The sequence below is a fragment of the Archangium minus genome, assembly GCF_044360475.1.
Taxonomy (GTDB): Bacteria; Myxococcota; Myxococcia; order Myxococcales; family Myxococcaceae; genus Archangium; species Archangium minus.
In genome coordinates this window covers 3,273,525-3,387,991 of record NZ_CP043494.1, presented here as the reverse complement: position 1 = coordinate 3,387,991, position 114,467 = coordinate 3,273,525, and the positions used below count along the sequence as shown (strand labels likewise).

Annotated in this window: 102 protein-coding genes and 1 other RNA gene (2 of these 103 cut by a window edge); 40 read left to right on the top strand and 63 right to left on the bottom strand. The window is 68.2% G+C overall.

The annotated features are described in order from the left end of the window. Positions 1-167, bottom strand: partial view of an inorganic diphosphatase gene (locus F0U60_RS13885; protein ID WP_395819194.1) — the start only. It extends 238 nt beyond the left edge of the window; the window shows 167 of its 405 coding nt (coding positions 1-167); the start codon lies at positions 165-167; its stop codon lies off the left edge, out of view. A 211-nt stretch (positions 168-378) separates the two neighbouring features. Between F0U60_RS13885 and F0U60_RS13880 the strand changes: the two genes are divergently transcribed. Both F0U60_RS13880 and fliB read left to right on the top strand, forming a co-directional pair. After that, complete coding sequence (locus F0U60_RS13880) at positions 379-2,070, top strand: S8 family serine peptidase (protein ID WP_395819191.1); 1,692 nt, start codon at positions 379-381, stop codon at positions 2,068-2,070. A gap of 33 nt (positions 2,071-2,103) precedes the next feature. Next, positions 2,104-3,405, top strand: a complete 1,302-nt coding sequence (gene fliB, locus F0U60_RS13875; protein WP_395819188.1) for a flagellin lysine-N-methylase — start codon at positions 2,104-2,106, stop codon at positions 3,403-3,405. Between the two features lie 17 nt (positions 3,406-3,422). Here fliB and F0U60_RS13870 read toward each other — a convergent pair whose 3' ends face one another. The 9 genes from F0U60_RS13870 to F0U60_RS13830 form a co-directional block, all read right to left on the bottom strand. After that, positions 3,423-6,509, bottom strand: coding sequence for a poly(A) polymerase (locus tag F0U60_RS13870; RefSeq protein ID WP_395819185.1), 3,087 nt, complete (start codon positions 6,507-6,509; stop codon positions 3,423-3,425). An 87-nt stretch (positions 6,510-6,596) separates the two neighbouring features. Continuing rightward, a complete protein-coding gene (locus F0U60_RS13865; RefSeq protein WP_395819182.1) occupies positions 6,597-7,346 on the bottom strand; it encodes an SH3 domain-containing protein in 750 nt (249 codons plus the stop codon). Further along, entirely contained in the window at positions 7,343-9,235 is a 1,893-nt protein-coding gene (locus tag F0U60_RS13860; RefSeq protein ID WP_395819179.1) for a BatD family protein, read from the bottom strand. Before F0U60_RS13860 ends, F0U60_RS13865 begins: the two co-directional genes overlap by 4 nt. Then, the gene (locus F0U60_RS13855; RefSeq protein WP_395825241.1) at positions 9,219-10,235 is read right to left on the bottom strand and encodes a tetratricopeptide repeat protein; all 1,017 of its coding nucleotides are present in this window, start codon (positions 10,233-10,235) and stop codon (positions 9,219-9,221) included. Before F0U60_RS13855 ends, F0U60_RS13860 begins: the two co-directional genes overlap by 17 nt. Positions 10,236-10,246: 11 nt before the next feature. Beyond that, positions 10,247-11,305 carry a VWA domain-containing protein gene (locus F0U60_RS13850; RefSeq protein WP_395819176.1) on the bottom strand — a complete coding sequence of 353 codons (1,059 nt, stop codon included), beginning with the start codon at positions 11,303-11,305 and terminating at the stop codon, positions 10,247-10,249. Continuing rightward, on the bottom strand, positions 11,302-12,258 hold the full coding sequence (locus tag F0U60_RS13845; protein ID WP_395819174.1) for a vWA domain-containing protein: 957 nt from the start codon (positions 12,256-12,258) through the stop codon (positions 11,302-11,304). The genes F0U60_RS13850 and F0U60_RS13845 overlap by 4 nt, the downstream gene beginning before the upstream one ends. Before the next feature lie 28 nt (positions 12,259-12,286). Further along, positions 12,287-13,294 (bottom strand): hypothetical protein, encoded by a 1,008-nt coding sequence (locus F0U60_RS13840; protein WP_395819172.1) that lies wholly within the window; start codon positions 13,292-13,294, stop codon positions 12,287-12,289. Continuing rightward, complete coding sequence (locus F0U60_RS13835; RefSeq protein ID WP_395819169.1) at positions 13,291-14,172, bottom strand: DUF58 domain-containing protein; 882 nt, start codon at positions 14,170-14,172, stop codon at positions 13,291-13,293. The genes F0U60_RS13840 and F0U60_RS13835 overlap by 4 nt, the downstream gene beginning before the upstream one ends. 36 nt (positions 14,173-14,208) lie before the next feature. Then, positions 14,209-15,198, bottom strand: coding sequence for an AAA family ATPase (locus tag F0U60_RS13830; RefSeq protein WP_395819167.1), 990 nt, complete (start codon positions 15,196-15,198; stop codon positions 14,209-14,211). Between the two features lie 123 nt (positions 15,199-15,321). Here F0U60_RS13830 and F0U60_RS13825 point away from each other — a divergent pair, with 123 nt between their 5' ends. Continuing rightward, entirely contained in the window at positions 15,322-16,062 is a 741-nt protein-coding gene (locus tag F0U60_RS13825) for a DUF5655 domain-containing protein (RefSeq protein ID WP_395819164.1), read from the top strand. Positions 16,063-16,133: 71 nt separating this feature from the next. On the opposite strand, the gene F0U60_RS13820 is transcribed toward F0U60_RS13825, so the two are convergent. From F0U60_RS13820 to F0U60_RS13810, 3 genes are all read right to left on the bottom strand, one after another. Further along, a complete protein-coding gene (locus F0U60_RS13820) occupies positions 16,134-16,760 on the bottom strand; it encodes a pentapeptide repeat-containing protein (RefSeq protein WP_395819162.1) in 627 nt (208 codons plus the stop codon). 9 nt (positions 16,761-16,769) lie between these two features. After that, positions 16,770-18,302: a hypothetical protein gene (locus tag F0U60_RS13815; protein ID WP_395819160.1), complete on the bottom strand. Its 1,533-nt coding sequence runs from the start codon at positions 18,300-18,302 to the stop codon at positions 16,770-16,772. A 66-nt stretch (positions 18,303-18,368) separates the two neighbouring features. Continuing rightward, positions 18,369-19,238 carry a hypothetical protein gene (locus F0U60_RS13810; RefSeq protein ID WP_395819157.1) on the bottom strand — a complete coding sequence of 290 codons (870 nt, stop codon included), beginning with the start codon at positions 19,236-19,238 and terminating at the stop codon, positions 18,369-18,371. Between the two features lie 339 nt (positions 19,239-19,577). Between F0U60_RS13810 and F0U60_RS13805 the strand changes: the two genes are divergently transcribed. After that, complete coding sequence (locus F0U60_RS13805) at positions 19,578-20,882, top strand: DNA polymerase beta superfamily protein (RefSeq protein WP_395819154.1); 1,305 nt, start codon at positions 19,578-19,580, stop codon at positions 20,880-20,882. Next, positions 20,879-21,661, top strand: a complete 783-nt coding sequence (locus F0U60_RS13800; protein WP_395819151.1) for a DNA polymerase beta superfamily protein — start codon at positions 20,879-20,881, stop codon at positions 21,659-21,661. The genes F0U60_RS13805 and F0U60_RS13800 overlap by 4 nt, the downstream gene beginning before the upstream one ends. Positions 21,662-21,692: 31 nt before the next feature. Here F0U60_RS13800 and F0U60_RS13795 read toward each other — a convergent pair whose 3' ends face one another. Beyond that, positions 21,693-22,436 (bottom strand): DNA alkylation repair protein, encoded by a 744-nt coding sequence (locus F0U60_RS13795; protein ID WP_395819148.1) that lies wholly within the window; start codon positions 22,434-22,436, stop codon positions 21,693-21,695. Between the two features lie 49 nt (positions 22,437-22,485). On the opposite strand from F0U60_RS13795, the gene F0U60_RS13790 reads away from it, so the two are divergent. Genes F0U60_RS13790 through F0U60_RS13780 form a run of 3 tightly spaced genes read left to right on the top strand, consistent with a single transcriptional unit; the run spans position 22,486 to position 25,078 of the window. Then, entirely contained in the window at positions 22,486-23,478 is a 993-nt protein-coding gene (locus F0U60_RS13790; RefSeq protein WP_395819145.1) for a DUF2157 domain-containing protein, read from the top strand. Positions 23,479-23,480: 2 nt separating this feature from the next. After that, on the top strand, positions 23,481-24,554 hold the full coding sequence (locus tag F0U60_RS13785) for a DUF4401 domain-containing protein (protein ID WP_395819141.1): 1,074 nt from the start codon (positions 23,481-23,483) through the stop codon (positions 24,552-24,554). Further along, positions 24,551-25,078: a GDYXXLXY domain-containing protein gene (locus F0U60_RS13780; RefSeq protein ID WP_395825239.1), complete on the top strand. Its 528-nt coding sequence runs from the start codon at positions 24,551-24,553 to the stop codon at positions 25,076-25,078. The genes F0U60_RS13785 and F0U60_RS13780 overlap by 4 nt, the downstream gene beginning before the upstream one ends. A 6-nt stretch (positions 25,079-25,084) precedes the next feature. Here F0U60_RS13780 and F0U60_RS13775 read toward each other — a convergent pair whose 3' ends face one another. From F0U60_RS13775 to F0U60_RS13740, 8 genes are all read right to left on the bottom strand, one after another. After that, entirely contained in the window at positions 25,085-25,906 is an 822-nt protein-coding gene (locus tag F0U60_RS13775) for a class I SAM-dependent methyltransferase (RefSeq protein WP_395819138.1), read from the bottom strand. Positions 25,907-25,997: 91 nt separating this feature from the next. Beyond that, entirely contained in the window at positions 25,998-26,405 is a 408-nt protein-coding gene (locus F0U60_RS13770; protein WP_395819135.1) for a CBS domain-containing protein, read from the bottom strand. Between the two features lie 157 nt (positions 26,406-26,562). Further along, positions 26,563-27,321: a ZIP family metal transporter gene (locus tag F0U60_RS13765; RefSeq protein ID WP_395819132.1), complete on the bottom strand. Its 759-nt coding sequence runs from the start codon at positions 27,319-27,321 to the stop codon at positions 26,563-26,565. Between the two features lie 112 nt (positions 27,322-27,433). Further along, positions 27,434-28,684, bottom strand: coding sequence for a COG3014 family protein (locus tag F0U60_RS13760; protein WP_395819129.1), 1,251 nt, complete (start codon positions 28,682-28,684; stop codon positions 27,434-27,436). A 7-nt stretch (positions 28,685-28,691) separates the two neighbouring features. After that, entirely contained in the window at positions 28,692-29,291 is a 600-nt protein-coding gene (lpoB, locus tag F0U60_RS13755; protein WP_395819126.1) for a penicillin-binding protein activator LpoB, read from the bottom strand. Positions 29,292-29,305: 14 nt separating this feature from the next. Further along, positions 29,306-30,142, bottom strand: a complete 837-nt coding sequence (locus F0U60_RS13750) for a hypothetical protein (protein WP_395819123.1) — start codon at positions 30,140-30,142, stop codon at positions 29,306-29,308. A 4-nt stretch (positions 30,143-30,146) separates the two neighbouring features. Then, a complete protein-coding gene (locus tag F0U60_RS13745) occupies positions 30,147-30,707 on the bottom strand; it encodes a hypothetical protein (RefSeq protein ID WP_395819119.1) in 561 nt (186 codons plus the stop codon). Between the two features lie 100 nt (positions 30,708-30,807). After that, positions 30,808-32,433: a mechanosensitive ion channel family protein gene (locus F0U60_RS13740; protein WP_395819116.1), complete on the bottom strand. Its 1,626-nt coding sequence runs from the start codon at positions 32,431-32,433 to the stop codon at positions 30,808-30,810. A gap of 172 nt (positions 32,434-32,605) precedes the next feature. Between F0U60_RS13740 and F0U60_RS13735 the strand changes: the two genes are divergently transcribed. The 6 genes from F0U60_RS13735 (at position 32,606) to F0U60_RS13710 (ending at position 42,158) form a co-directional block, all read left to right on the top strand. Then, positions 32,606-32,989, top strand: coding sequence for a PleD family two-component system response regulator (locus F0U60_RS13735; protein ID WP_203402501.1), 384 nt, complete (start codon positions 32,606-32,608; stop codon positions 32,987-32,989). Between the two features lie 4 nt (positions 32,990-32,993). Further along, entirely contained in the window at positions 32,994-34,544 is a 1,551-nt protein-coding gene (locus tag F0U60_RS13730; protein ID WP_395819112.1) for a multiheme c-type cytochrome, read from the top strand. A 148-nt stretch (positions 34,545-34,692) separates the two neighbouring features. Then, positions 34,693-36,687, top strand: a complete 1,995-nt coding sequence (locus F0U60_RS13725) for a LysM peptidoglycan-binding domain-containing protein (protein WP_395819109.1) — start codon at positions 34,693-34,695, stop codon at positions 36,685-36,687. An 84-nt stretch (positions 36,688-36,771) separates the two neighbouring features. After that, complete coding sequence (gene tssI, locus F0U60_RS13720) at positions 36,772-39,267, top strand: type VI secretion system tip protein TssI/VgrG (protein ID WP_395819106.1); 2,496 nt, start codon at positions 36,772-36,774, stop codon at positions 39,265-39,267. Positions 39,268-39,285: 18 nt separating this feature from the next. Further along, positions 39,286-41,184 carry a hypothetical protein gene (locus F0U60_RS13715; protein ID WP_395819103.1) on the top strand — a complete coding sequence of 633 codons (1,899 nt, stop codon included), beginning with the start codon at positions 39,286-39,288 and terminating at the stop codon, positions 41,182-41,184. Next, positions 41,175-42,158 (top strand): hypothetical protein, encoded by a 984-nt coding sequence (locus F0U60_RS13710; RefSeq protein ID WP_395819100.1) that lies wholly within the window; start codon positions 41,175-41,177, stop codon positions 42,156-42,158. The genes F0U60_RS13715 and F0U60_RS13710 overlap by 10 nt, the downstream gene beginning before the upstream one ends. A 46-nt stretch (positions 42,159-42,204) precedes the next feature. Here F0U60_RS13710 and F0U60_RS13705 read toward each other — a convergent pair whose 3' ends face one another. The 16 genes from F0U60_RS13705 to F0U60_RS13630 form a co-directional block, all read right to left on the bottom strand. After that, the gene (locus F0U60_RS13705; protein ID WP_395819097.1) at positions 42,205-43,959 is read right to left on the bottom strand and encodes an ATP-binding protein; all 1,755 of its coding nucleotides are present in this window, start codon (positions 43,957-43,959) and stop codon (positions 42,205-42,207) included. A gap of 75 nt (positions 43,960-44,034) precedes the next feature. Beyond that, the gene (locus F0U60_RS13700; protein WP_395819094.1) at positions 44,035-46,539 is read right to left on the bottom strand and encodes a serine/threonine protein kinase; all 2,505 of its coding nucleotides are present in this window, start codon (positions 46,537-46,539) and stop codon (positions 44,035-44,037) included. Positions 46,540-46,638: 99 nt separating this feature from the next. Next, the gene (locus F0U60_RS13695; RefSeq protein ID WP_395819091.1) at positions 46,639-47,433 is read right to left on the bottom strand and encodes a hypothetical protein; all 795 of its coding nucleotides are present in this window, start codon (positions 47,431-47,433) and stop codon (positions 46,639-46,641) included. Then, the gene (locus F0U60_RS13690) at positions 47,430-48,713 is read right to left on the bottom strand and encodes an ABC transporter permease (protein WP_395819089.1); all 1,284 of its coding nucleotides are present in this window, start codon (positions 48,711-48,713) and stop codon (positions 47,430-47,432) included. Before F0U60_RS13690 ends, F0U60_RS13695 begins: the two co-directional genes overlap by 4 nt. Then, positions 48,710-49,405 (bottom strand): ABC transporter ATP-binding protein, encoded by a 696-nt coding sequence (locus F0U60_RS13685; RefSeq protein ID WP_395819086.1) that lies wholly within the window; start codon positions 49,403-49,405, stop codon positions 48,710-48,712. Before F0U60_RS13685 ends, F0U60_RS13690 begins: the two co-directional genes overlap by 4 nt. Next, positions 49,402-51,006 carry a hypothetical protein gene (locus F0U60_RS13680; protein ID WP_395819083.1) on the bottom strand — a complete coding sequence of 535 codons (1,605 nt, stop codon included), beginning with the start codon at positions 51,004-51,006 and terminating at the stop codon, positions 49,402-49,404. The genes F0U60_RS13685 and F0U60_RS13680 overlap by 4 nt, the downstream gene beginning before the upstream one ends. A gap of 144 nt (positions 51,007-51,150) precedes the next feature. Continuing rightward, positions 51,151-51,429, bottom strand: a complete 279-nt coding sequence (locus F0U60_RS13675; RefSeq protein ID WP_395819081.1) for a hypothetical protein — start codon at positions 51,427-51,429, stop codon at positions 51,151-51,153. A 312-nt stretch (positions 51,430-51,741) separates the two neighbouring features. Then, a complete protein-coding gene (locus F0U60_RS13670; protein ID WP_395819078.1) occupies positions 51,742-52,212 on the bottom strand; it encodes a hypothetical protein in 471 nt (156 codons plus the stop codon). Between the two features lie 92 nt (positions 52,213-52,304). Continuing rightward, positions 52,305-53,114 (bottom strand): hypothetical protein, encoded by an 810-nt coding sequence (locus F0U60_RS13665; protein ID WP_395819076.1) that lies wholly within the window; start codon positions 53,112-53,114, stop codon positions 52,305-52,307. A 40-nt stretch (positions 53,115-53,154) separates the two neighbouring features. Further along, positions 53,155-54,342 (bottom strand): ABC transporter substrate-binding protein, encoded by a 1,188-nt coding sequence (locus F0U60_RS13660; RefSeq protein ID WP_395819073.1) that lies wholly within the window; start codon positions 54,340-54,342, stop codon positions 53,155-53,157. A gap of 28 nt (positions 54,343-54,370) precedes the next feature. Continuing rightward, positions 54,371-55,105: a PspA/IM30 family protein gene (locus F0U60_RS13655; RefSeq protein ID WP_395819071.1), complete on the bottom strand. Its 735-nt coding sequence runs from the start codon at positions 55,103-55,105 to the stop codon at positions 54,371-54,373. A gap of 186 nt (positions 55,106-55,291) precedes the next feature. Beyond that, entirely contained in the window at positions 55,292-56,620 is a 1,329-nt protein-coding gene (locus F0U60_RS13650; protein WP_395819069.1) for a 5'-deoxyadenosine deaminase, read from the bottom strand. Between the two features lie 108 nt (positions 56,621-56,728). Continuing rightward, positions 56,729-57,133: a cytidine deaminase gene (locus tag F0U60_RS13645; protein WP_395819066.1), complete on the bottom strand. Its 405-nt coding sequence runs from the start codon at positions 57,131-57,133 to the stop codon at positions 56,729-56,731. Then, positions 57,130-57,510 (bottom strand): PilZ domain-containing protein, encoded by a 381-nt coding sequence (locus F0U60_RS13640; RefSeq protein WP_395819063.1) that lies wholly within the window; start codon positions 57,508-57,510, stop codon positions 57,130-57,132. Before F0U60_RS13640 ends, F0U60_RS13645 begins: the two co-directional genes overlap by 4 nt. After that, positions 57,507-58,355: a purine-nucleoside phosphorylase gene (locus F0U60_RS13635; RefSeq protein WP_395819060.1), complete on the bottom strand. Its 849-nt coding sequence runs from the start codon at positions 58,353-58,355 to the stop codon at positions 57,507-57,509. The genes F0U60_RS13640 and F0U60_RS13635 overlap by 4 nt, the downstream gene beginning before the upstream one ends. A gap of 100 nt (positions 58,356-58,455) precedes the next feature. After that, positions 58,456-59,760 (bottom strand): thymidine phosphorylase, encoded by a 1,305-nt coding sequence (locus tag F0U60_RS13630; RefSeq protein WP_395825236.1) that lies wholly within the window; start codon positions 59,758-59,760, stop codon positions 58,456-58,458. 142 nt (positions 59,761-59,902) lie between these two features. Between F0U60_RS13630 and F0U60_RS13625 the strand changes: the two genes are divergently transcribed. The 4 genes from F0U60_RS13625 (at position 59,903) to F0U60_RS13610 (ending at position 64,428) form a co-directional block, all read left to right on the top strand. Continuing rightward, on the top strand, positions 59,903-61,366 hold the full coding sequence (locus tag F0U60_RS13625; protein ID WP_395825234.1) for an ABC transporter ATP-binding protein: 1,464 nt from the start codon (positions 59,903-59,905) through the stop codon (positions 61,364-61,366). After that, positions 61,359-62,498, top strand: a complete 1,140-nt coding sequence (locus tag F0U60_RS13620) for an ABC transporter permease (RefSeq protein ID WP_395819057.1) — start codon at positions 61,359-61,361, stop codon at positions 62,496-62,498. Before F0U60_RS13625 ends, F0U60_RS13620 begins: the two co-directional genes overlap by 8 nt. Then, entirely contained in the window at positions 62,491-63,420 is a 930-nt protein-coding gene (locus tag F0U60_RS13615; RefSeq protein WP_395819055.1) for an ABC transporter permease, read from the top strand. Before F0U60_RS13620 ends, F0U60_RS13615 begins: the two co-directional genes overlap by 8 nt. A gap of 399 nt (positions 63,421-63,819) precedes the next feature. After that, entirely contained in the window at positions 63,820-64,428 is a 609-nt protein-coding gene (locus F0U60_RS13610; protein WP_395819053.1) for a sensor histidine kinase, read from the top strand. Positions 64,429-64,453: 25 nt separating this feature from the next. Here the strand turns inward: F0U60_RS13610 and F0U60_RS13605 are convergent, their stop codons facing one another. From F0U60_RS13605 to deoC, 4 genes are all read right to left on the bottom strand, one after another. Further along, positions 64,454-65,125, bottom strand: a complete 672-nt coding sequence (locus F0U60_RS13605; RefSeq protein WP_395819050.1) for a hypothetical protein — start codon at positions 65,123-65,125, stop codon at positions 64,454-64,456. Beyond that, positions 65,122-66,858 (bottom strand): phospho-sugar mutase, encoded by a 1,737-nt coding sequence (locus F0U60_RS13600; protein ID WP_395819047.1) that lies wholly within the window; start codon positions 66,856-66,858, stop codon positions 65,122-65,124. The genes F0U60_RS13605 and F0U60_RS13600 overlap by 4 nt, the downstream gene beginning before the upstream one ends. Before the next feature lie 87 nt (positions 66,859-66,945). After that, positions 66,946-67,338 (bottom strand): TraR/DksA family transcriptional regulator, encoded by a 393-nt coding sequence (locus tag F0U60_RS13595; RefSeq protein ID WP_395819044.1) that lies wholly within the window; start codon positions 67,336-67,338, stop codon positions 66,946-66,948. 20 nt (positions 67,339-67,358) lie between these two features. Next, entirely contained in the window at positions 67,359-68,192 is an 834-nt protein-coding gene (gene deoC, locus F0U60_RS13590) for a deoxyribose-phosphate aldolase (protein ID WP_395819041.1), read from the bottom strand. Positions 68,193-68,295: 103 nt separating this feature from the next. Between deoC and F0U60_RS13585 the strand changes: the two genes are divergently transcribed. Further along, a complete protein-coding gene (locus F0U60_RS13585; protein WP_395819038.1) occupies positions 68,296-69,486 on the top strand; it encodes a ComEC/Rec2 family competence protein in 1,191 nt (396 codons plus the stop codon). Further along, the gene (locus tag F0U60_RS13580) at positions 69,483-69,722 is read left to right on the top strand and encodes a DUF3006 domain-containing protein (protein ID WP_395819036.1); all 240 of its coding nucleotides are present in this window, start codon (positions 69,483-69,485) and stop codon (positions 69,720-69,722) included. Before F0U60_RS13585 ends, F0U60_RS13580 begins: the two co-directional genes overlap by 4 nt. 9 nt (positions 69,723-69,731) lie before the next feature. Here F0U60_RS13580 and F0U60_RS13575 read toward each other — a convergent pair whose 3' ends face one another. Together F0U60_RS13575 and F0U60_RS13570 are read right to left on the bottom strand one after the other, a co-directional pair. Further along, positions 69,732-70,922 carry an MFS transporter gene (locus tag F0U60_RS13575; RefSeq protein ID WP_395819034.1) on the bottom strand — a complete coding sequence of 397 codons (1,191 nt, stop codon included), beginning with the start codon at positions 70,920-70,922 and terminating at the stop codon, positions 69,732-69,734. A gap of 18 nt (positions 70,923-70,940) precedes the next feature. Beyond that, positions 70,941-72,608 (bottom strand): AgmX/PglI C-terminal domain-containing protein, encoded by a 1,668-nt coding sequence (locus F0U60_RS13570; RefSeq protein ID WP_395819031.1) that lies wholly within the window; start codon positions 72,606-72,608, stop codon positions 70,941-70,943. Between the two features lie 145 nt (positions 72,609-72,753). Between F0U60_RS13570 and F0U60_RS13565 the strand changes: the two genes are divergently transcribed. Continuing rightward, entirely contained in the window at positions 72,754-73,041 is a 288-nt protein-coding gene (locus F0U60_RS13565; RefSeq protein WP_395819028.1) for an FYDLN acid domain-containing protein, read from the top strand. Between the two features lie 67 nt (positions 73,042-73,108). Here the strand turns inward: F0U60_RS13565 and F0U60_RS13560 are convergent, their stop codons facing one another. Both F0U60_RS13560 and F0U60_RS13555 read right to left on the bottom strand, forming a co-directional pair. Further along, positions 73,109-73,273, bottom strand: coding sequence for a hypothetical protein (locus F0U60_RS13560; protein WP_395819026.1), 165 nt, complete (start codon positions 73,271-73,273; stop codon positions 73,109-73,111). A 94-nt stretch (positions 73,274-73,367) separates the two neighbouring features. Continuing rightward, a complete protein-coding gene (locus F0U60_RS13555; protein WP_395819024.1) occupies positions 73,368-74,120 on the bottom strand; it encodes a carboxypeptidase regulatory-like domain-containing protein in 753 nt (250 codons plus the stop codon). Positions 74,121-74,282: 162 nt separating this feature from the next. On the opposite strand from F0U60_RS13555, the gene F0U60_RS13550 reads away from it, so the two are divergent. The 3 genes from F0U60_RS13550 to rnpB all read left to right on the top strand — a co-directional run bounded on the left by F0U60_RS13550 (position 74,283) and on the right by rnpB (position 76,098). After that, positions 74,283-75,008, top strand: coding sequence for a zinc ribbon domain-containing protein (locus F0U60_RS13550; protein WP_395819021.1), 726 nt, complete (start codon positions 74,283-74,285; stop codon positions 75,006-75,008). 14 nt (positions 75,009-75,022) lie between these two features. Then, positions 75,023-75,628 carry a ribonuclease HI family protein gene (locus F0U60_RS13545; RefSeq protein WP_395819018.1) on the top strand — a complete coding sequence of 202 codons (606 nt, stop codon included), beginning with the start codon at positions 75,023-75,025 and terminating at the stop codon, positions 75,626-75,628. A gap of 78 nt (positions 75,629-75,706) precedes the next feature. Continuing rightward, positions 75,707-76,098, top strand: an RNA gene (gene rnpB, locus F0U60_RS13540) — RNase P RNA component class A. Positions 76,099-76,111: 13 nt separating this feature from the next. Here rnpB and F0U60_RS13535 read toward each other — a convergent pair. Continuing rightward, a complete protein-coding gene (locus F0U60_RS13535; RefSeq protein WP_395819016.1) occupies positions 76,112-76,669 on the bottom strand; it encodes a hypothetical protein in 558 nt (185 codons plus the stop codon). 194 nt (positions 76,670-76,863) lie between these two features. Here F0U60_RS13535 and ftsY point away from each other — a divergent pair, with 194 nt between their 5' ends. Beyond that, the gene (gene ftsY / locus F0U60_RS13530) at positions 76,864-78,441 is read left to right on the top strand and encodes a signal recognition particle-docking protein FtsY (protein ID WP_395819013.1); all 1,578 of its coding nucleotides are present in this window, start codon (positions 76,864-76,866) and stop codon (positions 78,439-78,441) included. A gap of 229 nt (positions 78,442-78,670) precedes the next feature. Here the strand turns inward: ftsY and F0U60_RS13525 are convergent, their stop codons facing one another. Beyond that, a complete protein-coding gene (locus F0U60_RS13525) occupies positions 78,671-80,428 on the bottom strand; it encodes a M1 family aminopeptidase (protein ID WP_395819010.1) in 1,758 nt (585 codons plus the stop codon). 74 nt (positions 80,429-80,502) lie between these two features. Beyond that, the gene (locus F0U60_RS13520) at positions 80,503-81,414 is read right to left on the bottom strand and encodes a PEGA domain-containing protein (RefSeq protein WP_395819007.1); all 912 of its coding nucleotides are present in this window, start codon (positions 81,412-81,414) and stop codon (positions 80,503-80,505) included. 156 nt (positions 81,415-81,570) lie between these two features. Between F0U60_RS13520 and F0U60_RS13515 the strand changes: the two genes are divergently transcribed. Further along, entirely contained in the window at positions 81,571-82,137 is a 567-nt protein-coding gene (locus F0U60_RS13515) for a hypothetical protein (protein WP_395819004.1), read from the top strand. Positions 82,138-82,204: 67 nt separating this feature from the next. On the opposite strand, the gene F0U60_RS13510 is transcribed toward F0U60_RS13515, so the two are convergent. The 3 genes from F0U60_RS13510 to F0U60_RS13500 all read right to left on the bottom strand — a co-directional run bounded on the left by F0U60_RS13510 (position 82,205) and on the right by F0U60_RS13500 (position 86,083). After that, positions 82,205-83,722 (bottom strand): cellulose synthase family protein, encoded by a 1,518-nt coding sequence (locus F0U60_RS13510; protein ID WP_395819002.1) that lies wholly within the window; start codon positions 83,720-83,722, stop codon positions 82,205-82,207. Positions 83,723-83,994: 272 nt separating this feature from the next. Beyond that, a complete protein-coding gene (locus F0U60_RS13505; RefSeq protein WP_395818999.1) occupies positions 83,995-84,984 on the bottom strand; it encodes a D-alanine--D-alanine ligase in 990 nt (329 codons plus the stop codon). A 250-nt stretch (positions 84,985-85,234) separates the two neighbouring features. Next, positions 85,235-86,083 (bottom strand): MBL fold metallo-hydrolase, encoded by an 849-nt coding sequence (locus tag F0U60_RS13500; RefSeq protein WP_395818996.1) that lies wholly within the window; start codon positions 86,081-86,083, stop codon positions 85,235-85,237. Positions 86,084-86,194: 111 nt separating this feature from the next. Here F0U60_RS13500 and F0U60_RS13495 point away from each other — a divergent pair, with 111 nt between their 5' ends. From F0U60_RS13495 to gspC, 3 genes are all read left to right on the top strand, one after another. Continuing rightward, complete coding sequence (locus F0U60_RS13495) at positions 86,195-86,965, top strand: RNase H family protein (RefSeq protein WP_395818993.1); 771 nt, start codon at positions 86,195-86,197, stop codon at positions 86,963-86,965. Between the two features lie 4 nt (positions 86,966-86,969). Continuing rightward, on the top strand, positions 86,970-87,851 hold the full coding sequence (locus tag F0U60_RS13490) for a Virginiamycin B lyase (protein WP_395818990.1): 882 nt from the start codon (positions 86,970-86,972) through the stop codon (positions 87,849-87,851). Positions 87,852-88,042: 191 nt separating this feature from the next. Beyond that, complete coding sequence (gene gspC, locus F0U60_RS13485; protein WP_395818987.1) at positions 88,043-88,912, top strand: type II secretion system protein GspC; 870 nt, start codon at positions 88,043-88,045, stop codon at positions 88,910-88,912. A gap of 39 nt (positions 88,913-88,951) precedes the next feature. On the opposite strand, the gene F0U60_RS13480 is transcribed toward gspC, so the two are convergent. Then, complete coding sequence (locus F0U60_RS13480) at positions 88,952-89,881, bottom strand: LysR substrate-binding domain-containing protein (protein WP_395818984.1); 930 nt, start codon at positions 89,879-89,881, stop codon at positions 88,952-88,954. 128 nt (positions 89,882-90,009) lie between these two features. Between F0U60_RS13480 and F0U60_RS13475 the strand changes: the two genes are divergently transcribed. The 6 genes from F0U60_RS13475 to F0U60_RS13450 all read left to right on the top strand — a co-directional run bounded on the left by F0U60_RS13475 (position 90,010) and on the right by F0U60_RS13450 (position 100,962). Beyond that, complete coding sequence (locus tag F0U60_RS13475; protein ID WP_395818981.1) at positions 90,010-91,482, top strand: catalase; 1,473 nt, start codon at positions 90,010-90,012, stop codon at positions 91,480-91,482. Positions 91,483-91,523: 41 nt separating this feature from the next. Then, on the top strand, positions 91,524-92,075 hold the full coding sequence (locus F0U60_RS13470) for an ankyrin repeat domain-containing protein (RefSeq protein ID WP_395818979.1): 552 nt from the start codon (positions 91,524-91,526) through the stop codon (positions 92,073-92,075). A gap of 279 nt (positions 92,076-92,354) precedes the next feature. Then, a complete protein-coding gene (gene thrS / locus F0U60_RS13465; protein ID WP_395818975.1) occupies positions 92,355-93,560 on the top strand; it encodes a threonine--tRNA ligase in 1,206 nt (401 codons plus the stop codon). 141 nt (positions 93,561-93,701) lie between these two features. After that, a complete protein-coding gene (locus F0U60_RS13460) occupies positions 93,702-94,640 on the top strand; it encodes an L-lactate dehydrogenase (protein WP_395818972.1) in 939 nt (312 codons plus the stop codon). A gap of 70 nt (positions 94,641-94,710) precedes the next feature. Next, on the top strand, positions 94,711-95,502 hold the full coding sequence (locus F0U60_RS13455; RefSeq protein ID WP_395818969.1) for a glutaminyl-peptide cyclotransferase: 792 nt from the start codon (positions 94,711-94,713) through the stop codon (positions 95,500-95,502). A gap of 177 nt (positions 95,503-95,679) precedes the next feature. Next, complete coding sequence (locus F0U60_RS13450; protein WP_395818967.1) at positions 95,680-100,962, top strand: AAA family ATPase; 5,283 nt, start codon at positions 95,680-95,682, stop codon at positions 100,960-100,962. Between the two features lie 44 nt (positions 100,963-101,006). Here the strand turns inward: F0U60_RS13450 and F0U60_RS13445 are convergent, their stop codons facing one another. From F0U60_RS13445 to F0U60_RS13410, 8 genes are all read right to left on the bottom strand, one after another. Continuing rightward, positions 101,007-101,504: a hypothetical protein gene (locus F0U60_RS13445; RefSeq protein WP_395818964.1), complete on the bottom strand. Its 498-nt coding sequence runs from the start codon at positions 101,502-101,504 to the stop codon at positions 101,007-101,009. Between the two features lie 357 nt (positions 101,505-101,861). After that, entirely contained in the window at positions 101,862-103,214 is a 1,353-nt protein-coding gene (locus tag F0U60_RS13440) for a S41 family peptidase (RefSeq protein WP_395818961.1), read from the bottom strand. A gap of 36 nt (positions 103,215-103,250) precedes the next feature. Further along, positions 103,251-104,135, bottom strand: coding sequence for an alpha/beta fold hydrolase (locus F0U60_RS13435; RefSeq protein WP_395818958.1), 885 nt, complete (start codon positions 104,133-104,135; stop codon positions 103,251-103,253). A 55-nt stretch (positions 104,136-104,190) separates the two neighbouring features. Further along, positions 104,191-105,225: an oxidoreductase gene (locus F0U60_RS13430; protein ID WP_395818956.1), complete on the bottom strand. Its 1,035-nt coding sequence runs from the start codon at positions 105,223-105,225 to the stop codon at positions 104,191-104,193. A 4-nt stretch (positions 105,226-105,229) separates the two neighbouring features. Then, a complete protein-coding gene (locus F0U60_RS13425; RefSeq protein ID WP_395818953.1) occupies positions 105,230-106,399 on the bottom strand; it encodes a murein hydrolase activator EnvC family protein in 1,170 nt (389 codons plus the stop codon). After that, complete coding sequence (locus F0U60_RS13420) at positions 106,396-107,298, bottom strand: cell division protein FtsX (protein ID WP_395818951.1); 903 nt, start codon at positions 107,296-107,298, stop codon at positions 106,396-106,398. Before F0U60_RS13420 ends, F0U60_RS13425 begins: the two co-directional genes overlap by 4 nt. Further along, complete coding sequence (gene ftsE, locus F0U60_RS13415) at positions 107,295-107,990, bottom strand: cell division ATP-binding protein FtsE (protein WP_203402444.1); 696 nt, start codon at positions 107,988-107,990, stop codon at positions 107,295-107,297. The genes F0U60_RS13420 and ftsE overlap by 4 nt, the downstream gene beginning before the upstream one ends. 61 nt (positions 107,991-108,051) lie before the next feature. Next, positions 108,052-108,597 (bottom strand): hypothetical protein, encoded by a 546-nt coding sequence (locus tag F0U60_RS13410; RefSeq protein ID WP_395818948.1) that lies wholly within the window; start codon positions 108,595-108,597, stop codon positions 108,052-108,054. Positions 108,598-108,808: 211 nt separating this feature from the next. Here F0U60_RS13410 and carF point away from each other — a divergent pair, with 211 nt between their 5' ends. Next, entirely contained in the window at positions 108,809-109,660 is an 852-nt protein-coding gene (carF, locus tag F0U60_RS13405; RefSeq protein WP_395818946.1) for a plasmanylethanolamine desaturase, read from the top strand. Between the two features lie 51 nt (positions 109,661-109,711). On the opposite strand, the gene murI is transcribed toward carF, so the two are convergent. Beyond that, entirely contained in the window at positions 109,712-110,530 is an 819-nt protein-coding gene (gene murI, locus F0U60_RS13400; protein ID WP_395818943.1) for a glutamate racemase, read from the bottom strand. Between the two features lie 109 nt (positions 110,531-110,639). Further along, positions 110,640-111,713 (bottom strand): hypothetical protein, encoded by a 1,074-nt coding sequence (locus F0U60_RS13395; RefSeq protein WP_395818940.1) that lies wholly within the window; start codon positions 111,711-111,713, stop codon positions 110,640-110,642. 181 nt (positions 111,714-111,894) lie between these two features. Here F0U60_RS13395 and F0U60_RS13390 point away from each other — a divergent pair, with 181 nt between their 5' ends. The 4 genes in view from F0U60_RS13390 to tolB are tightly spaced (at most 12 nt apart) and all read left to right on the top strand, a layout consistent with a single transcriptional unit that may run on beyond the window. Further along, positions 111,895-112,602 (top strand): MotA/TolQ/ExbB proton channel family protein, encoded by a 708-nt coding sequence (locus F0U60_RS13390; RefSeq protein WP_395825231.1) that lies wholly within the window; start codon positions 111,895-111,897, stop codon positions 112,600-112,602. A gap of 12 nt (positions 112,603-112,614) precedes the next feature. Next, entirely contained in the window at positions 112,615-113,079 is a 465-nt protein-coding gene (gene tolR / locus F0U60_RS13385; protein ID WP_395818937.1) for a protein TolR, read from the top strand. 3 nt (positions 113,080-113,082) lie between these two features. Next, on the top strand, positions 113,083-113,859 hold the full coding sequence (locus F0U60_RS13380; RefSeq protein ID WP_395818934.1) for an energy transducer TonB: 777 nt from the start codon (positions 113,083-113,085) through the stop codon (positions 113,857-113,859). Further along, on the top strand, positions 113,856-114,467 hold the 5' end (the start) of the coding sequence (gene tolB / locus F0U60_RS13375; RefSeq protein ID WP_395818931.1) for a Tol-Pal system beta propeller repeat protein TolB. Its footprint extends 675 nt past the window's final position; 612 of the gene's 1,287 nt are visible here — the first part of the coding sequence; the start codon lies at positions 113,856-113,858; its stop codon lies beyond the right edge, outside the window. The genes F0U60_RS13380 and tolB overlap by 4 nt, the downstream gene beginning before the upstream one ends.

The window sequence follows — 114,467 nt, the reverse complement described above, 5'->3', positions numbered from 1 at the left end:
CGACGCAAGCGCGGACCGAGCACCACCACGTCCAGAGGATCCCCATCTCCCGAGCTCAGCCCGGGAATGCAGCCATAGTTGTAGGGACACGGCAGCGGAGAGATGAAGTCCACGCCCCCGTCCGCGCGCCGCTTCACCACGGACCAACGAGGGGACTCGACCAGCACTTCAGGCTCGCTCGGAAGCTCCGGCGGAAGGGAAAACACTGACACCCGAACTGTGTAGCACGGAGGAACACCTCCGCACCGTTTGCGAGGGGACGCTCGTGTGACAGCTCTGTGAACCCGGGCACGTCTGTTCCACTGGAAAATTCGACTCCCCCTGGCACCAGCCCCGACGCCACCCCAACTCCCTCCGAAGCACAAATGGAGGTCGACGATGCGACGTTGGGCACATCTCGGGCTTCTGGCCCTGGCGGCGTGTTCAGGTGGGGTCGACGGCGTGTCGGTGCAAGGGCACAACGAGTGCGAAGGCGTGGTGGAGGGTGCGCTTCCCGATAAGGCCCCGCGCCAGACCTCAGACGGACGCGAGGCCGTGCTCGTCCGCTACCGCTCCGGCGCTCGGGTGAGCGCGGCTGCGGTACGGCGAGTGGGTGGTCAGGTGACGGCGCAGTACCGCCTCGTCCCGGCAGTGGCCGCGCGTGTGACGCCCGAGGAGCGGGCTCGGCTCGCCGCGGATCCGAACGTGGAGCGCATTGAGCCAGACCTCGAGGTGCACGCGCTCGGCCTGCCCACGACGACAGGCTCGGTGGATGAGTACACGGACGCGCTGCGGCTCGTGCAGGCCCAGCAGGTGTGGGACGCCAACGAGGATGGTGTGCTCGACACGGGAGCGCCGACCGGCGCGGGCATCCGGGTGTGCATCATCGACAGTGGCATCGACCGACGGCACCCCGAGTTGGCCATTCCCTACACGGCCGGCTACGACTTCGTGGATGGCGATGATGACCCGAGCGACGAGTCGAACGGCGTGAGGGGCCTGGGCCATGGCACACACGTGGCGGGCATCGTCGCGGCCCAGCTCGGCTCGGGGGGGGCGACGTGGCCGACCATGAGCCGGGGCGGCATGGTGGGCGTGGCCCCCGGTGTGGAGCTGCTGATCGCCCGTGTGCTCAATGTGCACGAGAGCGCCAGCATCAGCACCGTGCTCTCGGGGCTCGAGTGGTGCCGGCAGCAGGGGGCGCACATCGCCTCGCTGTCACTCGGGGCGCCCATGGACATGGGGAACACGGCGCGAGAGGCCTTCCAGGCCGCGCTGGATGGAGGAATGCTCATCGTTGCAGCGGCGGGAAACGACAGCCGCCCGGGAGACGAAGCGCCGCTCAGCTACCCATCGGCATATCCGTCCGTCATGGCAGTGGGCGCAGTGGACGCACAGGAACAGGTGGCCTCCTTCTCCAACCGCGGCGAGGGGCTGAGCCTGGTGGCGCCTGGCGTGGACGTGCTCTCCTCCATCAGCGTGCAGGGAGCCACCGAGCCGGAGTTCGACGCCGAGGGAGAGCGGTATGCCTCGCGTTCGCTCTTCTTCGCGCCGGCAGGTGAGTACACGGGCGAGCTCGTCGACTGCGGCATGGGTGACATCGGAGAGTGCAAGAGCGGCACGTGCGACGGCTTCGTGGCCTATGTGCGGTTGGCCGGGTTCTACTCCGTCACGGGCATCGCGCAGAACGTGATGAGGCAGGGCGCGCGGGCGATTGTCTTCGGCTCCGAAGACTCCGATAGCCAGTCCTGGCAGCTGGGTCTGGACGGGCCGGGACGCAAGTGGGTGCCCTCGCTCGCGGTGGGCCGGGAGTCGCGAGCGGCCGTGCTCAAGCACCTGGGCAAGCAGGTGCGCGTGAGCCTACGGGCCGTGGACTACGCCCGGTTCCCAGGCACCTCGATGGCCACGCCGCACGTGACGGGCGTGGCGGCGCTCGTGTGGAGCGTGCGTCCCTCCCTGACAGCCACCGAGGTGCGCGCGCTGCTGGAGCGCAGCGCGAAGGACTTGGGCGAGCCGGGGCATGACCGTCAGTACGGCCACGGGCTGGTGCAGGCGAAGGCGGCGCTCGACACGCTCCAGCAACTGCCGTGACAGGGGGCTGTGAGGGTAGTCTATCCACTGCCCATGCCCACCGAATCCACCCTCCTGCGCTACATGACGCGCTTCCGCTGCATCGCGGAGCGCTGCGAGGACACCTGCTGCTCGGGGCTGAAGGTGCCGGTGAGCGAGTCCCACTGGCATCGGATGCAGGCGACGGTCGCGCCTCTCCCGGAGGAAGCGGAGCGCCTGCGCCAATGCATCTCCCTGAATCCGGGTGGACCCTCCACGGAGCATGCCTTCATCCAGATGCGTCCGGATGGGCACTGCCCCTTGTTGGACACGGAAAGGCTCTGCTCGCTCCAGCGCCGCCACGGGGACACGCTGCTGCCGGATATCTGCGCCACCTTCCCGCGCGTCGTCACTCGGTGGGGCGAGCGGGTGGAGGTCTCGGGATCAATGGCCTGCCCGGAGGTAGCGCGCCTGTGTCTGCTGGAGGAAGACGCGCTGGAGCCGGAGCCACTGCCCGCCTCGTCTGCGCACGTCCCCCGGCCGGAAACAACGAGGCACCTCCCCGTGGACCCGGAGGACGCCTACACCTTCCACGCGGAAACGGTGCGCGCGGCCATGCTGCGGCTGCTGCACCGGCGTGAATACCCGCTCGCCTCTCGGCTCGCCATGCTCGGGCAACTGGCCTACGGACTGGACGACTTCTATTTCCGAGGAACGGAAGCCTTCCGCGGAGAGGAGCGCGCCGCAGCCGAGGCCCGCTTGAGCGAGGTGCTCCAGCGCTTCGAGCTCCCGGACGTCCTGCGCTCGATACACCAAGACTTCACCGGGCTGACGCTCCCGGGTGGACCCTGCGTGGGCCTGTTCCGCTCGGTGCTGAAGGCGCGGATGGCGGCGGGCCGGGGCGAGCGATTCTCCACCCTGGTGCGGGGCATCCTGGAATCCCTCCGGCTCGAGGATGGTGGCGCGAAGGACTTGGATGCGGCCTGGCACACGTACGCGGAGCGGTGGCGCTACCTGGAGGCCCAGCACGGCGAGCGGGTACACCGCTACTTTCACAACTCCACCGTGCACCAGCTCTGGCGCAGCCCCTTCACCGACTCGCCGAGCCTGCTCGCCTATGTGTTCCGCCTGACCCTGCGGGTGGGGCTGCTGCGGCTGACGCTCGCGGGCCATCCCCGAGTGGCGGAGCTCAGCCACGCGCCCTCCCCCACCTCCGACTCCCAGGAGCAACTGGACCGAGCGGCGGTGGAGGCCTTCCAGCTCCTGGCGAAGCACGTGGAGCAGTCGCCGGACTTCCTGTCGCTCGCCGAGGGCCTCGTGGGCGCGGGCCGCGGAGCCGACACCCTGGGCAAGGTGCTCGTCTTCGCGACCTTCTGACCCGGGGAGCGCGAAGATCAGTTCTGGACGAGCTCGATGGAGAGCACCGCGCCAAGCGGACGGTGACTCCACTCCTGGAAGGACCCGCGAAACTCGTCCACCGTCCGCGCGAGCGCACTTCCGGGACGCATGGAGAGGACGGTGCCTCCCTCCGAGCCTCGCGAGGAGAGGCCGATGACGAAGGGACCTTCGGGCCCGGCGTTCGGGAAGGGCCGAACGAAGAGCCCACGGTCCGCCTCCATCCGGTACACCAGCGCCGTGAGATGCCCGAGCACCCAGCCCGAGGCCACCTCGCGCTCCTCGGGCGAGGGCGCGCCGACGGAGACCACCAGCCGCACGGGCATCTCCCTCTCGAGGTCCGCCGGCTCGAACAGCGCGTCCCAGGCCGCAACGCTTCCCTCGACCCGCGCTCTGCGCACCACGTCTCGCGCCCGGGCGAGCTCGTCACGCAGTACCTGGAGCGTCGAGCGAGACACATTGCGAGCGGTGTTGCGCAACGGCAATGTGGGCGCCACCACCGGCAGGAGATCCCGCCGATTGCCGAGCTGGTAGTGCACCGTCTCGGACGTCAACGTCACGGGCTTGGGCCACGGCCAGGAGGCGAATGTCTCGAAGAAGTGCGCGAGCAACCCGCTGTCCGAGCTCGAGGCTTCGCGAGGCGCGCGCGTACACACCCAGGCCACCATCACCGCCCACGACAGCCCGCCCAGGTAGCCCAGCGCGTGCGAGTACACGCCGCGAGCCTTTGCCCAGGCCCGGACTGCGCGCAGCACGGTGCGGAAACGCTCGGGTCCCGCGCCCTCCCGCTCCACGCAGTCGAGCACCGCCCGCGTATCAGTCCAACCGTTGAGCGCCCGGAAGCTGGCGGTGTCCAGCCGCTCCCCGTGCTGGGCCAGCAACTCCGCCGGCGGGGCTGGCTCCACACCGTCGGGCCGACACGCGTACGACAGGTCGAATGGCACACCGTCGAGCGACAGCTTCACCATGGGGAGCGCAGCGTCGGCGACGAAGCGTGCACTCGCGCGCCCTCCCCGTTCGGCCATGAGCCCGATGAGCGCATGCGCAAAGTCCTCGCGCGGCAGACTCGCGGGGCCGACCGCCACCGCATCCACGTCACTCCGGGCGTTGTCCGTGCCGAGCAAGTACGAGCCATACGGGTGAAGCTCCGCTCCGAGCCGAGCACAGAGCGCCTCGAGCCTGCCCACCACGGCCTCGCGCGCTCGCCGCGTCTCATCGGACTGACACTCGCCACGGGCCGACAGCACGGCCCGGAGTGCATCCTTCTTCTCCGGAGAGAGGCGGCGAGGCTTTCTCCCGAGCGGCACGCGCCGGCGCACCTCGAAGGGACCCTCACCGCGACGGCTGACGAGACACACCTCGCCCACCTCGAAGAGAAGCGGGCGCCAATCCCGCTCCCATGCGGACAACGTCCGCCGGGTGTCGGCGGCCGCCGCGCGTGGAAGCTGCCCGACGGTCAGGTGCGGTCTGAAGTCGTGCTCGAACTCACGGGTCTGCGCTTCTCGACGCGGAAGCGCCGCCACAAGCGCCGCACGCAGCGCCTTCAAGGCACCGTGTGGATGGTCATCTGGGCGGAGCCAGGCCGTCACGTCAGAGCGATGCTCGAAGTACCCGAAGCCCGAGAGCGACACCTCGAAGGGTTTAATGTCCCGGAGCGCTTCCGTGAAGAGCGCCTCCGCCTCCCCGAAGTACTCCTCCGGCACGAATGGGTAGAGCAGCGTCACGTGCGGCATCCAGCGCGCGTACTTCGAGTCATGCACCGCGCGCAGGGCCTGAATGGGAGCCCACAGCTCCTCGGGAGGGATGAGCACCACCACCGACTGGTGGACGAGGGGCGCCGTGAGCACCCCGGGCGAGGCCTTGGCTTTGATGGGCTCGGCACCCCGGCGCAACACACAGCTCAGTCCGAAGTGGTCCGAGGCGAAGAGCGCATCCCCTCCGGGAGCTGGAGGGCCCGAGAGCGGTGCCTCGGCGAAGAGGCCCACCTCGCGAGGGACGAGCCGTCCGGAAGTCGAGCGCACAAGAACCCGATCCAATCGCTGTCGCCGGCCGGAGGTGGTCGTGAGCGCGGCGAGCGCGTTGCGCGACGGGTCGTACGTATACCCCGCGTCACCGGGCCTCAGTGCCGACCAGGCATCGACGAACCCGGCTTGCTCGAAGTGCTGGAGCTCGGGCGCGTCGTCACCGAAGTTGAAGTCTCCCAGCAGCGCGACATCGGGTGCCTCGCCTCCCTCGTCACCGAGAGACCGCATCCAATCGATGAGGGCCTCGACCTGGGCTGCGCGCGCCGAGCCACCGGAGGAACCCCGGTCGCTCGTCAGGTGGAGCGTGGCCACCCAGAGGGTGCCGCCAGGAAGCGCGAGCTCGCCCGCGATGATGCGCTTGTCACGTGAGAAGACGCATTGACTCAGCGAGGCGAACGGAAAGCGGGAGAGGAGAACCTGTCCGTAGGGCTCGACGGTGGTCGCGGCCGGGCCTTCCGAGACGAAGTAGTGCTCACGGACCCACTGCTTCTCAAGCAACGCGCGGAGGAAGGGCGCGGTGACTTCCTGCAGGGCGATGAGGTCGGCATCAACCGAGCGCAGCAAGGAGAGCGTCGCGGCGGTTCTCCGGTGCGTGGCAAGCAACTCCGGGTCGTACAGGTCGAACAGCACGTTGAACGTGGCGACCGTGAGCTCCGCGACAGGAGGGAGGGCCTCTGTACCGCTGGCAGGCTGTCCCGTCTCGACCCAGGTATTGGCCCTCGTGTCGAAACGGTAGAGCGGCAGGGGCGTGAAGCGAGGCGCCTCAGTCGGAGGCGCAGGGGGTGGGGGCGGCGGAGCGGGTGCCTCGGGAGGCTCGCTCACGAGCGTGGACATCCGGTCGATACGTTCGCGGCGATCCCACACCACCTGGTGGCCACGCCGGAAGTACCAGACGCGATGCCAGGGAATCTCCCCGTCGGGAACGAAGGCCGCGAAGGGGACCTCCTCCAGCTGCTCGCCACGAGCGTCGTAGCCAATGACGAACTCGTGCGCGTCGAGCCGTGGGTCCCAGCGGATGCGGTGATACACCTCGCGGCTGGTCTGGAATCTGTCCTGTGACATGGCGACGCACCAGACGCGGCCCGTGCGCCAGGACTGACAAGGGACGACCCTCACCCCAGCCCTCTCCCAAAGGGAGAGGGGGCATACTCAGATCTCCGCCACGCCCTCTCGCTCGGCCCAGCCCTCTAGACCGTTGGGCAGCCGGATGCGCACGTAGCGCCCCGTCTCCTCCATCACGCGCACCTTCAGACCAGGGTGCACCTCGAAGGCCACCTTGGCCTCCTCCTTGGGGAACTCTCGCGCTCGCAGCGTGGGTGCCACGACGACGGCCTCGTGCACCGTCTCATGCACCCAGACATGCGCGGCCAGCAGCGCACCAGACGGCACCGAGGCCACTAGCAGCACGCTGCCCACGACCAGCGCCCAGGCTCGCCGGCCCGGACGCAACAAGCGGAAGAGAATCAGGAAGGCGAACGCGGCCACCCACGTCCCCAGGAAGAGCCACGCCACCAGGTTGCCGCTCGTGGCGTCCACCACGCGCTGCAGGAAGGGCTCCTCGGGTGCGTTGCCCACCACCTTGTCGAGCTGCCTCGCTCGCGCGAGCGTGAGGTTCGCATCCAAGTCCGGGCCCTCTCCCCCTGCCTTGCGCGAGCGCTCGAAGGCGAGCACCGCGCGCCCCAGGTCTCCCTGCGCCAGGTACGTGGTGCCCAGGTTGTAGTGGATGTCCGGGCCCCCGAAGCCGTGCGAGAGCAGCTTCTCGTAGCCCTCGCGCGCGGCGGCGTAGTCCTGCTTCAGGAAGGACTCGTTGGCCTGCTGGAAGAGGGTCTGCGCCTCTTCCGGCGAGTAGTACGTCTGGCTCAGCAGCGTGGCCACGAAGATGGCGGTGATGGCACTCACTTGTCCCAACCCTCCATGACGGCCGCGGCGTCATCCAAGATGCGCTCGCGGGCAGCCGGCTCGGCGCCGGGAGCGAAGCGGCCCGCGTCACACGCCTCCAGCACGAAGCGCACCCGCTGGCGTCGCGCCGCGTCCACTCCGGCCTCGGCCAGCTTCGCCTCCAGCGCGTCCCGAGTGAGTCCTCCCACCGGTGCGTGCAGCCTAGCCTCCAGGAAGTTCAGCACGGCCTTCTCTACCTCGCCGTAGAAGGCGCTGGAGCTGCCTCCGCGCAGCTTCTCCGCCTCGGCCAGCCGCTTGCGCGCCGCCTTGGCCCGCTGCCGGTTGCGGCTGCCCTCGTCCTGGTTCGACAGCCTCCCGCGCACCAGCCCCGCCAGCCCCAGGGCCACCATCAGCCCCACAGGCGTCAGCACCGCCGGCACGAAGAAGGGCCGCTGCCACACGGCCGCCGCGGGCTCCTCGAAACGAGCCTGGTAACGCAGCGGGCGCAGCCCACCCGTCGTGAGAACGTTCTTCTGCTCGGACGCGGCGTCCGCCATCTGCGAGGGCGAGGTCGCCGGCCCAGAGGACGCCACCCCACCCGCCCCAGGCTCCACGGTGATTTCCACCGGATCCGTGCGGGACACCTCGTAGCGGCCCGTCTTCGGATCGAAATAGGGGAACTCGAGCGCCGGCAACGTGAAGGTGCCCGTGCGCTGCGGCATCACCAGGTACTCCTGCACCCGGCGACCCTGAATCTTCCACTTGTTGGGCGTCACCTTGTCGGTGGTGGTCGGGTCGTAGACCTTGAACGCAGCGGGGGCCTCCAAACGAGGCGGCGTGACGTTCTTCACGTTCCCCGAGCCATCCAGGACGACCCGCACCGTCACGGGCTGGCCCAGCTCCACCCGCGTCTGGGACACATCCAGGGACAGCTTCCAGTCACCCACGTGGGCGCTCGGCATGCCCTTGGGTCCACCCGGCGGCAACGGCTTCACCTCCACCTCCAGACCATTGGAGACGCGGTGCACCCGGTGGCCGGCGAAGAGGAAGCCGGTGGTGATGTCCGCCTCCGCGGGGGTGACGGCCAGGGTGCCACTCTTCACCGGGAAGAGCGCACGCCGCCGCAGCAGGTAGGTGCGGTAGGGAATGCCGTTGACGACGCGCTGCTCGCCGGAGAGCTGCGTGGGGCTCTCCACGTCCTCGCTCCAGAAGCCATCCAGCTTCGGCATGGTCACCGCGTCCACGCTGGAGAGGTCCACGCGCGAGTAGATGTAGAGCGACAGCGTCACCTGCTCGCCCACGTACACCTGCTTCTTGTCGATGGTGGCGCGCAGGAACAGGTCCGAGTCCCCGCGAGGAATCCGGATGTCCTCCTGCATCCGCCCATTCGGCTCCTCCTCTTCCTCCTCGTCGGCGAACGGATCCTGCATGCCGCCGAAGCCAGGGAAGTTGCGGAAGGGGTCCGGCATTCGCTGACGCTGTGCCTGCGCGGGCCCACCACCCACGTGGCCCTTGCGCACCGTCATCTTGATGGACTCGGTGCGCCAGGTGCGGCCGCCCGCGGTGAGGACGGCCGGCGGGATGGTGAGGTTGCCCGTGCGGTTGGCTCGCATCATCAGCACGTGCTTGCGCACCGTCTGAATCACAGGAGGCCCGTTGCCGGTCATCGCAATGGAGCTCTGGGTGCTCTGCGAGGACGACAGCACCTCGAAGTCCTCGGGCGCGGGGAACTGCACCCGGGCGTTGTCCGGGGGATCCACCACCACCACGGTGAGCTGGAAGACATCCTCCGTGCCCACCTCGGAGCGATCCACCGCCTGGTAGAACTCGATGTCCGCCCACGCTGGCATCGACACCAGCAACAGGGCGAGCGCGGCCAGCGCCGCGTGGCCGCTACCAGTCCTTCTCATTGGGATTCCTCGGCCGCTTCTTCTGCTGGAAACGCCACAGCTGGAGATTCTTCTCGTTCTGCTTCATCGCATCCAGCAGGCGCTCGGCCTCCTGGCGATCGATGTCCTCTGGGTTGACACCTCCATCCACCTCCCCGACCTCACCCTCGGTGCCCCCGTCCGACTCCTGACCCTGCTCGTCCTCGCCCTGGCCCGCGTCACCCTGGCCCCCATCTCCCTGACCACCGTCGGCCTGGCCGCCATCCGCCTGGCCTCCATCGCCCTGGCCCCCATCCTGGCCCGCGTCGGAGCCGCCATCGCCCTGGCCTCCGTCACCCTGGCCCCCATCCTGCTGGCCCGCGTCACCCTGACCCCCGTCTGAACCCCCATCGACGCCACCATCCATGCCGGCATCCATGCCGCCGTCGCTGCCACCATCCGTGCCCGAGTCCGCTGACGTCCCCCCATCCTGCTGACCCGCATCCGGGCCCGCGTCCGGAGAGCCGCCATCCTGGCCTGCGTCCTGCCCACCGTCCTGGCCTCCATCCGTGCCGCCATCCGGGCCCCCCTTCTGCGGCGGGGGCAGGTTCTTCAGCAGCACCTCGTAGTTGTGCCGGGCCTGGGCGTCCGAGGGATTCATGGTGAGCGCGCGGCGGTACGCCTTGAGCGCCTCGCGCGTGTTGCCCGTCGCCGCGTAGACGTTGCCCAGGTTGTAGGTGGCCTTCTGGCGCAGCTCCTGCTGGTTGGAGTCCGCCACGCCCTGGAAGGCCTGCTTCGCCTCGTCGTAGCGGCCCAGCTTCATCAGCGCATCGCCGCGGTTGAACTCCACCGCCGGATCATTCGGACGCTCCTTCTTCGCCTGCTCGAAAGCCGAGAGCGCATCCTCGTAGCGGCCATCGTTGTACGCCTGACGCCCCTGCTGGATGAGCGGGTGCTCCTTCTCCAACAGCCCCGCGGCCCGGGCCCCTGACGGCAGCACCAGCCCCACGGCGAGGAGCACCCACCCCACACGCATGTCCATGATCCGCCTGCTCACGACGACCTCCGGCGCGAGGACGGCAGCAGCAACATGCCCACCACCAGCATCACGAGCCCCGGCAGGGCGAACGTCTGGAAGCGCTCGTCGTAGCGGACGGTGACGCGGCTCTCCAGCTCACTCTTCTGCATCTTCTCGACGCGCTCCAGCACCTGGGCCATGGCCACGCCGCGCGGCTGGTAGAAGAAGGCGCCGCCGGTTTCCTCGGCGATAGCGGTGAGGCCTGCGCGATCCATGCGCGTAATCACCGTCTCCCCGCTGCTGTCCTTCTTGTAGTCCACGAACTCGCCGCGGCGGTTGTAGACGGGGATGGGCTCGCCCTGCTCGGAGCCCACACCCACGGTGAGCACCTGGACGTTGGCCTCCTTGAGCGCGGCCACGGCCTTGTCCACCTCGCCCACCAGGTCCTCGCCGTCCGACAGCAGCACCACCACGCGCTCCTTGGCGCCGCGGTCCGCGTTCTCCAGCACCTGCCGGGCGAGCATCAACGCCTCGCCGATGTTGCTGCCACCCTGGGGCATCTGCTCCGGATCCACCGCGCGCAGGAAGAGCTTCACCGCCGAGTAGTCCGAGGTGAGGGGCGACTGCACGAAGGCATCACCCGCGAAGGCCACCAGGCCCACCCGGTCTCCCTTCAACTCGTCCAGCAGCGTGGTGAGCTCCAGCTTCGCGCGCTCCAGGCGGCTGGGCTGCACGTCACGCGCGAGCATGGACTTGGAGGCATCCAGCACCACCACCACGTCGATGCCGCGACGCTTCGTCAGCTCGCTCTTGGTGCCGCACTGGGGCTGAGCCAGCGCCAGCCCGAAGAGGAGCAGTCCCAGCCCGTAGAAGCCGCCCTGCACCGCCGGGCGCCAGCGCGAGGCACCGGGGGCCAGCTTGTCCACGAGCCGCTCATTCAACAACGCACGCACGCGGGAGCGCCGGCGCAGTGCCGACACGAGGGCCAGGGTGCCCACCAGCCCGCCCACCACGCACAGCGCGAGGAAGGCGGGCTTCGCGAGCCCCACCTGATAGCCGAGAACGGTGAAGCGCCAGGGGTCCGTCAGCGTCACGGGAACACCCTCAGGAAAGTGGCGCGCAGGAGCAGCTCCAGCGCGGCGAGTCCGAAGGCCAGCAGCAGATACGGGTGGTAGTCCTCGCGGTAGTTGGCCGCGGCTCCACCCTCCATCAGCTTGGAGCGCTCCAGCGAGTCCAGCACCTTCTGGAGGCCCTGCTTGAGGCCCTCCGGGTCGGTGGCGCGGTAGTACTCGCCCCCGGTGGTGTCGGCGATGTCCTGCAGCAGCTCAGGGTTGATGGGAATCTCCGTCTCGCGCCAGACGGTGTTGCCGAACAGGTCCGTCCCCTGCGGGAAGGGCACCTTGCCGCCCTTGCCCACGAGGATGGTGTAGATGGGGATGTTCAGCGACTTCGCCATGGTGGCCGAGTCCCGCGGGGAGATCTTCCCGGCGTTGTTGTCACCGTCGGTGATGAGCACCACCACGCGGCTCTTGGCCTCCGAGTCGCGCAGACGGTTGAGCGCGGTGGCGAGCGCGTCGCCGATGGCGGTGCCATCCTCGAGCACGCGGGTGCGCAGCTGCCGCAGCACCTCCTTGAGCACGCCGTAGTCGAGCGTCAGCGGCGCCTGCGTATAGGCCGCGCCGGCGAACACCACCAGACCGATGCGGTCGTTGACGCGGTTGGAGATGAACTCGGCGAGCACCTCCTTGGCCACGTGGAGGCGGTTCTGCGGGCGGAAGTCGCCAGCCTCCATGGAGGTGGACAGGTCGAGCGCCACGACGATGTCGATGCCCTCCACGCTCATGTCCCTCACGCGCGCGTCACGCGACTGGGGCCGGGCGAGCGCCACGATGGCAGCGGCCACCGCGAAGGCGCGCATGAAGGGCAGCATGGGCAGCATGTACGTGCGTACACCGCGGCCCTGCCGGGCGAGCACATGCGCCGCGGAGAAGCGCAGCGCGGCACGGGAGCGCCGCTCACGCCAGGCCCACGCAAGGAGGACCGGCACGAGCAGCAATCCCCACAGGAACTGGGGGCTATGAAACGCGAGGTCCGGAAACATGGGACACGGGGGCCGCCTCGGGAGGCGGTGGAGGGGGCCAGGTCTTCGCCAGCAGCTCGTAACCGAAGGACAGCGACTCGCTGCACTTCTCCGGTGAGGACTCGGCCCGGGCGTACTTCACCAGATCCGACTCGGAGACGAAGCGCATGAGCCCGTCCTCGGGCAGCCCGGGAGGGTTCATGCGCCGCAGCTTCGCCATCAGCTCCGAGCTGGTGCACTCGAGGGCATCGAAGCCATAACGCTCGCCCAGGTAGCCGCGGATGATCTCCGACAGCCGGAAGTAGAAGTCCTTCACCTTGCCCTCGGAGGGCAGATTCTCGGACATGAGGGCGTCCAACGCCTTGCGGGTGCGTACATCCAAGGGCTGGAGCGGCTGAACCACGGCCTTGGGACGGTTGCGGTACTTCTGGAAGAGCCGCCACGCCACCACGGCCATCAGCGCCGCGGCCAACACCCCCAGTAGCGCCCACAGGAGCGTCCAGGAGCGGATGGCCACCTCGGTGGGCGGCTGGATGTCGTGCAGGTCCGCCCCCTGCGACTGGGCATCATCAGGCAGGGTGGAGCCCACCTCGATGGTGCGGCCCGGGGCCACGAAGCGCTTGGGGCCCTCCGGCGTCGAGACGAGGAAGGGCACACCGGGCAGCGTGAGCATGCCCAGGTTGAAGGCGGACATCTTCAGCTGGAACGTGGTGACCGCCGGCTCCGTCCCGGCCCGAGGCGGCGTACGCGACTGGGACAGCACCTCGAAGTCACCCAGGTCCGGCGGCAGCGCCAGCTCGTAGCGCTGCTCGGACGGATGGGTGAGGACCAGCTCGTAGACGAAGGGCTCGCCCAGGACAACGCGCTCGGGCTGCACGCTGGCCTGGAAGCCCTCGGGCTCCACCTCCGGCAGCTTCGCGAGGGCCTGAGCCGGCGCGGGAGCCGGAGCCTGCGCCAGGGCGGGCGAGACGAGGAGGAACGCGCAGAGAGCCAACCACCTCATGCCGCCATCCTCCGGGACCGGGCACGGAAGAAGCGCACCAGGGCCATGCCATGGTCATCGCCGGTGCTCAGCTCCACGTGGTCCAACTCCAGCTTCTTGAAGAGCTTGCGCCGCTCCTCGCGCTGCGCCTGCATGGCGCGGGCGAAGCGACCCCGGACGAGCGGGTCGCTCGTGTCCACCACGAAGCGCTCACCCGTCTCCGGGTCCTCCATCTCCACCAGACCCAGCCGGGGGAACTCCTGCTCCAGCGGATCCGTGATGACCACGGGCACCAGGTCGTGCTTGCGGCCCACCAGGCGCAGTGGCTGCTCATAGCCCTGGGTGAGGAAGTCCGAGATGAGGAACGTCACCGTCTTCCGGCGCGCCAGGCGGCTCAGGTAGTTGAGGCCCACGGCCAGGTCCGTCCCCTTCCCTTTCGGCTGGTAGGTGAGGATGTCGCTCACCAGCCGCATCACGTGCGTGCGGCCCTTGCGCGGCGGCACCACCTTCTCCACCTGGTCCGAGAAGAGGATGAGCCCCACCCGGTCATTGTTGGCGATGGCGCTGAAGGCGATTTGAGCGGCCACCTCGGCGGCCACCTCCGACTTCGAGCGCTCGCGCGAGCCGAACTCCTTCGAGGCGGACACGTCCACCAGGAGCATCACCGAGAGCTCGCGCTCCTCGGTGAAGACCTTGACGTAGGCCTCGTCCATGCGGGCGGTGACGTTCCAGTCGATGATGCGGATTTCATCACCGGGCTGGTACTGCCTCACCTCGGAGAAGGCCATGCCCCGGCCCTTGAAGACCGATTGGTACTGGCCCGCGAGCATGTCCGACACCACCTTGCGGGTGCGGATCTCCAGCTTGCGAATGCGGCGGATGATGTCCTTGGCGAGCACGACGCGCTCCCTAGCCTCTCCCCTGCGTGAAGCTGGTTACGGAACCTCGACGCGATCGAAAACGCGCTGGATGAGCTTCTCGGTGGTGAGCTCCTCGGCCTCGGCCTCGTAGGTGAGGGCGATGCGGTGGCGGAGCACATCGAAGGCCACGGCCTTGACGTCCTCGGGCGTGACGAAGCCGCGATGGCGCAGGAAGGCGTGCGCGCGAGCGGCCTGGCTCAGCGCGATGGTGGCGCGCGGGCTCGCCCCGAACTGGATGTAGTCCGCCTGATCCTTGAGGCCGTAGCGCCCCGGCTCGCGCGTGGCGAAGACCACGTTGAGGATGTAGTCCTTCACCTTCTCGTCCATGTAGATCTGCGTGACGAGCTCGCGGGCGCGCACGAGGTGCTGCAGGTCGATGACCTTCTGGGCCTGCGGGGGCTTCCCGCCGCTCATGCGGTCCATGATGACCTTCTCTTCCTCGCGCGTGGGGTAGCCCACCTTCACCTTGAGCATGAAGCGGTCCACCTGCGCCTCGGGCAGCGGGTAGGTGCCCTCCTGCTCGATGGGGTTCTGGGTGGCCAGCACCAGGAAGGGCGAGGGCAGCGGGAAGGACTGGTCGCCGATGGTGACCTGGCGCTCGGCCATGGCCTCCAGCAGCGCCGACTGCACCTTGGCGGGGGCGCGGTTGATTTCGTCCGCCAGCAGCACGTTGGCGAAGACAGGACCCTTGCGGACCGTGAAGCTCGCCGTCTGCTGGTTGTAGATCATCGTGCCCACCACGTCCGCGGGCAGCAGATCCGGAGTGAACTGGATGCGCGTGAAGGTGGCGCTGATGCTGTCGGCGATGGTGCGCACCGTGAGCGTCTTGGCCAGGCCCGGCACGCCCTCGAGGAGGACGTGGCCGTTGCACATGAGGCCAATGAGGATGCGCTCCAGCATGTAGCGCTGGCCGACGATGACCTTGCCGACCTCCTGGTTGAGGAGCTCGACGAAGCTGCTCTCCTGCTGGACGCGCTCGGTAAGCGCTCGGATGTCCGTGTTCATATGTGCCGTCTCGACCCTGAGGAGGCGGGCAGCCTAGGGTGATGTAGGTACGCCGCTCAACAGCCCATTTCGCCGGACATTCCAGTAATTTAGGAGGCCCATCCCCCCTGGAGACACCTGGAAATGGCCGGCCGGAGCATCCAAAACCACATCGAGGCGATGAAAGCCAACCTTCCCGCGAAGACGGGCCGCACCTTCGAGCAGTGGGTGGCCCTGGCCCGGAAGGGGCCCCGGGAGGTGAAGGGGCTGGTGGCCTGGCTGAAGGGCGAGCACGGGCTGGGGACAGTCACGGCCACACTGGTCGCCCACCAGGTCCACGGGGGCTACATGGTGGAACATGAGGACCCGGACGCCCTACTGGAGGGCAACTTCGCGGGCGGGAAGGCGACGTTGCGCCCGGTGTACGACGCGCTGATCAAGGCCGCCCAGAAGGCCAGCAAGGAGATCACAGTCCACCCCTGCAAGACGTACATCACCCTCAAGCGGGGGACGCAGTTCGGCGTGGTGAAGGTGGCCAAGGAGCGGATCGACCTGGGCCTCATGCTGCCGGGCATCGAGCCGGAAGGACGGCTGGAGAAGGCGCGGAACCTCGGCAACGACCGCGTCACCCACAAGGTAGTCCTCACGGCGAAGAAGGACGTGGACGTCGAGGTGGTGCACTGGCTGAAGACGGCCAGCGACCAGAAGGCACAGCCCAAGGCGAAGGCACAGCCCAAGGCGAAGACCACGGCCAAGGCGAAGACCACGGCCAGGGCGAGGACCACGGCCAGGGCGAAGACCCAAGCGAAGGCACAGCCCAGTGCGAAGGCCAGGAACCCTGCGGCCCGGTCGGGGAGCAACCGGAGCGTCCCCTCACGGAGTTGAATGCTGTGCTCGGGACGCGAGCGATTGCGTGAGGGGTTCAATCACTCTCATGGTGTAACCAGGGCGACGCGTCAGTAGATGACGCCTTCACACTTCTCGATGGCGGCCTTGAGCTCTTCCTCGGTGGTACCGGCCCGCTTCGCCTCCATCGGTGCGAAGAGCGAAACGGCCATCGTGGAGGGCGGGTCCCTGTACTGGCCCTCCACGATGATGGGACGAAAGCGTCCCGGCCACTGGATACGGTCGAGCGCCTGGCTCCTGCCAATGGGGTCCAGGAAGGTGAAACAGGGCCACTTGGGAAAGCGCAGGGTCGAGGGGTCACAGCCGTGGAAGCGGCAGCCATCGAGACGGGCCTCGGTGAAGTCGCAGTCCTCGATGGAGCCGTGCTCCCAACCTTCCGAGTAGCCGGGCCAGCGGCCAAATTCGCAGCCCGACAGACGCCCCTTGAAACGGCAGCCCTCGAGAGAGGCGAACACCCACTCCTGATGATTCTTCAACTCCTGATTCACCTCAATGGAACAGTCAATGAGCCGTGTTCCGCCTCGAATGAGCAGGTTGCGACCAGACACCTTGAGGATGAGGGTGCAGTTCTTCAGCGTCAGGTTGGGGCCGAGGAAGTAGAGCGATTTCTTGTCCGTCAATTCCAAACGCTCGTTTTCGATCTCCCTGTCCTTGAAGACGACCTTGGTGAAGAACATCCGCATCCCTCAAAAGGTGAGCATCCGGAAGAGCTCTCCCGCCATGCGCCGACCATGCCGCCCCAGGTTCGACTCCGTTCCGGAGAGAATCTCGTACCGACGGTTCGTCGCCGGGTCAACCACATCGGTGCCCTTGCTCAGGCTGAAGTCGTAGTGTTGCTCGAACTGCTTTTTCACCCTGCTCTGTACGAAGCGGCCGCGAGCCTCGCGTTCCAACAGCCGAGCCAGCCAGTATTCGCCCTTCTTGACGGCATCGTTGATGGCACTGCGCTCATTGCGCGAGAGCTTGTCGGGTCCCCATTCATTGGCCGCGCGGGTGACGGCTTCCTGGAGCTGATCCCCCACCTTGTCCTCAGTGGGGATGTCCTGGAGCGACTTGTCGCGCGGTACGTGCCAGCGCTGGCCATTGCTGAGCACGACCTGCCGGTTGCCACCCCGGTGGCGGATGACGGTGATGGGCGAGCCACCCCGAGGGGCCGCCCCACTTCCCCCGCCCTTCTTGAGCATCACCACCGTGAGCGAGCCTCGCGACGAGGCCGCCACCGTCTCCACCATCGCCACGGCCCTGGCAAGCGCGCCCTCCTGGGCCACCGCCGTCTCCATTGCCACTTCGGGCGCCAACACGGCGGCACCGCCCTGTGCCTCCCACCGAGTTCCCGCCAGGCTGTAGCCCGGAAGCAATTTCACCCGCGCCGCCACCTCGCCCAACGTGCGCCCCGTCAGCGCGCCCACGGCCAGAATCAGTGTCCGGGCCGCGTCCGAGCCCAGAACCCTGGCAAATTGCGCGCCCGCCTCGCGTAGTTCCGCGAAGGAGGTGGCCTCGTGCGCCCGGGTGGCCAGGAGGGCCCACCCGTCCAGCAGCCCCCACAACGTGTCCACGCCGAGCCACGCCACGAGAATCACCGTCAGTCCCGCGGCGAGAAGCTTGCTCGTCGGCTCGGGCACCAGCCAGGAGGCGAGGTACAAACTGACGGTCCACACGCACATGGCAATCAGCGCGCGAGGGTTCAGCTCACGGCCCAAGGCCTCGCGCGTCTCGTCCAGTACGGAGCCAAAGGCCAGAGCGAGCGCCAGCGTGCGCCGATCGTCCGTGCGCAAGTAGGGACCGTCATCGAAGAGACCCAGGCAATCGCCCCCGCCCCATGGCCTGCACCAGTTCTCATACTTGTCGCGCAGGGCGGCATCCGCCTCGGGCGTGAGGGGGCCGCGCTCGTCCACAGGCACCAGGGTGAGGACGCGGCCCCGGCTCACCTCCGCCAGCCACTGTCCCTCCAGTTCCAGACGCTCCGCTCCCTGTTGTGACACCTGCTCCTTCAGCAACTCGCGCGCGGCATCGCGAGGTGTCTTCCCCTTCAGTTGCACCTCACGGGCAAGCCGCTGGATGGTACGCTGGAATTCGGCCTTATCCACTGGCACCGGCCGGTTGGCCACTCGGCCAGGCTCGATGATGTCCACGTCATACCACCGGGCATCTGCGATGAAGTCCGGAGACGAGCCACGAGGGGCTACGCGAGGAATGCTCGCGCAAGCAGTCAGTAACATCAGCAGAACGGCTCCAGCTCGACGCAGTGTCATGGCCCACTTCCCCCCGCACGGCACTGGAGATTGTCAAACCTCCGAGCCAGACGCGACCTCCCTGAGCGCGTCGGAGGCCTTCTCGTGGGTCCCAAGGTCCACACCGTTGCGGAGCGTCAGGTAGAGGCCGACCAGCAGCAGGTGGTCCAGGGCGAGGGCGGGAAGCACGCCAACGCCCAACATCAGGGCTCCCAGGAGAAGCAGTGGAACGGAGATGAGACAAAAGAGCAGGAACCAACGGAGCTGACCCCGGGTGATGACCCTGGCATTCCGGAACGCGACCAGTGGACCGGCCGCGTCATTGCAGGCCAACTCCAGCATCGCCACACTCAGCAGGAACATCATCCGGAACAGGGAGTAGCCCGACAGCAGGATGACCACCAGGCTCAGTCCACCCGCCGTGAGCATGCCCAGCCAACCGAGGCCCGCCCGCTCGAGACTCACGGCGAGGGTCATGAACATGGGAATGAGAGTGTTCAGGAAGGCGGCATAGAGCACGGTCGCGAGCGCCACCAAAAAGCCCAGCACGCTCAACACGACATAGGAGAGTATCTTCCTCCATTGCCCCAGGAAGTCAGGGAAGGTGGCGGTGCCGCCTCGCAACACCGCCCAGGACACCCGGTGCACGCCCAATTGCATCACGCCCTGGATGACCAGGATGAAGGGAGTGGCGAGCAGGACAAGCACTCCCGCCACCGCCATCCCTCCTTCGCCCGCCGCGAATCCCAGGGCTCCGCTGACGAGGCCCTCGACCAGACCGAACACGGGACCGATAGCGGCGAGCAGCAACATCCCCAGACTCAGCAGAAGCCACTCGCGCCGGAACGCCTCCCAGCAGAGAGCCCAGAGCGCATCGAAGCGCCAGTCCGTCCGCGAGAGCGGAAACGGGGCGGGCTCAGCCACCCGCTCCCGGCATGTCGGACAACGGGCCTCGGAGCCTCCAGCTCCGCACTCGCCACACATGAAGTTGCCGCAACGCACACACGTGGCACTCGCTGGTTGCCCACCATGCAGCGCACAGAAAACACCCGCATCCATGGACTGAAGGGCCTGCATCATCCGATTTCCTCCCGTGGAAAAGGCTTTCACCTCCCCTCTGAAGGAATGGCGGCCGCACGTTACAGCGGCACGTGTGACATTTCGTTGACGCGCGGAAGACGGGCAGGTGTCCACCCAATGGCCGTCAGGAGTCCGCGCCCATAACGTCCATGAGAACCTTGTACTCCCCACCTGGAGGCACCCATGGCCCGCGGACACAAGACTCCCGAGCAGGATTCGACGGAAGCAACGGCCCGTCCCCGTGGCTACGAGCAGGTGGACCGTCTGTCCGTTCCCCTGCCCCACGGCACCGAGGTGACGACGCGCGTGGAGCGTGTGGCCAACGACCGGCGCATCCCCCAGGGCGTGGTGGGCCGCGTGGTGCGCGCCCGTGGCGGTGGCTTCGACGTCCAGATCGTCGGCGTGGGCGAGTTCTGGTACGCCCGTGACGAGCTCGTGCCTCGCAAGCCGGGCCAGCTCCAGTTCGCGCTCCGGCGCGCCGCCACCTGGGACGCCCTGCGCCCCTGTGTGGTGTTGGAGACCGTGGTGGGCTCGCAGGCCTGGGGCCTCGCCAACGAGTCCTCCGACGTCGACATGCGCGGCGTCTTCGGCCTGCCCCTGCCCTGGCACTTCGGCCTCGCCGACAAGGCTCGTGACCTCGTCAGCGCTGACGGCAGCCACACCTTCTGGGAGCTCTCCAAGGCGGTGGAACAGGCCCTCCGGGCCGACCCCAACACACTGGAGATGCTCTTCGTCCCCAGCGCCCGCGCCTCGGACGAGCTGGGAGAGTGGCTGCTCGCCGAGCGCGAGGCCTTCGTGTCCAGGGCCATCTTCGGCAGCTTCGGCCGGTACGCCATGAGCCAGCTCGACAAGCTCACGCGCAGCCAGCGGCTCGCCGAGCACCGGGACCTGGTGCTCGAGTGGCTGTGCGAGGAGCCCACTCCGAGTCTGGACGAGGTGGCCCGGCGGCTCGCGGCCATCTCCCCGCGCTCCGCTCCCACGCCCGAGGACGCGCTGCTCGCGGCCAAGACGTACCTCAAGCAGCTCTACCGCTCGCTGTGGGACCAGGGCCTCATCGAGGCCAACGACTTCGCCTCCCTCACCCGCTATGCGCGTGGCGGCGGCCAGCGGCCTCCCAGCGCTCGCGAGCTGCGGCCGAAGAACGCCTACAACCTGCTGCGCCTGGTGGTGCTCGCCACCGGGTGGCTGCGGGACGGGGTGCCCACCTTCGAAGTCACCGGCACCTACAAGGCGCGCATGTTGGACATCAAGGCCGGACGTGTCCCGCTGGAGGAGGTGCTGCGGGACGCCGAGGCCCTCGCACCGGAACTGGAAGAGGCCCACCGCACCAGCAAGCTGCCGCAGCTCCCCGACTACGGGCGCGCGGACCGACTGCTGCGGCGCGTGGGAGAGGAACTGGCGCGGCGCTGGGTGATGAAGGAGCCCGGGCCGCTCGGCCGTGATGCCCCCGCGCCTCCGGCCGTCGAATGGAAGGAAGAAGAGTCATGACGGACCATCTGCTGACGGAGCACCAGCGGCGCGTGGCCGACCGTGCGCTCGACGAGGAGTCCGCGAAGCGCGAGCACCTCGTCGTGTCCCTCTCGGGCGCCCACGCGTACGGTTTTCCCTCTCCCGACAGCGACCTGGACCTCAAGTGCGTCCACGTCAACCCCACCGCGCACCTGCTCCGGCTGGAGCAGCGCGGCTCCGCCACCGCCGAGCGTCTGGAAGTCGTAGACGGCGTCGAGGTGGATTACTCGTCCAACGAGGTCGGCCCCGTGCTGTTCGGCGTCCTCCAGGGCAACGGGAACTACGTGGAGCGACTGCTCGGGGCGCATGCTCTGCGTGGCTCGGCCGAGCTGGAGTCCCTGCGTCCGCTGGTGCGCCGGGTGCTGTCGCGGCGTCTGCACAGGCATTACCGCGGCTTCGCCCACAGTCAGTTGCGCGAGTGGGAGAAGACGGACTTCCGCTCCACCAAGAAGCTCCTCTACGTGCTGCGCACGGCGCTCACCGGGACTCATGCGCTGCTCACCGCCGAGGTGGAGACGGACCTCACCGCGTTGATGGACCGCTATGGTTTCCGTGAGGCGGGCGAGCTCGTCGAGTGGAAGCGGCGGGGAGAGCGCAGTGAATTGCCCGAGGCCCTCTCCGAGCACTGGCGCGGACAGGTGGGACGCGCTTTTGAGCGGCTTGACTCGGCCTGCGAGCAATCGGTGCTCCCGGAGGACCCCGTGGGCGCAGATGCGCTGGAGGCGTGGTTGCTTGAGCTCCGGCGCTCGCGGTTCTGAGGCACGGGTGGGAACACGGGGATGAATACCCTCACCCCGGCCCTCTCCCAGAGGGAGAGGGTGAGCGGGTCATGTAATGTTTGCGTTTGGCTGGCGGGAACTTCTCGATGGCATAGCGCAGCATCGTCCTCGGCATCTCCCCAGCATGGCGGTCGAGGAAGGTTTCCTCGGCCGCCATGTTTCTGTTCCCCACCTCGCGCAGCATCCACCCCACCGCCTTGTGGATGAGATCGTGCTCGTCGTGGAGCAGGAGCTCCGCCAGCTTCAACGTGTGCGTGAAGTCTTCCGCCCGGATGAAGGCGAAGGTCGCCATGATGGCGATACGTCGCTCCCACAGCACCGGCGAGCGCGCGAAATCGTAGAGCAGCGGCACGTGCTCTGGATGCTCGAGCAGGTACTCCCCCATCAGCCGTGGCGCCACCGTGTCCACCAGGTCCCAGTTGTTCATACCCGCCAGGTGCTCCCGGCAGAATGCGAAGAGGAGCCCTCGTCCGGCCTCATCTGCTCGCTCGAACTGCTCCACGAGGATGACGAAGCCGGTGAACCGGTGCTCGTGCACCTTGCTCCGTAACAGCTCGCGCACCTGCTCCAGGGAAAGGTTTTTGTAGCGTCGGGCAATTCGCCGCTGCTCCGGGACCGTCACGCCGAGGAACACATCCCCCTCCGCGTATCCCCCTGGGCCCGTCTTGAAGAACTTCGGAAAGAAGGCGGCCTTCTCGGGATCGGCTGCTCGTGCCAGCTCGTCCTGGACGATCTTCGCGGAGGGCGTGTTCACAGTCGGAAGTCTGGCCGGGAGTGGGGCCAGGGCGCTAGCCTCTGCTGCCGTGTCCCTTGATCCGCTCGACCTCGCCGCCACACCTGAGCGCCTCCGCGCGCTCGCCGATGCCGGTGTTCTGACGCCCTCGGGCCTGGAGCATGCCCTGCGGCTCGCCGTGTCCTCTCCAGAGCGGCCCGCCTGGCGGCGCTTCTTGTCCGCCGTGCTGCTCGGCTTCGGCTCGCTGCTGGTGCTCTCCGGCGTCATCTACTTCTTCGCCTACAACTGGGCGGCCCTTCACCGCTTCGGGAAGATGGGGTTGCTGCTGGCGGCCATCCTCGCGGCATCTCTTGCCGCCTGGCGTCTGGGCGAGGGCCTCGCTGGACAGTTCGCCCTCCTCTTCGCGGCGGTGCTCGTCGGCCCGCTGCTCGCCGTCTACGGGCAGGCGTACCAGACAGGCGCCGATCCCTATGAGCTGTTCATCGGGTGGAGCCTGCTCGTCCTGCCCTGGGTGGCGCTCGCGCGCTTTGGGCCCTTGTGGCTGCTGCTCCTGCTCCTCGTGGACACCGGCATCTGTCTCTACTGGGAGCAGGTCGCTGACGGAGAGGGCTCCACACTGCTCCTGGTGCTCGGGCTGGTGAACGGCGGGGCCTGGGCCGCGCACGAGCTCCTCGCGGGGCGTGGCATCCCCTGGCTTCGCGGCCGGTGGCTGCCCCGGGTGCTGGCAGTGATGACGCTGGCACCGCTGCTCGCGCTGGCGACCTACATGGTGGCGGAGCCTCGCGAGGCGGACACCGCGAGCCGCGTAGCACTCGGCCTGCTCCTGGGCGTGATGGTCGCGGCGTACCTCTTCCACCGCTTCGTCCGCTCCGAGCTCTTCCTTCTCACCCTGGACGCGATGAGCGCGATGACGCTGGTCACCACCTTGATCGGCCGCATCTTGTTCGTGTCGAACCGCTTCGGGCCAGACGTCTTCTTCCTGATGGCCCTGGTCATCATCGGCGAAGTGGGGCTCTCGGTCTGGTGGCTGCGCGCCGAGGCGCGTGGCTCGGAGGAGGTGTAGCCATGGCGCTCAAACCCTCGCTCCGGGAGGTGCTGCCCGCCGAGCTCCAGGAACAGGCGCGCGCCGCGCTCGCCTCCTCCCAGCAGGCCACCGCGGCCATGCCCTGGTTCGTGCGCGTCCTCATCGGATTTGGCGCCTGGTTTGCCTCCCTGTTCCTGATGGCGTTCCTTTCCCTGGGAGTGGTGATTGGCGAGGAGGTGGGCGCCATCGTCCTGGGCCTGCTCCTCACCGGAGGAGCCGTCTTCCTGCGCCGTCTGGGGAACAACGTGTTCCTCACCCAGCTCGCCCTGTCCATCGGACTGGCCGGACAGGGCCTCTTCATTGGCGGCGTCGCGGTCCTCTCCGAGAGCGCGGAGGCAGCGGCCTTCGCCACCATCGTCCTCCAGGGAGTGCTTCTCTTCGTCTACCCGGATGCCATCCAGCGTTTCCTGTCCGCGCTGTTCGCCAGCTTCGCGTTGATGCTCCTGCTGCGCCTCACCGCGCCCGGTGTGCTGGTGGATGTGACACTCGTGGGCCTCACCCTGCTCGCGCACGTCCTCCTGCTCCAACAGGGACGGCTCCAGAGTGGGCCCTGGGGCGCGATGGTGACGCCCGCGGCCTTCGGGCTCGTCACCACGCTCCTGTCGTCCTTGGTGATGCGCAGCTGGTTCCATGACATCTACCGCGAGCTCTTCCGCCACGGCGCGGCGAATCTGCCGCCCGGCGTGCTGACCCTGGGACTCGCCGTGGTGACGCTGTACTCGGCCTGGCGCGTGCTGGAGGAGACGGGCTCCGAGCCCGGTGGAACCACGGGCGTGACGGCCTTCGCCGCGCTGGGACTCCTGGCACTCCTCACGCTCCAGACCCCCGGAGTCATCGCCGCCACTGGCGTGCTCCTGCTCGGCTTCCATCGGCGCAGCGTGGTGATGCTCGGCATGGCCGTGCTCTTCGTGCTCGGCTTTGGCGTGGGCTACTACTACGACCTCCAGCTCACGCTGTTGGCCAAGTCGCTCGCTCTGCTCGGCGGAGGTCTGGTGCTGCTCGGCCTGCGTCTCTTCATCCTGCGCCGCTTCCCCGCGGCCGAGGAGGTGCGCTGATGCGCGCCCGTGTCATCTTCGGCGGACTCGCCCTCATCGTGCTCGTCCTGGTGGTGCTCGTTGTGCGCAAGGAGCTTGTCCTTGTCCACGGCACGCCCGTGCTCCTGGAGCTCGCCCCGGTGGACCCGCGCTCGCTCATACAGGGCGATTACATGGTGCTCGACTACGCCATCAGCCGCGAGGTTCGGAAGCCCGATGATCCGTTCGATGACACGACCGGCGACACGGGCCCGAACACGGAAGACGGGCGCCTCGTGCTCCGCCTCGACGAGAATGGCGTGGGGCGCTTCGTCCGCCGTGATGCGCCCGGCACACCGCTCGCCCCGGGTGAGCTGCTGCTTCGCTACAAAGTACGCAAGGGCCGCGTGCGCCTGGGTGCAGAGTCCTTCTTCTTCCAGGAGGGTCATGCGGACCGCTACGACGGCGCGAAGTATGGCGAGCTGCGTGTGACGGAGGATGGCTCCAGCGTGCTTGTGGGACTGCGGGACGCTGAACGCCAGCCGCTCGGTGGACAGGTCAGGTAGATACCCTCACCCCGTCCCTCTCCCAGAGGGAGAGGGGTTCTTGTTCTTCACGGGTTGCAGCACGAAGATGCTGTCGAGCCGGATTTCCCCTCGCTTCCGCGGTGCGTCCACCTGGTAGTCGAAGTCGTAGACCGCCAACACCTGGAGCCCCGCCCGGCGGAACAGGCGCCGGGTCTGCGCCAGGTCGTACGTGCGGAAGTACCAGTGCGTCTCGATGAGCAGGTCCTTCCCCGGCCCTGTGATGCGCAGCCGGTTCCTCATGGCCGAGCGTCTCAGGCGGGGATCCGGCACCCCCTCGTGGGTGTTGCACACCACCGTGTCCTTGCCGAGCCGCTCCACCCACCGCTCGTGCTCCGCCTTCTCTCGCTCGTAGTCCGTCAGGTGGAAGCCGAGCACGTACACGCCCTCGGGATTCAGCAGCCGCCGCGTCCCCTCCAGGTGCGCCAGTGCCGCCTTCTCACTGTCCAGGTAGCGGAACGTGGACACCAGGTTGAAGGCCAGGTCCACCTTCCCCTCCAGCTCCGACTGGTAGAACTCCTCCATGCGAGCCTGGTGGAGGCGAACCCGACGGCGCTGGGCCGGAGTGAGGCGTCGGCGCGCGTGGGCCAGCATCTTCTCGGAGATGTCGTAGCCCACGATTTGGTAGCCCCGGCGCGCGGCCTCGGCGACAAACCGGCCCGCCCCACACGCGGGCTCGAGCAGCTGCTTGCCTCCCGTCCCGTAGCGACGGCTCACCTCCAGCAGGAAGTCCATCTCCCGCTCGGTGTCCGTGCCGAAGATGGCCTCGTAATACTCGGGATGGTCGTACCAGTCGGAGAGTCGTTCCATGGATGAAGTGCCGCGCTCGCGGCGGCGCGCATCCTCGGCGCCGCGCCATGAAAAGCAAGCGCGCTCATCACCGTCACGGTGACTTCCGCGGTCAGTGTCGGTCTTCCTGCTTCAGAAGGCGGCCCGCAAGGCGGATGAGGTCCGTCTCCGTGAGGATGCCCACCAGTCGGCCCCCGTCCTCCACCACCGGGACACACCCGAACTTGCGGTCGAGCATCTTGTGGATGGCCTCTTGCACCGAGCTCTTCGGCCTCAACGTCTCCGGTGAGCGCGTCATGACGTCCCGCACCTGCACCGGCGGCTCTCCCGGCGTCCTGGCGTGACGGGCCATGGCGCGAATCAGGTCCCGGTGACTCACCAGCCCCACGAGTTTCCCGTCCTTCACCACTGGCAGGTGACGAATGTCATGTTTGGCCAGCAGATCGTCCCCCCGGACGATGTCATCGTCCTCGCTCAGGGTGACCAGCTCCCGGGTCATCAGTTCCTCAACGGTGAGCATGTCCCTCCTCCGGCTCGCTCGACACACCACCCGACAGGATGGGGCTTCGGAGCGTCCCCTGCATCCAACAGGTGCTCAACCGTCCCGGCACTGCTCTGGTCGGTTGCTTACAGTGCGGCCCTCCTCCCCCGCGATTCGGAGAGAACGGGAGTGGGCCTCAGTGATGCCCCGGCAGCTCCGTCATCTGCGCAAGCGCCAGCATCAGCAGCAGGCCCGCCGCTAGCGCCATCAGGTTACGGCCCCGGTTGTCCTTGCCGTGCCGGTTCACATGCGGCAGCAGGTCCGACACGGCCACGTAGAGGAAGGTGCCCGCCGAGAAAGCCAGCGCCCTCGGGGCCAGCGCCTCGAAGCGCAGCACTGCGTCGAAGGCGAAGTACAGCACCGCTCCCACCGGCACCATCAACCCGTAGAGCACCGCAAAAATCAGGATGCGCTTCGAGCTCTTCCCCTCCGCCTTCAGGATGGAGGCCAGCGAGAGGGACGAGGGCACCTTGTGCGACGTGATGGCCAGCAGCGCCATCAGCCCCACGCCCTCCTTCACCGCCGAGCCCAGCGCAATTCCATCAAACAGCGTGTGCGCCGAGAGCCCCAGGAACGCTGTCAGCCCCAGCGTGTGCCCGTGCACGTGCTCCTCGCACTCTGGCGGCTCCTCGCACGCGTGCGTCAGCACGTACCGCTCCAGCACCATCAGGAAGACGAACCCTGCTGGCACCAGCGCGAACGCCCAGAATCCGCCCCCGTGGTACGCCTCGGGCAGCATGTGGAAGAACGCCGCCCCGAACATCACCCCCGCGGCAAACGCCAGGAAGGTCACCAGCTTCGTCGGTGTCCGGGTGAGCACCACCGCCAGCGCCCCTACAACGGCGCCCAGCAGGATGATCAAGGAGTAGGAGGAGAGGGCTACCGCTAAAGACATGGGGGACCCGACGGGGGGCCCGACACCTAGCACAGATTGCTTGGGCTGCAACCCATGGGCCGATATCCCCTCACCCCGGCCCTCTCCCGGAGGGCGAGGGAGTGGGCGATCCTCAATAGTAGCTGCGCACCACGACGACGTGCACCCGGCCCGGCTTCACCTCCACCTCCCGGGTGGTACGCAGCCCCGCGGCGTCCACGTGCACCGTGTGGCGGCCCGCCGACAGCCGGAAGCGCGCCAGTTGGAACTCTGCCGGCAGCGACAGCCAGGAGCGCAGGTCCGGCTGGTTCATCGCGTTCAACACCAGGAAGGTCAGCGCCCCCAGCTCCTTGCTCTTCGTCAGCGCCCCCGCCCCCGCCGCAAGTCCCGCCTTCAACGCAACTCCGGCCACCTGTTTAGCCAGCATCCGGCCAATGCGCTCGTTCAGATGCACCTTCGCTACGTCCGCCAGTGACGTCACCGTCACTGTCCGCTGCTGCGCGCGGTCCTCCACCCACACCTTCGCCTGCGCCGGGCTCCCCCGGTCCCGGTACACCGGCACCTGGATGATGTCTTGCGTGTCCATCCGCCGGTCCGCTGGTTCCTTCTCCGGCGACAGCCCCGCTTCCACCACCACGATGACCTGGCCCTCGTCCGGACCTAGCGGCTCGTGCGCGACGTCCGGGAAGCGCTGAACCAACTGCTCGTACTCGTCCAGCCGCCCCGTCTTCTTCGCCAACCGCAGCAGCGGCTCCGCCAGCCCGCCCAGTCGAGGCTCCAGCTCGAGCGCCTTCGCGTAGTCGATGTACGCCGAGTCCCACTCCCGCTGGTCCTCGTAGAGCACGCCGCCGATGTAGCGCGCGATGGCGAGCTGCTCGTAGGGCTTGTTCTCGTCGGAGATCATCTTCGCCAGCCGCTCATTCACGCGGCGGACCTCGACGAGCGCTTCCTCGTCCTGGCCCAGCTGCGCGTAGTTGAGCGCCTGGAGCACGGAGATCATCAGCTTCTCGAAGTCCTCACCCCTGTAGGCACGCTCCCGCTCGTTGGTGAGGAGCGCCCCGGCCTCTTCGCTCACGGAGACGACGTCCAGCTCCGCGGACAGCCGGTCCGCCTCCGCCAGCACCTGGATGCTGTCCTGCCACCGCCCCGCCGCGTGCAGCACCATGCCGCGGTCGAGCAGCACCAGCAGCGTGTCCTTGCCGGAGTCATGCTGGGCCACCGACTCCAGCTCGGCCAACGCACGGTCGTACGACTCCGACTCGTACGCGGTGCGCAGGCCGCGCGTGCGCGCGATGTAATCCCCCGCGCAGCCAGACAGCAGCATCAGACCCGTGAGCGCGAGCATCGCCCACGGTCCCGCACGGTGACAGCGGAAGAGGCTCATGGTCGCGCTACCAGGAGACGGGCTTCTTCTCGAACTTCTTGCGGATTTCCTTCTCGTCCGTCCACTCCACGATGCCCGTGCGCACGTTGTTCAGCTTCGCGGTCATCTTGTAATAGACGAGCTTGTCGTTGCCGACCTGCTGGATGATGGAGGAGATCTCCCCGGTGAGCAGGTAGTCCGCGCTGGCCTGCTCGCCCGGAGCCTTGGCCGCGTCCGGGCGCACGTAGCCTGACTGCTGGTACTCGTACTCCTCGGCGAGGTCCTCGCGCGCCGCCTTGTCCAGCAGGGCGAACCGGCCCGTCTGGGCCAGGCCCGTTTGGATCTTGTCGCCCAGCGAGGCCATGTCGATGTGCTCAGACGTCTTGTTCTTGAGCCGGCCCACCAGCACCACCGGCAGCTGCTGCGCGGGCTGGGAGAAGCGCGGCGAGCCCGCCAGCGAGTTCACCATCTTCTTGGCGATGAGCTGCAGATCGTTCTCGTTGAACTGATCCGACAGCATTTCGATGGTGTTCGGGTCCTCGTAGGTGCCGCGGGTGAAGGCGCGCGGCCCTCCGCAGGCGGCGAGGAACCCAGCGAGTGAGACTGTGACAATGAGACGGGTCTTCATGATGGAGAGCACTCCTAGTTCCATTCGCATTCGAAGCGGCTGCCCTGGAAATTCCACTTGTAGGCGAGCACCGCGTCACGCCGGTACCCAGCCGTCAGCCTGCACAGGCTCTGCAGGGACGCACGCGGGTAGTCGAAGGTGTAGAGCTGGGCCTTGGCCCGCTCGGCCTCGGTGAGCTGAGAGGGGTGGGTGAGCGTCGGGTTGGCACTGGCCGCCACCATCACCCGATGCGTGCCGTACGTCTTGAGCGGCACCTGTCCGGCCAGCTGGATGCGGCGCACCGTGCGGGCCCGGAGGATGTCGCTGCGGTCCACCATCGTCTCGTGCTCGTTCTGGCGCGAGAGCAGCTCCGGCAGGTTCGCGGAGAAGACACGCGTCAGCTCCCCGTCCTCCACGAAGAAGTAGAGGAAGGCCTCGCGCGCCGTGCGGCTCTCACCAGTGAAGTCCAGCGTCACCAGCAGATCCAACCCCCGGTTGGGCTTGAGCGCGTGGGTGGACACCGCGTCCAGCACACCCTTGGGCACTCCCGCCTGCTTGAGGCGGATGAGCCCGTCCGCGCTCGCGTCGCAGGCACAGCGGCGCTGCTCGATCATCTTCACGAGCTGCGCCTCGTCGAAGCCTGCCTGGGCCAGCTTCGCCACCTCCTCATCGGTAAGCGGGAGCTGGTCCGTGCGCTCGTAGATGCGCGGCAGCTGGTTCGGGTCCCACTGAATGATGTTGTAGGTCTGCGTCTGGCCCGGGAAGGGCAACACGGGCACGGACTGGCCGCTGGCGGTGGACGTCCGGGGCGACTCCGCACGGACCTGGCCCGTGGCGAGCGCGAGGGCGGCAACGAGAGCGTGAGCGAGCATGGCGTTAGAACCTGTAGCCGATGTTCATGAACACGCGGTTGGTGAGGCCGTGGTCCGCGAAGGGGATGTCCAGGGCGTAGCCCAGGCCGAGCACCACCCGCTCGCTCGCCATCAGCATGTCCACGCCCACCTGGGGCGAGATGCCAAAGCGGAAGCCCTCGTCGGGGACGATGAAGGCACCGGCCTTCAAGCCCGCGTTGAAGCTCAGCGGGAAGCCGTAGGTGCGGAAGCGCGGACCCACCAGCACGTTCAGCTGCTCGTTCTGCAGCACGTAGGCGCCACTGATGTCGAACTGGTACCAGTCAGCGCCCCAGAACGAGGCGGTGGCACCGACGAACAGCGGCGGCCCCCCTCGATTCATGCGGGACGTCTCCGCGGCGAACGCCGCGCCCCAGTTCAGCTCCAGGGAGAAACGATTCTCCGACACCCGGGAGTAGCCACCCTTCCCGTACTCGGACCCCTCGGGACCATCGGTACGGCCCCGCCCCTGGGCTTGCGCCGACAGCGGGATCACCATTGCGGCCACCAACGGAGCGGCCTTCCACAACCTGGTAAGACGCTTCATCTCAAGCTCCACGAACGTGCAGCAACCCGCCCCCTCGGACGCGGAGGGTAGCGGGATATTCAGCGCGACTTCGGGGAGAGAGCAAGAACTCCGGGGGCGCTCAGGCCCGGGGAGTAGCGGGCGGAGGAGGCTGCGGCTGCTCGCCGACTGGCGGCTGGAGCGCGGGACGAGGCTCGGTACGGGTGGTGGGCAGCCACTCGGGCCGCGCGCGCAGGTACGCCATCATCTTCTCGCGCACCAGGGCGCGTATGTCGAAGAGATTCCCCGGCTCGGCGCTCACCAGCACGCGCACCTGCATCGTCCGGTCCAGCACGTCCTCCACCACCACGGTGGCCACACGCCCGTCCCACAGGGCCTTGCCCTCGTGCTCCAGGATGCGCTGCAGTTCCACCCTCAGCGCATCCATGTCCGTGGTGAAGTCCACCAAGAGCCGCACCGGGCCCAGCATGGACTTCCCGCCCTTGCTCCAGTTCTGGAAGGGCTTGTCGAGGAACTGGGGGATGGGGATGACCAGCCGCCGCTCGTCCCACACGCGCACCACCACGTAAGTGAGGGTGATCTCCTCCACCGTGCCGAACTCGTTCTCCACCACCACCTGATCGCCAATGCGGATGGGCTGGGTGATGGAGAGTTGGATGCCGGCCAGCAACGAAGAGATGGACTTCTGCGCGGCCAGACCGATGACGAGACCCGCGATACCGGCCGAGGCCAGCAGCGACACGCCCACGTTGCGCACCGTCTCGAACTGCATGAGCAGCAGCGCGGCCGCGATGATGTAGGTGGCCGCCTCGAAGACGGAGCGCAGCACCGCCAGCTGGGTGTGCAGCCCCCGGGCCCGCGAGGGGTCCTTTGACTCCTTCGTCACCGATTGCTGGACGACCTGCGCCGTCACCCGCAGGAAGCGCAGAATGAACCACGCCACCGACACGATGAGGAGCGAGGTGAAGAGGTGCGTTGCCAGAAACTTGGCCGTGGGAGGCAACAGCAGCAGCGCCGTCCCCACCGCGCCGAGCAGCGCGAAGTACAAGAGCCGCAGCGGCCCCTTGCCCGCGGAGACCAGCGCATCATCCCAGGTGATGCGCGTCCACCGCGCCAGCCTGTCCAGGAGCGCCAGCGTGAACCGCTCCAACGCCACGCTCAACAGCACCGCGAGCACACCCGTCGCCAGCAGGCCCAGCCACTGCCACAGCTCCAGCCCCAGCACCGGCTTGTCGAAGAACACCGGCGGCAGCAGTTCGCCCACCAGCGGGCCATACTCCGCGTAGAGCGGATCAATGGACCGGACCGTGGCCTCACTGAACACCCACACCTGCTCACCTCCATTGACGCGCACACGGGCGAGCCGGATGGGGTAGAGGGTTTCGCCCACGGAGAGGGCGTCGATCTGATCAAACCGGGGATTCTCCGGGTCGCCCTCGGGCTCCTTGCTCAGGTTGGAGATGGCCCCGAGGGGCAGCTTGTGGTCCAGCACATACTTCAGACGCTGGGCCAGCCGAGCGCCCTCCCCCTTCTGTTGGGCCAGGGGGAGGTAGTCCAGGTCCAGGTAGTGGGCGGCCAGCTCGTAGTTCCCCTTGTGGACGGCATCGGAGAAGCCCTTGGCCGCCGCATAGGGCGTCTGCCGGTCCACGGAGCCGGGGGGCTCCCCCAGACCGTTGTTGAGGGCCCAGGCCCCCGGCGAGAAGACGACGGACAGAAGGAGGCACAGTCCAGTCAGGGCGCGACTCATGGCCGCCTCTTAGTGCCCACCCAGACCCCGACCCGCAACATCAATGTGCTGGAAGGTCGCCTGGCTTCCAGGGTGGCTAACGACTCCTCCCCTGTGGATTCCAGCCGGACGAGAAACCCTTGGAGTCATCAACAACCCTGGGCTAGAAAAGGCCGCCAAGGAAGAGGTCGCCGTGCAAGAGAAGCGCAAAATCCTCCTCATCGACGACAGCGAGATCACTCTCGCCATGGAGAAGGCCGTGCTGGAGGCGCGCGGCTACGAGGTCGTCGCCACATCCACGTTGATGGAGTTTGAGAAGACGTTACAAACGTGGAAGCCGGACCTCATCCTCACGGACATCCACATGCCCGAGGCCAAGGGCACGGACATCTGCCGCACGCTCAAGAACGAGTACGGCACCCAGGACATCCCCATCATCCTCTTCTCCAGCCTCCCGGACGACGAGCTGAGCAAGCTGGCCGAGCAGGTCGGTGCAGACGGCAGCCTGTCCAAAGTGAACGGACTGGAGAAGATGGGTGAGAAGATCGACGAGCTGGTGCAGAGCATCATCTGGTGACGCCGTGAGGCGGCTCGTCACCAGCCTGGCCCTGTTGGCGGCGCTCGCGGGGTGCTCGCGCAAGGAGTCGCGCCCCGCCGAGGCGGAAGTGGCCCCGCGCGGAGGCACGTCAGCCAAGGCGGACGCTCCAGGAGCCATCCTGTTCTTCTCGGCCGACGTGCGCGGCTACCTGGGCCCCTGCGGCTGCAGCGAGAACATGCGCGGAGGCATTGCGCGCGCGGCCTCGCAGGTGAAGGAAGCGGGCAAAGGCGCCCTGCCCGTCCTCTACGTGGACGGCGGTGACAGCCTCTTCGGCAGTCCCACCCTGAAGCCCGAGCAGGTGCCCCAGGAGGAGCGCAAGGCACAGGCGCTCGCCGAGGCCATGAAGCGCATGGGCCTGACGGTGCGCGCCGTGGGAGAGCTGGACGACGCGCGCGGCGCTGACTTCCGCCGAGGACTGGGACTGCCCGAGCTCGCGCCCGGCGGAGAGAAGGTGCTTGCCGCGGGGGCTCGCAAGGTGGGCGTGGTGAGTGCCTCGGATGCGGCCAGGTTGAAGCAGGCCAGCGCCAAAGCCCGCGCCGGGGGCGCCCACTTCGTGGTGGGCCTCTTCCACGGCACCCTGGAGGACGCGCAGCGGGCCGCCGCCACGCCGGAGCTCGGCGTGGACCTGGTGCTGGCCACCCATACCGCCTCCGAGTTCGACGGCGAGCAGAACAAGCTGACGCGCGACGCGGTGCCCGTGGTCGCGCTGCAGAGCAAGGGCCGCTCGCTGCTGCGCGTGGACCTGTCCTACGGCGCGAAGCCGGGCCGCTTCACCGCACAGAAGACAGCGGAGGACGCCGAGAAAGAGGCCGCCTCCATCGACCGGCGCATGGAGCTGCTGGACAGGGAGATCAACCTCCCTGGCGTCGACCCCCAGCTCAAGAGCCTCAAGCAGCAGAAGCGCGAGGAGCTGGTCGCGCGCCGGCAGGCCCTGCTCACCGCGCCGGTGGCCGCGGCTGGGGACACCGACAGCTTCACCCTGCGCTTCGTCCCCCTGGAGTCCACCCTCCCCTCGGATCCAGACGCCCAGGCGGTGGTGAACACCTATGACGCGGACGTGGGGAAGATGAACCTGGCGTGGGCCAAGGAGCACGGACAGGACTGCCCGGCCCCCCAGAAGGGTCAGGCCGCCTTCGTGGGCAGCGCCGCCTGCGCCGAGTGCCACGCGGACACCATCCCGGTGTGGGAGGCCTCCAAGCACACCCGGGCCTGGAAGACGCTCGAGGAGGTGGGCAAGCAGTTCCACCTCAACTGCACCAGCTGCCACGTCACCGGTTGGGAGCAACCCGGCGGGGTGTGCCGCCTGGACAAGGTGGCCGGCCGCGAGAACGTGGGCTGCGAGAGCTGCCACGGTCCGGGCTCCCTCCACGTCGAGGACCCCTCCACCGACAACATCACCGCTCGCCCGGGGCAGGACGTGTGCGTCACCTGCCACAACCGGGAGAACTCGCCTCACTTCGACTTCGCGACCTACCTGCCGAAAATCCTCGGCCCGGGCCACGGCAAGCCACTGGAAGTGAAGCGCAAGCCGTGAAACACATCCAGGCGGTACGTTTCTTCCCGCGCAAAGCGTCCAGCGGGAAGATAGCCTGCCTGGATGCTTGTTTGAGCGGATTGAAAAGCATCGAACACTTGAGACCCCAATCAACCCGGCCCACCCGGCAGCCGGCCTCCAGGTGACCATGCCGTCCTTCAGCCTGCTTCTCCTGGTCCTCGCCACGGTCCCGCCGTCCAAGGACACGGCGCCGATGCCTTCGCCGACCCCCGCCATGCAGGCCCCCGGCGTCGAAGACAAGCCGACGCAGGTGGGGGGCTCCGCCCAGGAGTCTGAGGTCCCCATTCAATCCGCCGAGGAGATCCTCAGGGACCTGGCCAACGAGCCCTCCGAGGACGCCGAAACCACCGCGGAAGAAGAGGCCACCGAGGAGTCCACCGAGCTCGAGGAGATGCGGGCGCTGGAGGGAGCCACGTTGGATCCAGGCGCCCGGCCCAACGCCGAGGTGCTCCAGTCGCTGCGCCGCCTGGGCGTGGCCAACCCGCTGCGCCTGCGCATGCTGGACGCACTGGAGGAGCCCACCTTCCGCGAGGACGAGGAGACCGGCGAGCTGCCGCTCATGACGGACCTCTCCAACTTCGACGTCTCGCGGGTGCAGGCCCGCTACGACATCCCGGTGGAGATGCAGCCGCTGGTGGCTCAGTACATCCAGTTCTTCCAGGGGCCGGGCCGCAAGTGGTTCAGCAAGTGGGTGAGCCGCTCCACGCGCTACCTGCCAGTGATGCAGCCCATCCTCGAGGCCCACGGGCTGCCGCGTGACACGGTGTACCTGGCGATGATTGAGAGCGGCTTCTCCCCCACCGCCTACTCGTGGGCCCACGCCTCCGGGCCCTGGCAGTTCATCGCCAGCACCGGCCGCCAGTACGGCCTGCGCCAGGACTTCTGGGTAGACGAGCGCAGAGATCCCATCAAGGCCACCTACGCCGCCGCGCGCTACTTGAAGGACCTCTACGCCGAGCTGGGCCACTGGTACCTGGCGTGGGCGGGCTACAACACGGGCAGCGGCCGGGTGCGGCGGTTGATGGACCGGCTGGGCACGAACGACTTCTGGGCCATCTCCTCCCCCGCGGAGAAGGGCCTGGCCCTGGAGACGCGGCACTATGTGCCCAAGCTCATCGCCGCGGCGCTCATCGCCAAGCACCCCGCGGCCTTCGGCTTCTCCGAAAGAGAGTTCGTCTACGAGCAGCCCCTCACCTTCGACGAGGTGAAGCTCACCGAGGCCACCGACCTGGATGTCATCGCCCGGTCGGCCGGCGTGTCCGTGACGCAAATCCTGGAGCTCAACCCGGAGCTGCGGCGCTGGTGCACCCCGCCCTCGAGCGCGAAGAATCCCTATGTTCTGCGCCTGCCCAAGGACACGGCCCAGAAGTTCACGGAGAACTTCGCCCGCCTCTCGCCCAAGGAGCGGCTCACCTTCCGCGTCCACAGGGTGAAGCGGGGCGACACGCTGTCGCAGATCGCCCTCACCTACGGCACGGCGCCCGAGGCCATCCTGCAGATGAACCAGCTCAAGAGCGTGCGGACGTTGCGGCTGAACGCGGAGCTGGTGATTCCCGTGCCGGCCGTGCGCGGTGGAGGCAAGGCAGCCGGTGGGGAGAGCGCGCTGGCCCGTAAGGTGGCGCAGGCGCGACGCAGCGGCGTGTCGGTGCTGCGCCCCGAGGACGAGGTGCCCGCGGGGACGCCGCGCGGTCCCGTCGCCACCGGCCCCATCAAGACGGAGACCATCAACGGCCGCAAGCGCGTCACCTACGGCGTGCAGTCGGGTGACAGCCTGTGGGCCATCGCCCAGCGCTTCCAGGTGAACGTGGACGACATCCGCAAGTGGAACAACCTGACGGTGCGCGCCAGCAAGAAGGCCCTGAAGGTGGGCTCGGTGCTGTACGTGTGGCCGGACAACGCCCCCAAACAGGTGGAGGAGCGCGCGGGCACGGTCATCGCCCAGCGCGCCCCTGCCGGTAACGCGGGCCGCCCCGGCAGCGTGCACGAGCTGGCCGCCGGAGAGTCGCTGTGGAGCGTCGCCCAGCGCTACGGCGTGTCCGTCGAGGACATCAAGCGCTGGAACAACATCAAGGACACCACCCGGCTGCCCACCGGCCTGCGGCTCGTGGTGAAGGCGCCGTAGGCTCGCCCACCGAGCGCCGGGCTTCATTGTCGTCTGTCAGACAACCGACTACGCTCCCCTGAAACGGCACAAAGGGGACGCACCATGGCAGGCACACGAGCGCCAGCCGTCACTTTCTCGGTGAGACCGCACGAGCCAGGGCAACTGGTCGTCAGCCGTTTCATGGGAACCGAGGCGCTAAGCCGTCCGTATGAGTTCCGAGTGGACTTCCACCCCCTGGCGCCCGAGCCGCTGGAAGCCCAGGAGATGCTCGGGAGCGAGGCGCTGCTGAAGGTGGACCTGCCTGACGGCGGCGCTCGCTACGTGCACGGACAGGTGCGCGCGGTGGACTCGCTGGGCCAGGAGGCCGGGCTCTGGCGCTACCGCGTGTGGGTAGTCCCCAAGCTGTGGTGGCTGAGCCAGGTGAAGCGCAGCCGCATCTTCCAGGGCAAGACGGTGCCGCAGATTGTCAAAGCGGTGCTGGAGGAAGGGGGCGTGCAGGTGAAGCTGTCGCTGAGCGGCAGCTACGAGGCACGCGAGTACTGCACCCAATACCGGGAGTCGGACTTCGCCTTCGTCAGCCGGTTGATGGAGTGGGAGGGCCTCTTCTACTTCTTCGAGCACACGGAGGGCGGGCACGTGATGGTGGTGGGCGACAAGCCCAACGTGCACGAGCCCCTGCCGGGCGGAGCGAAGCTGCCTCTGCGGGACAACGACCGGCGAGCGGCGACCGGGGAGTTCGTGTCCTCGCTGCAGCGGGTGCACCGGCTGCGGCCAGGCAAGGTGCACCTCAAGGACTTCGATTTCGAAAAGCCCGCGCTGGACGTGTCGGGCAAGACGCAGGACTCCAGCAACGGGCAGGACGCGCTGGAGGTGTACGACTACCCGGGCGAGTACGTGGCACCCGCGGTGGGTAAGGGCGCGGCGAAGGTGCGCCTGGAGGAGGCGGTGCAGGCGGCGCGCACGCTGGATGGCGAGGGCGCGTGCCCACGGCTGACGGCGGGCTACCGCTTCGAGGTGGAGGACGGAGGCACCTATTCCGGCGAGTACGTGGCCGTGGAGGTGGTGCATTGGGGCCGGCAGCCGGAGACACCCGGGCACAGCGAGGCGCTGGGCAACCTGTACCGCAACCACTTCAAATGCATGCCGGCCAGCATCCCCTTCAGGCCGAGGCGGACGACTGCCGTGCCGCACCTCACCGGGTTGCAGACGGCCACGGTGGTGGGGCCCTCGGGAGAGGAAATCCACACGGACGAGCACGGGCGCATCAAGGTGCAGTTCCACTGGGACCGAGAGGGCCAGCGGGACGACAAGGCCTCGTGCTGGGTGCGCGTCAGCCAGACGTGGGGAGGCCCAGCGTGGGGCGCGCTGTACCTGCCGCGCATCGGCCAGGAGGTGGTGGTGCGCTTCCTCGAGGGCAACCCCGATAGGCCCCTCATCGCTGGCACCGTCTACAACGGGGGCAACCCGACGCCCTACGCCCTGCCGGATGACAAGACGAAGTCCACGCTCAAGAGCGCCTCCAGCCTGGGCAGCGACGGCTTCAACGAGTTCCGCATTGAGGACGCGGCCGGTGAGGAGGAGATCTTCACCCACGCCCAGAAGGACGAGGACCTCGTCACCGAGAACGACAAGGGCCAGCACGTCATCGGCTACGAGGACCTCCTGGTGAAGAAGGATCGCCAGCGCACCATCGAGGGACATCAGAAGCTGCACGTGCACCTGGACGACGCGAGCCTCGTCGAGGGCAACCAGTCCCTCCAGGTGAGGGGCAACCGCACCACCTCCGTGTCGGGCAGTCACGACGAATCCGTGGAGGGCCATCAGTCCATCACCGTGGCCCAGGATCTCCAGGTGGACGTGCTTCAGGCGTCTTCGGAGAGCGTGGGCGCGGCCAAGGCCACCACCATCGGTGCTGGCTCCATCGTCAACGTGGCGCTGGCCTATAACGAGGCCGTGGGCGCGGCGTTCACAGAGCAGATCGGCGCTGCCCACACGGAGCTCGTCCTCGGCAGCCGGCAGGAGATGGTCGCCAAGGACAAGGAGACGAAGGTCGGGGGCGACTTCCAGATTGAGGTCACCGGGGCCTGCACGCTCACCGTCGGCAAGGACTCCAAGATTCAGACAGGGCTCGACACCGAGGTGACCATCGTCGAGCCCTCGAGCTGGTTGGCCAAGACCTTCAACGTCTCGGCAGACAAGTTCTCCGTCATCGTCGGTGACAAGCTCTACCTCAGCCTCGAGAAGTCGGGAGCCATCAAGCTGTTCGGCAAGACCATCACCCTCGACGGCTCCGACATCAAGGCGAAGGGCGGCAAGGTCAAGCTGCTCGGGGCTGGCTCGGTGTCAGGCAAGTCCGTCAAGAACAAGGACATCGAGGCGCTCCCCGAGGCCGATCCGAAGAAGCCCTACATGGAGTTCGAGCTCAAGGACGCGGAGGGCAATCCCCTCAAGGACGTGGAGTTCGAGATCGAGCTGGAGGACGGAACGAAGAAGAGCGGCAAGGTCGACGCCAACGGCCGCGCGCGCGTCGAGAACGTACCTCCTGGCCAGTATTGGATTTCCTTCCCCAAGCTGGATGGAACCCTCGGCCGGGGCTGATGCCAGGAAGACCGTCCCATGCCCAAGACACACAAGGTTCAGCAGGGCGAGACCCTGACCAGCATCGCGGAGAAGTACGGGTTCGTCGATGACTGGAAGGCCCTCTACCAGGCCCCCGAGAACGCGGCGCTCCGCAAGAAGCGCCCCAACCCGATGCTCATCTACCCGGGCGACGAGGTGGCCATCCCCGCCCTCCCTCCCACCCGCGTCAAGGGAGTCACCGGCGGCCCGCAGAAATTCCAGCGCCAGCCGGACGATGGCCTCAGCCTCATCAAACGCGCCCGGCAGCTCAGTGCCGAGTACATCCGGCTGCGCGACAAGTACATGACCTGGGTGTCCGACAAGGAGCGCTCGGGCTGGTTCTCCATCGCGGAGTGGACCCAGGCCCTGGTCACCCAGGACGCGGAGGCCTACGGCAGCCGTGCCAACAAGGCCCGGATCAAGAAGTTCCAGGAGGACTACGAGAAAGAGGCCCAGCCCCAGCGCGAGGCCTACGAGTCCAAGTGCCGCGAGCTGGTGAATCTGATGCTCATCCAGTCCTTCAAGCGCCAGTTCGAGTCGCTCGCGGACGAGGACCGGGCTCAGTGCTACGCGGACCTGACCGAGGCCTTCAACGAATCCAACGTGGGCCGCACCTTCATCCTCCAGGAGCTGAAGAAGGCGGAGAAGAGCGACCCCACGGCCCTGCTGACCGGCGTCTTCAAGATCATGAAGGAGGCCAACGGAGCCTTCTGGAAGTTTCTGGCCGAGTTCGCCCCGACGATCGTCCGGTGGAAGGAGGAGCAGGCGCTCGGGTACATCGAGCACCTCATCGTCCAGCGCGTGCGAGGCATCTCGGTGGACCTGCTGCGCAAGAAGGTGAGCCTCTACGAGACGACGACCATCGTGCGCGTCCGGCAGGCGTTCACCATCACCGTGCTGACGCCCGAGCACATCCGTCTCAATGAGACCCCCAACGCCCAGCGCATCAGCGGGTTCCTGAACAAGGCCTTCGAATCCATCAACCTGGCGCTCGCGCTCAACGAGCTGAGCAAGAAGCAGGGCACCAAGGAGATCCTCTCCGCGGTGGGAGCGGTCGCGGCCATGCTGGAGCAGTTCAAGACCGTGACCGCCGCGCTCACGGCGCGCAAGTGGATGCGCGTGGCCGGCGCGGGCACCGAGGCCTCGGTGCTGGCAATCATCACCGGCGTGTGCGACGCCGTCACCGGCAGCATGGATGCCTGGGATCGCGCCTCCAAGGGTGACTACGACTCGGCCCTGGTCTACGGAGCGGGCGCGGCGGGAGGCGCGGCGGCAGCGGTCGGCGCCTCGCTCATCGTCTTCGGCGCGGGCACGTCCTGGACGGGTGTCGGCGTGGTGGTGCTGCTGGCCGGAGCCATCGTGTCGCTGGGAGCCGCCCTCGCCTCGGTGTTCGGCAACTTCGATGACACCGCGCTCCAGCTCTGGGTGCTCAACAACCGCTTCGGCAACGATGGCGATGACCCCGCCAGTGAGTTCCGCGAGTGGAAGAACAACCCCACCAAACAACTCGAGGGACTCAAGGACGCACTCGCCCTCGTCGAGTTCGAGGGCAGCTTCAGCGAGGAGAAGCACCAGCTCGTCATCAAGCCGTCGATGGTGCTGACGTGCTCGCAGGTGCGCGTGACCATCGGCGCCTCGTGGGACCTGGGGATGTACCAGCACTGGCGCAACCGTCTGCTCGACGAGCGCAGCGCATCCCTCAAGCTGGAGGGTAACCGGGTGACGGAGATCACCATCACCGTGCCCCAGCCTCCAGGTCAGCGGAAGCGAGTGCTGTATACGGAGCTCCGCGTGGACATGCTCGTGGACGCCTACAACGATGGCAAGACGATGACGTACAGACGCTCGGCCAAACTGGAGCCGTCGGTGACGGAGAGGATCCGCTCATGGTTCTGACGCCTCCTCCGCCTTCGCGAGCCCTGGCGGCCATCTGCTATGTGGCGGCGCTCGGAGCAGGTGGACTCGGCGTATTCCTGGTGGCGCAGGTGCTGCCGGGGGATGGGTCGCAGCAGAAGCGGCTGTTCTTCATGGGACTCGCGGGGCTGTCCCTGTCCTTCGCCCTGCTGATGGTGGCCGTGGCCGAGCTGGGCCGCCGCGGTGTGCTGCTCTGGCGGAACGAAGGCGGGAAGCTCATCGGGCAGGTGATGGCCACCGGCGAGCAGGTGTTCATGCCGGCGCGAGGCCCCGCTCGGGTGGACGTGGAGCTGCGGGCCCTGTCCAACGGGGTGAACGCGGAGCAGTACTCCGTCTGGCTCTTCTCGCCGCTGTTCGGCCCGGTGCGCATGGGAGCAGGCGGTGGTGGGAACGTGGAGATCGTGCGTCAGCGGTGGGGCGCGGCCACGTTCTCCGAAGCGGACGCGGAGCTTCCGCCTCGCCCCCCACCGGACAGCGGCGTGGAGGTGGAGCCGGACGGCCGGTGCCGGGTGCCCGCCGGCTGGGGCCTCTTCGCGATGCTGTTCCTCATGTCCGGCCTGCTGGTGGTGCTCCCCATGGTGGCGGTCGCGCTCATGTCGTCCGGGCCCGGAGGCCAGCTGTTCGCGGCGGGAACGTGCGTGGTCGCCGCCGCGGTGGCGCTCTTCACCCTCCTGTACGCGTTCTCCCACTGGGAGCTGCGGGTCGAGGCGGACGGCGTGCAGATACGCCGCTGCGTGGGGCCGCTGTCCCTGGGCTCGTGGCGGCGGCTGCCCGGGGACCTGCGGTTGGACTTGTCCCGCGCACCGCGCATTTCGTGGGTCGACAGCTCCGGCAAGGCCTGGTTCCGTGTCCTGGCCCTCGTCCGGCGTCCGACGCTAACCGGCGTCCTCTGGCTCACGGCCACGCTGCGGCGCACCAGCGGCGCGCGCCCCCAGTCCTGGCGCGCCATCCCATAAGCTCGCGGCCCGGCGCGTCGAGGCGCACGCGGGCCCAGCTCTCATCTCAGCCCTGCTCGAGCAGAAGCTTCAGCTCGCGGACCCGACGGGTGATGTGGTCGCGGTCCAGCCGGCGGAAGCTCTCGGGCAGCAGCTCGCGGCTGGTGCACTCCTGCACCGCCACCAGGTTCTGCAGCTCGATCTCCAGCGGGTAGCTCGGCGGCACGAAGTCCTCAAAGACGGCCTTGAGGTCCTCCACCGTGGCCTGCTCGCGCCCGTGGGCCAGCGCCCGGAAGCGCGTGCGCACCAGCACCGCCTCCATGTCCGCGCCGCTCAGCTGGCGCGTCCCCGTCGGAATCAGCTCGGAGATGGACGGCACCTCCAGCTTCAGGCCCGTCTTCTTCTGCATCACCTTGAAGAGCTCCTCCCGCTCCTCCTCCGTCTCTGGATAGAAGAGCGCGAGGTGCTCCTCGGCGCGGCCCTGACGCTTGAGGTCAATGGGCAGCAGGTCCGGCCGCGCCGTCATCAGGAACCAGACGATCTTCCCGCGGTACACCGTGTTGCCCATGAACGAGGCGATGGAGCCGAACACGCGGCTGCTCGTCCCCGAGTCCCCGCCCGAGTCGCGGTTGCCCAGGAACGTGTCCGCCTCGTCCACCATCACCGCCACCGGCCAGAGCGCCTTGAGCAGGTTGAAGATCTTCTCCAGGTTGGCCTCGGTGACGCCCTGCCACTGGCTGCGGAAGTTGAGGAACTTCACCACCGGAATGCCAATCTCTCCCGCGAAGCAGGACACCAGGAACGTCTTGCCCGTGCCCACCGGGCCGCTCACGAGGTAGCCCATGGGCATCACCTCGATGCGCCCCTTCTTCAACGCGTTGGCCGCGTTGCGCAGCATCTCCTTGGCCTTGGCATGGCCCGCCACCGCGTCCAGCGTGTGCACCGGCTCGATGAACTCGAGCAACCCGTGGCACTCGGCCTGGATGAGCTCCTTCTTCTTCTCCTTGAGCAGGTCGGAGGTAATCCGCACGCCGTGCTCGAGGGCCTCGGTGAGCACGCGATCCAGGTTGATGCGCGACAGGCCCGCCGTCATCTTCGCCAGGCCTGCCAACGGCACGTCCGACACCGCCGCGAGCTTCTTGCCCTCCAGCTTGTAGCGCACGTACTCGAGCCGCTCCTCCTCCGTGGGCAGGGGCAGCTCGATGGGCGCCACATAGGGGTTGCGCGTGAGGCGCTGGGACATGTCCGCCAGGTTCTCCGCCAGCAGCACCACGGACACGTCGCCCGCGAGGAACTGCGGGTCGTGCGCCCACTTCTCCAGCGTGGCCAGCACGAAGCGGTCCTCGGCGGACAGGTGGCTCATCTCCCCGCCCGGCACCAGCGTCTCGGCGAAGTCGATGATGAGCGCCAGCGACTTGCCCTCGCTCACGCGCATCCGCAGGAAGTTCTCCAGAATCTGCAGCGCCCGGGCCGGATCCCTCGGCAGGCTCTTGGCGTAGTCCGTGCCGTAGAGCGCGTCATAGCCGGCCATCGTCCGCTGCAACTCCTTCTGCGTCTCCGGAGAGGAGGAGCGCACGCCGGACGAGCGATCGTAGAAGAGGACGTGATCTCGCCCGCCGAACAGCTCCTCGGAGAGGAAGGTGCGCAGGGGTCCGAAACCCCGGCTGCCGTCCTCCTGGGTGGTGGGCTGGAGGTCCCTCACCGCGCCGTAGAGGAGGAACGTGCTGACAGTCTTCGTGTAGTACTTCTGGGCCAGCTTCCGGGCCCACCCGGGCAGCTCCGCGAGCGGATCCGCCGCATCCACCTTGCGTGACTTGGTCACGGACACACCCCTCCGGCCCCTTCCCGGGGCGCTCGCGCCCACCTCAACCGGGTGGGCGCCTGTCTGATTGCTGGACTACTTGCAGCCGCGCTGCTTCTTGAGCCGCGGCTTCAGCGTAGCGGCGACTCCCCCTTCGGGAGTCACATCCACGTTCACATCATCGTGGCAACGCAGCCGGAGGCCTACCTGTTTCACGCTCAGCGGCAGACGCACCCGCTTCGGGGTGGTGCCCCACTCCTGGCCGCCCGCGACGATGGTGGCTCCGGACGGAATGGACAGCACCTCCACCTCGAAACCGTCCGGCTCGAGCTTGAGCTGCACGTCCACGGGCTTGTCGCCCGCGGCCGGGGTGATGCGCTTCTGGGCCGGCTTGAAACCTGGGGCACTGGCAACCACCAGGACCTCCTCGCCCGCGGTCAGCTCGCCAATGTAGGTCGAGCTGTTGCCCTTCTCGCGCACCACCTTGCCGCCCACTGTCAGCTCGGCATCCGCCGGCTGGGTGACGACCACCACGCGAGCGAGCTGCACCTCGCGCTCGAGGTTCACCCGCACCGGCAAGGGCGTCATGCCTTCCTTGACCACCCCCGTATAGGTGTAGGGCTTGTAGCCCTCGACGCTCACCAGCACCACGACGGGACCAGCCTTCACCTGCTGGAGGATAGGACCGTTCGTGGGCATGTCCTTCAGGTCCTGGCCGCTGATGTTCACCCGCACCGAGCCCTGCACATTAGGGGGCAGCAGCTCCACCAGGATGAAGCCGGTGGGCTCCGGCCGGGTCATGACGAAGCCGGCCACGCCCGCGATCATCAGGATCGCCAGGGCGGCGAACCCCGCGACGAGGGGCATCCGGTTGGAGGTCTTGGGCGTCGGGGCCGGAGCCGGAGTCGGCGCCGGAGCCTGGGCCGCGGCGGCCCGAGCAGCAGCAGCCTGCCGCAGCGGCGTGGCGGGGGTGAGCGCAAGCGGATCCTCCTCCTGCTCCAGGTCCTCCATGTCGGGCGGAGGCGCCACCGGGGCTTGGGTCCGAGGTGCCGCGACGGGCATGGACTGCGAGGGCCGCGACGGCATGCCCACGGACGAATCGGACACAGGAGGCTCCGTGCGAACGCGCGGCATCCCCTCCATCGTGTTACGGCCCTGGCGGGCCACGGTGGTGCTCTCGGCGGAGGGCGCCGACGCGGGCACCGGCGGCCGCGGCGGAGGTGACATCACCGGAGGCATCCGCACGTTGGAGACACGCTGCGGCGGTTGCTCGTCGATGATGGGCACGCGCGGCACCTCCACCGGCGTCACCATGCGGCCGGGGCCCATGAGCCCAGGCTGGGTGGTCGGCTCGTCGAAGTACTCAGCGCTGCTCACCACCTGCGTGGCATTGGACTCCTCCTCCGGCGGGAGCGGCGCCACGGGCGCGGGCGTCACCTTGGGAGCGGGCATGGCGCCAAGCGTGGGGGAGCGGCGGACACCCGCGGACGATGGCGTGGCGGGCATCGGAGGCGATACGGCCGGCTGGCCCGTCAACGAGGGGCTCGCCGGCTGCGGCGCCGACGAGCTCCCACTGAAGCCCATCTCGATGGCGGCCAGCATGCCCTCGGGGGGCTTGATGTCCGAGTACTCCAGCAGCCGCTGCTTCTCGCGCTCCACGTCCTCGGCGAAGGTGGACTTCATGTACTGCATGAGGTCCTTGCGGCCGAAGATGGACTCCGAGGTGAGCAGGAAGCGCTGCAGGTCGTCGCCCAGCTCGTTGGCGTACTGGTAGCGCTCGTCCACGTCACGCGCGAGCGCCTTGAGGACGATCTTCTCCAGCGTCTCGGGGATGCGGCGGTTGTACGTGGAGGGCGGGGCCACCTCGGCCTTGCGCACCTTCTCCAGCACGCTGAAGTCGCTGTCGCCCACGAAGAGCCGCTCACCGGTGAGCATCTCGTAGAGGCACACGCCGATGGCGAAGATGTCCGAGCGCCGGTCCAGCGGCAGGCCGCGGATCTGCTCCGGGCTCATGTAGCCGAACTTGCCCTTGAGGATACCGGCCTGCGTCTTGGTGGCCTTGCCCGCCGCCTTGGCGATACCGAAGTCGATGACCTTGACCTCGCCATCGAAGGAGATGAGGACGTTCTGGGGCGAGATGTCGCGGTGGACGATGTTCAGATCGCGCCCCATGTTGTCCTTCTTGCGGTGGGCGTAGTCGAGCCCCTCGCACATCTTGGACACCACGAAGGCCACCAGCGGGACGGGAGCAGGCTCACCCTTCTTCCGGCATCGGTCGAAGATGGCCCGCATGTCCTTGCCGGGGATGTACTCCATCGCGATGAAGTAGCTGTTGGAGATCTGCCCCAGCTCGTAGATCTGCGCGATGTTGGCGTGGTTCAGCTGGACGCTGATCTTCGCCTCATCGATGAACATCGTGATGAACTCGTCATCCTCGGCGATGTTCGGGAGGATGCGCTTGATGGCGACGAGGCGTTCGAAGCCTCCCGCTCCAAACATCTTTCCGCGCCACACTTCCGCCATGCCGCCGATGTTGATGCGGTCGAGGAGAAGGTATTTCCCAAACGGGATGGGTTGCCGCTTCGGTTGAGTGGTCGTCACGGGCGTACGTGGCTCGGGGTGGATGGCCGAGCCTATCGACCGCGCGTCCACAGGGTCAACCGCGTGGAGTTGCCCACATCCAGAAGCTCCCCTCCCCCGTTAAGGCGTGGGGGCTGGCGCCACCGCCCCGGCGTCCAGGGACTCCTCGACCCCAGCGGGAGCCGGAGCCTCGGTCACCCCCTGGAGAGGGACCTCCGCCGTCCCCTCCTCCTCGGGCAGTGAGGGTCGCACGAGCGCCACGTACGGCTGGCCCTCGACAGAGAGCACCGATGGGAGTCCGAAGCGCTCGCCCGCTGGCAGACCGACCAGGGTCACCCAGGCCTTTTCGGCACCGGGAGCCAGGCAGTAGATGACCGTCCCCACCGCGAGTCCTGATGCGTCATGAACGGGCCCTTGGCACTGCTCTCGGACCTGGAGCGACCAGGCGGACATGCGCTCGCCCCTCACCAGGTACGGCGGTGGAGGGAGCTGCTCGAGCAGAGACCGCAACACCGCGGGGTCCGAAGGAACCGTCTTCCCATGGGCCAGCGCCGCGGCCTTCTCCTCGAACTGGCTCAGCACCAGGGAGGCCACGTCCTCGGGATGCAAGGGCACCTGGTTCTCGGCGAGCACCAGGTCGAAGAAGAGCGCGCTCACCAGCAGGATCGGCAGCAGCCGGTAGCCCTTGAAGCCCTCACCGCGGCCACGCACCAGGCCCCAGAGGACAACCCCGAGCACCACAGCTGTGGCGGCCAGCACCAGGGCGGGCCACACCACCGGAGGCGGCGCCAAGAAGGCGGATACCTCCGCGGTCCGGGCTCGCAGAGCGTCCCGCAGGTCCCCCCCGTAGAGCCACGCGAGGGTCGGCAGGCAGACCGCGTTGGCGAGGAGCGTCTTGATCGAGGGCCGCTTCATCCTGCGAGCGTTCGAGCGGGGTCCGTGGCAGCGGCCCTGTGGCTGGGGAACCAGGCCCCGGCCACCGCGGCGAGCAGCCCAAGCACCACTCCGCCCACCACCACCGTCCAGGGGAAGGAGAAGAAGCTCTCGGGCTTGAAGGGGAACTGCGGCAGGTAGGAGGCCGCGAGCCGATCGATGACCAGCGCGAGGAGGATCGCCGCGAGGGTGCCCAGGAAGCCCCCGATCAGCCCCACCACCCCCGCCTCGGCCAGGACGATGTTGCGCACGTCCGAGCGCGAGGCGCCCACCGCCTGCATGACGCCAATCTCCTTGGCCCGCGCGCGCACCGAGGCGCTCAGTGCGTGGGCGATGTTCACCGCCGCGAGCACGCAGATGAGGATGGACAGCAGCGCCAGCGCGGACGTGGTGAGCGTCACCGCCGCGCCCACGTTCTCCGCGAGCCGCCGCTCCTGGTCGTCGATCTCCAGGCCCATTTCCTTCACCGCCGCCACGATGTCGGGCACCGCACCAGGGCTCCTGGCCACCAGCGTGACGCCCGTGAACGTGTCCGCGTCCTGGCCCAGCTCGCGGTTGAGGCGGACGGCCGTGTCCAGCGGCAGGGTGACGCCCGCGAGCAGCGCTCGGTCAGAGGCGCCCACCACCTGCAACTGGGACGAGATGACCGGAGCGTTCGGCTGCGACGCGGCCACGTAGGAGCGGTTGAAGTCCACCGGGAAGGTGAAGCCGACGAGCATCCCCGGCGCGAGCCTCGGCAGCTTGCGGGCCGGGGCAAAGGTGTTGTTGTAGATCTCCAACAGCCGCGTGGAGATGAGGACCGGCAACGGCTGGCCCGGCCCTGGGTCGACGAACTTCCCCAGCTGCACGTCGCCCTCGACGAGGCCGGGGTCCACGCCCACGGCGAGCACGTCCACGCCCATGCGCAGCCTGCGGCCGAAGAAGTCCCCGTTGTAGAGGCTCGCCGCGGGGACGCGCACGCTCATCTTCCGGTGGAGCTTCTCCACGTCCGGCAACGCCTGGAGACGCTCCACCATGGCCGCGTCCAGCTTGCCGCCACCGAGGAATGAGCCGAGCGACACCGCGGGAGGCACCACGTCCACCAGCCGCGCGTCGTTGGGGAAGATCTTCTCGCGGATGACGCGACCCACGCCCAGGCCCAAGCCCACGAAGAAGACGAGCGCCCCCACGCCCATGGCCACGCCGAAGGCGGAGAAGAACGCGCCCCGCCGCTCGCGCGCGAGGCTCAGCCGAACCAGCCGAGACAGCGCCGCCAGCCTCATGACACACCTCCCGCCAGCGCAGGACGAGGCTCCTCGACGAGCCGGCCCTCCTTGAGGCGCAGCACACGCCGAGCCGCCGAGCTCATCCGCTCCTCGTGGGTGACGGTGAGCAGCGTGAGGCCCTCGCGGTGCAGCTCCTGGAAGAGCGAGATGACCCCGGCACCCGTGGCCGCATCGAGGTTGCCGGTGGGCTCGTCACACAGGAGCAGCCGCGGGCCGGTGAAGAGGGCGCGGGCGATGGCCACGCGCTGGCGCTCGCCACCGGAGAGCCGCACCGGCGTGCGATCCTTCTTGGCCAACAGGCCCACCCGGTCGAGCAGGGACTCGGCGCGCTTGCGCGCCTCGGGGGAAGCGGAGCCGAAGTGCGAGGGCATCAGCACGTTCTCCACCGCGGACAGGTTGGGGATGAGGTGGAAGGACTGGAAGACGAAGCCCACGTGCTGGTTGCGGAAGCGCGCGAGCTCCTTGTCCTTCAGGCCGGACAGCTTCACGCCGGCCACCTCCACGTCGCCCTGGTAGTGCACGTCCAGGCCACCCAGCAGGTGCAGCAACGTGGACTTCCCACTGCCGGAGGGGCCCACCACCGCGACGAACTCACCGTCCGCCACGTCGAGCGAGGCTCCATCGAGGACACGCACCTCGGTGCCATCCCCGTCCCGGTACTGTTTGACGATGTCGCGTGCGCGTATCACTGGGGTGCCAACCAGAGGGTGAGCTCGGCCTGCAGGGCCTTCTCCTTCTCGGAGAGGCCCAGCGTTACCGCGCGGAGGTCATTCGTTGCGTCCAGCCAGCGCACCGTGGTCGCCTTGATGGCGAAGCCGCCAATGCCCCAGGCCTCGGAGGGAAGCGCCTTCACCGCGTCGGACAGGCGCCGCAGGTCCAACACCGCACTCAGCACCGGGCCCTGGAGCGACGCGCGCAAGTCCTCGGCCACGGGGCTGTTGCCAGCGGGCCCCTTGAGCTGGGTAAGCGCCGCCTCGAGGCGGGACTGCGGCGCGGCGAGCACCACCTTGTCACCCACCATGGCGAAGTGCGCGCCCTCTCCCTGTCGGTACGAGGTGAGGTAGACGCGCTGGCCGTTGACGTCCGAGGGCTTCACCTCGGCGCCGAAGCGAGGGGCGATGGAGGGCAACTTCTCCAGCGTGGCAGCGAAGCCGGCCGCGTCTTCCGACTCGCCCGCCACCACCATGTGCACGAAGCGGAAGGGGTTGGTGCGCCGCGGGTCCAGCAACGGAATGCCGGCCCCGAGCTGCACCGTAGGCGACAGGGACACCCCCGCGACGACGCCGGGCTTCAGCTTGTCGAGCAGTTCGCCCTTCACATCGAAGCCGGTCTCCTGCACGGCGCGGGTGACGTAGGAGCCGACGAGGTAGGGCCAGACGCCACTCAACTGCGAGGGATCGCCCCGGTAGCGCGCCATGAGGAAGCTGTCCTCGGGGAGGTAGCCGAGCAGATCCGGCCCTGCCTGCGGGGTGAGCGCGGCGAGCGAGGCCTGAGTGTCGGGCCACGGCGTGTCCATTCGCAGCGTCACGGCGCGCTCGCCGAGCGAGCCCGTCAGGGTGACGGACTGGGTGGTACCGGCCGGGACGAGGAAGCCGACGCCCCCGGGGAGGAAGGCGTAGAAGTCGCGCTCAGCGGGCAGGCGGTTCAGCGAGGCGGTGAGGAGCGGCTCCTGGACGAGCGACTTCTCCGCGGGCAGCGTGGCGTAACTGGAGAGCTGGGACACCATGGCGCCCGCGCCCAACAGGGCGTAACCCTCGGAGAAGAGGAGCCCCAGCGCGGGCTGCTGCGCGCCAGACCTGCTGAAGGTGATGAGCGTGCCGCCGGGGACCTTCTGCTCGGCGCGCTCGGAGGCCCCGAGTCGATCGCGAGCGAGCCTGGCGAAGGTGTCCGTCAGGGCCTTCTCGTCCTTCACGCCGAGCACGGAGAAGGCCTGGTTGCCGCCGAGCAGGGCCGCGCCCGCGCCCCGGGCCGGATCGATGCCGGCGGCCTCCATGGCCTGGCGGCTGCGCAGGTCCACGCCCACCTGCCGCATGATGCTGGAGACGTAGGACTCGGCGGTCTGGGCGTTCTGGAGCTGGGCGACGAAGTTGGCCAGCTTGAGGTTCTGGAAGCGCGCGAGCTTCTCGCCAAGGGCCCCGAGGTCGGGGACGACGAGGGCGGCCGGAGCGCCACGGGGCAGGAAACGAGCAGGATTGGTCACCTTCGTCCCGCCCTGCTTCTCACCGCAACGGGAGCAGCCGGCGAACACGAGCAGGACGAGCAGGAGCCAGGAAGGGGCGCGGCGGTGCATGGAACCGGGAGTGCAGACGGCCCGAGGCCCGGAGTCAATTTCTTCCTGCGGGGAGCCCCTGAAAGGCCGTTCGGGGGCCGACCTTGCCCCTCCCCGAACAGTGCTGGGAGAGCGGGTGCTTGACCCACGACCCGGCGGGTCTCCTCACCAGATGTTGTCGGAGAAGAGGCAGTGGAGGAGCTTCACCTTGCCGAAGCCGGTGTTGCCCACCTGGAGGTCCGGCACGGGGGTGAAGAGCACATCATTGGGCAAACGGACCGACCCGAAAGACTCACGAACGAGCGCATCGAGCTTCGCCTCGAGCGGCTGGAGCTCGGGAGGAAGTGGAGGGAACCATGCCTCGGAGGCCGACCGCTCATCATCCAGATCCACCTCTTGAGAGGCATGAAGGAAATGCACCGGAGCCAGGATGCTTACGAACACCACGATGCACTTCCTCTCACGCTGAGACTTCTGAGTGCCGGGCAGATAGACCCGAACATGGCGGCTCGGGTCGTAAGGGAGCCCAGGCAATTCCCATTGTACGCATTCAGGGAGCTGCTCGCGCACACGCTGCCGGAAGTTCTTCCAAACCGAGTCAGCCATCTCTGCTGCCTGACGCACTGCCACCCATCGTTTGTATTCCTCGCTCTGTCGATGTCTCGGATCATCTCCGTGAATGCCCGACGGGAAGTAGCGATGCACGAGCTTGATGAGAGCCTCGGAGGAAAAACGCTCATCCATGCTGTCTACCCCTCAATCTTCAGGGAAGGATTTCGGCTCGATTCCCTGCCTGACGAACTTCGTCACCGTGGCGCCGTTGATGGACTCCACCAATAACCTCAACATCTCGTTCCGAAACTGCTGGCAGGCAAGTGCCGACACGGTCTCGGCTCCACGCAACACCATCTGAGCAGCTGCATCAGCGGCTGCTGACGCCCTCCTCTGCGCGACCACGTTCGAAATCGTACGTCTCGAATTGATGACGGGCACTCCGACTTCGACATCGCACCAAGCCTGCAAGGGCCTGCTCCGAGACACTCGAGACAACAGAATGTTCACCTGGGCGATCTTCCATCCGCCGGGTTCAGGTCCCTGCTCAGACACGAAATCGTGGAAATCGAACGCCGACGGCGGGATGTGCCCACCCGACACGGTGGCGCACGCATCCAGCAACAGAATCATCGCTCCCAGCAGGAGCAGGTGCACCCAGAGTCCTCGTTTCATGGTCCTCCCCCAAGCCATGGGCCCTCGGGAGTCATGAAACAGGGAGCACTTCGGACCCGCAACGGCTCACGCCATCCGCTGTCGGGAATCCCTCAGCGCACCCGCGTCCCGTGCGGCAGCGGACCCGAGGTCTCCTCGGTGAACTCGAGGAAGCGCTCCATGTCGCGCACTGTCTCGTCCGTGGCGTGGGCCTCGGCGCTGAGCGCCTCGAGTTGCCGATTGACGCTCTCCGGATCCCGGATCGCAATGGACTGCTCGTGCGTCAGCCGCATCAGATCCTCGATGCTCGCCAGCTGGTGGCTCACTACCTCGCGGCTCTCGCTCGCCTGCTCGAAGCGCGACAGCCGCCGCTTTAGAATCTCCAGCCGCTTCTCCTTCACTTCCTTGAGCCGCGGATTCGACTCCTGCGCCACCTCTGCATCCAGCGTGCGCACCTCCTTCTCCAGCGACTGCCGCTCCGCCGAGTTGAGGTACGTGCGGTACTGGTTCAGCGTGGAAATGAGCCGCAGGAATGAGGTGAGCAACGCGTCCAGTCGCTGCTCGCTGCTGGCCGCCAGCACCCGGCCTCCGGGCAGCTTCGCGTAGTTGGCCAGAATCTTTTCCTTCAGCCCCACGAGCTGCTGGTAGTGCTCGCGCTGCGAGGCGGCCAGCTCCGCCAACAGCGTGTCCACCTGCTGCCGCGCGGCCTCCGTGTCCTGCGCGTCCGGCGAGCGCGAGCGCACCGCGCGCTGGAATCGCTTCGAGGAGGACACCACCCCCAGGTACAGCCCCTCCACCCCGAGCGCCACCAGCGCCGGCAGCGGTTCTCCGGTAAGCGCCGCGGAGGCCCCCGCGGTCAACAGCCCCACCAGGTTGGCGGGCATCATGAAGGCGGCCTTCAGGAAGTTGGGTGTGCGGGCCACGGAAGTCCTCGCCAGGGAGGCGCCTCGCGGTTCAGAGGGCTCAGGGCCCTCGCGCCTCCGACACGTATTTCAGCGCGCCGAGGTCGCGGGTGTCCTCGGCTGGCGGAGCCACCGCCGTGCGCCTGATCTTCTGGTAGAGCGCCGAGGCGCTCTGGAAGAGCTCGTCATAGGTGACGGGCGCCTCGCCGGAAAGCCCGAAGAAGGCCCGATTGTCCGCCAGTGTCGCCGGGGGCGCGCTGCGGATGGCCTCGGTGGGGTCTCCCAGGTACGGCGCCACCTCGCCCAACAGCCGCGCCGCGGGCCCTGGATCCTTCTGGACGCTGGCGCCGGCATCCAACAGCCCACGGATGACCCGGCGGACCGCATCCGGGTAGCGCGCGGCATAGTCACCCCGAGCCACCAGCACCGTGGCCACCAGGTGCGGCGCATCCGCCGTGGTGGCCAGCACCGAGCCCCCTCGGTCCCGAGCGGCCAGCTCCACGTCACCCCACAGCCCCGCCACCGCGTCCGCCCTGCCCTCGCGCAGCGCCCGGCCCGCGTCCAACGTGGAGGGCAGGTCCACCCACCGCACGTCCGTCATGCGCAGGCCCGCGCGCGACAGCACCCACAGAGAGAAGTAGTACGAGGCGCCCGAGGTATACACGCCCAGCCGCTTGCCGCGCAGCGAAGCCAGGTCCGCCACGCCCACCGCCGCCAGCGCCTCCTGCCCGCGGCTGCGCCCCACCAGCATCACCGTGCGTGGCGCCGCATCCCGCAGCGACGGCAGCCAGGCCGCCAGCCGATCCACCGAGATGGCCGCCATGTCCACCCCCCCATGCTCCGCCCCCACTGCCAACGCCTGCCGCAACTCCTCATCCGTGGCGAAGACGACAGCGCGCGCGTCCATGGCATAGGCCGTCTTCAGCACGCCCTGCGCCGCCCCCGGAGGCGCCTCAAGCTTGTCCAGCGTCGAGACCCCTCCGGTGGCCAGGAGCAGCGCCGCCGCCGAGCCGCGCGCGGTGAAGCCAATCAGCGTGGGCCGCAGCGGCACCGAGGCCAGGTCCGCCACCGGGGCCGCCACGCCCGCGGGGAAGTCTCCCGGCGACAGGCGCACGGCCTCCTTCGCCGCCGGGAAGAAGCGCGCCTGGAGGCGATTCAGGTAGCCCTGCTTCGAGGCCACCAGGTACGCCGCCCCCAGGAGACACAACGCCAGGAACGGATAGAGGCCAGGTCCGCGTCTCACTGCCATTCGAGCGGCCTCCTCCGTCCCCGCGGCACTACTTGATCTCCACCTTCTTGCCGATGGTCTTCTCCGGACCCGCGCCCACCTCGGACACCGGCGCGGGGCTCTCCAGACCCATCTCCATCTTCATCTGCTTCACCAGGTCCATGGCCTGCAGACGCTCGGCGTCCTCTTCAATCTGCACGGCCTGGTGGTCCACCGACTCGAGCGCCATCTGCATGCGCGCCTCGTTGACGGCGGCCTTCTCCTGGACCTTGCGCAGCATCTCGTCGTGCGTGGCGTCGATGCCGGCCACCTGGAAGGACTCCATGGCGTCGGCCACCTTGGACTGCCACTGCGCGCGGCGCGCATCGCGGATGGCGTTCATCGCCTCCTGCGTCTTGCGATCCTTCTCGCGCATGAAGGCCTTCTTCAGATTCATGGCCTTCTCGTACGCCTGCTTCGCGGTGGCCAGCTGCATCTCGTTGCGCTCGAGCGCCGCCTTCTCCGTCTGCAGCTTGGTGGCGTACTGCGCCGCCAGGTCGTCACGCCCCGCCTGGATGGCCGCCTTCACCTTGGCCGTCAGGTCGCGGATGTCCTGCTGGTACTTGGCGTTCTCCTTCTCCAGGAGCGTCAGGTTCGCCCGCACCATGGCGATGGACTCGTTCATCTTCGGAACCTGATCGTTCAGGTCACGGATGTTCTGCTCGAGGATGAGCTCCGGATCCTCGATGGAGGAGACGAAGAAGCCGAAGAAGCTGCGCATTGCCCTTTTGAAGCGTGGCCACATGGCGGGTATCTACCTCCTCCAATTCAAATCGCAGTGGGGACCTTACACCAACCCACCGTATTCCACGTATGACGAATACCCCCAGGTCTACGCTCGCTCAACGGCGGTGATTGCCAACCGACTCCCCGGAAGCCGCTGGTCCGCTCAGAGTGCGAGCAACCCCTACCCGTGAGACGCCCCGGGGACTCAGCGGACCCGGCTGGCGATGCGCGAGGCCTGCTGGCGGGCGCTTGAGGCCACGGAGGCCGCGTCCAGGGTGATGAGGGTGCGGTCCTTGAGGACGGGTTTGCCGTCGATGAGCACGTGCACCACGTCCGAGGCGCGGGCGGAATAAACGAGCGGGGAGTACACGTCCCGGGGGTCGAACGGGGTGGAGTGCAGGCCGGAGAGGTCCACCACGGTGACGTCCGCGCGCTTGCCCTCCTCCAGCGAGCCCAGCTCGGCTTCCAGGCCGAGCGCCCGGGCTCCGCCGAGCGTGGCCATCTCCAGCACGCGCTCGGGGGGCATGCCCCGGGGGCCCACCCGCGGCTTGTGCAGCAGCGCCGCGAGCCGCATCTCCATGAACATGTCCAGGTTGTTGTTGCAGGGAGCGCCGTCCGCGCCGAGGCAGACGGACACGCCCGCGTCGAGCAGCTCGGGCACCGGGGCGATGCCCGAGGCCAGCTTGAGGTTGGAGCCGGGGCAGTGACACACCACCGTGCGCGTGTCCCGCAGCAGCCGCTGCTCCTCCTCCTCCAGCCATACACAGTGAGCCAACGTCACGTGCGGGCCGGTGAAGCCCACGTCGTGGAAGTAGGCCACGTTGCCCTTGCCGGTGCGCTCGCGCACCACGTCGCACTCGGTGCGGTTCTCGCTGGCGTGGGTGTGGATGCGCACGCCCTTCTCCCGAGCCAGGCGCCCGACCTCTCGCATCAACTTGTCCGTACAGGAGAGGACGAAGCGCGGCGCGAAGGCATAGCGCAGCCGGCCCCCATGCGTACCGTGCCAGCGCTCGAGGAGGGCGAGGCTCTCCGCCAGGGAGGCCTCCGTGGACTCGTGCAAGTGGGCGGGCACGTCGGGCGCGTCCATCATCGCCTTGCCGCCGGTGAGCCGGAAGCCGCAGTCCCGAGCAGACTCGAAGACGGCGTCGTAGTGGCGCACCGTGCCCATGTCGAGCGCCGCCGTGGCCCCCGAGCGGATGAGCTCCGCGAAGGTGAGGTCCGCCGAGGCCCGCATGGAGTCCGCGTCGTGCGCGGCCTCGAAGGGCCAGATGCGCTCGCGCAGCCAGTCCAGCAGCTCCAGCCCGTCCGCTCGGTTACGGAAGAGCGTCTGGCAGGCGTGCAGGTGGCCATGAATGAACCCGGGCAACACCACCTTGCCGGCCACGTCCAGCACGCGCAGACCCGCGCCTCGCGTGCGGATGTTCCGCCCCACCCGGGCAATGCGCCCATCCTGAATGAGGACATCGGCATCCGCGAGCACCTCGCGCTCGCGGTTCATGGTCACGACGGTGCCGTTGGTGAGGAGAAGATCCACGGTCCAACGGGTCTTACCACGGTTTGAGCACCAACTCGCGGACCGTTCGCAACCTGACGGAGAGTACTGAACCCTGAGTAGCGCTGGGGCGGGGAGAGGGCTCGACGCTCAGAGGAAGTCGCGGGTGAAGGCGTGCGGCAGGAGCTCCCCGAGGGAGTAGCGCGCCTCGTTGCCCCGGAGGTTGCGGCTGCGCACCGGCAGCTCCTTCGGGGCGAACTCCAGCATCACCTGCCGGCACATGCCACACGGCGGGCACGGGGTGGGCGTGTCCACCACGATGGCCACGGCCACCGGCCGGCCATGCCCCTGCGCCACCCCGGCCGCCAGCGCGTTGCGCTCGGCACACGCGGACAACCCGTAGGAGGAATTCTCCACGTTGCAGCCCGTCACCACCGCGCCGTCCTCGTACAGCACCGCCGCGCCCACCGGAAAGCGCGAGTACGGCGCATGCGCGCGCTCCCGCACCTTTGTCGCCGCCTCGAACAACTGCTCCCAGGGAATGTTCGCGCTCATGCTCCGCCTCGTGCCTTGGACTCCGCCAGCTCGATTTCGTCGATGTAACGAGCAATACGCAGCTCTGCCTCTTCCGACAGCTCCAGGAAGCGCACGTGCGCGGACGAGCCGCGCGAGCCGTGCCCCACGTGGAGGACCTCGCCTCGCACCTGGAGTTCCTCGTCGGAGCCGGGTAGCGAGAAGCGCGCCTCCACCTTCGTGCCCACCGGCATGGCCCAGCCGAACCAGGCGAAGCCTCCCAGTGAGATGTTGCCCTCCCGGGACTCGAACGCGTCCGAGGTGCCCGCCCGCCTCACGTGGATGCGCATCGACACGCGCGGGGATTCACGCCGGTCATCCACCGGCCGCTGGTTCTGTTCCTTGGACTGCTCGCTCATAGGCCTTTGCTCGCTCCAGCGAGGGACACTGTGGGCAGGAATTCCTCGAGGAGCCGGGTGAAGAGGTCCTTCACCCGGTTCGCCGTCTCCGCCACCTCTTCGTGTGACAAGGGCTTCCCACCGATACCCGCCGCCAGGTTGGTGATGCAGCTCACGCCCGCCACGCGCACGCCCATGTGGTTGGCGGCGATGACCTCGGGCACGGTGCTCATCCCTACCGCGTCGGCGCCCAGGATGCGCAGCATGCGAATCTCCGCCGGCGTCTCGTAGGACGGGCCAGCGAGGATGGCGTAGACGCCCTGCTTGAGCGCCACGCCCACACGGCGCCCCGAGTCGAGCAGCTGTGCCTGGAGGTCAGCCGGATAGGCGGTCGTCATGTCCGGAAAGCGCGGCCCCAGGCGCTCGTCGTTGGGCCCGTTCAGCGGGTTGTACCCCGAGAGGTTGAGATGGTCGGTGATGACCATCAGGTCGCCCGGCTGGAAGTCCAGGTTCACGCCCCCCGCGGCGTTGGTCACCACCAGGGTGTGAATGCCGAGCGCGCACAGCACCCGCGCGGGGAAGGCCACCTGCGTCGGGGTATGCCCCTCGTAGACGTGCACGCGGCCCTGCATGGCCACCACCGGCTCGCCTCGCACACGGCCCAGCACGAGCCGGCCCGCATGGCCCGGTACCGACGAGTGGGGAAAGTGCGGGAGGTCCGCGTAGGGGATGACGACCTTGTCCTCGAAGCCGTCGGCGAAGCCGCCCAACCCGCTGCCGAGGATGATGCCCACCTTGGGCGAGACGCTCCCTGCCCGGTGCCGGATGGCCCGTACCGTCTCCTGCACCTGTTCGTAGAGCCCCATCGTAGGCGCATCATACCCACCTGCGCGCCCTCCGCACGGACTCACGAGGGCGGGTGTGGCGCAGGTAACCCCCCGACACTTCCTGTTGCCTGCCGAGCAACTACTCCAGCCGCTCCACCACCAATGGCCGGGGCGCGGGAGCCTGGGCTCCGAAGCGGTACGCCGCGAGCAACCGCGCCTTCACCTCCTCCACGGGGGCAGGGTCATTGTAGTGCACCCGAACCACCGGCTCGCCCGCCTTCACGGGCTCGCCCACCTTGCGCAGCAGGGTGAAGCCCACGGCCGGGTCGATCCGGCTGTCCACCCGCTGACGCCCGGCTCCCAGCGCCACCGCCGCCAGGCCCACCGCCTCCGTCTCGATACCCGTGACGAAGCCGTCCTGGGGCGCCACCACGTCCACGGTGGAGCGCGCCTGTGGCAGCAGCGCGTAATCATCGATGGCGCGCGGGTCTCCGCCCTGCGCCTGGACGATCTCCTTCAACTTGCGCACCGCGCTCCCGTCCGCGACGGACGCCTCCAACTTCTGACGCGCCTCGGCAATGGAGCTCGCCTTGCCACCCAGCACCAGCATCTCCGCCGTGAGGGCCAGCGTCACCTCGGTGTAGTCCGCAGGGGCCCGGCCGCGCAGCATCTCCACGGCCTCCACCACCTCCAGCGCATTGCCCACCGCGCGGCCCAGCGGCTGATCCATGTCCGTGAGGAGCGCCGTCACCTTGCGGCCCATCTCCGCGCCAATGCCAATCATCGTCCGGGCCAGCGTGCGCGCGTCCTCCACCTTCTTCATGAAGGCGCCGCTGCCCACCTTCACGTCCAACACCAGCGCGTCGATGCCCTCCGCCAGCTTCTTGCTCATGATGGAGCTGGCGATGAGCGGGATGCAGTCCACCGTGGCCGTCACGTCCCGCAGCGCGTAGAGCTTCTTGTCCGCGGGCGCCACCGACGCCGTCTGCCCAATGAGGCAGCACCCCACCTCGCGCACCAGCCGGCGGTACTCGCTCACCGGCAGGTCCACCTTGAAGCCGGGGATGGACTCCAGCTTGTCCAACGTTCCGCCGGTGTGTCCCAGCCCTCGGCCGGAGATCATCGGCACCGGCACGCCACAGGCCGCCGCCAGGGGCGCCAGACTCAGCGAGACCTTGTCCCCCACCCCACCCGTGGAGTGCTTGTCCACCTTCACACCGGGTGTGTCCGACAAATCCAACACCTCGCCGGACTCGAGCATCGCCCGCGTCCAGGCGCCCAGTTCCACCGAGTCCAGCCCTCGGAAGAAGACCGCCATGCACAGGGCGGACATCTGATAGTCCGGCACCACACCCGAGGTGTATGCCTCGATGAACGCCCGGATGTCCTCGGGCACCAGTCGCTTCCCATCCCGCTTGGCCTTGATGAGCTCGTAGGGTCTCACGCGGACAGGCCATACCAGGAAGGTGGGCGGGCATGCCATCGATAGCCGTGGCCCTCCTTCCATCTGATGATAAAGGTGGACTGTCTTGATCTCCCTCCGGAACATCCACAAGCGCTTCGGCGCCGTGACCGCCCTGGACGACGTGTCGCTGGACATCGGTACCGGGGAGGTGCTCGCCCTCGTGGGCGAGAACGGCGCCGGTAAATCCACCCTGATGAACGTCCTCTACGGGCTCTACCGGGCCGACTCGGGCTCCGTGCTCGTGAAGGGCCAGCCGGTGCGCCTGCGCAGCCCGAGGGACGCCATCGAGCGGGGCATCGGCATGGTGCACCAGCACTTCATGCTCGTTCCCACCCTGACGGTGGCGGAAAACGTGGTGCTCGGCCGCGAGCCCTCACGCTGGGGCCGGATGGATCTGAACCGCGCGTGCGAGGAGGTGGCTGCCACCTGCGAGCGCTTCGGCTTCAAGCTGGATCCACGCGCCCGGGTGGACACCCTCACCGTGGGCTCGCAGCAGAAGGTGGAGATCGTCAAGGCGCTCCACCGGGGCGCCCAGGTGCTCATCCTCGACGAGCCCACCGCCGTGCTCACCCCCCAGGAGGCGGACGAGCTCTTCCGGGTGGCGCGAGGGCTGGCGGCCGGTGGGCGCACGGTCGTCTTCATCAGCCACAAGCTGCGCGAGGTGCTCAGCGTGGCCGAGCGCGTGGCCGTGATGCGCCGCGGCAAACTGGTGGCCGAGGTGCGCGCCGCCCACACCAACCCCGAGGAGCTGGCCAGGCTGATGGTGGGCGAGTCGCGCATCCCCCAGGCCGAGGCCCAGGCGTACCACCCTCCCGCGGGCGAGAAGCTGCTGGAGGCCAAGGACCTCCGGGCTCGAGGAGCCGACGGGCGGCCGGCCTTGCGTGGGGTGTCCCTGGAGGTGCACGCGGGGGAGATCGTCGGCATCGCCGGAGTGGACGGCAACGGCCAGCGCGAGCTCGCCGAGGTGCTCACCGGCCTGCGCCCGCTCGACGGAGGCGGAGGAACCCTGCTGGGCAAGCCGCTCACGGGGCTGACGCCCGCCGAGTCGAGGGAGCGGGGCGTGGGACACGTGCCCGAGGACCGGCTGTGGCGCGCGGTGGTGAAGGCCATGACGGTGGAGGAGAACGTGGCCCTGGGTCGGCAGGCCCAGCCGCCCTTCGCCCGGGGACTCCAGGTGGATTTCGCGGGCCGGCGCGAGCGCACCCAGGCGCTGCTGAAGGCCTATGACGTGCGGCCGCCGGATCCCCAAGTGCCGCTGCAGGCCCTCTCCGGAGGCAACCAGCAGAAGGTGGTGGTGGCGCGAGAGCTGGACGCGTCGCCCAAGCTGCTGGTGGTGGTCCAGCCCACGCGCGGCCTGGACATCGGCGCGGTGGCGCAGGTGCAGGCGAAGTTGCGCGAGGCCCGTGACCAGGGTGCCGGCGTCCTGCTCGTCTCGTTGGACCTGGAGGAGGTCCTGGCCCTGTCCGATCGCATCTACGTCTTCTTCGAGGGACGCATCACCGGCTCCTTCTCCCGGCCCGAGTTCGATGAACGGATGATTGGCGGCCGGATGCTCGGCACCGGCCAGGAGGTGGCCAATGGGTGAGCGGATGCGCGCGGTGCTCCCCTCCATCCTCTCCGTGTTCCTGGCGCTGGCGGTGTGTTGGGTGTTCATCGCCCTCACGCGCGATCCGGAAACGGCCACCGAGGCCTACCTGCAGATGCTCCGCGGGGGCCTGGGCGACTGGCCGATGTTCCTCGACGGTGGCCGCGTCACCCTGCTCACCCGTCCCATCGGCGAGGCCGCCATCAAGGCCGCCCTGCTGCTGCTCACCGGGCTGTCGGTGGCGGTGGCCTTCAAGGTGGGCCTCTTCAACATCGGCGCCCAGGGGCAGATGTTGGTGGGGGCGCTCGCGGCGGCGGTGGTGGGCGCGCAAGTGCAGTTGCCCGCCGTGCTGCACATCCCGGCGGCGCTGCTCGCGGCGTGCCTGGCCGGAGGCCTGTGGGCGCTCATCGCCGCGGCCCTCAAGCTCGCGCGAGGCGTCCACGAGGTCATCTCCACCATCATGCTCAACTGGGTGGCGGTGAGCCTGGTGGACAACTGGTTGGCGGTGGGTCCGCTTCGGGCAGGGGCCGGCACCGGCCTGTCCACCACGGGCACCGCGGAGATCGCCACCAGCGCGCACCTGCCCCGGCTGTTCGGGGAGATGTCCCGCCTGCACCTCGGCTTCCCGCTGGCGCTGGCCGTGGCGCTGGCCATCTGGGTGTGGCTCGCGCGGCTGCGCTCGGGCTTCGAGACGCGCGCGGTGGGCCTGGGCTCCGAGGCGGCGCGAGCCGCAGGAATTCCCGTGGTGCGGCGTACCGCCGAGGCCATGGGCCTGGCTGGAGCGCTCGCGGGCCTGGCCGGCGCGGTGCTCGTGCTGGGCACCGAGTTCAAGTACCCGGGCTCGCTGGGCGCTCCCTACGGCTTCGACGGCATCGCCATCTCGCTCATCGGCGGCAACCACCCGCTGGGCGTGACGCTGTCCGCGCTCTTCTTCGGGGCGCTGCGCGCGGGCGGCACGCGCATGCAGTTGCTGGGTGTGCACAAGAGCTACCCCGAGCTCATCCAAGGCCTGGCCCTGCTCTTCGTGGCGGGCCGGCTGGTGTGGCTCGCCCTGCTGCGCCGACGGAAGGTGGAGACACCCCTGGCACCCACCAAGCAGCCCGAGCCGAGCCCGGAGGTGCCCCGTGTTTGAAATCCTGGAAGCCCTCCTGTCCTCCACGCTCGAGTACTTCCCCGCCCTGCTCTTCGCCACGCTGGGGGCCACCCTCTGCGAGCGCTCCGGCGTGGTGAACGTGGGCATCGAGGGGATGATGCGCGCGGGCGCCTTCTGCGCCGCCGTGGCGTCGATCTCCCTCCCCACCCCCGTGGGCGTGATGGTGGGCATGCTCGCCGGCGCTGCCATGGCCGCCGTGCACGGCTACCTCTGCATCCGCTGGCGCTCGGACCAGGTGGTGTCAGGCATGGCCCTCAACCTCGTGGCGCTCGCCGGTGGCACCTACCTCCTCGAGGCCCTCTACGGGCCCAACGGCACGCCCCCCATCCAGCAGCTCACCCGCTGGCACCTGCCCGGCCTCTCCGAGGTGCCCCTGCTGCGCGCCTTCTCCGGGCACTCGGCCCTCACGTTCATGGCCCTGGTGCTGCCCTTCGCCTTCCACTGGATGCTGTACCGCACGCCCCTGGGGCTGCGGCTGCGCGCCGTGGGCGACAAGCCCCACGCCGTGGCCACCCTGGGCCTGTCCGTGATGGGGTTGCGCTGGCTCGCCGTGGTGGGCGGCGGGCTGCTGGCGGGGCTCGGCGGGGCCACCCTGTCCACCGCCGTGTTGGATCGCTTCGAACAGCACACCCCGGCCGGCCTCGGCTTCATGGCCCTGGCCGCCATGGTGTTTGGCCGCTGGACCCCCCTGGGGGGCTTCCTCGCCGCGCTCTTCTTCGCCGCCGGCAGTGCCCTGCGCATCGGCCTGGCCTCCAGCGCACCCGGACTGCTGGAGGTGGTGCCCCAGGGTTTCCTCATGGCCCTGCCCTACCTCCTGACACTGGCGCTGCTCGCCTTCCAAGGTCAGCGAACCAACGCCCCCGCCGCCCTCGGCACCCCCTACGAGCAGGAGTCCCGCTGACCTGAGTGTGCCCTCGGGCACACTTCTCCGGTTCTCCCCTCATCTGGGACGTACGACCCCGGTTTCACTCCGAGCCGGGCACGAGACTTCTTTACCGTATGGGTCTCGAAACACCCGGGTCATTTCTGACGGGGATTCATTCCTGACCCACCTATTCTCATGTAATCCCAGGCAGGAATAAGTATGCCTTCAACCTGGCAACACAACAAAGAGCTGTATTTCAAGGAAGGAATGATGAAGCGTCCTATGCCGTACATTCGATACGGGGCCGTGACACAACCGGCACGCGCATCGCATGGAATGGCGTGACGACTGGTGCAGGACGTGAGGGTGGTCGAGGGGATGGGGGACAGAGGAGCAAGGTCGGCGTCCTGAATCGGTTGGGGGGGGGAAGCCGACGTGAAACCAGACAAATCACATGAAGCACGGGGTGACGCGATGAGCGCGGTGGCGATGGCCCGCAGGCCGAAGCAGATGTTGGTGACGAATGGCGAGAGCCGGAGTCGCCTGACCGCCGTGAGCACGCGGATGGACGATGCGGATTCGCAGTACCTGGACCTGTGCGCGCTGGCGCGGCATGCGGTGGCCCTGCTGCACGCCACTGGCCATGTCGAGGCCACCGAGATCCAGCTCGAGCTGCCGGACGAGCCCGTATTCGCGAGGGTGAGCCGGAGGAGGACGGAGCAGGTGATGCTCCACCTGCTCACCGACGCCGTGGGCGCCCACAGGAGCGAGGGAGCATCCCTTCGGGCGGTGCGGCTGGGCGTGGAGCCGCAGGACGACTTCGGGGATTACGGCCCCTCCTTCCACCTGCGCTACGCGGCGCGGGACACGGTGGAGCAGGAGCCGGGCAAGCTGACCGGGAGCGCCCGCGCGGAGAGCCTGACGGTGGCTCGCGAGCTGGTGGAGACGCTGGGCGGGCACCTTGCGGTGAGGAACCACGGCCAGACGGGCACCACCGTCACCGTCACCGTGGAGCTGCCGGACCAGGGCACCGCGAGCTGGTAGTGCTCGCGGGCCCGGCCCTGGAGGATTACATCCGGTAGGCGACGCCGAACATCGCCTCCAGGGTGAAGCGCGCGCGGCCCCGGCCCCGGAAGTCGCCATAGGCGCCGATGGACGGCCCCATCCTCACGTTGAAGGTGACGGCGAGGTTGCGGTCGACGAAGTACTCCAACCCGCCGCCCAGGAGCAGCGGGAAGACGGGGCCGCCGCCGGCGCCGAAGACGACGTAGAAGGGGATGTCCAGGCCCACGTTGAGCATGAGCGCGCTGCCCACGGGGATGCCCACGGTGAGGGCGATGGGCAGCGACAGGCCCACGTCGGTGAAGTTCTCGTAGAAATAGAAGAAGGGCCCGGGGGCAAAGCTCAGGCCCACGTTCACCCGCGAGGACTGCAGCAGCATGAGCCGCACCCAGGCCTGTAGCTTCAGCCCCGGCACCACGCTGGTGACGATGCCCTCACGGCCGTAGTTGAAGCTGAGCTTGCCGCCGATGTCGAACTTCGGCGCGGCCCCGTGCAGCAGGCCCAGCGACAGCCCCGGCCAGCCCACCTGGCCCACCAACGCGGTACCGCCCTGCCCCACCGTCTGGCCCGACAGCACGGACCAGCCCTGGCCACGGCCGTACGACGCTTCCTGCGCCACCGCGACGCCCGAAACGAGGAGCACCAACACGAGGAACCCATTCAGGACACTGCGCTTCACGCACCCACCTCCGGCTGCCCTCGCTCGCGCACCAGCGCGATGAAGGCGTCGATGAGCTTGCGGAGTCGGGCCTCTGCCCGGGCGCGCGCGGCTTCCACCGGCTCGCCGGAGCCCAGCGTCTCCTTCAGCTCGAAGTAATATTTGATTTTCGGCTCCGTCCCGGACGGCCGTGCCGTGACCCGTCCGCCACCCTCCAGCTCGAAGGCGAGGACGTTGGAGGGCGGCAGCTTCTCGCCCTTCTTGTAGTCCCTCACGTTCTTCACCGACAGCTCGCCCACGCACGTGGGGGGCGCGCTCCGCAGGCCGTCCATGATGCGCGTGATGACCTGCGCGCCCTCGGCGCCCGGGAAGGTGAAGTTGCGCTGCCCGCTCACGTAGAGGCCGAAGCGGCGCTGGATTTCCTCCAGGTAGCCGAGCACCGTCTTCCCACGCGACTCGCACCAGGCGGCCAGGTCCGCGAACACGAGCGCCGCGCTGATGCCGTCCTTGTCCCGCGTCACGGTGCCCACCGCGTAGCCGAGCGCCTCCTCGTAGCCGAAGACGAACTGCGTGTCCTCAGCCTTCTCGCGCTCGATGGCGCGGTTGGCGATCCACTTGAAGCCGGTGAGCACCTCGTCGTACGCGGCGCCCAGCTCGCCGGCGATGTCACCGAGCTGTGTGGAGGACACGATGGTGGCAACGAGGTGCGGCTTGGAGCGCCGTGTGGGCCCCTGCACCAACACGTAGTGGCCCAGCAGCACGCCCACCTCGTTGCCGGTGAGCATGCGCAGCTTCCCCGTCCCATCGCGCACCATCACCGCCAGCCGGTCCGCGTCCGGATCATTGGCGAGCACCAGGTCCGCCTCCACGCGCTGGGCGGTGGCGAGCGACAGGTCCATGGCCCCCGGCTCCTCGGGGTTGGGGAAACGCACGGTGGGGAAGGAGCCATCGGGCCGATGCTGCTCGGCCACCACGTGGAAGTTGGAGAAGCCCGCGCGCTCCATGGCCCGCTCCATCCACGCCCCCCCCACGCCGTGCATGGCGGTGTAGACAATGCGCAGCGAGTCCGAGCCACGCCCGTGCACGCGCAGCTTGAGGATGGCGTCCAGGTACGCATCGCCGAGCGAGTCCGGCACGTCCCGCCACAGGCCGCGCGCGTACGCCTCCGTGGGGGTGAGCAGCTCCACCTGGTTGGCGGGCTCCACCTTCGCGATGAACGAAGCGATGCCCTTGTCATGGGGCGGGATGATTTGAGCGCCGTTGCCCCAGTACACCTTGTAGCCGTTGTACTCGGGCGGGTTGTGGCTGGCCGTCACCATGACGCCCGCGGCGGCGTTGAGGTGCAGGGTGGCGAAGGCGGTGAGCGGCGTGGGCGCCAGCATGGGGAAGACATGCGCGGGAATCCCCTCCGCGGCGAACACGCAAGCGGTGTCCTCGGCGAGCTCGGCGCTCAACCGCCGGCCATCCCGGCCCACCACCACGCCCCGGGTGGTGACGTCCGGGACGGTGGCCTTGAGGTAGCGCGCCAGGCCCGCCGTGGTGCGACGGACCACCGCGCGGTTCATCCGGTTGGGCCCCGCGCCCAGCACGCCGCGCAGGCCCGCGGTGCCGAACTCCAGGTCACCCGCGAAACGGTCCGCCAAGTCCGCGAGGTCGCCGCGCGCGAGCACATCCCGCAGCTCGGCCACGGTGGCCGCATCCGGGTCCGCCGCCAGCCATGCCTCGGCCTTCTCCTTCAGTCCAGTCGCGTCCATGTACTCCCCTCCTTAAGGCCGGTGACGCCGTGGAACCGCGTCCCGCCTTCCCCGTCTGTTCAGCGATGATCAGACCCGAGCCAGGACTCAGGTGTAATCAGTGAGTTTGCGCCGGGTCGGACCGCCCTTCGGCGCGTCCTTCTGACCCTGGCAGTTCACGCAAAACTCCACGTAGGGCATCGCCTCCATGCGGCCGGGCGGAATCTCGTCGCCGCACTCCTCGCACTCGCCGAAGGAGTCCGGGTCATCGCGCAGCTTGCCCAGCGCCTTGACCACGAGCTGCAGCACGCCGTCCATGTTCCGGTTCCGCTTGGAGGCAATGGCCTGCATCATCTCGTTGAGGGGCTGCTCGTCCTCGTCCCCGCCCACCCGCGTCTCATCGGTGCGGTTGGGCTCGATCTTCACGGGAGCCTTGCCCGTCAGCTCCGCGTGGAGCGCCAACAACTTCTGCTTCAACTTCTCACGCTGTGCCTGGGTCACGACCCATCTCCACCCGGTGGCTAGTACTTCGCGGTGGACCTCTGACCGGTGACGATGGCCACGGACGCCGAGGCGCCCAGCCGGTTGGCCCCTGCCTGAATCATCTTCAGGGCATCCTCCGCCGAACGGATGCCTCCGGAGGCCTTCACGCCCACCTCATCACCCACCACGCGGCGCATGAGCGCCACGTCCTCCACGGTGGCCCCACCGGTACTGAAGCCCGTGGAGGTCTTCACGAACGCCGCGCCCGCCGCCTTGGACAACACACAGCCGGCGACCTTCTCCTCCAGGGAGAGCAGGCTCGTCTCGAGGATGACCTTCACCGGGTAGGGTCGGCTGGCCTCCACCACCCCGGAGATGTCCTCGAGCACCCCCGCGTAGTCCTTCGCCTTGAGCGCGCCGACATTGATGACCATGTCGATCTCCCGCGCGCCGAGGCGGATGGCCTCACGGGCCTCGAAGGCCTTGGCGCTCGTGAGCGCCGCCCCGAGCGGGAAGCCCACCACGGCGATGGGGACGGACTTCGAGCCGGCCAGGATGCCCGCCACCGTGGCCACGTGGCACGAGTTCACGCACACCGTGGCGAAGCCATGCTCCACCGCCTCGCGCGCCACCCGGGCGACGTCCTCGCGGGTGGCCTCGGGCTTGAGCAACGTGTGGTCGATGTAGGGCGCCAAGGCGGCGTTGTCCTGGATGGACTCGGGCGCAATGCGCGCGGTCCCGATAGGACGCGGAGGCTCGGTGCTGGCCTGGGGCGCGCTCGGCGCACTGCCCGCCCGGGAACCGAGCATGCTGTGGCGGACCTGGTCGGCGATCTCCTCGACAACCCGCTTGATGTCTGGGGCCTCGGACATGGGGCGCGGTCTAGCCCAGTCCGGGCCGCTCGGGAAGCGTCGTGACGCTCCTGTGAGGCTTCCACGCCGCACAGCGTGCACTGGAGTAGAGTTCCGCTCCGCCATGGCCTTCGTGCGGCTTCTCCTTGCCCTCTTCGTGCTGCTCGCCGCCCTGCCGGGCCGAGCCGCCTCGTCTCCCGCCCAGCAGACGTCTGCGCTGAAGCCGCTCACCGTCTACTTCTTCGACGTGGGCCAGGGGGACGCGGCGCTCATCGTCTCGCCCACCGGCAAGACGGTCCTCATCGACGGGGGCCCGCCCGAGGCCGATGAGGCGCTGGTGCCCCGTATACGCCAGCTCGTCCAAGGGCCCATCGATCTGGTCATCCTCACCCACCCGCACCTGGACCACCTGGGAGGGCTCGCCAAGGTCATCCAGGCGGTGGGCGCCAGGCGCTTCATGGACCCAGGCTTCGACCACCCGAGCGAGGCCTACCGCAAGCTGCTGGAGGTGGTGGGCAAGAAGGCGGGACAGGTGATGACGCCCACGCCCGACCCGAGCGCGCCCGAGACACTGCTCACCGTCGGGCTCGGCGAGGGCGCGACGCTCTCCATCCTCTGGCCGCGTACCCCGCAGGACGCGTTCCTCGACAACACGCGCTCGGACGTCAACGCCAACTCCATCGTCGCCAAGCTGACGTATGGGAAGACGGCGTTCCTCTTCACGGGAGACGCCGAGCCGGAGACCGAAGCCTACCTGCTGCGCAAGCCCATCGACTTCACCTCCACCGTGCTGAAGGTGGCGCACCACGGAGGCCGCCACTCCTCCACGGCCCCGTTCCTCGCGGCGGTAAAGCCCCAGGCGGCCGTCATCTCCTGCGGCGCGGGCAACGACTACGGGCACCCCACCGAGGAGGCCATCCAGCGGCTCGGAGCCACGGGGGCGCGCATCTTCCGCACCGACCTCCAGGGCGAGGTGCTCGCGGTGAGCAACGGCACCACTGTGACCCTCACGCCGAAGAAAGGGGGGAGCAAACCCACCGTCGTCCCCGGCCGAGTGACCGGGCCCGTCGCCACCGGTCCCCTGTCCATGACCCACAAGGCCGTGCCGGCCAAGGGAACACACTCCGAGCACAAGACAGCGACTCCGGCCTCCAGCACCTCGGGCATGCGCTACGTGAGCCTCAAGGGCAGCAAGGTGTTCCACCGCGAGGACTGCGGCACGCTCGAGCGGGCGAAGACGAAGGAGCGCACGGTGTACACCAGCCGGGCCGCCGCGCTGCGCGAGCGCCGCCCTTCCGAGGACTGCGACCCATGACCAAGGCCACTCTGGATCGATTCGAGGACGAGCTCGCCGTGCTCATCGTGGATGGGCGCGAGGTGACGCGCCCCCGCGCGAAGCTACCGCCCGAAGCGCGCGAGGGCGACGTGCTGGACCTGGACACGCTGACGGTGGACCCGGCCGCCACCGAGCGCCTGCGCGCCGAGGTACACAAGGCACGCAAGCGGGCCATGAAGAAGAAGACGCCGCCGCCCGGGGACTTCGACCTGTAGTCCGGGCGCTCAGGCCTGAGCCGAAGGCTGCGCGCGCGGCAGCAGCAGCACGAGCAGCAGCGCACTCAACCCAGCGAGCACTCCGGCGGTGAGGAAGGCGGTGGTGCTACCTCGGACCGTCCACAGGGCGCCGAAGAGCAGGCCCGCGGTGAGTGACGAGACCCCGGTCAGTCCGTTGTAGAGGCCGAAGGCGCGCCCACGGGCCTCCGCCGGCACCAGCGCGGTGAGCAGCGACTTCTCCGCGCCCTCCGCCAGGGCGTGGTACAGCCCATAGACGCAGATAACGACCATCGTGAGGGTCACCCCCCGGGCCCAGGCGAGCGCGACGTAGCTCAGTGCGTAGAGGGACCAGCCCGCCAGCACGAGCCGCGACGCTCCCAGCCGGTCCGCGAGCCGGCCCGCCGGGAACGAGACAGCCGACTTCACCGCCTGGAGCAGCAACCACGCCAGGGGCAGGAACTCGGGCTGTGCGCCCTCCTCGGTGAGCTTCAGCAGGAGGAAGGCATCCGTGGAGTTGGCCACTCCGAAGAGGGTGACGGGTACAAGGTAGTACGCGAGCCGTCGAGGCACCGGCCCGAGCGCGCGGGTGAGGCCCGTGGCCGGAACGGACTCCGGACGCTCCGGCTCACGCACGAGCAGCAGGGCCACCACCGCGAGCAGGCCCGGCACGGCGGCGACGTAGAACACCTGCTCCACGCGCAGGCCCCCGGCCACCAGCACCATCGCGGCGAGCGAGCCCACCGCAGCGCCCGCATGGTCCATGCCCCGGTGGAAGCCAAACGCCCTGCCACGGGAGTCCGCGGAAACCGAGTGGGCAATGAGCGCGTCGCGGGGGCTCGAGCGCAGGCCCTTGCCCACCCGGTCCAGCGCGCGGATGGCGATGGGTTGCCAGGCCAGGGTGACGAAGGCCATCAGCGGGCGCATCAGGCTGGACAAGCCATAGCCCACCAACACCATCGGCTTGAGCCGGCGCGCCCGGTCCGCCCAGACGCCGGACTGGTACTTGAGGAGGGAGGAGACCAGGTCCGCCACGCCCTCCATGGTCCCGAGCAGCAGGGGCGCCGCTGGCAGCCTCGCGGCGAGGAAGGCCGGCAGCAGCGGGAAGATCATGTCGCTGCTGATGTCCGTGAGCAGGCTCACCACGCCGAGCAACACCACGGTGCGCGGCAAGCGGCCCGCGCGAGGAGCGGCCCTATCCAAGCCCAGACTCCCGCGCGGCTACATGGACTTCGAGAGGACGAGCGGAATCTCGACCTCGACGTCATCCCCCGAGAAGGAGGGGAACACCATGCGCTTGGCGCGCCCCTTGATGCAGTTGCCCATGGGAGAGCTGTCCAGGTCGCTTCGGTCGAAGGAAACCTTCTTGACCGTGCCGGAGCTGCCAACCGTCGCGGTGAGCAGCAGCTTGCCGTCGCGCAGCTTCGGGTTCTTGCGCAGGGCCGCCTCGATGCACGACTTGAAGGCGGACTGCGACTGCGCCACCACGCGGGCGATCGCCTCCTGGGGCGGGCCGGACTGCGCGGACGAGTCCGTGGCGGCCACCTCGGTGTTCTCGCGCACCTCGGGGCCCACGTCCTTCTTCTCACCCTCGGCGTAGAGCGCGGCTGCTTCCTGCTGCGTCACGCCCTGCTGCGCCTCGGCCGCGGGCTGGGCGACTTCTTGAGGCGGCTCCTGCTTCACCGGCTCGCTGGGACGCGCCTTGGGCTTTGGCGCGGGCGGCGGGGGTGGCGGAGGCGGCTTGGAGCGGCCGAGCATCAAATCCCTCAGCTCGCTCATGCCCTCGGACGAGAAGACGGACACGGGCTCCTGCACCGTGTTGCCCCGCGCATCCACGCGGGTGACGCGCAGCGGCACCACCTGCAGCTCGGTGAGCGCGTACAGCACGCCCACGGGGACGCCCAGCAGCAGCACGATGAAGAGGGCGATCTTCCAGGGCGGGTTGCGCCGGTGCACTCCCGCCTTCTTCACGAAGTACTGGGTGTTCTCCGCTTGTGCGCGCTTGGCCTCCGGCTCCTTGCCCAATGCGGCGAGCGGATCCTCCTGCTGCGCCCCTGCGAGCATGTCCGGCCCCAGCTCGCCCTGCGGCTCGGACTGGGGGAGGTCCAGGTCAGAGAACAGCGCGCCCAGGGGCGCACCGTTGGCGTCCGACCCGTCGGACGCTGGGGCCGGAGTCTGCTGGGACTCAGGCTCGGGCTCCCAAGGCGTGGCATCCTTGGCGACAGGCACCGGGCGACGCTGGGTGGGACTGGTCTGCCACGTCGTCTGCGAGGGAGCCGGCGGCTCGGGCTGCCACGAGGTGGCGGATTTCTCCGCGGGGACGGGCTCGAGCTCGGGCTCCCTCACCGGAGGCGGCGCGGCGCGCACGGGGGGAGGCGGCGCCGCGGGCGGAGGGGTCTCGGGCGCCGCGAAGAAGCCGGCCAGCTCGGGGATGTCCTGTCCCCGCTTCCAGTCCGGCATGCCCTGCTGCCAGAAGTAGCTGCGGGCCGTGACGGCACCGGAGGCCACGAGCTCGCTCAGGGCGCCCTCATCCAGCGGCCCCTCCTGCTTGCTCTTCACCATCACGAACCAGGGCGAGCGGCTGTCGCGCAGGGGCATGGTCCGCGTGGGCTCGTCCTCCCAGGACTGCGCCGACCCGGCGGCTACGGCCTGCTGGGCCACGGCGGCTGCGGCCGACTCCTCCTCAGCGGCGAGGGAGCGGTCCTGCTCGCGAAGGCGCTCCACGTCCGCCAGGGACACGACGCGCGTGCTCTCCTGCTCCTCGACGGGCGGGCCTTCCACCGAGATGACGTTCTGGCAATTCTTACAACGAACCTTGACGGTCTTCCCGCGGACCTTGTCGTCCGCGATGGAGTACCGCCGCTGACACTTGTTACAGGAGAAGTTCAAGGGGGGCTGTCCAGCGCGCGCACACAAGGGCGAGCGCCCGGAATGCTAGCGCCTGGGCCGTGGAGTGCAAACCATCGGGTTGACTCCGCCTGCCGGCCCAACTAAGAGCCGCCTCCCCCTACCCTCTTGACACAGAAGGTGGCGCATGCCCGCGAAGGACCTCGGGAACAAGTACGTCTGCTTCAAGTGCTCCACGAAGTTCTACGATATGAAGAAGCCGGACCCTCTGTGCCCGAAGTGCGGCGCGGATCAACGCGAGAGTCCTGCTCTCAAGCCGGCCTCCGAGGGACGGCGTGGTCGCCTGTCCTCCATCCCCAAGGTCATCGAGCCCATCGAGCCTGAGGAGCCCGCAGCGGAGAGCGAGGAGGAGGAGCTGGCCGAGTTCGACGACGAGGAGGCCGAGGTCCCGGCCGACGAGGACGAGGAGATCTGAGCCCGTCACGAGAGGGGGGGAATCCGCCCTTTGATGGCGGTCCCCCCTTCTCGTCCCGTGGGCCCGTTCAGCGCTCGGCTGCCTCACGCAGCTGGTGAAGCGCGCGGCGCAGCTCTTCGTAACGGACGCTCCCCAGGGCCTGGATGCCCACCGGGCGGCCTGGCTCCTGGCTCTTGACCGACAGCCTCGGGGCAGGAGTCCCCCTCGGGTTGGGTCGCTTCTTCGGCTGCATGGGTCGTCCCCCTCGTTCCATGGGCGCACCCTGTAGCAAGCTTTCCGTCTAGACGGAAACTTTTCATTCCGGCTCTCTTTTTTTCGAGGGCGGACTACTGACGGAGCTCCTCCGCCGCCCAGGCGTGGTCGAGACGGACGGTCTCCCCGCCGCGCACGGAGATGGGGCGGGAGACGCCAGGCAGACGCGGGTGCCAGAGGAAGACGGAGTGCGTGCCTGGCGGCACCTCCAGGCGGAAGTGGCCGGAGGCATCCGTGGTGGTGAACCAGGGGTGCTCGAAGGTGCGGACGACGGCGCTCACCCAGGGGTGCAGGTCGCAGCGGACCTCGAGGACGCCCGGCGCGCTCGGTAGCGGCCAGCGCACGCGAGAGCCCTCGATGGGGAGCGCCACGTTGAGGATGGGCTTGTGCGAGCCGGCCAGGGCATCGACATTGTGGAAGACGGCATCCGAGTTGCGCACCTCCAGCAGGGAGCCTGCTCGGGCAGCGAGCACCGGCGGCTCGAAGGCGCACTGCTTCTGCTCCAGCATGGCAGGAGGGGCCTCGGGGTCCGGGGCAGGTGCTTCGGCCCCATCGGCAAGCGCCACCACCGCGTAGGCCAGCGCGCCACCCGCTCCCACAACGATGGAGCGATCAGGCACCGAGGCGCCGCAGACAGAAGCCACCGATGGAATGGTGGGCAAGGGTGGCAGGGAGGGCGGTGTTCCTGAGAGGCGAATGCGGCCCACGATGACGCCGGGACGGGTGGAGGTCGCCTGCCCTCCCTGTGAGGCAGCAGGCTCCTTGCAACCCGGAGTGAAGAGAAGCAGCGTGCTCAGGGCGAGCAGCGAGAGCAGGGAGCGGAACACCCCTGCTCGTCTAACTGGAGCGTGAAGGCATTTCAAATCCAGCCCGCCTGTCTGCATCATGCGGGGATGACACTGAGTCAAATTGGGCGTTGGACCCTGGAAAACCTTGTTGGTAGAAGGGGCCGGGCTCCGAGGTAGGGCCCCCATTGGGAGGCAGCAAATTTGCGGGAGAAACTGAAGGCGCTGGCGGAGCTGCAGAAGGTGGACCTTGAGGTCGCCTCGCTCCGAAAGGCTGCGGACGTGCATCCCCGGCAGTTGGCGGAACTGGAGCGCGAGCTGGGCGCCGCGCGCAGCGCCATCGAAGCGGAGCGCAACCGCGTGGCAGACATCGAGCGGCAGAAGACGACGCTCGAGCAGAACATCACCGACGAGAAGGACAAGGTGAAGAAGTGGGAGGCGCGGCTCGCCGAGCAGCGCTCCACTCGCGAGTACTCCGCCCTCGCCCGGGAAATCGACATCGCCAAGAAGGCCAATCAGACGATGGCCGACGAGCTCGTGGAGCTGAGCAAGACGCTCGGGGCCGCGCGCGAGGCGGTGAAGGCCAAGGAGACTGAGTTCGCCGCCCGTCAGGAGCAGCTCTCCAGCCGGATGGCGGAGCTGCGTGGCAAGCAGAGCCAGGCCGAGGGCCAGGTGAAGACGCTCGAGGGCAAGCGCTCCGAGGTCTCCGCTCGCGTGGACCCCACCCTGCTGCGCCGCTACGAGACGGTGCGCAAGAAGAAGCTGCCGGCCATGGTGGGCGTGGTGAACGGCACCTGCCAGGGCTGCAACATGAACGTGCCGCCGCAGCTCTACAACAACCTGCGCGTGTCGTTGGGCACGGATGTGTGCCCGTCCTGCAACCGCATCATCTACGCCATCGAGGCGCTCGAGACGCCGGCAGAGAAGTAGTCCCCTCACGCACGATGGCCCCGCCGGACCTCGTCGACATCCTCCGTTACATCGGGCGCGAGGAGCCGCTCTCGGGGACGGTGCGGGCCTTTCCGGGGCTCACCCGCGAGGACCTGAGCCGACTCCTGGAGACAGCGGCCGGACGGCTTGCGGCCCTCCCACCCGAGCCCGTCCCGGCGTCGCGCCCTCCGGAGCCGCCCGCCCTGAGCGAAGTGCCCCAGAGCCTCAAGCTCTTCTCGGATGGAGCCGCCCGCGGCAACCCGGGTCCGGCGGGAGCCGGCGCAGTGCTGATGGACACCGAGGGACGCGTCGTCGCCCGGCTCGGTCGGTTCCTCGGCGTCCAGACCAACAACTATGCCGAGTACATGGGCCTGCTGCTCGGCCTGAAGCATGCCCTGTCACTGGGGGTGAAGCAGCTCGAGGTGGCCGCCGACAGTGAGCTGCTCATCCGCCAGCTCCAGGGGCGCTACCAGGTGAAGAGCCCGACGCTCCGCCCCCTCTACGAGGAAGCTGTCGCCCTGCTGAAGCAGTTCCCCCGGGTGAAGCTCGCCCACGTGCCGCGCGAGAAGAACAAGGCCGCCGACGAGATGAGCAACCGCGCCATCGACGAGCGGATGTGAGCGCGCGCGGGGGAAGTGAACCGCCTCCCCTCTCCCGGAGTGACCTGGGAGCCGCGTCTGTTGTATGAGGCGTGTGCCGGAGTGGTCCGGGTGAACGCTGGTCACTGCAGGACTGGGTGACGGGAGGAAAGTCCGAGCTCCATAGGGCAGGGTGCTGGTTAACGACCAGTCGAGGCGACTCGCAGGACAGTGCCACAGAAAACAAACCGCCGGTTCCGCGAGGGGCCGGTAAGGGTGAAACGGTGCGGTAAGAGCGCACCGCGCCCGGGGTGACTCGGGCGGCACGGAAAACCCCACCTGGAGCAAGAGCCAATAGGAGCGCGTCCCCGAAAGGGGACAGGGGTTGCCCGTCCCATGCGCTCGGGTTGCTCGCTGACGAGGTCCCTGGGCAACCAGGGCCCTAGATGAATGTTCACTACCCACCCCGAAAGGGGTGGTGACAAAACTCGGCTTACAGGGCCACTCCGGTTTTTTTCCCTGTACCTACCGCTGCACCACGGGCACCTGCACGAGCAGGATGCGGCTGCGCCCATCGTTGCGCACGGCGTCCGGGTTCTTGAGCTGCAGGCGCTCGTCCGTCTTTGGCTCCCAGAACCCCAGCCAGAGGTTGAGCTGGCGGGCGGAGGCGCCGGGCGGGAGCGTGATGCTGAACTCGTCCTTCACCGTCTCGCCGACCTTCCACTGGGTGGTGGGGTAGAGGCCACCGGCCGGCTTGTGGTCGACGTTGATGCGCTCCATGCGACCCTCGGCGTCCTCCAGGTGGACGAAGATGGTGTAGTCCTCCTCCAGGGGCTTGAGGACCTTGAAGTAGGCGGTGACCCGAGCGGCCTCGCCGGGAGCAAGGCGGCCCGGCTGTACAGTGGCACCCACCAGCTCCACGCTGTCCCCGAAGTTGGCGCCGGTGCGAACCGAGAGCGCCGGCACCTGGGTCACCACGGCCTGGCGCCGCTCGTTGGGGCTGGCACCACCGGGCGCCTCGACGATGCAGGCGCTGAGGAGGGACACGGAAACCAGGAGGGAGAGGAGAGTGGGACGGCGCATGGCGCCCCGTTTCTACCGGCTTCCCGGCATGGCATCCACAGGCCCGTAGCCACTTGGGACACCCGCGCTCAACTGCCCCCCCGGAGCCCGGACTTCCTGAAGCGTTCAATGCCATGCCGGGGCCGGTGCGCTTCCTGGCCCGGGTCGAAGAGGGATAGGACTCGCGGAGCATCTTGAGGTATGCGGTGCGCGCCATGAAGACGCCCACCGCCCTTCCCTTCCTCCTCGCGCAGGCGCCGTCGCCGCAGCCCACCCCGCCCCAGGAGCCGCCTCAGGCTCAACCTGGGGTGCCGGAGACGGGGACGCCGCCGCCGCCCGAGGGAAGCACCGTGGACACCGTGGTGGGCGTTGGCATCACGGTGCTGCTCGTGGCGCTGATGGTGGCGGCGGCACGCAAGCTCTTCTTCAAGCGCCGCCCCGAGGTACCCGGCAGGGCGCCCACGGTACCGCCCACGAAGGAGAAGCCCGAGCTGCCGGCGGAGCGGCCGGAGCTGCGCGTGGAGCTGCCGCCTACCGAAGCGGAGCTCGCCAGGCGGCGTGAGGCGGAGGAGATTCACGCCCGCGCTGAGGCGCTCGCCCGCCAGCGAGAGGAGGCCACCCGCGCCGCGAAGGCCACCACGGACGCCGCCGAGCGCGCCCGCCTGGAGGCCGAGGCCCGGGCCCTCAAGGAGCGTGAGGAGGAGGAAAAGCGCGCCGAGTACCGCGCGAAGAAGGCCGCGGAGGACGAGGCGAGGGAGCGGCGCAAGCGCGAGCGCGAGGAGGCCGAGCGGCTGCTGGCGGAGCAGAAGGCCCGCGAGGCGGCAGCGGCTGAGGAGGCCCGGCGCGCGGAGGAGGCGGCGGCACGCGCGAAGATCGAGGCCGAGGCGGGCCGGACGCTGGCGCAGGGCCTGGACAAGACGCGCAGTCAGGGCTTCATGGCGCGGCTCAACGGCCTCTTCGGCGCCAACCGCAAGGTGGACGAGTCCGTGCTGGCGGAGATGGAGGAGATCCTCTTCACCGCGGACATTGGTGTGCGCACGGCGTCCAACCTGGTGGAGGTGGCGCGCGAGAAGCTCAAGCGCAACGAGCTGAGCGACGCGGATCGCATCAAGGGGCTCATCCGCGAAGAGGTGACGCGCATCGTGGACCTGCCGGTGCCGCGCACGCTGGAGGGCGGAGGCCCGCCGCACGTGGTGATGGTGGTGGGCGTCAACGGCGCGGGCAAGACGACCACCATCGGCAAGCTGGCGGCGAAGCTGACCGGTCAGGGCAAGAAGGTGCTGCTGGCCGCGGGCGACACGTTCCGCGCCGCCGCCACCGAGCAGCTCGACGTGTGGGCGGACCGCGCGAAGGCGGAGCTGGTGAAGGGGGCCGAGGGCGCGGACCCCAGCTCGGTCATCTTCGAGGCCATCAAGAAGGCGAAGGACGCGGGCGTCGACGTGGTCATCGCCGACACAGCAGGCCGGCTCCACACCAAGGTCAACCTGATGGACGAGCTGAAGAAGGTGAAGCGCGTCATCGACAAGGCGCTTCCCGGGGCTCCCCACGAGGTGCTGCTGGTGCTCGACTCCACCAACGGACAGAACGCCATCCAGCAGGCCAAGCAGTTCCACGAGGCGGTGGGCGTGACGGCCATCGCGCTGACGAAGCTGGACGGCACCGCCAAGGGCGGCGTCATCATCGGCATCTGCGACGAGCTGAAGCTCCCCGTGGTGTGGGTAGGCGTCGGCGAGAAGGTCGCCGACCTGCGCCGCTTCGAGCCGCGCGAGTTCGTCCAGGCGCTGTTCGACTAATCCTCTTCAGGTCAGTCCGCGAAGGAGAGCCCCTGGGAACAGGCGCTGACTCGGGGCCATTTCCCCTCTCCCTTTGGGAGAGGGACAGGGTGAGGGTATCGGGTGCACTCGGGTTCAACCCCTGTCCACACTGCGGGCCACGGGTTGAAGAACAGGCTCGGCTACCCTCACCCCCACCCTCTCCCGAGGGGAGAGGGAGCATCCAACTTCCCTGAAGAAGAATGAGCGCCTACTCCTGCTGCAGCAGGCCCGGCAGGAGCTCCTCGATGAGCTTCTGCGTCCCGGGATCGATGTCACCGCCACCCGTCAGCAGGGCGCCCAGGTTTGCCTGGCCGAGATCCTCGTCACCGTGCGTCTCCTTCCACCAGCGCACGCGCAGGCGCTCGAGCTCCTTCGCGTTGGAGGGGCTCGCCTTGGCCAGCTCCCGGGTGAGGCAGTCCCCGCACGTCCACTTGAAGCGGTACGTGTCCACGTAGGAGCGCAGGCCCTTGAAGAAGGCCTCGTCGCCCATGAGCTTGCGCGAGGCGTGGTGCAGCAGCGGCGCCTTGCCGTACACCAGCGCGCCGTACTGCATGGAGTCCTCGAAGTCAGAGGTGGGCCTGTCCGCCGGGGCATCCTTACCGCCCGAGAGCCGGAAGAGGTGGTAGGCCGAGACGAGCGACTCCTGCCGCGTCTGCTCCGCCGCCGCGCGCCCGTGCTTCCACTCCATGTAGAGCAGCGCCGCGTACTGGGCCAGCGACTCGTCCACCACGGGCGCGTTGATGGGATCCGAGCCCACCAGCCCCGCGAAGTACTGGTGCGCCACCTCGTGGGCCACGGTGAACTCGAGCGTGCGCTCCAGCGTCTTGCCGAGCTGCGCGAGCGGCGCCGCATCCCCTCCCATGGCCTGGAGGAGCTGCTGCATCTCATTCATCCCCTTCAGCCCCTCGAGCGCGCCGCCGGGGTTCGCCGCCCCGCGATACAGCGCCGTGCCCACGGTGACGAGGCCGGGGAACTCCATGCCGCCCGCCCCACCCGACAGCGGGGCCTCCACCACGCGGAAGTACTTGAACGGCAGGGGGCCCAGGCGCCGCTCGAACTCAGTGAGCACGTCGCTGGTGTACTTGAGCACGCGCTTGCCCACCGCGGCATCGGCGGCGGCGAAGTGGCTCTCCACGGTGACGCCATTCACCGTGGCGGTGGCGCTCTGGTAACCGCGAGCAGCGAACACGGGGAAGTCCCGCACCGCGCCCGCCGCGAAGCTGTAGCGAACGCGACCGTCCTTCTGGGGCAGCTCGCCCATGGGAACGCCCGTGGCGAACACCTTCCAGCCCGACGGGACAATGATGTTGGCGAGCACGTTCGAGGGCTCATACAGCGCCAGGTCTCCCACGCCCGTGGGGCCCGCCCAGGGGTTGCCGCTCGTATCGAGCGGGGGAACCAGGGGCACCACGCCCACCAGGCTCATGAAGTCGTCCATGGCGGCGAAGGCCCCGTAGTCCCCTGCCCCACCCGAGGCACCCAACGAGCCCAGCAACGAGGTCGAGCCGGGCTGCGCGCGAGGCACGCGAGCCTCCAGGTCGAGTTCCACCACCGCCGAGGCACCCGGGGCAACGGGGCTGGCCAGCGGCAACCGGTAGAGGCTGTCCTCGGGGCGCTCCGGCTTCACCGGCTGCCCGTTCACCTTCACCTCCGACAGCGCCACCCGCGGATCAAAGGCATTGGGCGTGACACGCAGGTAGACGGCCTCCAGCGGGCGGTTGCGCACGGAGAGCTCCACCCGCAGGTGGCCCGTCACCTTGCGCGCCTTCGGATCCACCTCGAGCTGCACCTGGTAGCGAGGCAGATCCTCCAGGGGGCCGAGCGCCTGCGCGGCCCGGGCCCGTTCCTCGGACTTGAGGTGCTGAAGGGAGAACTGCACCTCAGGCGGGACGAAGTTCCCGGCGGGAGCAACCCCAGGCACGAGCAGCAGTGCCAACAACGGCCAGCGATGCAGGTGGGCGAGCATGGGGGGATGTTACACCCTCCCGCGTCCTCCCTCTCCCTCTGGGAGAGGGCTGGGGTGAGGGTCTACACCCCGGTTCAGAAGTTGAACAACCCACCGGTGGGCGCGTTGATGACACCGTCACAGGTGCCGCCACAGACCGTATTCGGCTTGAGCGGCTGCGTGGCGATCACCGTGCCCACGGCAGCGGCGGTCACCACTGCGCCCACACCGGCCCAGAAGTACCAGCGCTTGGTCAGCGGAGCGCTGGTGGAGACAGCCGGCACCTCCTGAGTGAGCGGGGAGGGCGTCTGGGTGTTGCTCGGGGTGAGGATGGGCGCCCGCGGCTGGTCCGCCTGGGCGAGCGCATCCGGACGCAGGTTGACCTCGACGGTGTACTCCTTGCCGGCGCGCACAGCGATGCGCTGCGTCTCGGCGCGGAAGCCCTCGCGCTGGACGACGATGTCGTAAGAGCCAGCCGGGAGAATGACGTTGTCGAGCGGGACCACGCCCTTGTCCTCGCCGTTGATGAGCACGCGCGCCCCCGCCACATCCGCCTTCACGGAGACGAAGCCGGCGGTGGCCTCGAGCAGCACACTCACCTCGGTGGACTCGCCCTCCGGGGCAGTGACGCGCCGGGAGAACTCGCGATAACCGGGCTTGCGCACGACGAGGGTGTGCTCGCCGGGGGTCACCTCGATGGGGCCCTTGGGCACCGAACCCACGTCCTTGTCATCGATGAACAAACGCGCGCCCTTGCTGACCCCGTTGAGCTTCACGAGCAGCTCCGTCTTCTTGACGAGGGGCGCGAGGAGATCGGCGTCAGCGGACGACGCCTCGGCCTCCTCTGGCTCGGGGCTCTGCTTCGAGCCCTTTCCGGACTTCGAGCCCTTGCTCGCCTTCGCTCCCTTCGAGGCCTTTGACGGTTTGCTCTTGGTGACCTTGCCCTTTGCCTTGCCCTTCCCCTTGTCCGATGAAGAGGGCGTCAAGGGGGCGAGCAGATCGTCCATGCCCTGTGCAAAGGCAGAAGGCGCTGCGAGGCAGAGGACCAAGGCGATCAGGAAGGCGCGGCGCAGGAGCATGTCGGAGCAAAGGTTAGAGAGTCACGACAGAGGGGTCAAACAAGAGCCCACCCCAAGGGCCGGTTGGGGGAATATCACTGCCCCATGTCACGACGGATTCCCTGGATTGTAGCAGGTAGCCTCGCCACCGCCCTCACGGCCTGTCCGGCCCGGACCCCTTCCCTGCCCTCGGCGCCCCTCCCCATCCGGGTGCCTCCAGAGTGCGAGAAGAGCCAGGCGGGAGAGTACCACCATACGGAGAACCCCGCGTTCCGGTACCTCGGCGAGGATGACGGCGGCACGTTGACGCTGACGCTGGCGCGCACCCGAACAGGTGAGGAGGTGCACACAGATGGGGGGACGACGGTCCAGATCGTGCTGAACCGGACGCCGGAAGGCTTCGTGGGAGAGACCCGGTCTACGACGTTCACCCCGGCGGGAACGGAGTGCCCGGTGCGCTTCCCGACGCAGGCGATCGTCTGTGACGACAAGGGCCTGACCCTGCGCGCGGTGGCCTCGGCGGCCATCGACGAGGACTGCCGCCCGGCCACGAACGGCGCGAAGCCGACGTGGAAGGAGCAGCGGCTGTTGAGGGGAGCTCCGGACGCTGGAGCACCGGATGCGGGAGTCCCCCCCACGACCGGAGATGCCGGAACGCCCTCGGGGAGCTGAGCGCCGCGCTCTGGAAGAGGACGGGGGGCGAGGGACCTTCCCTCGCCCCAGGTGCCCACGCAGCGGACTACGCCGCGCGGCGGGTCTGCTCCTCGGCGACCTTCACGGGCGCGGGAGCGGACTCACTGAACTTCAGGCGGCCCTGCAGCAGGCTGGACACGCCGACGTACAGGAAGCCCAGCTGGAACAGCAGGATGAAGGGCACCGAGCTGTAGATGTGCTTGTCGATCGCGAACCACAGCGCGCCGGTGAAGTAGAGCGCGAAGGAGAGCTCGATGACGGGCATCAGGGTCTTGTCACCCCGGTAGCTCTTCTTCACGGTGGCGACCTTCTTGCCCTCGGCGCCGGTCTTCGGGGTGCGCGTGAAGCCGGACTGCTGACCCAGCAGCGCCTCGAGCACGGCCCGGGCGTTGTTGATGGCCAGACCAATGCCCAGGCTCATCAGGAAGGGCAGGTACTTGAAGCGGGCCCACCCCTTGGCGCCCTGCTCGCGCTGGGCGGCCACGTAGAAGGCACAGACGCTGGCGGTGGCGCTCAGGAAGAAGGGCAGGTCCAGGAAGAGCGTGCCGTAGAGGCCGTGCTGGAAGCGCACCACCATGGACAGCGGCATGAGCGCGCTGAGCACCACCATCAACAGGTAGGCCATGTTGTTGGTGAGGTGGAAGAACGCCTCGCGCTTGACCGCGAAGGGCAGGTCGCTCTTGAGGATCATCGGCAGCAGCTTGCGCGCCGTCTGGATGGAGCCCTTGGCCCAGCGGTGCTGCTGGCTCTTGAAGGCGTTCATCTCCACGGGCACCTCGGCGGGCGAGATGACCTCGGGCAGGAAGATGAACTGCCAGCCCTTCACCTGGGCGCGGTAGCTCAGGTCCAGGTCCTCGGTGAGCGTGTCGTGCTGCCAGCCCCCCGCGTCCGAGATGGTGACGCGGCGCCAGATGCCGGCCGTGCCGTTGAAGTTGAAGAAGCAGCCCGAGCGGTTGCGCGCGGTGTGCTCGATGATGAAGTGGCCGTCCAGGAAGATGCTCTGGGCCTGGGTGAGGATGGAGAACTCGCGGTTGAGGTGGCCCCAGCGCACCTGCACCATGCCCACCTTGGGGTCGGCGAAGAAGGGCACCGTGCGCAGCAGGAAGTCCGGCGTGGGCACGAAGTCCGCGTCGAACACCGCCACGTACTCGCCCTTGGCCGTCAAGAGGCCATTCTCCAGCGCGCCCGCCTTGAAGCCCTGGCGGTTCTGGCGGTGGATGTAGACGATGTCGTGGCCCTGCTGCCGCTGACGCTCCACGCACGCGCGAGCGATGGCGCACGTCTCGTCCGTGGAGTCGTCCAGCACCTGGATCTCCAGCAGCTCGCGCGGGTAGTCGATGCGGCACACCGACTCCACCAGGCGCTCGACCACATACATCTCATTGAAGATGGGGAGCTGGATGGTGACCCGAGGCAATGCCGGCAACACGCCCTTGGGCGTGGGCAGCTTGAACTTGTGGCGGTAGTACAGGTACGCCATCCGGTAGCGGTGCGATCCGTAAACCGCCAGCACACAGAGGACGCTGAAGTACACGCCCAAGAAGATGATCTCGACGGTGGTCATCTGACCTGGCCCCTACCGCGGGTGAAGTCGCCGCGGTTCTTACCCTGCTCGGCGGAGATGAAAGACCGACCCACGCGGACCGCCGCACCCGGTCGAGCGGAGCCCCCCGCCTCGTATGTGCCCGGAAAGACAAGGGATTGTCGTATCCAGGGTGTAACGAGCGCGGACAATAGGGACGCGTCCGGTGGCTGTCAAATGCTTGTCGGGACCATCACCAGGGGAGGAGCCATGGGAGGCCGCGCAAACCCGCGACCTCCGGGGCCTTCAAGGCCTCAGCTCGCGGCGCGCTGGGCCACCCCAGCAGGCACCTCCGCGGGCGCAACAACGGCCAGGGGCGCCTCGGCCACATCCACCTCGTCCCGAGTGGCGAGCGCCAGGATGCGCTCCACCAGCGCGGGGAAATCGAGGCCCTTCTGGGCGGCGATTTTGGGCAGCAGACTGACGGGAGTCATGCCCGGCAAAGTGTTCACCTCAAGAATGACGTCATTCTCATCCTCCGAGCAGATGAGATCCACCCGGCCATAGCCGCGGCAGCCCAGGGCACGGTAGGCGGCGAGCGCCAGGGACTCCACGTTGCCCAGGCGCGTGGGGGACAGCCGCGCGGGGAGGAAGTAGCGCGAGCCGCTCTTGTATTTGGCGTCGTAGTCGAAGCCCTCGCGCGGGGTGGCGACCTCGCAGGTGCCAAGCACCTCGTCACCGAGAATCCCCACCGTCACCTCACGGCCGCGAGCCATGCGCTCGACGAGGGCCTCGCCACCAAAGCGGCTGGCCAGAGCCACGGCGGAGACAAGCGCCTCGGGCTCACGCACCACCGAGAGACCCACCGAGGAACCACCGCACGCGGGCTTCACCACGCAGGGAAAACCCAGGTCGCCGTGGAGCTCCAGGGCGCGCGAGACGTCGGCGCGACCCACACGGTAGCCCTGGGGCGAAGGGAGGTTGTGCAACCGGAAGAGCTTCTTGGCCATGGGCTTGTTCATGGCGAGCGCGGAGGCCAGCACGCCCGAGCCCGTATAAGACAACCCCATCAGCTCCAGCAGCCCCTGCACCTTGCCATCCTCACCCATGCGGCCGTGGAGGGCGATGAAGGCCACGTCGAGCTCAGCCGAGCGCAGGGCGCGGTCCAGCCCGGGGCCGGCGAAGATGCGGCTGACCGTGTGACCCCGGGACTCCAGGGCCGCGACCACGGCCTCGCCGGTCTTCAAAGAGATCTCCCGCTCCTCGCCCCAACCACCCATCAGAACACCCACGCGCTTGCCCATGACTTTGGATTCCTCCTTGTCAGGGGGCTAGAGCACGAGGGATGCCAACGGAGAGTGGGGGCAAATCGAGCACGCCCGCTCGCTGGAGAGGAGCCACATTCCAGGCACTTCGAGACACGGAGCGCACGAACACACACGGGGCGAGCGTGTCCCAGGAACCACGGCGAGGCAGCGGAGCCACACGAGTCAGACCCTCTCCCTCTGGGAGAGGGACGGGGTGAGGGTATACGCCCCCCGAGCTCCCACCCGTTCACCCAAACCAGCGGCCCGAGGGGGGAGCAAAAATACGCAACCTGTCGCGAAGCCCCTGGGGAGCACGGGCCTGAATCGCGGCATGAACCTCATCGGGACCGTAGGCCTGACTGAAGTGCATCAACACCAGGGCCTCGTTCTGGAAGAGCTCGGCCCGAGCAAGAATCTCATCGAGGTGAATATGCGAGCGCTCCTGCGCATCCTGCACGGTGCGCTTCCCATCGATGAACGTGCACTCAAGAATCAGCACACGGCTCTCCAGGAGCGAGGGAGCAGTCTCCAGCACGCGCGAGAGCGTGTCCGTGGCATAGGCCAGCTCAAGCCGGTCGACCTCGTCAAAGAGGGGCTCGCCGGCCTTGCGCCTGCGGGCAATCTCCTCGGGAGGAAGCCCCTGGTGCTCAGGCTTCAGCTTCGAAACACGGCGGAAGAACTGGTAGCAGAGCGAGGGCACCGTGTGATGGGTGCGGAAGGCACGGACCCACAGACCATGCCCGAGGTGCTGCGTGTCCCCCGGGCGCATCGGAACAGTCTCGATGTCCGTATCGGTCTGGTGCAGCCGCCCCTGGGCCGCGAGGGCCTCGCGCACGGGCGCTTCAATCTCCGCGGGGAGGAACACCTGGGGAGCGCCCTTACCGATGAGGTTCCGAATACCAAGCAGCGAGCCGAGCGCGCTCGCATGATCGGAATGACCGTGGCTCAGGAAGATGCGATCCGTCCCGGCGAAGGAACGAATAGGCACGCCCACATCGAGCACCACACCGAGCTCCGGAACCTGCAGCGACGTGTACACGCCGCCGACCGAAATACCTCGAACCGTATAGGGCCCCGCGCTGACCTCGGTGAGCATGCGGAGAGGCTAAGCCAGGAGAGGCCGGTCCCGTGAGAGGTCATCAACAAGGACAGGAGGCCAACGTTCGTCGTCCTGGCAGGTGGATACCTGGCCGCATAGGGTAGAGACATGGAGAAGGAGAACCGCCCCACCCTGGTCTTCGCTGACGGAGCATGCTCCGGCAATCCCGGTCCGGGAGGCTGGGGAACGATCATCGTCACGCCCGACGGACAGGTGACGGAGCTGGGAGGCCGCGAGGCGGAGACCACCAACAACAGGATGGAGCTGACGGCGGTGGGCAAGGCGCTGCGCCACCTGGAGCGGACACCGGGGCCGGTGCACATCCACACGGACTCCACCTATGTGATTCAGGGAATCACCCGCTGGGCGTTCGGGTGGAGCAAGCGAGGGTGGAAGACGGCCGAGGGGGGCGAGGTAGCCAATGCCCTCTACTGGAAACGACTGATGGCACTGGTGGCCCAGCGCAAGCAGGACTTCCCGCCCGAGGCCGCCGTCGTGGAGTGGCGGTACGTTCGCGGACATACGGGAGTGCCAGGCAATGAGCGGGTGGACGAGATCGCCGTCGCCTTCTCGAAGGGCCGGAGCACGAAGCTCTACGTGGGCCCGCTGCAGGGATACGGGGTGGACGTGCTCGAGGTGCCTGAGAACACCTCGCTGCCCGAGGAAAAACCCCGGCAGAAAGAGGCCTCCGCCAAGGCGTACTCCTACCTGAGTGAGGTGGGCCGCACCGTGAAGCGCCATGCAACCTGGGCCGCATGCGAGCGCAGGGTGAAGGGCGTGCCGGGAGCCCGCTTCAAGAAGACGCGCAGCGCGCAGGACGAAGCGAAGGTGTTGGAAGAGTGGGGCTTCAAGGCCCAGGACGTCCAGACGGAGGATTGAACACGTGACGATCACCGAGTATCCGCTCCCCACCCAGTCCACGGGTCCGTACAGCATCGTGGGAGGTCCGGACGGAGCGCTCTGGTTCACGGAGATTCACGCGAGCCGCATTGGCCGCATCAGCGTCGACGGCAGGACGAACTCCTTCCCGCTCCCGACGCCCGATGCGGGGCCGTCCATCATCGTGGCCGGGCCAGACGGCGCGCTGTGGTTCACCGAGAACAAGGCGAACCGCATCGGGCGCATCACGACGGAAGGACGGGTGACCGAGTACGCGCTGCCCACCCCGAACGCGGGACCGTTCGGCCTCGCCGTGGGACCCGATGGAGCGCTCTGGTTCACCGAGATGACAGCGAATCAACTGGGCCGTATCACCCTGAACGGTACGGTCACGGAGTTCCCTCTCCCCTCACCTGACGCGTTCCCGTCCTTCATCACAACCGGCTCCGATGGCGCGCTCTGGTTCACGGAGAACAAGGCGAACCGCATCAGTCGGATGGGCCCAGACGGACAGATAACCGGCTACGCCCTGCCCACGCCCGGCGCGGGACCCGTGGGCATCACGGCCGGGCCGGACGGCGCGCTCTGGTTCGTCGAAATCCTCGCGGACCGGATCGGCCGGGTGACGACGCAGGGGCACATCACGGAGTACCCACTCCCGAGGTCGGGCGCACGACCGCACGCCATCACCACCGGGCCCGACGGCGCCCTGTGGTTCACGCAGTGGGGCAGCAACCACATTGGCCGGATGACGACGGAGGGGGCCGTCACCGAATACGCAATTCCCACAGCCCGTGCGGAGCCACACGGCATCGCAGCAGGTCCGGACGGCGCGCTCTGGTTCGCGGAAGAAGCAGGCAACATCGGGCGGCTCGCTCTGAGGTGAGACAGGGCTCGGGCGCCCCTGGAGACGAGCTGTCACCTCCCGCGCGACACCGCTGACAGCTTGTCGCGTGAAGGGCGTGTGGCACACGGGGAAGAGCCCCCCTCTTCCCTCTGGAGTGCCTCCTGGAGAGGCCGTTGGTCCCGACCTTGCTCTGAGGGCGGGCATCCACGCGCCAGCCCTGGAGGTCACCGATGTCCACCCTCATCCGTCCTACGTTCCATGCGCTCACCCTGCTCTGTGCCGCGTGCACCTGCCTGGTGGCAGCCCACGCCGTGAACTCGGTGGTGGACGCATGGCTCCAACCCCTCCCCTCCTTCCCGGAAGAGACTCCCAAGAAGACGCGCTCGACCCAGGAGATGGCCACGCCTCTCGCCCTGGCGCCGCTGGCTCGCTACCTCGGACTGCCGGACAAGCTGCGTGACGAGGTCATCCTCCCCTCGAAGCCTGGGGATGAACCCGTACCGAACACACTGGGCCTGAAGCTGTTGGGCACGATGATCGGAGCCACCCCCTCCACCACTTTCGCCTCTGTGTTCGAGGGCCCTACGCGCCGCACGCGTTCGGTGTGGATGGGCGGCGACATCCAGGGTGCGCAGGTGGTCGCTATCGAGCGCACGCGGGTGCTGCTGATGAACTCGGGACGAATGGAATACGTCGAGCCAACGGCGACGGACGCGGCCCCCCAGCTCCAGGAGCCCCGTGAACCACGCGCCGCCTCCCTCGACGTGCGGCAGGTCAGCCCCCAGACCTTCGAGGTCTCGCGCAAGGACCTGGATGCAACGCTCGCCAATCCCAACGAAGTCATGATGCAGGCGCGCGTGGTCCCCTCCTTCCGGAACGGTGAGCCCCAGGGCTTCAAGCTGTTCGCCATCAAGACCGGCTCGCTCTACAGCCAGCTCGGACTCCAGAACGGGGACATCCTGAAGCGCATCAACGGGCTCTCGCTCCAGAGCCCAGATGGCGCGCTCGAGGCCTACCAGAAACTGCGCGAGTCCCCACGCATCGAGCTGGAAGTGGAGCGCAACGGGCAGCCACTCCGACTGACGTACTCGGTGCGGTAGGCACGGGCGGCCCCGTGGCCTGTCCACCCAAGTCCACCGTCAAGAGGGCTTCGCTGTGGCCTTGAGGCCGGGCCACACGGAGCGGAGCGTACCGGCGAGCTCCCGAAGCGCATCCGCGCGCGGATAACCCGGGCGCCACACCAGGGCAAGAGTGCGGCTCGGAGACAGGCCCGAGAAGGGACGCACCACGAGCTGGCCCAGCCGGTTTTCAATGGGCACGGAGAGCGCGGGCAGCAACGTGATGGCCCCCTCGCCTGACATCACCATCTGAGCCAAGGTCGTAAGGCTGGTCGCACGGAAGTCCACCTCGCGCGCCCCAATGCGCGTGCACAGGGCAAGCGCCTGCCCTCGGAAGCAGTGACCATCCTCCAGCAGGAGCACGTTCTCCTCTTCGAGGTCCGCGAGCTGCACCTGCTTCTTCTTCGCCAGCGGATGCCCTGGGGGCGCGGCGACGACGAAGGGATCCTCCGCGATGACGGCGTGCTCCACGTCCCCGAGCTCGGGCACGAGCGCCAGCAGGGCCGCGTCCAACCGTCCCTCCTCTAGAGCGCGCACGAGGAGCTCCGTCTTGTCCTCTCGCAACCGGAGCTTCAACCGGGGGTACTGCTTCACGAGCGCCGGGACCACCTCGGGCAGCACATAGGGCGCGATGGTCGGGATGACACCGAGCTGCAGATTTCCCGCGAAGGGATCGGACAGGCGGGACGCCGCGGACAAGATGTCACCGGCCTCGGTGAGTACCCGGCGCGCACGCGACACCAGCTCCTCTCCGGCCTCGGTCAGCATCACCCGGCGCTTGTCCCGCTCGAAGACCTTCACGCCGAGCACCTCCTCGAGCTGCTGAATCTGGGCACTCAAGGCGGGCTGGGAGACGTGACACCGCTCGGCTGCTCGGCGGAAACCGAGCGTGTCGGCGACGGCCACCAGGTACTCCAACTGCCGCAGGGAGATGTCGTTCAGGGAGGGCATAGCTTGGGAATAACTGATAGCCGCAGCCTATCAATTCCATCGGAACGATGTCTTGGGAAACTCAGCGCCAACTCTCTACTTTCCACAACGTCACGAACGCACTGACGCCACTGGCAGGAGAGAATCGCGTGTCCAATCGTCCCCAACTGACCACCGAGGGCGGCGCCCCCGTCGCCGACAACCAGCACTCCCAGACCGCCGGCGCCACGGGCCCGGTGCTGTTGCAGGACCATTACCTGCTCGAGAAGCTCGCCCGCTTCAACCGCGAGCGCATTCCGGAGCGCGTAGTGCACGCGGTGGGCTCGGGCGCCTACGGCTACTTCGAGGTGACCAACCCCAACGTGTCCCGCTTCACGCGCATGAAGCTCTTCAACGCGAAGGGCAAGCGCACCGAGGTCTTCGTGCGCTTCTCCACCGTGGCCGGCTCCAAGGGCGCACCCGACACCGCACGCGACCCCCGCGGCTTCGCGGTCCGCTTCTACACCGAGGACGGCAATTGGGACCTGGTGGGCAACAACACGCCCACCTTCTTCCTGCGCGATGGCATCAAGTTCCCGGACTTCATCCACTCGCAGAAGTACGACCCGTTCACCAACTGCCAGGAGCCCGATAACCAGTGGGACTTCTTCTCGCACTCGCCCGAGGCCACGCACCAGTTCACCTGGCTCTTCGGTGACCGCGGCATCCCCGCGACGCTGCGGCACATGGATGGCTTTGGCTCGCACACCTTCCAGTGGGTGAACGCGCAGGGCGAGCGCTTCTGGGTGAAGTTCCACTTCAAGACGGACCAGGGCATCAAGACGCTCACCAGCGACGAGGCCGCGGCTATCGGCGGCAGGGATCCGCAGCACCACCAGCGCGACCTGTACGCGGCCATCGCGCGCGGCGAGTACCCCTCGTGGACGCTCAAGGTGCAGGTGATGCCCGAGGCGGACGCGGCCACCTACCGCTTCAACCCGTTCGATCTCACCAAGGTCTGGCCCCACAAGGACTACCCGCTCATCGAGGTGGGCAAGATGGTGCTCGACCGGGCGCCGGATAACTTCTTCGCGGAAGTGGAGCAGGCGGCGCTCGACCCCGCCAACTTCGTGCCGGGCATTGGCCCCTCGCCGGACCGCATGTTGCAGGCGCGCCTCTTCGCCTACGCCGACGCGGCCCGTTACCGGCTCGGCATCAACCACACCCAGCTGCCGGTGAACTCGCCCAAGGGGGTCAAGGGCGGCGCGCGCAACTACGGCCGTGACGGCGCCATGCGCTTCGACGGCAACGGCGGGCGGAGCAAGAACTACGAGCCGAACAGCTTCAACGGCCCCGCGCAGTCGAACGAGCCTTCCGGGCTCGGCGTCTCCGTCAGCGGCTCCACGGGCACCTACGTCCCGGTGCGCCACGCCGAGGACAATGACTTCGTGCAGGCCGGCAACCTGTACCGGCTGATGACGGAGCCGGAGCGCGAGCGCCTCGTGGCGAACATCGCGGGCAGCCTGTCCCAGGTGAGCCGCGAGGACATCATCACGCGCAGCATCGCCCACTTCCGCAACGCCGACGAGGAGTACGGCGCGCGCGTCGCGGCGGCTGTCCACAAGCTGCGTCACTCCCGCTGAGCATCCCTCTCCTCCCCCTTCTCCGACTCGAGGACCCTCTCATGAAGACGAACACCCAGGATTCGCAGGCGATGACGATGGACGCGGATGTGATGGCCGTGGCGCGGAGCGCGTTCCAGCACGCACGGGCCGGGGACGCACTCCTCCTGGCTCGACTCGTTGAGGCGGGGTTGCCCGTCAACCTCGCCAATGAGAAGGGGGACACGCTGTTGATGCTCGCGAGCTACCACGGCCACGTGGACGCCACCCGCACCCTCCTGAAGCACCAGGCGGACCCGGAGCGGACCAACGACCGGGGGCAGACGCCGCTGGCCGGGGCCGCCTTCAAGGGAGACGTCACCATCGCGCGGCTCCTGCTGGACCATGGCGCCCGCGTCGATGGCACAGGGCCGGACGGCAAGACGGCGCTCATGTTCGCGGCGATGTTCGACCGGCTGGAGGTGCTCGAGCTGTTGCTGTCGCGCGGCGCGAAGCCGGGCCAGACGGATGCCGAGAAGCGCACAGCGCTCGACTACGCCCGCGCCATGGGAGCCAGGCGCACGACGGAAAAGCTCGCGGAGTTGCAAAAGACGAGCGGACAACCGCAGGCCTGACAACACCAGACATCGGCCACTGTGCGCCGCACGGTGGCCGGACAGTCGCCGCAACTCGGCTTGACAAAAAATACGCTCACGCGCACCTTGCATCTCGTGAGCTTCGCATCCGCCACGACCACCACGACCACTACCGCCACTCGAACTGGCGGGAGCGGACTCGTGCGTGGAGTGAGCTGACGAACGCACGGTTCCTTGCCCCGCCTTCACCGGCCGGGGCGTCCGTGCAAGCGCTCAGTGCTCCGACCGGAAGGCCTCTTTCCCGACTCGGAGTCTGAAATGCTCGACGAACACGATCATCGTTCTCTTGGCCAGCGCCTGGACCTCTTCCACCTGCAGGAGGAGGCGCCCGGCATGGTCTTCTGGCACTCGCGCGGCTACCAGCTGTACCGGCTCATCGAGAACCGCGTGCGGCAGCAGATGCAACGCGAGGGCTACAGCGAGGTGAGAACGCCACAAATCCTCGCCCAGCCCATCTGGGAGCGCAGCGGCCACTGGGAGAACTTCCGCGAGAACATGTTCCAGCTCGCCGACGAGGGCGGGTGGCACCACGCGCTGAAGCCGGTGAACTGCCCCGGCCACATCCAGCTCGTCCAGCGCATGAATCCCAGCTACCGCGACTTGCCCCTGCGGCTGGGTGAGTTCGGGCTCGTGCACCGCAGCGAGCCCAGCGGCTCGCTCCACGGCCTGTTCCGCCTGCGCCAGTTCACGCAAGATGACGGGCACATCTTCTGTGCCGAAAGCCAGATGCGCGAGGAGGTCTTCCGCTTCTGTCGCTCGCTCCACGCCTTCTATGCCGACTTTGGCTTTGAACATGTGGAGGTGGCCTTCTCCAGCCGTCCTGCCCAACGTGCCGGAAGCGATGAGGTATGGGATCTCGCGGAGTCCCTGTTGCTCGAGGCCGCGCAACAGGCGGGGTTGAAATGCCTCATGCAGCCCGGCCAGGGGGCCTTCTACGGGCCCAAGCTGGAGTTCGTGCTGAAGGATCGGCTCGACCGCAGCTGGCAGTGCGGGACGATCCAGCTCGACCTGGTGCTGCCGGAGCGGTTTGACCTCCACTACGTGGATGCCTCGGGACAGAAGCGCCGACCGATGATGCTCCACCGGGCAATGCTCGGGAGCCTGGAGCGCTTCATCGGCATCCTGCTGGAGCACCACGGGGGCGCGCTGCCCGCGTGGCTGGCACCGGAGCAGGTGGTGGTGGCGCCGGTGGGAGAAGCCGCCGCCGGTTACGCCGAGCGCTTCGCAGCGAAGCTGCGCGAGGTGGGCTGCCGGGTGAGCGTGGACGAGCGGGCCGAGTCGCTCTCGCGGAAGATCGTCGACTCGCACCAGGCCGGCGTGCCGTGGCTCGTCATCGTGGGCAACCGCGAGGTGGAGAAGAACGCCGTGCGGCTGCGGCGCAGGGACGGAGAGCAGCGTGACCTGCCCTGGGATGAGGCGGTGGCGGCGCTCGTCGCCGAGTGTCGGCCCGCGGCCTCCGCGTGAGTGTGACGGGGCGGTGACTCCACGAGGTCACCGCCCCTCCCCTGGGCGTGGGTGCTCCGTCCTGGGTTCGACGGTGAATCATCATGAACCTGGAGCAGGAAACCCCGGCTGTGCTTGTCTGCGCCGCCTATGCCTGAGCGAGTGAACAAGATTGCCATCATCGGGGCCGGCGCAGTGGGAGCCACCATTGCCTATGCCGCCATGATCCGCGGAGTGGCCAAGCAAATCGCCATCTACGACATCAACCGCGCCAAGGTGGATGCGGAGGTTCTGGACCTGAACCACGGGCTCCAGTTCGTTCCCATGGCCACGCTGGAGGGCTCGGACGACATCGGCGTGTGCGCGGGCGCGGACGTGGTGGTCATCACCGCGGGAGCCAAGCAGAAGCCGGGACAGACGCGGCTGGAGCTCGCGGGAGCGAACGTGGAGCTGTGCCGCAAGCTCGTGCCCCAGTTGCTGAAGGTGGCGCCTGAGGCACTGCTGCTCGTGGTGACCAACCCCGTGGACGTGCTGACGTACGTAGTGCAGAAGCTGAGCGGCCTGCCGACGCGGCGGGTGTTCGGCAGCGGGACGGTGCTGGACTCCTCGCGCTTCCGCTTCCTGCTGGCGCGCCACCTGAACGTGGCGGTGCAGAACGTGCACGCCTTCATCGCGGGCGAGCACGGCGACTCGGAGATCCCCCTGTGGAGCTCGGCAACGGTCGGCGCCTTGCCGCTGATGCAGTGGTCGGTGCCCGGGCGCGCACGGCTGACGGAGGAAGACCGGACCCACATCTTCGACAACGTGCGCAACGCCGCCTACCACATCATCCAGGGCAAGGGCGCCACCAACTACGCCATCGGCCTGGCCACGGCGCAGATTCTCGAGGCGGTGCTGCACGACGAGCAGCGGGTGCTGCCCGTGAGCTCGCGCATGGAGGGCTACCTCGGCATCAACGATGTATGCCTAAGCGTGCCGAGCATCGTCAACCGTGGCGGTGTGGAAGCGGTGCTGGAGGTGCCCCTGAGCGACTCGGAGCGCGAGGGCCTGAAGCGAAGCGCGGACACGATCCGCCAGAGCATCCGCACCCTGGGATTCTGATGCTCCACGCGGGAAGATACAGTGCACGGCTGTGTTGCTTCCGCTCGATTCCCCCCAGGAGCCTCTCTTCGTGAACTCTCGGCGTGCCCTCCTCGCACGGCTCTCGCCCATCCTGCTGCTCACCGTGCTCGCCTGCCGCAATAACGAAGTCCACGCGACGGGAAGCGCACCGGTGTACGGCTTCGAGGTCGTTCACAGCTGGCCCCATGACCCTCGGGCCTTCACCCAAGGACTCGTCTACCGTGACGGCAAGCTGTACGAGGGCACGGGAATCAACGGCCAATCGAGCCTCCGCCAGGTGGAGCTCGAAACGGGCGCGGTCCTGCGCAGACACAACCTCGAGCAGCAGTATTTCGGAGAGGGAATCACGCTGCTCGGAGGCAGGCTCTACCAGCTCACCTGGCGCTCACGCGTAGGCTTCATCTACGACGCCGCGACCTTCCAGCAAGTGGGCCGCTTCGATTATTCCACCGAGGGCTGGGGGCTCACCACCGACGGCACCTCGCTCATCCTGAGTGATGGGACCGCCACGCTGCGCTTCCTCGACCCTCGGACGTTCGCGGTGCAGCGCACCGTCACGGTGACGGACGAGGGCCGCGAGGTCCCCCGGCTCAACGAGCTGGAGTACATCCGCGGCGAGATCTACGCGAACGTGTGGACGACCGACCGCATCGCGCGGATCGACCCAGCGACGGGGCGAGTGACGGGGTGGATCGATCTCACAGGACTGCTAGCGCCAGAGGAGCGTACTGGGCGTGAAGACGTCCTGAATGGAATTGCCTATGACGCGGCCCAAGATCGACTGCTGGTCACCGGAAAGCACTGGCCCAAGCTGTTTCAGATCCGCGCCGTGCCTCGGTAGACGGCCTCTGCTCGCCACGGTTGCGAGCGGACCTGACGGCCGAGCACAGGACTGAACCCGTCACCTCCCGCGTCATACATTGCGAATCGTAGACGGGTCGTGCTCCCATTCCAGCAACACTCGGAACGTAGAATTCAAACCGAGATGTGGGGGGCCGCTCTGCTGGGCGCGCAGACCATGCTGAACATTCCAGGTTACACCCTTCGAGGGGCCATCCAGCCCACAGGCTCGAGCCTGCTCTTCCATGCTGTGCGCGATACCGATGGCATGGCCCTCATCCTCAAGACGCCCATGGCCTCGTCGCCCGGGCCTCGCGAGTACGAGCGCTACCGCCGCGAGTTCAGCATCCTCCAGCGCCTCCAGGGAGTGAGGGGTGTTGTCCGGGTCCACACCTTCGAGCGGCTCCACGACCGGCCGGTCCTGCTCTTGGAGGAGGAGGAGGGAAAGCCGCTCTCCGAGCTCACGGGTCGGCCCTTCGAGGTGATTCACGCGCTGGACCTGGCCATCTCCCTGTGTACCTCACTGGCCGAGCTCCACCGCCGCGGAATCATCCACAAGGACGTCAAGCCCGCCAACATCATCATCGCGCCCTCGGGCGAGACGCGGCTCATCGACTTCGGCACCGCCACCCTCCAACTCGTCGAGCATGTGGATGCAGCGCCTGTCTCGTTGATTGAAGGAACGCTGGCGTACATGTCCCCCGAGCAGACCGGGCGCATGAACCGCTCAGTGGACCACCGCACGGACTTCTACTCGCTGGGCATCACCCTCTACGAGCTGCTGACAGGAAGCCGGCCCTTCCAAGGGCGCGACGCGCTCGAGTGGTTCCATGCTCACATGGCGGTGACCCCTCAACCGCCGCTGGAGCGGGTGCCGAACCTGCCGCCCATCCTGTCCGCCATCGTCATGAAGCTCCTGGCCAAAGAGGCCGAGGAGCGCTACCAGAGCGCTGAGGGAATCAAGGCCGATCTCGAGCGGTGCCGGAACGATCTGCTCCGGGGCGTGCACGAGGACTTCCCGCTCGGAGTGCACGACTTCCCCATCCGCTTCCAGCTCCCTCAGCGGCTTTACGGGCGAGGCCTTCACGCCGCCACCCTGCTCCAGGGCTTCGAGCGCGTCGCCCGGGAAGGCAAGCCAGAGCTCCTCCTGGTCCGAGGCTACTCGGGCATCGGAAAGTCCTCCGTCGTTCACGAGCTGCACAGGCCGGTGGTGCGCCAGCGCGGCTTCTTCCTGAGCGGCAAGTTCGATCCGTTCCAGCAGGCCATCCCCTACACCACCCTGGCCCAGGCCATTCGTGGACTGACGCAGCAGTTGCTGGCTGGCAGCGACGAGGCGCTGGCCCGTTGGAGGGAGCACCTGCTGGAGGCCTGGGAAGGCCATGGCCAGGTCCTCCTGGATGTGGTGCCGCAGCTCGAGCTCATCACCGGCAAGCAGCCCCCCTGCCCGGAGTTGCCGCCCTCCGAGGCCTCGCACCGCTTCAACCAGGTGTTCCGCAAGTTCCTCGGCGTGTTCGCCACCACCGAGCATCCGCTCGTCATCTTCCTGGATGACATGCAGTGGGCGGACCAGGCCAGCCTCCAGCTCATCCGTCACCTGCTCACCCATCCGGAGACGCCGCCCGTCCTCCTCATTGGCGCCTACCGCGACAACGAGGTCACCCCCTCCCATCCGCTGGCGCTGGCCTTGGAGGAGCTCCGCAAGGTTGGCGCGCGGATGACGACGCTCCAACTCGAGCCCCTGAGCCTCCAGGACGTGAGGCAGCTCGTCGCCGACACGCTCACGGGGGCAGGCCCGGAGATCATCGAGCCCCTCTCGGCGCTGGCGTGCGAGAAGACCGGCGGCAACCCCTTCTTCCTGCTGCAATTCCTGTCCACGCTCAACGAGGACGGGCTCCTGGTCCGCACGCCGGAGGGCACGTGGCGCTGGGACGCCGAGGCCGTCCGGAGCAAGGGCTACTCAGACAACGTCGTCGACTTCATGGCCGGCAAGCTGCGTCAGCTCCCCCAGGAGACGCTGCACCTGCTGCGACTGGCCGCCTGCGTGGGCAACACCTTCACGCTCCAGATGCTGGCCCGGATCTCCACCCAGGCGGAGGTGGCTCAGGTGGAGCGGGAGCTCGAACCTGCGTTCCTCGAGGGGCTGCTGGTCCACGTCGGCCCGGAGCAATACCGGTTCCTCCATGACCGCATCCAGCAGGCCGCCCACGCCTTCATCCCCGAGCAGGAGCGCAAGGCCGTCCACCTGCGCATTGGCCGCCTGCTGCTGACGAGCCTGTCTCCGCAAGAGGTGCAGGAGAAGCTCTTCGACGTCGTGAGCCAGCTCAACGCCGGGGCCGAACTCATCGAGGCGCCCGAGGAGCGCCTGCGCGTGGCGCGCCTGAACGCCGAGGCGGGCTGGAGGGCCAAGGCCGCCACGGCGTTCCGCTCGGCCGTCGCCTATCTCTCGATGGCCTTCCAGCTCATCCCCGGCAATCCGTGGGAGACGACTCCGGAGCTGGCGTTCAAGATTCGTCTGGAGCACGCGACCTGCGAGTTCATGAGTGGCAACGCCGCCGAGGCCCTCCGCCTGGCGGAGGAGCTCGTCTCCCGGACGCGCACCCGCCAGGAGATGGCGGCTGCCTACTGCCAGAAGGCCTACATCCTCATCGGGACGGGCGACCTCCAGACCGCCGTGACCTGCCTCCTGGAGTGCTTGAGCCTGATGGGCATGCCGATGTCACCGCACCCCTCCTGGGAGGAGGTCGTGGAGGCCGACAAGGAGGTGTGGACACTGCTCGGGGATCGCCCCATCGAGAGCCTCCTCGAGCAGCCCCTCTCCACGGACCCGGACCTGGAGGCAGTGATGAGCGTGCTCGGCGCCTTGTTCGCACCGGCGTACGTCACGGACTCCAACCTGCTCTTCCTCCACCTGACCCGGATGGCCTCCCTCAGCCTCCGTCACGGCAACACGAGCGCCTCCGTGCACGGCTACTCCTGGTACGGCATCGTGCAGGGGTCCGCCTTCAAGCGGTACCGGGAGGCCCATGCCTTCGGCCAGCTCGCCTGTGATCTCGTCGAGCGCCATGGCCTGGCAGCCCTACGAGGGAAGGCGCTCTATGGAATGGAGATCATCAGCTACTGGACCCGGCCTCTCGCCACCTCGCTGGAGCTCATCCTCAAGGCCTTCCAGTCCGCACTCCAGGCCAGTGACATCCAGGTCGCCGGCTACTGCTGCAACCACATCGTCACGGACCGCTTCGCCCTGGGGCATAACCTGGAGGAGGTCTACCAGGAGACCATCGCGCGCCTGGACTTCGCGCGCAAGGCCGGCTTCCTGGACACGCGGGACGTCATCCACTTCACCCAGCGCCATGTGCAGCAGCTGCGCGGCCTCACGCCTTCATTCAACTCGCTGAGCGGAGACGACTTCGACGAGGAGGCATTCGAGGCGACCCTGACCCCCGCGCGCATGAGCACCGCGCGGTGCTGGTATTGGATTGTGAAGATGCAGTCGCGCTACGTGTGCGGCGCCTACTCCGAGGCGCTCGAGGCGGCGGCCAAGGCCGCCGAGCTGATCTGGTCCTCGCACGGACACATCCAACTGCTGGACTTCCACCTCTACCGCGCCCTGACCCTGGCCGCGAGCCTGGGAGAGATGACGCCCGAGGAGCACGGCCGCGCCCTCGAGCTCATCCGCCAGGACCATCAACAGTTGGCGGAGTGGGCCCGCGTCCTTCCCGATACCTTCCGCGCGCCCGAGCGGCTCGCATTTGGGGAACTGGCTCGCGTCACGGACCGCCAGAATGAAGCCTTCCGCGCCTACGAAGAGGCGCTCCAGGCCGCCCGAGCGTACGGCTTCATCCAGTACGCCGCCCTCGCCAGTGAGCTGGCAGCCCGCTTCTGGCGAGAGCAGCAGATGTCCACCATCGCCGAGAACTATGCGCTCAAGTCCCGGGAGGCCTGGCTGCGCTGGGGTGCCGCGGGCAAGGCCAAGCACCTGGAAACCCAATGGCCGCACCTGGCCGCCAGCGGCAACCCCGACGCGACCAGTACGGACACGGACTCCACGCAGATTGACGCGCTCACCGTGGTGAAGGCCCAGCAAGCCATCTCCGGGGAGATCGTCCTCGAGCGGCTGGCGGACACGCTACTGCGCGTCGCCATTGAGAACGCTGGCGCCCAGCGCGGCGCCCTGTTGCTACCTGAGGGCAATAAGCTCTCGGTCGTTGCGCTCTCCGGGACCGTCCCCGAGGGAGCCACCCCCAACGGGGAAGCACCCCAGCTTCCGTGGTCCCTCATCTCCTACGTGAAGCGCACGCGAGAGCACGTGCTCATCGGCGACGCCTCTCAGCCCCACCCGTTCTCCGCCGACACCTGGCTCGAGCACCGCCGGGCCCGCTCCGTGCTCTGCCTGCCCCTGCTGCGCCAGGACGAGTTCTGCGGCGTGCTGTACCTGGAGAATGATCTCGCCACCCACGCCTTCACGCCGGCGCGCCTCTCACTGCTCGGGCACCTGGCCTCCCAGGCCGCCATCTCCATTGAGAATTCCCGGCTGTACACCGAGGTGCAACGCGCCGAGGCGGCCCTGCGCCACGCCAATGACGAGTTGGAGAAGCGCGTGGAGGAGCGCACGCGCGCGCTGAAGCAGGCCCAGTCCCGCCTGGTGGAGACGGCACGCGAGGCCGGCATGGCCGAGGTCGCCGCCAACGTGCTCCACAACGTGGGCAACGTCCTCACCAGCGCCGTCATCAACATCCAGACGATGCGCCAGTCCGTGGGCGCCTCGCGCATGGGGCGGCTGAAGCAGGTCGCCAACCTGCTCGAGGAGCACCGCAACAACCTGTCGGACTTCCTCACGCGCAATCCCCAGGGCATGCAGCTGACGACCTATCTCTCCGCGCTCGCTGACGCGCTGCTCGAGGAGCAGCGGACACTCCGCGAGGGCATGGACACCATGGGCCTGCACCTGGAGCACATCCGCGCCATTGTCCAGGTCCAGCAGACCTATGCCCGCAACACGCTCATCACCGAGGAGTGCGATCTGGCGCTCCTCATCGAGGATGCGCTGAGCATCCAGCGGCCCTCGCTCCAGCGCCACGGCATCACCCTCACCCGAGAGCATTTCCCCTCCCTGCCCAAGGTCCGCCTGGACAAACACAAGGTGCTGCAGATCCTCATCAACCTGATCAGCAACGCCAAGAACGCCATGCAAGAGAAGCCCGAAGGACAGCGTCACATCCGGGTGCGGCTCGAGGCGGTGGGCACCACGGCGCGCATCCAGGTGGAGGACACCGGCATGGGCATCGCGCAGGAGAACCGCGGGCGGCTCTTCTCCCAGGGCTTCACCACGCGCACTGGGGGTCATGGACTGGGTCTGCACTCCAGCGCGCTGGCGGCGAAGATGCTGGGGGGCCGCCTCACCCTGGAAAGCGACGGGCCAGGCAAGGGAGCCACGGCCACACTGGAGCTCCCGCTCGCGTAGGGCTCACGGAGTGGGAGCGGGCTGTTTCCCAGTGAACAGCCCGTTTACCGGCCCCGACGGCGCTGGACGCCCTGCTCGCTCAACTTCCAGGCCAGCTCGCGAGCGACCTCGAGCTCGAACGGCTTCTTCAGCCACTGCAGGTCCGCCCGGCCGACGCGCTGGGCCACTTCCTCTCGGGAGATGTCCGAGAAGGCGCTGCAGATGGCGACCTCCAGCTGGGGGTCCTTCTCCAACATGCGCATGATGGTCTCCAGGCCGTCCCAGCCAGGAGGCATCCGCATGTCGACGAGGGCGAAGGTATAGGGACGCGCCTCTTCCAAGGCGCTGACGACCTTCTGGAACCCCTCGAGCCCCTGGGAGGCGGTGTCGATGATGAAGCTCACCTCAGGGGACGCCGCGGGAGGGGCGGCACCGAAGAGCTTCTTCTCCAGGTTGTCCAAGGCAGGGCGGCGCCATTTCGGGCCCAGCACCCTGCGCCAAACGTTGAGGATGGTGGGGTCATCGTCCACCACCAGGATGCGCCGCTGTGTCTGTAGCTCCATCCTCATTCCACCTGACGAGGCCTGGCGTACACCCGGCCCCTGAGCCCCATCTTGAGACCCGACCATCCAGAGTATGTCAGGGGGTCGCCATAGGAGCGGAGCCGGTAGGGCGCTGCTCTTCGCCATGTTGTTGTCCTCCGGGCAACTGTATCTGGGTCCTACAAGGGGGGGAAGACACAGCTTCCGGAGAGATGCGCGCGGCCCAAAGCCAGGAGAAGCCCCAAGCTTGCTGAAGTGGACATCTGGGGGCCGGCTTCGAGCGCGGGCCCCCAACCCCAGCGGGAGTACCTGGGGCTCCCTTCCCCGCCTGCTGCTCCAGCGGGGCGACGTGCGAGCCAGCGGAGGCCTGTGTGGGCCTCAGCGAGCCTCGTTGCTGGCCTTCACGGGCGAGCGTGCGGTGCCGTTCGCCACACTGTTCAGATAGTTCAGCGACATCTTCAACTGGTGGTCGGTCAGCTTCGCCGTCACGTCCCAGTCCCGCACGTTCTCGGGCAGGGCCTTCGGCTTCGCCACCCCCTCGGACTCGCTCGCCACCGACGGCTCCGCCTTGAAGTGTCGATCCAGGTCCTTCTCTCGTGGTTGCGGCTCCTTCGCGCCCTTCCCACCCGGAGTCTCTGGCACCTGGTAGTCCGGTGTGATGCCCTTCTCCTGGATGCTGCGCCCCTTGGGGGTGTAGTAGCGGGCGATGGTCAGCTTCAGCCCCGAGCCATCCTCCAGCTCGATGACCGTCTGCACACTCCCCTTCCCGAAGGTCTGCGTCCCCAGGATGGTCGCGCGCCCGTAGTCCTGCAGCGCCCCCGCGACAATCTCTGACGCCGACGCGCTCCCCGCGTTCACCAGCACCACCAGCGGGTACTCCGGCTCCGTGTCCCGGTCCTTGCTGCGCTCCTCGGTCGCGTTGGCCCCGTTGCGCCCGCGCGTGCTCACGATGGGCAGGTTCCCCGGGAGCCACAGGTCACTCACCGCGACCGCCTGGTCCAGCAATCCGCCCGGGTTGTTGCGCAGGTCCAACACCACCCCACGCAGCGGCTTGCCCCCGTTCTGCTCGCGCAGCCGGTCCAGCTCCTTGCGCAGGTACAGCGACGTGCGGTCCTGGAAGTTCTTCACCTTGAGGTGGGCAAGGCCCCCGTACAGCGCGCCCTCCACCGGGATGATGCGGACATGGTCCCGGATGATGGCCAGCTCGCGCGGCGCCTTGAAGCCCTCGCGCATGATGGTCAGCAGCACCCGCTTGCCCGCCGGACCCCGCATCCGCTGCAGCACGTCCGACAACCCCAGCCCCTGCAGGCTCTCGCCATCGATGGCGACGAGCTCGTCTCCCGCACGAATGCCCGCGCGCGCTGCCGGCGTGTCGTCGATGGGCGCCACCACCACGATGCCCTCGCCCTTGCGCGCCACCTCAATACCCAGCCCTCCGAACTCGCCGGAGGTGTCGATCTTCATCTCCTTGAAGACCTCGGGCGGCATGAAGACGGTGTGGGGATCCAACGTCTCCAACATGCCCTTGATGGCGCCCTGCATGAGCCGCTTGTCGTCCACCGGCTCCACGTAGTTGTTCTGCACGTACGAGAGCACCCGAGCGAACACCTCGAGCTGCTCGTAGGTGGAGGTCCGAGCGGTGGAGGGCTCGCGGCCGTCGGCTCGTGCCGCGGGAGCCAGGAGCAACAGGCCCGCGGCGAGCGCCGCGCGCCAGGAGTACTGGGAACGCATGGGCGCGACTCTAGCACCCGGCCGCGCCCCGGCCCGCTACAGCCCGGAGGCGTCCGCGAACTGCACCAGCTCCGACACCAGCTCGTCTGGTCGCTCCACGTGCGGGATGTGGCCAAACTGCTCCACCACCCTCAGCCGCGCATGGGCAGGCAGGCTCGAGCGGAAGAAGTCCAGGCTTTGGTGGGGCAGCAATTTCTCACTCCCACCCCACACGAAGAGCACGGGCATGGTGAGCCGCTTGAGCTCCTCGGGCTTGAGGTACTCGCCCTTGGCCAGAGCGTCTGCGCTCAGCGCACGCACCGCGGGGGTGGCGTAGATGCCGCGCACGGCGTCGGCGAACAGCATCATCAGCATGGGAGGCTTGTGGAAGAGGCGCCGGGTGAGCGCCCGCGACTGCTCGGCGGTGCGCACGTCCATGGACTCCAGCACCTCGCGGATGAGCTCGTGCCCCACGTCGGCTCCCGCTGGCGCCACCAACCCCAGCGCGCGCACCAGCTCCGGGTGCTCCGTCGCCAGCTGTGCTGACAGGGCCCCGCCCAGCGAGTTGCCCACCACGAAGGACGGGCCGCCCACCACCTTCTGGCAGTACTCCACGAGCAGCTCGTACTGGCCACGCACGCACGTCGGCCCGAGGCAGTACTCCGGCGAGAAGCCGTGCCCTGGCAGGTCCACCGCCAGGACGCGCTCGAAGCGCTTTGCCAGCCCGAAGAAGATGCGCGCGAAGCCGTTGGCCGTCCCGCCCAACCCGTGCACCAGCAGCACCGTCGGCCCCTTGCCGCGCCCCTTGAGCTCGTAGTGATGGAGCGGCTGACCGCCCAGGTTCACCACTTCCGACCGCACTCCGCGCGCCACCAACATGCGCCGGGTGACTTCCTGTAGTCCTGAGATCAAGTCCACGGAGGGGAAATTAACCGTCCCCATGCCGCACTGCATCATTTCTGCACAAACATCCATCCAGGACTGGACGCTCGCCCGGCTAGAGCGTGATGCGTCGGCCCTCGTCGGCGCTGCGCACCGCCGCTTCGAGCACGCGGATGACCTGGGCCGCGCTCTGCGCCGTCACCGGCACCGGCCCCTCGCCAGCGATGGCCGCGGCCAGCTGACGGTAGAAGTGCTCATAGCACCCCGGGAGGGTGGGGACGCTCCCGCCGCGACTCAACCGGCCGTACCGCTCCGCGGGCTCGACGCCCCAGCTGGCCTGGCCCGGCCGAAGCCCCGCGCCGAGTTGCTCCTCCTGCGGGTCGAGCCCGTACTTGCACCAGGCATCCGCCTCGCCCTGCAAGACGAAGCGGGGCCAGGGCTCATGCACCACGGAGCCGGAGTGCAGGATGACGCGCAGCTCGCCATAGCGCAGCAGCAGGTGGAACCAGTCCGTGGCCCGTGCGCCCTGTCGCTGCCGTCCGAGGTCAGCGGTGATGGACTCAGGCAGGCCGAACAGCTGCAAGGCTTGATCGACCAGGTGCGAGCCCAGGTCCCACAGCGTGCCGCCCCCGGGAACATCCTCCTCCTTCCAGCGCGCCTTCACCTGGGGCCGGAAGCGATCGAAGTGGCTCTCGAAGCTGAACAACCGCCCGAGGCGTCCCTGCTCCAGCAACTGGCGCACGGTGAGGAAGTCACCATCCCAGCGCCGGTTGTGGAAGACGGTCAGACACCGGCCCCGCTCGCGAGCCAACGCATCCAGCCGCAAGGCCTCGGCCGAGTCCACGGTGAAGGGCTTCTCCACGACCACGTGCTTGCCGGCCAGGAGCGCCCGCTCGGCCAGCGACGCGTGCGTGTCGTTGGGCGAGGTGATGATGAGCAACTCCAACGTCGGGTCCGCCAGCAGCTCCTCTGGGGAGAGGACGCGCACGCCCGGCCAGTCGCGCACAACCTCCTCGGCCCGACGGGTAGCGACCGCCGAGAGGGTGAAGGCGGGCTCGGCGGCGAGCAGCGGCGCATGGAAGCGGGATCCAGACAGGCCGTAGCCCATCAGCCCGATGCGGATGGGGGAAGTCGAAGGGGAAGGTCTCATAGCGTCAGCGTGACAGCCAGGGTGCCGGGTCCAGAGCCTGTCCGGCCCGGCGGATTTCGAAGTACAGGTAGGCGCCCTTGAGCGAGCCCGTGTCACCTACCTCGCCTACCACGTCGCCCGCCGCTACGTGAGCGCCCACCTGATGGGCCACGGAGGACAGGTGCGCCACCAGCGTATGGTAGCCGCCCCCGTGGTCGAGGATGAGCAGATTGCCGTAGCCACGCATCCAGCCCGCGTAGGCCACGGTGCCCTCAGCCACCGCCTTGACCGGCGTGCCCGCGGCGGCGCGGATGTCCACGCCCTTCTGCACGGTGACGGTGTTGAAGCGCGGGTTCACCACGCGGCCGAAGCCCACCTCGATGACGCCCGGGGCGGGGAACGGCAGCTTCCCCCTGAGGGCCCCGAAGCCGGAGGTGGCTGGGCCCTCGTTCATCTCCTGGATGACGCGCGTGAGGTCCGCGTCCGCCTGCTCCAGCTCGCGCACCATGCGCCGCGCCAGCTCCGCCTCGCCCTTGATGGCGCCCACCACTTCCTCGAGCGCCTCCTGCTGCGCCTTCGCCAACGCCTCCTGCTCCCGCAGAAAGCCCAACCGAACGTTCAGCGAGCCCTGCAACCGGCGCAGCTCGGCCGCTGACTGGCGCCGCAACCCCGCCACCCGTTGCACGGTGCGCAGCACCCGCAGGTCCTCCTCGAGCGTCGCCCGCAGCGCGCGCGAGCGCCACACCATGGCGGAGAAGTCCTTCGCGCTCAGCAGCACCTCCAAGGGCCGTCGCCTCATCAGCCGGTACATGCCCCACAGGCGCGGGGACAGCCGACGCATCTGCTCGCGCAGCATCTGCTGGGTCACCGCGTCCTCGTGCTCGGCCACGGCCAGCCGCTTGCGGAAGACGGAGAGGTCCCTCTCCAGTGCCTTCACCCGTTGTGAGCTGGTGGCCGCCCGCTGCTCCACCATCTCCAGCACCTCCAGCGCGGACACCTTGCGCGACTCGATGAGCGCGAGCGCCGCCCGCTGCGTGGACAGCCTCTCGCGCACGGCCTCCCGCTCCGTCGCCTCATCCTGCACGGGCGACTCGGACGCGGCGCCCTCGGACGCGGACGGCTGCGCCGCGGCCCCGTCCTGAGAGAGGGCCACGCCGCTCCACAGCAGCAACAAGAGGAGGACGAGCCGGCTCATACCCGCAGGAAGCGCCCCACCGCGATGAAGCTACCGCCCAGCCCCAGCGCACAGCCCGCCGCCAGCAGCTCCAGGGCCAGGCCTGGCTCCAACAGCGGCACCATGCCGCCGGGCCCCACCAGGAAGGAGAAGAGCGAGGCCACGCCCGGCCCCACCAACCGCTCGAAGGTCACCAGTCCCGCCAGCGCCACCCCAGCCCCGAGCAGCCCCTGCAGGAAGCCCTCGATGAGGAAGGGCGCCTTGACGAAGCGGTCCGTCGCGCCCACCAGCTTCTGGATTTCGATCTCCTCGCGCCGCGCGTAGATGGCGAGCTGCAGCGTCGCGGACACGATGACCACGGTGGCCAACAGCACCACCGCGAAGGCCACCCACCCGCCATAGCGCAGCGCCTTCGAGATGGCGGAGAGCCGCTCCACCGCCTCCTCGCCATAGTCCACGCCGGTGACACCGGGCATGGCGCGCAGCTCCTGGGCCAGCGCCTTCAGCGCGCCGGGGGTGCGCCGCTCCTGGGGAACCTCCAGCTCCAGCGAGGGCGGCAGAGGGTTCTCCGGGAGCTGCGCCAGCGCCTCGCCCAGGTCACCCAGCTCCCGAGCCAGACGCTCGAGCGCGGCCTGAGGAGGAACCAACGAGGCCCTTCCTCCACTGGCGGCCACCATGCGCTCTCGCAGCACCTCGGCCCCCTCCTCGTCGAGTTCGGGGGACAGGTACACCGTCACCTGCACCTCGCCACCCAAGGAGCCGATGAGCGCGTCCACCATGCGTCCCATGGCCTGCGCCAGCCCCGCGGAGAAGAGGGCGATGGCAATCGTCGTCACCGCGATGAAGTGCACGAAAGGCGCATGCCGCAGCCCCGAGGCCGCCGAGCGCCAGAAGTACGCCGCCTTTGCGATCGCGCTCATCCCGCCGTCATCCGCCGGGCAGCCTTCACCCCGTCCTCGTCCGACACGATGAACCCGCGCTCCAGCCGCAGCGTGCGCTTCTGGTAGCGGGTGATGAGGCTGGTGTCGTGGGTGGCCACCAGCACCGTGGTGCCCCGCGCGTTCACATCCATCAGCAGGTCCATAATCTCCAGCGTGAGCGCCGGGTCCAGGTTGCCCGTGGGCTCGTCCGCCAGGAGGATGGTGGGATCATTCACGAGCGCCCGCGCGATCACCACGCGCTGCTGCTCACCACCGGAGAGCTTCAGTGGCAGCGAGCCCGCCTTGTGCTGCAGGCCCACCAGCTTGAGCATCCGCTGCACGCGCTCGCGCGCCTGGGGCCGGGGCACGCCCAACACGTCCAGGGCGAAGGCCACGTTCTCCTCCACCGTGCGGTGCGGCAGCAGCTTGAAGTCCTGGAACACCACCCCGATGTTGCGCCGCAGGTAGGGCACGGCCGACTCGCGGATGCGCGCGATGTTGCGCCCGCCCACGAGCACCTGGCCCTTGGTGGCTTTCTCACCGCAGAAGATGAGCTTCATGAGCGTCGTCTTCCCCGCGCCCGAGGGCCCGGTGAGGAAGACGAACTCGCCCTTCTCGACGTGGAGGTTGATGTCCGAGAGGACGGGCGGATCGCCCGGATACGCCTTGTAGACGTGGAACATCTGGATCATCGGCGTGGCGATTATGTCCCCCGGACGCACAGAGGGCCAACGCTCGGCCGCCGACGTCCGGCTACTGGTTGTTGTCCTCGCCCGCCAGGTAGCTGAGGATGACCTCGTCCAGGCTCTTCTCGGAGATGAGATCCTCTCCGAAGAGCGTCTCCACGCCCACCTCGTTGATCTTCGGCTGCACCTTCATGGCGCGCGCGGCGGCGATCTCCGGGGGAACGAAGGCGGCTGGCGGAGCCGCGGGAGGCGGGGCCTTGGGCTGAACGGGCTGCCGTGCGTGGGCGACGTCCTCAGCGGAGCCGAGCTGGCCGGGCTGGTAGTGACGCACCCCGCCCTCGTACCCGTCGTACACGCCGTTGATGAGGTTGCGCAGCATCTCCTTGTGCTGCTCTTCCATCAGCTCGCGCACGACCTCGGCGAGGTTCTCGGCGTTGAGGATGTCCGCGTACGACGTCTTCTTCGACGCGAGGATGTTCCCGCCCACGAACAGGTGCGTGATGATGTGGGGGTTGTTGACGCCCGAGTCCTCGGTCTGGACGTGGTAGACCTTCCCCTTGTACTTGATGTTGTGGTTGAAGCCGGTGACGGCTTTTTCGAAGGTTTTCGCCATGCCCGAGGCCGAGGAACGTACCAGCGGTGCATGGGTGTGACAAGGAACGCGTCGGCCTTCTTTGGTTGAATGCCTGCTGACCTTCCGACAAGAAGGCCGGGCCTCTGCACCGTTCACCAGGCGACTTCGTCGAAAATCCCACTGCGAGTACACTGCGCCGGCCACCGGGGGGGAAGCAGCCGCCGGAGCATCGACCGGAACGGGAATCACGATGAAGAACGAGCTCAAGAATCAACTGCGCCAGCAGGACGCCACGGCGCTGGCCCAGGGCTATTCGCCCGCCATCCGTGCCATGGAGATCGCCAGCATCGTCTCCTTCATCGGCCTGGAGTCGGCTCTTGTCTGGAGGCTGTGGGGCAATGCCCATACCGGCCCGTGGCTGGTGCTCAGCGCACTGCTGCTGGGCTACCTGGCGGCCGACTTTGTCTCCGGCCTCGTCCACTGGATGGGCGACACCTGGGGCGCCACCGACATGCCCGTGCTCGGCAAGGCCTTCATCCGGCCCTTCCGCGAGCACCACGTGGACGAGAAGGCCATCACCCGCCATGACTTCGTGGAGACCAACGGCAACAACTGCCTCGTCTCCATCCCCGTGGCCATCCTCGCGGTGGCGCTCCCCCACACCAGCGCGAGCTGGGTGTTCGTCTCCGCCTTCCTCGGGGCGATGATCTTCTGGGTGATGGCGACCAACCAGTTCCACAAGTGGTCGCACATGGACGAGCCCCCCGCGCTCATCGGCTTCATGCAGCGCGTGCACCTCATCCTGCCGCCGGAGCACCACCGCATCCACCACACGGCGCCCTACAACAAGTACTACTGCATCACCGTGGGTTGGATGAACAAGCCGCTCGCGATGATCGGCTTCTTCCCCGCGATGGAGCGCCTCATCACCTGGGCGACGGGCGCCATCCCCCGCAAGGATGACATCGGCACGGAGGCGGCCCTGGAGCTCTTCGAGGCCACCGCCGCCGCGGAGCCCCCCGTGGTCCAGGCCGCCAAGGAGCTGCTCGAGGCCACCACCGCCGACGAGCCCAAGCCGGTCTCCCCGGTGCGGCCGTCCTGACACACCAGGCCCGGTGCGATTGAGCGCCGGGCCCTTAGCGGCAGGTGGGACTCAGAAGGACAGGTCCACCTGCTCCGCGGAGTGGATGGGGCGCCCCAGGAAGCGCGCCCCGACCTCCACGAAGCGCTCCGGCACATCCGTGACGAAGTAGTGGTGCGTGGGCGGTCCGCCCGCGGCCGCCAGCAGCCCCTGCTCCTCCAGCAGCGCCGCCACCACCTCCGCCGTGGCCTCGGCCGAGTCCACCAGCGACACCTGTGGCCCCACGGCCTCAGCGATGACGTCCTTGAGCAGCGGGTAGTGGGTGCAGCCCAGCACCAGCGTGTCCACCCCGCTCCGGGCAAAGTCCTCCAGGTACTCGCGGGCCACCATCCGCGGGACGTCTCCCGCCAGCCACCCCTCCTCCGCGAGTGGGACGAAGAGCGGACAGGCCCTCGCCTTCACCTTCACGCCCTCGGGCCCAGCGGCCGATTCCAGCTCGCGCTGGTAGGCCCCTGAGCGGATGGTGCCCGGCGTCCCGATGACGCCCACGCCGCCCCCCCGCGTCCGCCGCAGGGCCGCCCGCGCACCCGGGGCAATCACCCCCACCACCGGAACCGGCAGCGCCGCCGACAGCGCCGGCAAGGCCACCGCCGACGCCGTGTTGCACGCCACCACCAGCAGCTTGATGCCACGCTCCAGCAGGAAGCCCGCGTTCTTCAGCGAGTAGCGCGTCACCACCTCGCCGGACTTCGTGCCGTAGGGCACTCGTGCGGTGTCTCCCAGGTAGAGCGTGCTCTCGTGGGGGAGGTGGGACATCAGCGCCTTGAGAACGGTGAGTCCTCCGACGCCCGAATCGAAAACCCCGATGGGACTGTGGCTGCCTTGCCGCATACCGGGGCTCCTATCACGTTTGATGCCAACGCCATGTGCCCGCCCGCAACGCAAGGAGGGCCGAGGCGGGTGCCCCGGCCCTCCGGAGGACAGGCGAGCTGATGCTCAATCAGTTGAGAGAGAGGATGGTTTCGGTCGACGGGTCCGTCTTGAGCTTCTGGTCGAAGGCCTTCACCGTCACGGTCTTGATGTCGTCCTCATTGGTGTAGAGGACGGTCGAGCCCTTCATCCCGCGGACGTGCACCTCGTAGTTCCCCGGCTTCAGGAACTGGTAGAGGATGGGCGGACCGAACGGGCCCGTGCAGGGCTGCGGATCTCCATCCGGGTAGACCCACTCGCCCCTGCTCTTGTCGAACAGGTTGACGGACATCGCCGTGAGACCCGCCTGGGAGCAGTCCACGAAGTCGTAGCCATCCCACAACTGCCAGCTCACCGACAGGCCGCCCACCACGTAGAAGCGGAACGACTCGGACCTGGGGCTACCGGCGCTCGTCGTGAACGTGCCCTGGGTGAAGTACAGCGGCATCCCATCCCGGCCCTTCAGATCCCGGCCATAGGCGACGAGCTCGAGGGTGTGCGTCCCATCCGCCAGCCAGGGCGTCGGCACGCCACCATTGGTCATGCCATCGGCGCAGTTCAGGATGACCTCCTCGCCCCCGTCGATGCTGGCCCCGACCGAGGTCACGCCGGCCTGCGAGCAGGACGGGTTGGGGCTGTAGGTGTTGGGCGGGAAGGACCAGGACACGTAGGCATACGACATCCCGTTGGGCGAGAGGTCGATGTTCACCCGCACGTTCCCGTTCACCGTGAAGGTGCCACGGCCCTCATAGAGGGTCTCGTCGGTGTAGCTGTAGGCCTTGATGGTGAAGGAGTAGTTGCCGGGCACGAAGTCGTGCAGGACGATGCCGTCCACCCCCCCCGTGTTACAGGCGTAGACGCCACCATTGTAGAGGGTCTCGCCGGGGATGCTGATGTGGATGCGCTTCACCTCCGGTACGTCCGAGCAGCGGAAGTCAGGGGCGAACGTCCACAGGAACGTCACGTCACCGGGCTGCCCGGGCGGCGGCGGCGGGGGCGTGTTGCAGCACGGGCCTTCATCGTAGTCGTCGTCATGGTCGACGATGATGCAGCCCGAACCGAGGGAGGCGAGGCAGAGGAATGCGGCGAGGAGTCTGGCGTTCATGGGGCGTCCTCAGATTATGGACCACCGGGGAAGGGGAGCGGGCATGCGGCCCGACACACAACCCCTCGGACGTCCCCTCCGGGAATTTATTCAATGCCCGGCAACAGCAACCAACCGACCCCTCTTTGTACCGGGTTTGTTTGACCACCCCGGACCCAGGTGTTACGGCCAGACCCCCATGTTGATGCCCCGCTTTCCCCTGGCGCTCGGCGCCATGAACTACCTGCAAATCCTCCGTGATGCCTCCATCCTGGAGCTGGGAGTCCTGGGCCTGCTCATGGTCGTTTCGGTGGCCTCCTGGGCGCTCATCGCGCTCAAGCACACCCAGCTGACCCGTGCTCGGACCCAGTCCCTGGCCTTCCTGGACTCCTTCTGGAAGGCGTCCCGGCTGGAAGCCATCTACCAAGATGCCCAGAAGCTGGAGGGCTCGCCGCTGTCCAAGGTGTTCTGTGCTGGCTACGAGGAGCTCTCCAAGCTGGCCCAGACCAAGGACAGCGCGGAGGGCGCCATGAGCGAGCGGCTCGGCGGTATCGAGAACGTGGAGCGGGCGCTCAACCGGGCCTCCACGACCCAGCTGATGGACCTGGAGTCGCGGGTGAGCTTCCTGGGCACGGTGGGCGCGGCGTCGCCCTTCGTGGGCCTGTTCGGCACGGTCATCGGCATCCTCAACGCCTTCAACTCCATCGCCGAGCAGGGCAACGCCACGCTGGCCACGGTGGCGGCGCCGGTGGGCAACGCGCTCTTCGCCACGGCGGCCGGCCTGTTCGCCGCCATCCCCGCGGTGGTGGCCTACAACTCGTTCATCAGCCGCATCAAGGTGTTCGACACGGAGATGGCCAACTTCTCCGCGGACTTCCTCAACATCATCAAGCGGCACTTCTTCCGCTAGGAGATACGCGCCATGGGCATGGGCTCCAATCGCGGGGGCGGCCGCGTCACCATGAGCGAGATCAACGTCACGCCCATGGTGGACGTGATGTTGGTGCTGCTCATCATCTTCATGGTGACGGCGCCCCTCATCCAGCAGGGCGTCAAGGTGAACCTACCGGAGGCCAAGGCCGCCCCGGTGGAAGCCGCCGAGAAGAAGCTGGTGCTGTCCATCGACGCGCAGCGGCGCGTGTACATCGGCGAGGCCGAGGTGCCGGTGGCCGAGCTGGAGAAGAAGCTGGCCAGCAACGCCAAGGCGCAGGCGGACAAGGAACTCTATCTGCACGCGGACCGGGACGTGCCCTATGGCGTGGTGGTGGACGTGATGGCCGCCGCGCAGCGCGCCGGCATCAACAACGTGGGGATGATCACGGACCCCACGGGCGGGGGTCGGGCGTCCAACCCCTCCAACAAGGGCAAGAAGGAGGCGCGGCGCTAGCCCATGCACCCGGCTTACAACCAGAGTCTGCTCGCTCCCAGGCGCACGGGCCTGGGACGCTTCCTCACGGTGTCGCTGGTGGGCCATGCCCTGGTGCTGGTCGCCGTGGGGCTGTACACCACCTTCGTCGAGGGACCTCGGGTGCAGCTGGACCAGAAGCCCATCCGCGCCACGCTGGTGCGCCTGGGCAAGCCCCGCGACGAGAAGCTGCTGCCTCGCAAGGATCAGCCTCCTCCACCTCCTCCCAAGAAGGTGGACGCGGCCCCCTCCCCCACTCCCGCCCCGCCCGAGCCCGCCAAGGTGGCCGTGCCCGTGCCCGGCGTGAAGCCGGAGCCCGCCTCCAAGCCCACGCCCCAGAAGGGCGAGGCTCAGGGCGAGGACCGGCGCAACCGGCTCTTCGGAGCCTTCGACAAGCTCTCCAAACCCTCCAAGCAGGAAGAGGAGTTGGAGGGTGCCGAGGACGGCGATCCCAACGGCGACTCCGCCACCGCCGAGGGCGAGCGCTACTTCGGCCTGCTCTCCTCACAGGTGCGCCGCCACTACGACGTCGCGGACACCATCCCCGATGACGAGCGTCTGTACCTCAAGGCCCAGGTGGCCATGCGACTCAACCGTACTGGAGAGATCATCGATGCGCGGCTGGCCAAGGCCAGCGGAAATACCCTCTTCGACTCGGCCGTATTGGCCGCGGTGAAGAAGGCCTCTCCCTTCTCCCCTCCCCCCGACCATCTACGGGACACGCTGCAAAAGAGCGGCATCGTCCTGGAGTTCAGCCCGTGAACGCGAAAGCCCTTCTCCTCTCGCTCGTGTTGCTGCCTGTGGCGGCCCTCGCGCAGGCCCCCGTCATCCAGATCTCCGGCGCCAACTTCCGGCCCCTTCCCCTGGCCGCCCCCGCTCCGCTCGTGCAGGGCGAGGTGGCCAAGGCCTCCACCCAGGAGGTGGACGACGCGCTGATGTACGACTTGCGCGCCTCCGGCATCTTCCAGGTGCTGGATCGCAACAGCTTCCTCGCGGACCCCAAGGAGGGCATGGCCGCGGGCAGCATCAACTTCTCGCGCTGGGCGGACGTGGGCGCCGAGTCGCTGGTGAAGTACACGCTGGCCCAGGAGAACGGCCAGCTGAAGGCCGAGGCGCGCGTGTTCAACGTGGGCTCCGGCCGCGAGGACTTCAAGACGACTCAGAGCGCGCCCGCCGCGGAGCCTCGCGAGCTGGCCCACAAGGTCGCCGACGCCATCTACCGCTTCTACACCCGCGAGCCGAGCCCGTTCCTCTCGAGCATCACCTACGTGCGCAAGTCGGGCGCCAACCGGGACGTGTGGGTGGCGGACTGGGACGGCCGCAACGCGAAGCAGGCGACCCGCGGTGGCATCAACCTGCTGCCGGCGCTC

Excerpts from the sequence above, each read along its gene's own strand:
- F0U60_RS13880 (WP_395819191.1), top strand. The coding sequence starts at position 379 with ATGCGACGTTGGGCACATCTCGGGCTTCTGGCCCTGGCGGCGTGTTCA.
- fliB (WP_395819188.1), top strand. The coding sequence starts at position 2,104 with ATGCCCACCGAATCCACCCTCCTGCGCTACATGACGCGCTTCCGCTGC.
- F0U60_RS13870 (WP_395819185.1), bottom strand. The coding sequence starts at position 6,509 with ATGTCACAGGACAGATTCCAGACCAGCCGCGAGGTGTATCACCGCATC.
- F0U60_RS13860 (WP_395819179.1), bottom strand. The coding sequence starts at position 9,235 with ATGAGAAGGACTGGTAGCGGCCACGCGGCGCTGGCCGCGCTCGCCCTG.
- F0U60_RS13855 (WP_395825241.1), bottom strand. The coding sequence starts at position 10,235 with ATGGACATGCGTGTGGGGTGGGTGCTCCTCGCCGTGGGGCTGGTGCTG.
- F0U60_RS13840 (WP_395819172.1), bottom strand. The coding sequence starts at position 13,294 with ATGAGGTGGTTGGCTCTCTGCGCGTTCCTCCTCGTCTCGCCCGCCCTG.
- F0U60_RS13830 (WP_395819167.1), bottom strand. The coding sequence starts at position 15,198 with ATGAACACGGACATCCGAGCGCTTACCGAGCGCGTCCAGCAGGAGAGC.
- F0U60_RS13825 (WP_395819164.1), top strand. The coding sequence starts at position 15,322 with ATGGCCGGCCGGAGCATCCAAAACCACATCGAGGCGATGAAAGCCAAC.
- F0U60_RS13820 (WP_395819162.1), bottom strand. The coding sequence starts at position 16,760 with ATGTTCTTCACCAAGGTCGTCTTCAAGGACAGGGAGATCGAAAACGAG.
- F0U60_RS13815 (WP_395819160.1), bottom strand. The coding sequence starts at position 18,302 with ATGTTACTGACTGCTTGCGCGAGCATTCCTCGCGTAGCCCCTCGTGGC.
- F0U60_RS13805 (WP_395819154.1), top strand. The coding sequence starts at position 19,578 with ATGGCCCGCGGACACAAGACTCCCGAGCAGGATTCGACGGAAGCAACG.
- F0U60_RS13800 (WP_395819151.1), top strand. The coding sequence starts at position 20,879 with ATGACGGACCATCTGCTGACGGAGCACCAGCGGCGCGTGGCCGACCGT.
- F0U60_RS13785 (WP_395819141.1), top strand. The coding sequence starts at position 23,481 with ATGGCGCTCAAACCCTCGCTCCGGGAGGTGCTGCCCGCCGAGCTCCAG.
- F0U60_RS13775 (WP_395819138.1), bottom strand. The coding sequence starts at position 25,906 with ATGGAACGACTCTCCGACTGGTACGACCATCCCGAGTATTACGAGGCC.
- F0U60_RS13770 (WP_395819135.1), bottom strand. The coding sequence starts at position 26,405 with ATGCTCACCGTTGAGGAACTGATGACCCGGGAGCTGGTCACCCTGAGC.
- F0U60_RS13765 (WP_395819132.1), bottom strand. The coding sequence starts at position 27,321 with ATGTCTTTAGCGGTAGCCCTCTCCTCCTACTCCTTGATCATCCTGCTG.
- F0U60_RS13760 (WP_395819129.1), bottom strand. The coding sequence starts at position 28,684 with ATGAGCCTCTTCCGCTGTCACCGTGCGGGACCGTGGGCGATGCTCGCG.
- lpoB (WP_395819126.1), bottom strand. The coding sequence starts at position 29,291 with ATGAAGACCCGTCTCATTGTCACAGTCTCACTCGCTGGGTTCCTCGCC.
- F0U60_RS13750 (WP_395819123.1), bottom strand. The coding sequence starts at position 30,142 with ATGCTCGCTCACGCTCTCGTTGCCGCCCTCGCGCTCGCCACGGGCCAG.
- F0U60_RS13745 (WP_395819119.1), bottom strand. The coding sequence starts at position 30,707 with ATGAAGCGTCTTACCAGGTTGTGGAAGGCCGCTCCGTTGGTGGCCGCA.
- F0U60_RS13740 (WP_395819116.1), bottom strand. The coding sequence starts at position 32,433 with ATGAGTCGCGCCCTGACTGGACTGTGCCTCCTTCTGTCCGTCGTCTTC.
- F0U60_RS13725 (WP_395819109.1), top strand. The coding sequence starts at position 34,693 with ATGCCGTCCTTCAGCCTGCTTCTCCTGGTCCTCGCCACGGTCCCGCCG.
- tssI (WP_395819106.1), top strand. The coding sequence starts at position 36,772 with ATGGCAGGCACACGAGCGCCAGCCGTCACTTTCTCGGTGAGACCGCAC.
- F0U60_RS13715 (WP_395819103.1), top strand. The coding sequence starts at position 39,286 with ATGCCCAAGACACACAAGGTTCAGCAGGGCGAGACCCTGACCAGCATC.
- F0U60_RS13710 (WP_395819100.1), top strand. The coding sequence starts at position 41,175 with ATGGTTCTGACGCCTCCTCCGCCTTCGCGAGCCCTGGCGGCCATCTGC.
- F0U60_RS13695 (WP_395819091.1), bottom strand. The coding sequence starts at position 47,433 with ATGAAGCGGCCCTCGATCAAGACGCTCCTCGCCAACGCGGTCTGCCTG.
- F0U60_RS13690 (WP_395819089.1), bottom strand. The coding sequence starts at position 48,713 with ATGAGGCTGGCGGCGCTGTCTCGGCTGGTTCGGCTGAGCCTCGCGCGC.
- F0U60_RS13680 (WP_395819083.1), bottom strand. The coding sequence starts at position 51,006 with ATGCACCGCCGCGCCCCTTCCTGGCTCCTGCTCGTCCTGCTCGTGTTC.
- F0U60_RS13670 (WP_395819078.1), bottom strand. The coding sequence starts at position 52,212 with ATGAAACGAGGACTCTGGGTGCACCTGCTCCTGCTGGGAGCGATGATT.
- F0U60_RS13660 (WP_395819073.1), bottom strand. The coding sequence starts at position 54,342 with ATGGCAGTGAGACGCGGACCTGGCCTCTATCCGTTCCTGGCGTTGTGT.
- F0U60_RS13655 (WP_395819071.1), bottom strand. The coding sequence starts at position 55,105 with ATGTGGCCACGCTTCAAAAGGGCAATGCGCAGCTTCTTCGGCTTCTTC.
- F0U60_RS13645 (WP_395819066.1), bottom strand. The coding sequence starts at position 57,133 with ATGAGCGCGAACATTCCCTGGGAGCAGTTGTTCGAGGCGGCGACAAAG.
- F0U60_RS13640 (WP_395819063.1), bottom strand. The coding sequence starts at position 57,510 with ATGAGCGAGCAGTCCAAGGAACAGAACCAGCGGCCGGTGGATGACCGG.
- F0U60_RS13635 (WP_395819060.1), bottom strand. The coding sequence starts at position 58,355 with ATGGGGCTCTACGAACAGGTGCAGGAGACGGTACGGGCCATCCGGCAC.
- F0U60_RS13620 (WP_395819057.1), top strand. The coding sequence starts at position 61,359 with ATGGGTGAGCGGATGCGCGCGGTGCTCCCCTCCATCCTCTCCGTGTTC.
- F0U60_RS13600 (WP_395819047.1), bottom strand. The coding sequence starts at position 66,858 with ATGGACGCGACTGGACTGAAGGAGAAGGCCGAGGCATGGCTGGCGGCG.
- deoC (WP_395819041.1), bottom strand. The coding sequence starts at position 68,192 with ATGTCCGAGGCCCCAGACATCAAGCGGGTTGTCGAGGAGATCGCCGAC.
- F0U60_RS13585 (WP_395819038.1), top strand. The coding sequence starts at position 68,296 with ATGGCCTTCGTGCGGCTTCTCCTTGCCCTCTTCGTGCTGCTCGCCGCC.
- F0U60_RS13580 (WP_395819036.1), top strand. The coding sequence starts at position 69,483 with ATGACCAAGGCCACTCTGGATCGATTCGAGGACGAGCTCGCCGTGCTC.
- F0U60_RS13565 (WP_395819028.1), top strand. The coding sequence starts at position 72,754 with ATGCCCGCGAAGGACCTCGGGAACAAGTACGTCTGCTTCAAGTGCTCC.
- F0U60_RS13560 (WP_395819026.1), bottom strand. The coding sequence starts at position 73,273 with ATGCAGCCGAAGAAGCGACCCAACCCGAGGGGGACTCCTGCCCCGAGG.
- F0U60_RS13545 (WP_395819018.1), top strand. The coding sequence starts at position 75,023 with ATGGCCCCGCCGGACCTCGTCGACATCCTCCGTTACATCGGGCGCGAG.
- F0U60_RS13535 (WP_395819016.1), bottom strand. The coding sequence starts at position 76,669 with ATGCGCCGTCCCACTCTCCTCTCCCTCCTGGTTTCCGTGTCCCTCCTC.
- ftsY (WP_395819013.1), top strand. The coding sequence starts at position 76,864 with ATGAAGACGCCCACCGCCCTTCCCTTCCTCCTCGCGCAGGCGCCGTCG.
- F0U60_RS13525 (WP_395819010.1), bottom strand. The coding sequence starts at position 80,428 with ATGCTCGCCCACCTGCATCGCTGGCCGTTGTTGGCACTGCTGCTCGTG.
- F0U60_RS13520 (WP_395819007.1), bottom strand. The coding sequence starts at position 81,414 with ATGGACGATCTGCTCGCCCCCTTGACGCCCTCTTCATCGGACAAGGGG.
- F0U60_RS13515 (WP_395819004.1), top strand. The coding sequence starts at position 81,571 with ATGTCACGACGGATTCCCTGGATTGTAGCAGGTAGCCTCGCCACCGCC.
- F0U60_RS13510 (WP_395819002.1), bottom strand. The coding sequence starts at position 83,722 with ATGACCACCGTCGAGATCATCTTCTTGGGCGTGTACTTCAGCGTCCTC.
- F0U60_RS13505 (WP_395818999.1), bottom strand. The coding sequence starts at position 84,984 with ATGGGCAAGCGCGTGGGTGTTCTGATGGGTGGTTGGGGCGAGGAGCGG.
- F0U60_RS13500 (WP_395818996.1), bottom strand. The coding sequence starts at position 86,083 with ATGCTCACCGAGGTCAGCGCGGGGCCCTATACGGTTCGAGGTATTTCG.
- F0U60_RS13495 (WP_395818993.1), top strand. The coding sequence starts at position 86,195 with ATGGAGAAGGAGAACCGCCCCACCCTGGTCTTCGCTGACGGAGCATGC.
- gspC (WP_395818987.1), top strand. The coding sequence starts at position 88,043 with ATGTCCACCCTCATCCGTCCTACGTTCCATGCGCTCACCCTGCTCTGT.
- F0U60_RS13480 (WP_395818984.1), bottom strand. The coding sequence starts at position 89,881 with ATGCCCTCCCTGAACGACATCTCCCTGCGGCAGTTGGAGTACCTGGTG.
- F0U60_RS13470 (WP_395818979.1), top strand. The coding sequence starts at position 91,524 with ATGAAGACGAACACCCAGGATTCGCAGGCGATGACGATGGACGCGGAT.
- thrS (WP_395818975.1), top strand. The coding sequence starts at position 92,355 with ATGCTCGACGAACACGATCATCGTTCTCTTGGCCAGCGCCTGGACCTC.
- F0U60_RS13450 (WP_395818967.1), top strand. The coding sequence starts at position 95,680 with ATGCTGAACATTCCAGGTTACACCCTTCGAGGGGCCATCCAGCCCACA.
- F0U60_RS13445 (WP_395818964.1), bottom strand. The coding sequence starts at position 101,504 with ATGGAGCTACAGACACAGCGGCGCATCCTGGTGGTGGACGATGACCCC.
- F0U60_RS13440 (WP_395818961.1), bottom strand. The coding sequence starts at position 103,214 with ATGCGTTCCCAGTACTCCTGGCGCGCGGCGCTCGCCGCGGGCCTGTTG.
- F0U60_RS13435 (WP_395818958.1), bottom strand. The coding sequence starts at position 104,135 with ATGGGGACGGTTAATTTCCCCTCCGTGGACTTGATCTCAGGACTACAG.
- F0U60_RS13430 (WP_395818956.1), bottom strand. The coding sequence starts at position 105,225 with ATGAGACCTTCCCCTTCGACTTCCCCCATCCGCATCGGGCTGATGGGC.
- F0U60_RS13425 (WP_395818953.1), bottom strand. The coding sequence starts at position 106,399 with ATGAGCCGGCTCGTCCTCCTCTTGTTGCTGCTGTGGAGCGGCGTGGCC.
- F0U60_RS13420 (WP_395818951.1), bottom strand. The coding sequence starts at position 107,298 with ATGAGCGCGATCGCAAAGGCGGCGTACTTCTGGCGCTCGGCGGCCTCG.
- ftsE (WP_203402444.1), bottom strand. The coding sequence starts at position 107,990 with ATGATCCAGATGTTCCACGTCTACAAGGCGTATCCGGGCGATCCGCCC.
- F0U60_RS13410 (WP_395818948.1), bottom strand. The coding sequence starts at position 108,597 with ATGGCGAAAACCTTCGAAAAAGCCGTCACCGGCTTCAACCACAACATC.
- carF (WP_395818946.1), top strand. The coding sequence starts at position 108,809 with ATGAAGAACGAGCTCAAGAATCAACTGCGCCAGCAGGACGCCACGGCG.
- murI (WP_395818943.1), bottom strand. The coding sequence starts at position 110,530 with ATGCGGCAAGGCAGCCACAGTCCCATCGGGGTTTTCGATTCGGGCGTC.
- F0U60_RS13395 (WP_395818940.1), bottom strand. The coding sequence starts at position 111,713 with ATGAACGCCAGACTCCTCGCCGCATTCCTCTGCCTCGCCTCCCTCGGT.
- tolR (WP_395818937.1), top strand. The coding sequence starts at position 112,615 with ATGGGCATGGGCTCCAATCGCGGGGGCGGCCGCGTCACCATGAGCGAG.
- F0U60_RS13380 (WP_395818934.1), top strand. The coding sequence starts at position 113,083 with ATGCACCCGGCTTACAACCAGAGTCTGCTCGCTCCCAGGCGCACGGGC.